Here is a 112,932-nt window from a genome sequence, read left to right as displayed (position 1 = left end):
CATGTCCGTCCTGCTGCTGGGCGGCCGGGTCCGCTCCGGCACCCTCGCCACCGTCGACCACTGGACGACGAAGATGCTGGCCGGATTCGTCGTCGACCTGGCGTTCATCGGCGCCAACGGCATCTCCCGCGAACACGGCCTCACCACCCCCGACCCGGCGGTCAGCGAGGTCAAGACACAGGCGATCCGGGCCGCCCGCCGCACGGTCTTCGCGGGCGTGCACACCAAGTTCGGAGCGGTCAGCTTCTGCCGGTTCGCCGAGGTCGGCGCACTGGAGACGATCGTGACGAGCACGCTGCTGCCGGCAGCCGAGGCCCACCGCTACTCACTGCTCGGCCCACAGGTCATCCGCGTCTGACCCACCGGCCCCCGCCCCCTCAGGGCTCAGCCACGCCCTGCCATGCCCCTTATCTCCCCATAAATCCAGGAGCGATCCATGCGAACCCAGAGCCGACGACGGCCACCGCGAGCCACGCTCGCCATGGCCGCCGCAGGGACGCTGCTCGCCCCGCTGCTCTCCGGCTGCTGGGTCGGGGCGGGCGGGGCCGGATCCGGTGGTGACGCCATCAACGTCCTGATGGTCAACAACCCCCAGATGGTCGAGCTGCAGAAGCTCACGCGCGCCCACTTCACCAAAGAGACCGGCATCAAGGTCAACTTCACCGTCCTGCCCGAGAACGACGTCCGCGACAAGATCAGCCAGGACTTCGCCAACCAGGCCGGCCAGTACGACGTCGCCACGCTGTCCAACTACGAGATACCGATCTACGCCCGCAACGGCTGGCTGCACGAGATGAACGGCTACGTCGCGAAGGACCCGGGCTACGACGAGCAGGACATCCTGAAGCCGATGCGCCAGTCCCTCACCGGGGACGACGGCAAGCTCTACGGCCAGCCCTTCTACGGCGAGTCCTCGTTCCTGATGTACCGCAAGGACGTGTTCGAGAAGAAGGGCCTGACGATGCCCGCCCACCCCACCTGGCAGCAGGTGGCGGACCTCGCGGCGAAGGCGGACGGCGCCGAACCGGGCATGAAGGGCATCTGCCTGCGCGGCCTGCCCGGCTGGGGCGAGGTGATGGCCCCTCTGACCACCGTCGTGAACACCTTCGGCGGCACCTGGTTCGACAAGAACTGGAAGGCACAGCTCGACTCCCCCGCCTTCGAGAAGGCGACGAAGTTCTATGTCGACCTGGTCCGTGAGCACGGCGAGTCCGGCGCCGCCCAGTCCGGATTCGCCGAGTGCCTGAACAACATGACCCAGGGCAAGGTCGCCATGTGGTACGACGCCACCTCCGCGGCCGGATCCCTGGAGGCGGCGAACTCCCCGGTCAAGGGCAAGGTCGGCTACGCCCCCGCACCGGTCGAGAAGACCGAGTCCTCCGGCTGGCTCTACACCTGGGCCTGGGGCATCCAGCAGGCCTCCCGCAACTCCGACGACGCCTGGAAGTTCGTCTCCTGGGCGTCCGGCAAGGAGTACGAGCAGCTGGTCGGCGACGAAATCGGCTGGTCCAACGTCCCGGCCGGCAAACGGGCCTCGACGTACGCCAACGCCGACTACCGCAAGGAGGCCGCCGCCTTCCAGGAGATGACCAAGGAGGCCATCGAGGGAGCCCGGCCGGGTGATCCCGGCGTGCAGCCGCGGCCCGCGCCCGGCATCCAGTTCGTCGGCATCCCCGAGTTCACCGACCTCGGCACCAAGGTCTCGCAGGAGATCAGCGCGGCCATCGCCGGACGCCAGTCCGTCGAATCGGCCCTTAAGAAGTCGCAAGCGCTCGCCGAGAAGATCTCCGAGGAGTACGAGGGACGATGACCGCCACGACAACGGCCCCCCTGGCCGCTCCCGAGACGCGGACCCCGGTCCGCCGGCCCTCCGCCCGCCTGCGCGCCTGGGCCACCCGCGCCCCGCTGCTCCCCGCCCTGATCTTCATGATCGTCGTCACCCAGCTGCCCTTCGTGGCCACGCTGGTGATCTCCTTCTTCGACTGGAACTCCCTTTATCCCGACGCCCGGCAGTTCACCGGCCTCGACAACTACCAGGAGGTCCTCACCGACCCGGACCTGCGCCAGTCGGTGTGGACGACCGTCCTGCTGACGGTGGCGGTGGTCCTGGCCGGCCTGGTGCTGGGACTGGTCCTGGCGCTGCTGCTGGACCGGAGGTTCCGCGGCCGGGGCATCGTACGGACGCTGCTGATCGCACCCTTCCTGGTCGTACCGGTCGCGGCGGCCCTCCTCTGGAAACACGTGCTCTACAACCCCGAATACGGCCTGTTCAACGGGTTGTTGCACTATGTGGGCGGCCCACAGCCCGACTGGATCTCCAACACCCCGCTGCTCGCGGTCGAAGCGTCGCTCGTCTGGCAGTGGACGCCGTTCATGATGCTGATCCTGCTGGCCGGCCTGCAGAGCCGTGACCACGAGCAGATCGAGGCGGCCCGGGTCGACGGCGCGAGCGACTGGCAGATCTTCGTCCACCTGACGCTCCCCCATCTGCGCCGCTACCTCGAACTGGGCGCCCTGCTGGGCTCGATCTACATCGTCCAGAACTTCGACGCGGTCTTCACGATCACGTCCGGCGGCCTGGGCACCGCCAACCTCCCCTACACCGTCTACCAGAGCTTCTACCAGGCCCACGAGAACGGCCTCGCCTCGGCCGCGGGCGTCCTGGTGGTCATCGGCTCGATCGTCATCGCGACCTTCGCCCTGCGCGTGGTGTCGTCCCTGTTCCGCGAGGAGGTGTCCCGCGCATGAGCACGAACGCCCTGCGTGTCCGTCGTGTCCGTGGCAAGGGTGCGGGCCTGGGCCTGCTGGCCTGGCTGCTCGGCGTCGCGTTCTTCCTGCCCATCGCGTGGATGGCGCTGACGTCCTTCCACTCCGAGCAGGACGCGGCGACCAACCCGCCGTCCTTCGCCGCCGCCCTGCCCCTGGACGGCTACCGCGAGTTCTTCGGCGCGGGCGGCGGCGCGAGCCCCTGGCCGGCGCTGATCAACTCCACGGTCGCGTCCGTGGCCTCGACCCTGCTGGTCCTGCTGCTGGCCTTCCCGGCGGCGTACGCGCTCTCGATCAACCGCGTCCGCAAGTGGACGGACGTCCTGTTCTTCTTCCTCTCCACGAAGATGCTGCCGGCGGTCGCGGGCCTGCTCCCTATCTACCTCTTCGCCAAGAACGCCGGGATGCTCGACAACATCTGGCTGCTGGTCATCCTCTACACCTCCATGAACCTTCCGATCGCGGTGTGGATGATGCAGTCGTTCCTCGCCGAGATCCCGGTCGCGGTGATCGAGGCGGCTCGGGTGGACGGGGCACGGCTGCCGACGGTCCTCGCGCGGGTCGTGGCCCCGATCGCCCTCCCGGGCATCGCCGCGACGGCACTCATCTGCTTCATCTTCAGCTGGAACGAACTGCTCTTCGCACGGGTGCTGACCGGCGTGGTCGCCGAGACCGCCCCCGTCTTCCTGACCGGCTTCATCACCAGCCAGGGCCTGTTCCTGGCGAAGGTGTGCGCCGCGTCGCTCGTCATCTCCCTGCCGGTGCTCGCCGCGGGGTTCGCCGCCCAGGACAAGCTGGTCCAGGGCCTGTCGTTGGGAGCCGTCAAATGAAGGCCGCCGTCATCGAGTCCGTGGGCAAGGCCGTCGTCGCCGAGGTCCCCGACCCGACGCCCGGCCCGCGTCAGGTCGTCGTCGAGGTCGCGGCCTGCGGCCTGTGCGGCACGGACCTGCACATCCTCCAGGGCGAGTTCGCCCCCGAGTTGCCCATCGTGCCCGGACACGAGTTCGCGGGCGAGGTGGTCGGGGTCGGCACCCAGGTCACCGAGGTGTCGGTGGGCGACCGGGTCGCGGTCGACCCGTCCCTGTACTGCTACGAGTGCCGCTACTGCCGTACCGGCCACAACAACCTCTGCGAACGCTGGGCGGCGATCGGCGTGACGACGGCCGGAGGGGCCGCGAAGTACGCCCTCGCCCCCGTGGCGAACTGCGTGAAGCTCCCCGGCCACGTCCGCACGCAGGACGCGGCCCTGGTGGAGCCCCTCTCCTGCGCGGTACGCGGCTACGACGTGCTCCGCTCCCGGCTCGGCGCGCACGTCCTGATCTACGGCTCGGGCACGATGGGCCTGATGATGCTGGAGCTGGCCAAGCGCACGGGCGCGGCGAGCGTGGACGTCGTCGACGTGAACCCGGCCCGCCTGGAGACGGCCCGCCGCCTCGGCGTCTCGGCGTCGGCCGCGGGCCCGGACGAACTGGACCGCCCGCAGGGCTGGGACCTGGTCGTCGATGCCACGGGCAACGCGGCGGCGATCCAGGACGGCCTGGACCGGGTGGCGAAGGCCGGCACGTTCCTGCAGTTCGGCGTGGCCGACTACGCGACGCGCGTGACGATCGACCCGTACCGCATCTACAACCAGGAGATCACCATCACCGGCTCGATGGCGGTGCTGCACAGCTTCGAGCGGGCGGCCGAGTTGTTCGCGAACGGGGTCCTCGACCCCGAGATCTTCATCAGCGACCGGATCCCGCTGGAGCGGTACCCGCAGGCGCTGGAGCAGTTCGCGGCGGGGGTCGGCCGCAAGATCGTGGTCGTGCCGTAGGGAACGGACCGCTGCGGGCGGGGGCAGGCGAAAGTCGCTGGGGCGCCTGCCCCCGCCCCCCGTACGCTCGCGGCATGCCACGACCCCACGGATTCGCCTATGAGCAGCACGCGGGCGGCACCGTCCGCATCACCCACCACGGCTGCCCCGCCACCACGCTGAACGGCCCCCGGGCCGAGCAGTTCCTCGCCGAGGTCGAGACCTCCGACCCCCAGCTCGTCATGGCCCGCTGGACGGGAAACTACAAGCGCGGCAACGAACGCACCGCCCGCGATCACCCCCGCAACCGCCGCTGACCCGAATGGGCCCAAGGTAAGGGAACGGCAAAACCGCCTCGCTCGTTCACCCGGCATGACAGCTATGACCCCCGGCTCGAACATCCCCCTGTCCGCCACCCGCGTGACGGTCGACGTCGCCGCCCCGGTGCGGCTCGACGTATCGGGCCTGCTGCTCACCGCCGACGGCAAGGTGCGCTCCGACGACGACTTCATCTTCTACAACCAGCCTTCGGGCCCGGGCGTGACCTACCGCTCGGGCGGCGGCACCACACCCGACGCGATCGTGGTCGACACGACGGCCGTGCCCCCCGGCATCGAGAAGATCGTCGTCACGGCGAGCCCGGACGCCGCGGGCCAGACCTTCCGGGGCATCGAACCGACGGCCACGATCCGCAACGCGGACGACAGCTCCGTCCTGGCCTCGTTCACGCCCCCGCAGCTCGGTGACGAGACGGCCCTGGTGATCGTGGAGATCTACCTGCGCAACGGCCAGTGGAAGGCCCGAGCCGTCGGCCAGGGATACGCCAACGGCCTCGCGGGCATCGCCACGGACTTCGGTGTCTCGGTGGAGGAGCCGGCCGCCCCGGCCCAGCAGCCGGTGACCCCGCCGCCGGCCCCGACGCAGCCGCCGGTGGCTGCGCCGGCCCCGCCCGTCACCACGCCCGCGGCGCCCCCGGCTCCCGCCACGCCTCCGCCGCCCGCCCCCGGCGCCGGGAAGATCAACCTCGACAAGGGCCGCGTCAGCCTCCAGAAGAACCAGACCGTCTCCCTCGTCAAGGGCGGCCGCCCCCTGCTCTCCCAGGTCAAGATGGGCCTCGGCTGGGAGCCGGCGTACCGCGGCAAGGACATCGACCTGGACGCCTCGGTCATCGCCTACGGACCGCAGCGCAACCACATCGACAGCTGCTACTTCGGCAAGCTCCAGATCGTGGGCGGCGCGATCCGGCACTCCGGAGACAACCTCACGGGCGAGGGCGGCGGCGACGACGAGGTGATCACGGTCGACCTCGGCCGTCTCCCGCAGGAGGTCACCGGCCTGGTCTTCACGGTCAACTCCTTCTCCGGCCAGAAGTTCACGGAGGTCGCCAAGGCCTACTGCCGCCTCCTGGACGGCACGACCGGCGAGGAACTGGTCCGCTTCGACCTCACCAGCGCCGAGCCGCAGACCGGCGTGATGATGGCCAAGCTGATCCGCCAGTTCTCCGGCGAGTGGGAGATGACGGCGATCGGCGACTTCGTGAAGTCCCGCACGGTCAGGGGAATGGTGAAGCCGGCGGCCCAGTCCCTGTAACGACACACAGACGACGCCTCAGCGACGCCCCCGGCCCAGTCCCGTCCCCACGCCCCGGGCAGCCGGGGGCACCCGAGGCGTCCTGCCCCGCCGACGACGACGCGGGACGGCCCAGCTCACAACGCCCTCTGACTCGACCGGCGTGGCCGGGGCCCGCCATGCCCGCCATGCCCGCCACCACAGCGGCCAGACCACGAGCCTCCACGCCCACGTCAGCAGCCATGACCGCGAGGCCCGCAGCCAGCCCAGGCGTCCGCCGCGCCACGACCGCGAAGCCGCAGGCCCTCCACACCAACCGCACGCGTGCCCGCGAAGAGGCCGCCACACCACCCCCGTGACCCCGCCGCCCCTCACCCACCACGCGGCCGCAGGCCCTCCGTCAGCAGCGCCAGATAGCGCCGGATGTGCCCGCCCTCCCCGTCCGCCAGCTCCGCCGCCGTCGCCACCCCGTGCGCCAGCCGCAGTATGTCGATCGGCTCGACGTCCCGCCGGAGCGTGCCCGCTTCCTGTGCTGCCCGGACCAGGCGCACCGCCGCGCTCTTCACCGCGTCGCCGCAGGCCGTGGCCACGGTCGAGTCGCTCTGTGTGACGGCCGGCCCCAGCAGGGCCCGCAGGCCTCGCATCTGGATCATCCCGGCACCGAGTTCGTACAGCCACTCCACCAGCGCCTCACCCGGCGGCAGTTCCGCCGCGAGTTCGTCGGCCCGGGCCGCGATCGCCTCGATACGGTCGAGGTAGGCGGCTTCCAGCAGCGCGTGCCGGGTAGGGAAATGCCGGTACAGCGTGCCGGAGCCGACCCCGGCCCGCTTGGCGATGTCGTCGAGCGACGCGCCTTCCCCGTGCTCGGCGAAGGCCTCCGCGGCCACCTTCAGCAACCGCTCGTAGTTACGCCGAGCGTCCGCCCGCATGGGCCTGACCTGCGCCATGCAGCCACTCCTCACGAACCGGGGAACCCTCTCCGTACCTTAATTCGGAGTCGGAGCCGAGAACGCCGGCACGTCACGCCGGCGACTGCCCCTTGATCAGAGCTGCGCGGACGGCCTGGTGCAGCACCTGCTCGCGAGGGAGCGTCAGGCGGAACGTCTCCTCCACGACGGCGAGGGACTTGGCGTGGGCCGCGGCCCTGTCGTCCTCGTCCGGGATGCCCGCGGCCCGCACCGCAGCGCTGAGCAGCTCCGGGCGAGTACCGGTGATCTCGTGCGACCAGGTGTGCATGTACATCTGGAAGCCGCACACGTGGACCCCGTCACGGAAGTAGCTGAACTCCGGCGGCGGCAGCTTCGGGTTCTGCGTCTCGTGGTGGAGCTGGAACACGTGATCGCCCTGCCCGGACAGGCCATCGACGTAGCCGGGCCCCATGCACCCGGGCCACTCCCCGTACGCCACGGCATAGGACATCCGCGCTCGTGCCGTAGCGCACCGCGACACTGTCGTCCCGGCCGCGGTCCCGGTCGCGCCGAGCCAGGAAGCCGACCAGCTCATCGGCGCTGTGGTCGCCGAGCTCCACGGGAGGCTCGTCGCCGGCGAGGCGCCGCACAAGCTCCTCGGGCTCCACGCCCCGGGCCAGGGTGACGCAGTACCCCAGCCAGGTGAGGTCCTCGCGGGCCAGCCACGCTACTCCGTCGTTCATTTCCCCTCTTTCCTGCGTGGCGGGGGACGGCACCGTACGCCGCCCCCCGCCGACACCCCACCGCTACCCCGGCGAGACGTTCCGCCAAGGCACTACCTGATGTCGCACTTCACGGTCGCCGTGCTCGCATTGCACTTCTCGAAGCCGGGCGTCCTGACAAAGTACAGATCCTGGTCGAGCAGGCGCAGCTTGCTGGAGAACGAGGAGAAGCGGCTCATGGAGGTGGAGTTGATCCACCCGGACATCGCCGACCGGCCGCAGACCTCCTTCCAGGTCGGGGCCGCCTGACGGTCCTCGTCGTACAGCTTCCACGTGCCGTTGGACAGCTTGGTGGCGAAGGTCTGCACGCACTCGTCGCCGGAGCGCACCGGGTTGGTGCCCTCGGCGCCCTTGGGCATGCCGCCGCTGTTGTAGGTGGAGGCGAAGGCGAACTCGTCGCAGCTCGCCCTGTCCGAGGCGCTGATGTCGGTGACCGGCGTGGCGTTCGGGTTGCCGTGCTTGGCGGCCCAGCCGTCGGGACAGATCACCTTGCGGTTGTCGTCCGGGTCGCGGTTGTAGCGGTTGCGCTCGCCGTGCGTTCCGGTCGAACCCCTGCGGTCCGGAAGGTAGTTCAGCGGCGCGCCCTTGCGGATCTTGGTGTTGATCAGCCAGGCGTGCGCGGCGGCCGCCGGCGTCTTGGCGGTGTTGAAGACGTAGCCGGGCATGTAGTCGCGGAACACACAGCCGGAAGGCGAGTACACCTTGTCACAGCGGGCGTAGACCGGGTTGCCGATGAGGCCCTGGCTGTCGTCGGTGGGGAAGGTCTCCGGAACGCTGGTGGAGAAGGTCGCGTACGGGGCGAAGGCCAGCTCCTGTGAGAGGTCGCTGTCCTTCACTCCGGCCGAGTTCGGCACCTTGCCGTCCCACTGGACGGTCGTGGTCCCGGACTCCTCGTGCGGGTCGATGTCGACGGAGCCGCCCCACATGAGGTTGCCGTCCCAGTCGTACGACGGCTTGTCCTTGCACCCGGCGCTGCACATCGGCGTGATCGTCACCTCACATCTTCATCGCCCCCGCCGCCAGATCCCGCAGGAAGTGCCGCGCCCCGACCAGGAACACGACGATCAGCGGGATGACGCTCATCAGCGCACCGGCCATCACCAGCGAATAGTCGGTGTTGTAGAGGATGTTGAGATTCGCCAGGGCGACCTGGAGGGTGACCTTGTCGGGGTCGATCATGACGACCAGGGGCCAGATGTAGTCGTTCCAGAGGCCGATGAACGTGAAGATGCCGAGGAAGGCGAGGGCCGGCCGGAACAGCGGCAGGGCGACCGTCCAGTAGAGGCGGAAGAAGCCTGCGCCGTCGATCCGCCCGGCGTCCAGCAGTTCGTCCGGCAGCGAGTTCTGGGCGTACTGGCGCATCCAGAAGATGCCGAAGGCGTTCGCAACGCCGGGAATGATCAGTGCCTTCAGGGAGCCCGCCCAGCCGAACTCGGCCATGGTCACGAACTGCGGCACCAGGGAGAGCTGCGCGGGGATCATGTACGTCACCAGCAGCATGCCGAAGAGGAACCTCTTCGCCGGGAACTCGTACTTGGCGAAGGCGAACGCGGCCAGCGAGTCGAAGAACAGCACCAGCACAGTCCCGAGCACGGCGACGACGACGGTGTTGAACAGCGAGCCGAAGAAGTCGACGGTGTCGAGCACCCGCCCCATGTTGTCCAGCAGATGCGGCCCCGGCACCAGCTTGGGCGGGTAGCGGTAGATGTCCTGCGTGGTGCCGGAGGCCAGCACCACCAGCCAGTAGAAGGGGAACAGCGAGACCAGCACACCGAGCAGCAGCACCGCCCGGACGCAAGTGCGGCTGAGCCTGCTGCCGGAGCCGACGGCCAGGCCCGCGCTCCCGGTCGACCTCTGTTCAGCGGCCACGGCGTGCCCCCTTGCGGCGCAGCAGACCGGCGATGCCGGGCCGGCGGTCGTCGTCCGAGCCGGCGACCAGACGCCAGTTGATGATGGTGAGGACGGCGATGATCGCGAAGAGAACCCAGCCCATGGCGGCGCCGTAGCCGAACTGGTGCTCCTTGAATGCCTTCTGCCACAGATAGAGCACGATGGTCATCCCTTCCTGGCCCGGCCCGCCCGTGGTTCCGACGTCGGACGACTGGAAGAGCACCTGGGACTCGGTGAAGATCTGCAGGCCGTTGATGGTGGAGGTGACGGCGGCGAAGAGCACCACAGGCCGCAGTTGCGGCAGTACGACCCGGAAGAGGGTCTGCCTGCTGTTCGCGCCGTCGACGCGGGCGGCCTCGAAGTGCTCGGTGGGGATGGCTTGGAGACCCGCCAGGAAGATCAGCGCGTTGTAGCCGACCCACCGCCAGATGATCATGATGGAGACGGACGACTTGATGCCCCACTCCGAGGACAGCCAGCCGACCCCGTCCAGCCCGATCGCCCGCAGCACCGAGTTGGCGAGTCCCGCCTGGGCGAAGACCGAGCCGAAGACGACGGTCATGGCGACCATCGAGGTGACGTTGGGGACGAAGTACGCCACCCGGTAGGCACCGGCGAAGCGGACCTGCGAGTGCAGCAGGAACGCCAGCACCAGAGCCAGGAACAGCATCGGCACCGTGGACAGGAACCAGATCTCGAAGGTGTTGAGCACCGAGTGCCAGAACACCGAGTCCTGGAGCAGCCATCCGTACTGCTTGAGCCCGACGTAGCGCATGTCGCCGATGCCGTCCCAGTCCTGGAAGGACAGGTAGACGGAGAAGACGATCGGGAAGGCGCCGAAGACGGCGAACAGCACGTAGAACGGGGAGATGGCGAGCAGGGGCGGGAAGTGGCGCCTGCGGCCGCCCGGGGTGGTGGGTTTCGTACGGCCGGCTGGCTGCTTCTCGTTCGCCGCCGGCGCGTCGGCCGGGTCGAGGACGGTCGCCATGTCAGCTCACCCCCACCCGGGACAGCGTGGTCTCGGCGGTGTTCACGGCGTCCCGCCAGGCCCGGTCGGGGTTCTTGCCGAGCATTTCCACATTGGTCAGCTCCTGGAAGAACGGGGTGTTGGCGGACTCCTCGTAGGGGCTGAAGTAGACGACGGGGGCCTTCTGGGCGGCCGGTCCGAAGACGTCGATGGGCTGCTGACCGCCGAAGAAGGGGTCGGGCTTGTGCATCGCCGGGTCGGTGTAGGCGGCCGGAGTGGTGGGGAACAGGGCCATCTCCTGGTAGCTCTCGAGCTGGTTCGCCGGGCTGAGCAGCCACTTCAGGAAGGCGAAGCCCGCCTCGGGGTCCCGGCAGTAGCGGGTCAGCGTCATGTACGAGCCGCCGTAGTTGGCGGGGCCGTCCGGCATGGTGGTCAGCCGCCAGGACCCGGAGGTCTTCGGGGCGGTGTCCTTCAGGCCGTTGATGGCCCACACCGCCGTGGTCATCGTGGCGATCCGGCCGCCGCTCATGGCCGCGTTGAAGTCGGGGGTGCCGTCCGTGATCCTGGCGCTGAGTCCCTGGCGGAGGATGTCCACGGACAGGTCCCAGGCACGCCGGATGTGCTCCTGGTCGCCGATGAAGCGGTTGTCGGCGTCCACGAACTGCCTGGGGCTCTGCAGCAGGACCTGCTGGAAGACGTTGCCGATGTTGCTCACCAGGTACGGCTTGCCGGGCCCCTTCGCCCGCAGGGTCCGCCCGACGGCGATGAACTTCTCCCAGGTGGGGATCTCCTCGGCGACGTCCTCCGGTTCGTGGGCCAGTCCGGCCTCCCGGAAGAGGTCCCTGCGGTAGTAGAGCGCGGTGGGCCCGGCGTCCAGGGGGAAGCCGATCATCCTGCCCGTCGGGGTGAAGCAGGCCTTCCACTTCCATTCGAGGTACTGGTCGCGGACGGACTGTGCGCCGAGCTCCCGCAGGTCGAGGAACTCGTTCTCGTCGGGGAAGAACGTGGCGAGGTTGTCGTTGTTCACGACCGTCACGTCCGGCACGTAGGCGCGCGCGGCGAGGCTGGTGCGCACCTTGGAGTCGATGTCGCCGTCGGGTATCTGCGAGCCCCGCACCTTCAGCCCCGGCACGCCGGGTACGCCGCGCCTGGCGGTGGCGAGCAGCTTGTCGCTGAGCGAGGCCTTCCAGTACCAGAGGCTGAGGTGGTCGGTTCCGGCGGAGGCCGATCCCTCAGCGGACCCGCATCCGGTCAGTCCGAGCAGGCCCGCCCCCGCACCGCCCAGGGAGGCCCCCAGAAAGCGTCTGCGGGACATCGTTCGGTGTTCCATGGGCGCGCACTCGCTTTCCGGGCGTGCCGCGGCCGGGCACAGCGCTGCCGCGGGCCCGTTTTTTCACGGGGGTGGGGGGAGGCTTCCCCGGTGAGGGAAGTGAAGACAACGATGTCGGCGGGCGCGTGGTGGTCGGGCCGACGGTCTCGCGATGGGGGGTTCTGTGGGTTCGTGAACGTTCACGTGAGCGTTGCCGTCGAGTATCGGGGCGCCCGAAAACCGGTGTCAAGGGAGCTGCACGGAACGGTCTGCCGGGCCCACGCCCGGGCAGGTCAGGCGGAGGCGCGGACCACCAGCTCGGGCACCACCCACGCGTCCGCGCCGCGCAGCGGCTCCTCACCCGCGCGCAGCCGGGCCACCTGCTCCACGGCCAGCCGTCCCAGCTGCCGCTTGTCGATGTGCAGGGTGGTCAGGGCGGGGTCGACCAGCTCGCCCAGGGAGAGACCGTCGAAGCCCAGCACCGCCAAATCGTCCGGGACGCTCCGGCCATGGCGGCGGGCGGTGCGCATCGCCCCGACCGCGATCAGGTCGTTGAAGCCGAAGACCGCGGTGATCTCGGGCCTCGCCGCAAGGAGTTGTTCCATGCCGGCCTCGCCACCGGCCACGCTGTGCTCGGGGCACACCACGACCCAGTCCTCGTCGACCGGCAGTCCCAGCCGCCGCACCTGCTCCAGGAACGCCAGCCTGCGGGGGCCGGGGCCGTGCACGCCGTCCAGCATGCCGATCCTGCGGTGCCCCGCGCGGAACAGGTGGTTCATGCCCTGCTCGACTCCCGTGGCGGCGTCGATGCCCACGGCCGCGAACCGGGTCTGCTGCGGACCGCGCTCCAGCAGCACCAGCGGCACGCCTCCGAGGTGCCGGGTGAGGGCGTCGTCCGGGTCCTTGAAGTAGCCCACGACCGCGTCCGCCTGGTGGGACAGCACGTCGAGCGCCTGCCGTTCCCTGGCCTCGTCGATCCGGGAGTCCCACACGACCACCTGCCAGCCGCGCTGCTCGGCCGCCTCCAGCACCCCGGCGGCCACCTCGGGAAAGAACGGGTTGCGCAGGTCCGGGATGACCAGACCCGCCGTCACCGCCCCCTTCTGGACGAGTCCGCGCGCGAACCGGCTGGGCCGGTAGTCCAGGAGCCGGGCCGCCTCCAGGACCCGCTCCTTGGTGGCCGGGTCGATCTCGCCCTTGTCGTTGACCGCCCGGGAGACCGTCTGCCGTGACACCCCGGCCAGGCGTGCGACGTCGTGGATCGTGGCCCGGCGCCGGGCACCGCCGGGCCGCTCGGCACCCGGCTCCGCCCGCTGATTGTCGGTCCACACGCTGAGCACTTTATCCGGCTCCGGCCCCCGCCCGGCAGGGGCGGCCGCGCGGGCGCCTCAGCCGTCGAGCTCGGTGAAGAGCGTCAGCTGCAGGGCGCCCGGGGCTTCGAGCCGGGAGTTCAGGGAGTTCCAGGGGGTGCGCGTGGGCTCGGCGACCACCTCGGCTCCGGCGGCGGCCAGCTTCGCGGTGATGGCGACGGAGTCGTCCACCTGGAAGGCGACCCGGACGTGCCCGGCCACCCGCCGCCCCACCTCGACCTCGTCGATGAAGGCGGCGTGGTTCGGGTCGGTCAGCTCCAGGGTGGCCCGCCCGGCCTCCAGGATCGTGACCCGCCCGTCCTCCGAGGCGAACGCGCCCCGCTCGGCCAGGCCGAGTACGTCCCGGTAGAAGTGCAGCGCGGCGTCGTAGTCGTCCGCCGTCACGACCAGGCGGAGTTCTCGTACGGCTGGTTCATCGGGCATGAGGGCTCCTCCGAGAGCTGGGGTAACCGCTTCCAACCCGCGGGTCGGCCGGTTGATTCCCAAGCGCGGCCGGGCCGGACGCGGCCAGAGGCCTTGTCAGAACAGCGCGCTGTACGCGTTCAGCGCCGGCTGTCCGCCCAGGTGGGCGTAGAGGACCGTGGAGTCGCGGCCGATCTCGCCCCGCGCGACCAGGTCGATCAGACCGGCCATGGACTTCCCCTCGTACACGGGGTCGGTGACCATCCCCTCCGTCCGGGCCGCGAGCCGCATCGCCGCCAGGGTGGTCTCGTCGGGCATGCCGTACGTGCCCGCGTGGTACCGCTCGTCGAGTTCGACGTCGGACTCGGTCAACTCGCGCTTGAGGCCGATGAGCTGCCCGGTGTTGTGCGCGATCCGGGCGATCTGGCCACGGGTCGCGACGGGTTTCGCCGAGGCGTCGATGCCGAGCACGCGCCGGGGCCGCCCGCCCGCCTCCTCCAGCGCGGCGAACCCGGCGACCATGCCGGCCTGGGTGGAGCCGGTCACCGAGCACACGACCACGGTGTCGAAGAAGACGCCCAGCTCACGCTCCTGCTCGGCGACCTCGTACGCCCATCCGGCGAAACCGAGGCCGCCGAGCGGATGGTCGGAGGCCCCGGCCGGAATGGCGTACGGCTTGCCGCCCGCCGCCTCGACCTCCCTGAGCGCCTGCTCCCAGCTCTCCTTGAACCCGATCCCGAACCCGGCCTTCACCAGCCGTACGTCGGCCCCGGCGAGGCGGCTGAGCAGGATGTTGCCGACCTTGTCGTACACGGCGTCCGGCCAGTCCACCCAACTCTCCTGTACGAGCACGCACTTGAGCCCGGCCCGGGCGGCGACCGCCGCGACCTGGCGGGTGTGGTTGGACTGCACCCCACCGATCGACACGAGCGTGTCGCAGCCCTTCGCGAGCGCGTCGGCGACCAGGTACTCCAGCTTGCGGGTCTTGTTCCCGCCGTAGGCGACACCGGAGTTGCAGTCCTCGCGCTTGGCCCAGAGGGCGGCGCCGCCGAGGTGCGCGGTCAGCCGCTCCAGGGGGTGGACGGGCGAGGGCCCGAAGAGCAGGGGGTAGCGCTCGTACGAGGAAAGGGACGGGGAAGGAGACGGGGACGGGGAAAGGGACATGGGTCCTCCCGGGGTCGGGATGGGGATCGGTCTCAGTCGGCGAGCTCTTCGAGCCCCCGCCAGATCTCCGCCGTGACGCGGACCGCCTCGGCCGCGTCACCGGCCGCGCAGGCCTCGATCAGCCTCTCGTGCAGCCCGGCCGAACGGCAGCTGCCGCCCTCGCCGAAGCGTCGTCGCTCCAGGCGGCGGATGAGCGGGGTGTAGCGGGCGACGGTCGCGGCGGCCGCGCGGTTGCCGCTCACCCGGACGAGGACCTCGTGCAGCGCGTCGTCGGCACGCAGCGCCCCGTCCACGTCTGCGGTGCCGACGGCGGCGGCGAACCGCTGGTTGGCGGCGCGCATCGCCTCGATGTCCGCGGCACTCAGCCGGGGCACGGCGACCCGCGTCACGAGCTCGTGCATGGCGCCGACCACGGCGGCGGCGTCCCGGACGTCGGAGGCCACGAGCGGGGTCACCCGGGTGTAGCTCTGCGGCTTGCTCTCCAGCAGCCCCTCGTCCACGAGCCGGGAGAACGCCTCCCGCACCGGCGCCCGGGACAACCCCAGCCGCTCCGCGAGCTCGGCGTCCCGCACCACCGCCCCGGGTTCGATCTCCCCGGCCACGATGGCGTCCCGGATCGCCGCGTACGCACGGTCCCTGAGCAGGGTCCGGGGCACGGGCCGGATGGCTTCCATGAACTGAAATGTTAGATGTCAGTACCAGGCGCGGACAAGGGTCAGCGACAAGCTCGTGGCCCGCACTCCCCTCGCGGTGCGGGCCACGGTCTCTCAGGCCACCCAGGGCCAGTCGGCGTCCCGGGACGCCTCGATCAGCGGAACCATCCGGAAAGCCGCGTCCGACAGGCCACCGAAGGTGTGCCGATTCCCGGTGCCCGACGGGCCGTGGCCCGCCCGGTATCCGGCGAGGTTCCAGGTGTAGACCGGCACGCCGGCCGGGACCTGCTCGGTCGGGTCGCCCCGGTGGTGGTGCGTGTACTGCTCGTCGGTGACGATCAGCACCCGGTCGTGCTTCCGGTAGTGCCGGCGCACCGCCTCGGTGGTGTCGGTGCCGCCCAGGTCGCCGAAGCGGTCCAGGATCTTCAGCACCGACTCGCCCTTGCGGAACTTCACCCGGTCGCTCGTCGAGCCGAACTCGACCAGGTCCGCGCGCTCCGCCCGCAGCGCGAGCGCCGTGCCGAAGATCGCGGCGGCGTCGGCCCGGTTGAGCTCGGAGCGGTCGGACAGCCGCGACCAGAACATCGAGCCCGAGCGGTCCACGAGCACCAGCGTCCGGCCGGGCAGCGCGGGCACGTTGGCCAGCGAGTGGCCGAGCGCCCGCTCCAGCGCGTACGACCAGCGCAACGACGGCGCGTGCTGGTACGCGGCGAGGTACCGGAAGGGGAACTGCCGCGAGCGCGCGACCTCCGCCGGGTCGCTGATCCGCGCGGCGACCCGCTCGGCCACCTCGTCGGACACCCCGGCCTCGTCGAAGTTCCGCAGGTTGCGCACGAGCGCCATGGTGCCCATGGACGGGATCACGGCCTCCCAGGCCGCCTTGTCCATCGGCCCCTGGAGCCAGCCCGCCAGCGTCTCCCACGTCATCCCGGCCGCGGCCAGCCGCTCGGCACCGCCCTCGGCGGTCACGACCGCGCGCCGCTTGGCCACCGGCAGCGCCATCAGCTCGCGGTGCGCGGTGAGGACACGGTCCGACGCGGGCGGCACCGCGGTGTCGGGGTGGTGCCGCCGGTCGAGGGTGTACCGGAACAGCTCGCCCTGCCAGGGCTTGTCCGGGTCCGGCGCGGCGTGCACGAGGTTGAGGATGTCGCCGAAGCGGTAGCCCTTGGAGGCGGTGTCGTACTTCAGCAGCGCCTTGCCGTGGTAGAGACGGCGCACGGCGTCGGCGATGCCGCGCTTGACCGGCTTGGGCACGTTGCGGCCGTAGGTCGCGGTCCAGTAGGCGAGCAGTTCGCCGGGCTCGTCGGGCCGCTGGAGCACGGAGTCCACGACCTGCCGGTTGGACGGGCCGTCGGTCGCGCCCGCGTCCAGGCGGACCTTGACGTACTCGGCGGCGCCGACGATCGAGGCCGTGCGCAGGTTGCCCTCGCCGCGCAGCCAGCCGAGCAGGCCGGCCGTCCAGACCGGGTCGGTGACGGCGAGTTCGCGCACGAGCTTCGCGAAGCGGTCGTCGCGGTCGGCGCCGGCCTCGTAGAAGGTCTGCTGCGACACGAAGTTCGACACCGCGAGCAGAAAGAGCTCCGAGCGGGCGTCGTGCTCACGGCCACGGCCGCCCTCGTAGGTGCGCAGCACACGCCCGGTGGAGGTCACACGGGAGACGGGACGCGCCCGCGCCGCCTTGCTGTTGAATCGCGCCATGATGAATTCCCCCGAATTCTTTACAGGTTTTCGAGGGAAGCGCGCATGAGAAAGGTGGGCGCCCGAGAACAGAAGTCGGCGACGGACTTATCCGGATGCTCTGCCGATTGAGCTACAGCGACCCGAAGTCGCTGACGGGACTCGAACCCGCAACATTCCGATCAAATGAAGTAACCGTTGCCTGCGCACCGGGCACCCACCCCATGCTGCGCCTCCCGAGATCAAGTCGGCGGCGGCGTCGGATTCTTTGGAAGAGAAGTAGCCGCTGCCATCGCACCGGGAGGTGCGTGACGTTGTGATCTCACTGTAGGAGGCGCAGTACGGGACCTGCGAGCGAATTAATTACCGCTTCTACCGCTTCCAGGGGCCGGTGATGGCGAGCAGGATGCCCGGGTCCTGGATGTTGGCGTAAAGGGTCTTGCCGTCGGGCGAGAAGGTGACACCGGCGAACTCGCTGTACTCCGGCTCCTCTTCGGTGCCGACGTTCAGGTCGTTGCGGGCGATCGGGTACGTGCGGCCGCTCTCGGTGGCGCCGAAGAGATGCGAGACGCCCTCGCCGTCCTCGGCCAGGACGATGCCGCCGTACGGGGAGACGGTGATGTTGTCGGGGCCGTCGAACGCGCCGTCCTTGGACGGGTCGGGGTTCACACCGAGCAGGACCTTCAACGTCAGCGTCCGGCGCTTGGGGTCGTAGAACCAGACCTGGCCGTCGTGCTGGACGGGGCTCTCCTCGCGGGCGTACGAGGAGACGATGTAGGCGCCGCCGTCGCCCCACCACATGCCCTCCAGCTTGCGGGCGCGGGTGACCTCCCCGTCATCGAACTGCTTGCGCACGGGCGTGGTACGGGCGTCGCGGTCGGGTACGTCCACCCAGTCGACGCCGTAGACGGTGCCGGTCTTCGTGGCCCGGGACAGGTCGTCGACGAACCGGCCGCCGGAGTCGTAGCACTTGGGTGCCTGCAGCACGCCGGCGTCGTCGGCGAGCTCTCGGAACTTGCCGGGCCCGTACGCGAAGCCCTTGGGCGGGGTCCAGCGGTAGAAGAGGCCGTTGGGCTCGTCGTCGTCCTCGGTGAGGTAGGCGTGGCCGCGCTTGGGGTCGATGACGACGGCCTCGTGGTCGTAACGGCCGAAGAACTTCAGCGGCTTGGGGCTCCGGTTGGCGCGCCGGTCGCTCGGGTCGACCTCGAACACATAACCGTGGTCCTTGGTCATGCCGTTGACGCCGGCCCTGTCGGAGTTCTCCTCGCAGGTGAGCCAGGTGCCCCACGGCGTGCTGCCGCCGGCGCAGTTGGTGGAGGTGCCCGCGATGCCGACCCACTCCGCGACCCGTCCGTCGGGGCGTATCTCGACGACCGTGCAGCCACCGGCCGCGGCCGGGTCGTAGACGAGGCCCTCGGTGAGCGGCACCGGGTACTTCCAGTTGGCGCGCGGGCCCTTCAGCTCGTGGTTGTTGACGAGCAGGGTGGTGCCGCGGGGACCGTCGAAGGTGGCGGTGCCGTCGTGGTTGGACGGCGTGAACTCACCGGACTCCAGCTTCGTCTTGCCGCTGTAGGTGATGATCCGGTACGTGAACCCGGCGGGCAGGGCGAGGATCCCCTTGGGGTCGGGGACGAGGGGCCCGTAGCCGACTGGGTGCCGGGCGTCTGCCGCGCCCTCCGCATTGTCGGTGTCGTAGGACGCGAGGGCGTTCGGCGCGGTGGCGAGGGCGCCGACGCTGCCCGCCAGCGCGACACCGGCACCGGTGATCGCGGAGGTTCTGGCGAAGTCCCTGCGGGTGAGCGACATGGGTGTCTCCTGTGACGGTGGGTATGCCGTGGAGGGTGGCGGACCTCGTTCACAGACACAGTCCCGCTCACGCATGAACGCCGGTTGAACTGCGCCCCAAGGGGCGCGGGACTGTCTCCCTATGCGGCTCCGCCACGTGGGCGCGACCAGCCACAGCAAACCCGCACCCGCGAGACGGGATCAACCACCCTGCTGCGACCGCGCCTTAAAGGCCGCCTTCCGCGCTTCCTTCGCAACCTTCTTGTCCGGATGCAACCGCCCCATCGCCTCCAGCACATCGGCCGTAGCGGGGTGATCAACCCGCCACACAGCCTCGAAAAAACCACCGTTCTGCCGGGCAAGCCCCTCAACCAGCGCCCGCAACTCCTCGGAATTGCCCTCCGCGGCCAGCTGCGCGGCCACCGTGTCGATGGTCAGCCAGTACACCATCGCTTCCGACGGCACAGGCACATCCGCCGCACCATGCTCGGTGAGCCAAACCCGGGCGAGACCGCCCAACTCGGCATCGTCGAGGACTTCCCGCAGCGCCGGCTCGGCCGCGGCACCCACCAGGGACAGCGCCTGCTGACACCGCAACCGCCGTAGCGGCGCCCCGGCATCCGCACCCCGCGCCGCCGCCAGCAACTCCCGTGCCGCGTCGAGCGATTCCCGACGCTCCAGCCACTGCTCGGTCTCGGCCTGCGCCGCACCCGGCGGGAACGCGGCCGTGCCGTCGAGCAGCGCGTCGGCCCCCTTGTCCGCGAGGTCCCCGACGGCCGGCGCCTCGAACCCGGCCTCCAGCAGCCGGGCACGCAGGCCGTAGAGCCCGAGCGGGGTGAGCCGGACCATGCCGTACCGGGAGACGTCGGTGTCGTCGACGGGCGCCGCGGGCTCCTCGTCGGCCTCGGCCATGAGCGCCTCGTCCACGGGCTGGTACGCCACGAGCCCCACCGGCTCCAGCATCCGGAACTGGTCGTCCAGCCGCATCATCGCGTCGGACACCTGCTCCAGGACGTCGTTGGTCGGCTCGCCCATGTCGCTGGGCACGATCACCGAGGCGGCCAGTGCGGGCAGCGGCACCGGAGCAGCGGCGGGCGTGTCCTCGCCGGCGGTCAGCAGGTAGAGGTTGCCGAGCACGCCGTCGAGGAACTCGGCCTCGGCCTCCGGGTCCCAGTCGAGGCCGGAGAGGTCGACCTCGCCGTCCTCGGCCACGAGCCCGTCCAGGTCGGGCACGCTCGCGTCGGCGAGCACCGTCTCCAGGGCCGCGAGCCACACCGCGAGCACGTCCTGCGGCGAACCGCCGGTGAGCAGCGCCAGGTCGTCGCCCGCCGTGACGGTGCCCTCCTCCTCGTCGACGATCTCGACGAGCCCGGTGTCCACGGCCACCCGCCATGCCTCACTGGCGTCGGCGGCGGCGTCGTCCCCGCTCAGTCCGAGCACCTCGGCGGCCGCGGGCAACTGCTCGTCGACGAGCCCGCCCCCGGCGTCGACCCGGATCTGCGGCCCGGCCCAGCGGGCCAGCCGGGCGGCCCGGGACAGCAACGGCGTGGACAGCGCGTCGCGCGCCAGCTCCGCTTCGGGGTGCAGCCGCACCGGCGGCAGGGGGGAGCTGTCTGACATCGGCTGTTTCTCCTAGCGGCGCCTCATACGACTCAGCCGCTCAGCCTAGACGGATTTACACCCATGCCGCCTACTTCATGTACCCGTCAGCGACTGTACATGGCCGAAACCTTGACAAGTGACCTGAGCAGGCTGGAGATTGACGCGCGTAGAAGTCGGGGGACACTTGTTCACCGGGCCGGCCCCACCAGGCCCCCGTCCGCCGTCGGCTACGCGCGTCACACCGCCCGCCCCACAGGTAGCGGCAGACAGTCCACGCACCACCCTCGTCCCGGCGCCCTGTCACGTCCCCGGAGGGATTCCCGTTGCCGAGCAAGTCGTCCGCGCGCCTCGCCGCGCTCACCGTCGCCGCCGTGTGCTCCGCGGCATCCACGATCGTCCTCACCACCCCGGCCCACGCGGACTCGGTCCGCATCCACGACATCCAGGGCAGTACCCGGATATCCCCGTACGCCGGCAAGCAGGTCACGGACGTGACCGGAATCGTCACCGGCATCCGGACCTACGGCTCGTCCCGCGGCTTCTGGATCCAGGACCCGAACCCGGACGCCGACCCCGCGACGAGCGAGGGCGTCTTCGTCTTCACCAGCTCGACGCCGAAGGGAGTCGCGGTCGGTGACTCCGTCAAGGTCAGCGGCACGGTCTCGGAGTACGTCCCCGGCGGCACCACTTCCGGCAACCAGTCCCTGACGGAGATCACCAAGCCGACGACCACGGTCGTCTCCAGCGGCAACCGGCTCCCCGCCGCCACGACGATCGACGCGCGGTCGGTCCCCGCCGCCTACGCGCCGGCCGGCGACACCACGGCGAACGGCTCGATCAACGCCCTCCCCCTCAAGCCCTCGACGTACGCCCTGGACCACTACGAGGCGCGGGAGGGCATGACCGTCCGCGTCACCGACACCCGTGTCGTGGGCGCCACCGACCCGTACACCGAACTCTGGGTGACGGTGAAGCCGCACGAGAACCGCAACCGCCACGGCGGCACGGTCTACGGCTCCTACGACGCCCAGAACACCGGCCGCCTCCAGATCCAGTCCCTCGGCTCGACAGCCGACTTCCCGAAGGCGAACGTCGGTGACACCCTCGCCGGCACGACGGCGGGCCCGCTGGACTACAACCAGTTCGGCGGCTACACCCTGGTCGCGAGTGAACTCGGCACGCTTAAGTCGGCGGGCCTGAAGCGCGAGACGACGCGCAGGCAGCGCTCCTCGGAACTCGCGGTCGCCACCTACAACGTCGAGAACCTCGACCCGACGGACGGTACCTTCGCCGCCCACGCCTTGGCGATCGTGAACAACCTGAAGTCGCCGGACATCGTGTCCCTGGAGGAGATCCAGGACAACAACGGCGCGAAGAACGACGGTACGGTCGCCGCCGACCAGACCATGACGAAGCTGATCGACGCGATCGTCGCGGCCGGCGGGCCGAAGTACGACTGGCGCTCCATCGACCCGGCCGACAGCGCCGACGGCGGTGAGCCCGGCGGCAACATCCGCCAGGCGTTCCTGTTCAACCCGGAGCGGGTCTCCTTCCAGGACCGCGCGGGCGGTGACGCCACGACGGCGACCGGCGTGACGAAGATCCGCGGCAAGGCGCACCTGACGCTCAGCCCCGGCCGCATCGCCCCCGCCGACGAGGCCTGGAAGAACAGCCGCAAGCCGCTGGCCGGCGAGTTCGTCTTCCGCGGCCGCACGGTCTTCGTGATCGCCAACCACTTCAACTCCAAGGGCGGCGACCAGGGCCTGACCTCCCAGTACCAGCCGCCGGCCCGCAGCTCCGAGACCCAGCGCCACCAGCAGGCCACCCTGGTGAACGCCTTCGTCAAGGACATCCTCGACACCCAGAAGAACGCGGACGTCATCGCCCTGGGCGACATCAACGACTTCGAGTTCTCCCGCACCACCAGCGTCCTCGAAGGCCGGGGCGAACTCTGGTCGGCGATCAAATCGCTCCCCCGCAGCGAGCGTTACTCGTACGTCTACCAGGGCAACAGCCAGGTCCTCGACCAGATCCTGATCAGCCCGTCGATCCGCCGCGACTGCGACTTCGAGTACGACAGCGTGCACGTCAACGCGGAGTTCAACGACCAGATCAGCGACCACGACCCGCAGGTCCTGCGCTTCCGCCCCTAACCCCCCGGGCCAAGGGCCGGCTGAACCAAGGCGTCCAGCCGGCCCCGCGGCACCGCACTCACCCGGGCACGAGCCCCAGGGCATGCCGGTACCGGCTCCCGCTCACCCCCGCCACCCCCGGGTACGTCCGCACCCGCTCCCACGTGTCGGTCGCGGGCGCCGCCAAGGCCTCGTCATAGGCCTGGTCGCTCTCCCACTCGGCGTAGTTCAGCACGTGCCCGCCATCGGTACTCAGATGGAAATGGGCGGAGATCAGCCCGGCGTGCCCTTCCGGATCGTCGCCCAGGGCTTTGAGCACGAGATCGACCCACTCCTCCCGCCGCTCCCCGGACCCTTCCTCGAAGTCGATCCGCACGGTGACGATCAGCCCCGGCACCCGCACGTCCCCGACGGCCCGTTCCCGGCTGCGGTACAGCCGGTACCGCCCGATTCCCAACCGCTCGATTCCCGGCACGGCGGTGTCGATCTCGTCGACCCACTCCTGCCGCTGAGCTTTGACGGAGGCCTCGTACGCCTGCTCGTCGCTCCACTGCGAGTAGTGCATCAGCGTGGAGCCGTCGTGCCCGGCGTACACGTGGTACCGCAGCAGATCACCGGTGGGCCACGGCCGCCGCTCCCACGCCCGCCCGATCGCCTCCACGGTCTGCCGTTGCCGCTCGGGTGTGCCGACCTGCCAGGTACTGAAGAAGAGAGCGCCTATCCGGGGGTCGGTGAGGTCGGGGTGCTGTTCGATTCGACGGCTCATTGAACACTCCAGTCGTATGCGCCGCTTGCCTGCGCACCCCACCTTTCAACCTCGACCAAGCTTGAGGTCAAGCGAGGGGTGCCGCGCGGCTCGACGGTTCCAGGTGCTCAACGTCGATGCTGGGGCCGGGTGGGTCCGGAGCCCGGCGTGGCGGGGTGCCGCTGCGCCCACCCGTGCCGCCCTTAGCGGCACGACTGCCCGCAGCTGAGCGGCCCCGACCCACCATCACCGCGTAGGCGCAACCGTCCCGCACCCCACACCGCTCAGCGATGCCAGCGATGCCCGCGAGACCAGTGATGCACGTGCTGCCGCCGCCGCAACACCCCGACAGCCACCACCGCAGCCCCCGCAGCAGCGCCGGCAACCAGCACCGGCCCCGGATGCCGCATCCCGGCCCGAACGGCACCGCGCACCGGCCGAGGCCCCGCATGCGTCGCCTTGTCGTGCACCGTATGCCCGGCCTGCGCGGCGCTGCTCCGCAACTGCACGGTCATCGCCCCGGCCTTGTCCCGCAGATCGGCCGCCCGCGTCCGCGCACGCCCCTTCACATCCGCTTTCCCGGCCAACTCCTCAACCGTGTTCCCGAGGGCACTACGAGTCCGCTCGATCTGCTGGCGCAGCTCATCGGGCCCCTTGGCCCCACCCTTCGCGTCCGTCATCGATGCGCCCTTTCCTTGATCTCTTCCACGTCCGCCCTGACACTGCCGAGCGCCTCCGCAGGCGTGGGAGGCGTGGCCCGGCGCAACTGCCCCCGGCCGGCAGCGGCCAGCACGGCCGCGATCACGAACAGCACCCCCGTCACGATGAGCGCAGCGGCCCAGACGGGCAGCACCAGCGAGAGGGCGGCGACCCCCGTTCCGGCCAGCGCGAGCAGCCCGGCGTAGGCGACGGCACCCGCCGCACCGAGCAGCCCACCGCCACGCCCCGCACGCCGCCCCTTCTCGGCCAGCTCTTCCTTCGCAAGAGCCACTTCCTGCCGCACGAGCCGGGAGGCCTGCTCCGCGGCCTGTGAGACGAGCTCACCCACGGAGTGGTGCTCGTCGTGCACGGCCCGATGATCGATGGTCCCGGTCACGGTGTTCCGCCTCCTCTCGAAGTAGGAACCCCCGAGTACCCGGCCCACCCCCGGCTACCCCACCCCCGAATCCCGGCCCGGCCACCACCCGCACAGTCCGGCCATCCCCCGCACAGTCCGGCCTCGCCAACCGCTCCTTGCCAACCCCTCCACCCCGGCCCCGGCTATCCCGCCGCCCCACCCCCACCACGCTCACCGAGCCGCGCCAGCTGAGCCTGAAACCAGTCGAGCCGCGCCTGCAACAACGCGGCCTCCGCGACAAGTTCGGGCACACCCAGCCCTTCGGCCCCCTCCAGCCCCGCCGGCGCCGTACCACCCCCGGCGACGACCCGCAACCCGTCCCCCGCCAGCCGCGCGAACCCGGCAAGGGACAAGGACGGCCGCCCCCGCAGACACCCCCCACAACAGGGCACCAAGGCCCGCCACCCCGGCCGCCCCCAGCCTGCCTCGGCCAGCGCAGCGGCCCCGGCACCGCACGCACACGCCCCCACGGTCATGACCCGCACCCGCTGCCGGGCATACCGGAACCCACACTCGAAGCGGATGTAGGCCCCGAGAACGGAGACCTCCAACAGCACGGCAGCCCGGTGCTCGGCCGTGCACAGCAACGCCTCCGCCGCCTTGCGGTCATGCACGCAGTGGAACCCGCAGTCGCAGCGCCGATGCGGCGCCCGGTGCCGCAGCCCGTAGACGCACGACGCCTGCGCCACCACCCCATACGGCAGCGCGCCGCCCAGCGACACACCGGTGAACCCGGCCCGGGTGCCGTCCTGGGACAGCACCGGGTAGGCGATCTTGTATCCGGTCGGCGGCTCCGTCGGACGCTCCGTCGGAAGCCGCAGCCTCATCGGGCGACCGGCACCTCGTCCAGCGCGGACTCCTCGGCTTCCCGGAGTCCCTCGACTTCCTGGAGTCCCTGGAGCTCAGGGAGTTCGATCTCCTCGCCCAGGACCTGCGGCTGCTCCTCCGCGACCCCGGTGGCCAGTGCCTTGCCCAGCTTCATGACGCCTCCATGAAATGCCGTCGCCGACCGTCCTGGCCATGGTGACCCATGAGGCCCTGGTTTGGACATAGGGCACTCCCTCGGCACAACCCGAAAGCATCCCTTACGAGTACCAGGTAGAAGAATTAACTAGAGCTACACAATCGTGCTACCGACACTAGTCATATGACGACCCCCTTCGGCCGCGCCCTGTGCGCCATGATCACCCCGTTCACGACGTCCGGAACACTGGACCTCGACGGCGCCCAACGCCTCGCCGCCCGCCTGGTCGCGCAGGGCTGCGACGGCCTCGTCCTGTCCGGCACGACGGGCGAGTCACCGACCACCACGGACGCCGAGAAGTCGACCCTGATCGCAGCCGTCCGCGAGGCCGTGGCCGACCGGGCGTCGATCGTCGCGGGCATCGGCACGCCCGACACCCGCCACACGCTCGACCTCGCCCGGGAGGCCGAAAAGGCAGGCGCGGACGGCCTGTTAGTGGTGGCCCCGTACTACAGCAGACCCCCGCAGGACGCGATCGAGGCCTACTTCCGCGAGATCGCCGACGCCAGTGAGCTCCCGCTCATGCTCTACGACATCCCGATCCGCACCGGCATCCGAGTCGAACCGGAGACGATCCTCCGCCTGTCCGCACACCCCAGGATCGTCGCGGTCAAGGACTGCTCCTACGACTTCCTGGCCGCCCAGAAGGTGCTGGCCCGCACGGACCTGGCGTACTACGCGGGCTGCGACGAGCACAACCTCGCCCTGTACGCGGTGGGCGGGGCCGGTTACGTCAGCACGGTGTCGAACGTGATCCCGAACCGGCTGCGAGCCGTGCTGGACGCGTTCGACGCGGGCGACACGACTCAGGCGGCCCGCCTCCAGCAGCAGGCCACCCCTCTCATCGAGGCGATCATGTCGGCAGGCCTCCCGGGCACGGTGACGACGAAGGCGCTCCTCACCGCCCTGGACCTCCCCGCGGGCCCGGTCCGCGCCCCTCTGCGGCCTGCCGACGCCAAGACGACCGACGGACTGCTGTCGCTCTACAAGACCCTGACCACCACCTGAACAGGCCCGGCTCAAGGCCTGCCCACCGACCCCCTCACCGCTGCGCGATCACCGCTGCGCGAACACCGGCTCCCACCGCCCCTTCGTGTCATCCGGCGACCGGAAGCCGCTGAGCGGTACGACCTTGTCACTGCCCATCGTCACCAGAGCCAGCCGCTGGTGGAACTCGTTGCCGTCGGGCCCGATGTCCCAGGCGACGAGCGAGTCACCGTCCGCCCAGGCGAGCAGCTGCTGCCCGCGCACCTCGGTACGCGCCTTCCCCGTGCGCGAGTCGAGGATCCAGGAGGACGTCTTCCACTTCTTGCCCGCGAACTGACCGGCGACGAGCGCCCCGTCCGGCGACACCCCGGCCTCGACGCCCCAGTCCCGGTGCCGCTCCCTGGCGGGCGGGGCGACCTCCTTGCCGGCGACGTCGTAGAACCTCTTGCCCGGTTCGGAGGGCAGGCCGGACCAGACGAGGCGGCCGTCACCGCTGAAGCCGAAGTCCTGGCGGGAGTTGAGGAAGGTCCCCGGGTCGTCCGGGCCCGAGCCGACCTTGACCTCGGCCCAGGAACTCCTCCCGGACGCCACGTCGATGACATGGAACCCGGTCCGGTACGACTTCATGAACAGGGCGTCCCAGTCGTCCGACCCCTCGATCTTGACCCGTTGGTCGGGGCTCTGGCTGTAGGTCGTGGCCACGAGCTTCGTGCCGTCGGGCGAGAACTCCACGCCCGCCACCGGGCGATCGACCGGGATCCACCGCTTGACCTCGCCGCTCGCGAGGTCGAGCAGCCCGATGCGCCGGACAGGCAGGTCCCGTTCCAGGACGGCTGCGGTCACCAGCCCGGGGGCGACGGCGACGTACGACCACCGGTCGGCCTTCTCGTACTTCTTCGTCTTGGGATTCAGCAGCCAGTACGTGCGCTCGGATACGGCACGGTCGGCGGACCGCTCGACGTTCCTGGAGGTGTAGTACGCGGCCAGGGCGACCCGGTCGGCCGCGATCACATCACGCGGCGGCGACTGATCCGGACGGGCGGTGACGCTGGTCTGCTCCACACCGCCCGAGGGACGTACGTCCTGCTTGCCGGAGTCCAGCATCGGCACGGCCACGGCGACGGCGACCACGGCGACGGCCGCCGCGGCGGCGGAGGCGAGCCGGCGGCTGCGGCGGCGCCGGCGGACCGCCAGGACGCGGTCGGCGAAGCCGGGTGCCGCGGGCGGCTGCCCCTCGGCCTGGTCGCGCAGCGCGTCGCGCACGAGTTCGTCGACGTTCACTGACGCACCTCCACGGGCGAGTAGTCAAGGGACGGCCGCTGTTCGTCGGCGGCCGGGCCCAGGGCGGTCAGCTCGGGCGCGAGGGCGCGCAGCCGGGCCAGGGAGCGATGGGTGGCGGACCGTACGGTGCCGACGGAGCAGCCCAGGATGCGGGCCACCTCGGCCTCGGGCAGATCCTCGAAGTAGCGCAGCACCAGTACCGTGCGCTGCCGCGCGGTCAGCCGGGCCAGCGCGCCCCGCATCACCAGACGCAGCTCGGCCGCGCCGGAGGCGTCCGGGGCGGTGCCGGTCTCCGGCAGTTCGGCGACGCTCAGTTCACGCCTCGGCCACTTCAGCCGCCAGCGGCTGACCTGCTGGCGATAGAGGATCTGCCGGACGTACGCCTCGGGTTCGTCGATCCGGTGCCAGCGGCCCGCCGCCTTGATCAGCGCGTTCTGGAGCAGGTCCTCGCCCGCGTGCCGGTCGCCGCCGCTCAGCAGGACCGCGGTCTTCAGCAGCGCGGACGACCTGTTCGCCACGAATTCCCGGAAGCTCTCCTGCGCTTCGGCATCCATCGTCACCTTCGCTTTCCCCCCGGAACGGACCCGCTGCCCGCCCCCGTACCCCTTGTGACGCGCGCGGGAGCCTCCCGCTATGCCACCTGTCGGACACGAAAAACGGGCCGGGGCCCGTACCGCGAGTGTGTGCGGTACGGGCCCCGGCCCGTCGATGTGCGGGCTCAGTTCCAGGCGTACCCGTCGCCGAACAGCAGGGTGTGCTCCAGCACGTCCTCCGCCGGGTCGTCGACCTGGCCGACGTTGACGTTGAGCAGCCCCACCCGGTGGCCGTTGTGCGAGCCCGTGTTGGTCTCGTCGGCGTGCGCGGCCCCCACCGGAAGCCAGCACACCACCAGCGCCGTGACCGCCCCGGCCAGACAGCGCGCCACGGCCCGCCCCCGCTCGTTCCTCATGCCTCGGTCCTCGTTTCGTCGGTTCGGTGATGATTCGGACACGGCGTCCGCCCGTTCATCGGACTCTGCGCCCACCCGTTCATCTGCAAAAACCACCACGAGGTCACGGCGGGTAACTCGTACGTGGCCCTGCTCGGGCGCTCGGGGACGGCCGACGCCGATCAGTTGTGGCTGTGCAGGATCTCGTTCAACCCGCCCCACACCGCATTGTTCGGCCGGGCCTCGACGGTGCCGGTGACCGAGTTGCGGCGGAAGAGGATGTTGGAGGCGCCGGACAGCTCGCGGGCCTTGACGATCTGGCCGTCGGGCATGGTGACACGGGTGCCGGCGGTGACGTAGAGGCCGGCCTCGACGACGCACTCGTCGCCGAGGGCGATGCCGACGCCCGCCTCCGCACCGATCAGGCAGCGCTCGCCGATGGAGATGATGACGTTGCCGCCGCCGGACAGCGTGCCCATGGTCGAGGCGCCGCCGCCGATGTCCGAGCCGTCGCCGACCACGACGCCCGCGGAGATACGGCCCTCGACCATCGACGTGCCGAGCGTGCCGGCGTTGAAGTTGACGAAGCCCTCGTGCATGACGGTGGTGCCCTCGGCGAGGTGCGCACCGAGGCGGACCCGGTCGGCGTCGGCGATCCGGACGCCCTTGGGGGCCACGTAGTCGGTCATCCGCGGGAACTTGTCGACGGAGGTCACCTGGAGGTGCAGGCCCTCGGCGCGGGCGTTCAGCCGCACCTTCTCGAGGTCGTCGACGGCGACCGGGCCGAGCGAGGTCCAGGCGACGTTGGCGAGGAAACCGAACATGCCGTCCAGGCTCTGGCCGTGCGGCTTGACCAGGCGGTGGGAGAGCAGGTGCAGGCGCAGGTAGACGTCGTGCGCGTCGATCGGCTTCTCGTCGAGTGAGGCGATGACCGTGCGGACCGCGACCACCTCGACGCCCCGGCGGGCGTCCGGGCCGATCGCCGCGGTCGCACCGCCGCCGAGCAGCTGCGCGGCACGCTCGGCGGACAGCCGCTCGGTGCCGGACGGGCCGGGCTCGTTGGCCAGTTCAGGGGCGGGGAACCAGGTGTCGAGAACGGTACCGTCGGCGGCGATCGTGGCGAGGCCGGCGGCCACGGCGCCGGTGGGGCGAGGAGCAGTCGTGTCGGTCATGAGGGCAACCTAACCGGCGGACGGCGGTCGATGCGAACCGGTACGGGGGCGTCTCACGTGCCGGGCGGTACGTCTCGGCGCAGGTCGTCGGGACGCGCCCCGGCGGCCCCCGCCGTCGGCATCAATGCCGGTGGCGACGCGATCATTGCCGGTGACGACTCGGCAGCCGCCCCACCACCGGCACTCACTCCTGCGGCCCCGCAGCAACCCCGCCACCGGCCACTCACACCCGCAGCCCGGCAGCCGCCGCCACCACCGGCATCACCCCCACAGCCCCCCATCCGTCCCACCTCCGGCACTCACATCCCCGCCCCCGCAACAACCCGCCCCAACACCTCCCGGGCATACTCCTCGTCATACGGCACCCCGGTCAGCAGCACCTGAAGACAGATGCCGTCGACGACCGCCACCAGCGCCCGCGCGGTCACCGGATCCGTACGCCGGGACAGCAGCTCGGCGACCCCCTCGGCCCACTCGGCGGCGACGGGCCGCAGGGCGGGCCGGCGCAAGGCGGCGAGGTAGAGCTCGTACTCCAGCTCGACGCCGGTGCGGTCACCCGCCAGCCACTCCCCCATCCACGCGGCGAGTGCGGCGGCCAGGTCGGTGCGGGGATCCTCCAGCCCGCCGCGCCCGGCGACGACCTTGGCGAAGCCCTCGTTGGCCTGCCGCAGCGCGGCGACCAGCAGTTCGTCGAGGGTCTTGAAGTGGTACGTCGTCGAGCCGAGCGGCACATCGGCCTCGGCGGCGGCGGTGCGGTGGCTCAGCCCGGCGATGCCCTTCGCCCCGACGACCCGGATCGCCGCGTCGATGATCCGCTGCCGCCGCTCGGGGTCGTAGCGCCGGGGCATCAGTGGGCACCTCCCAGGTTCAGCACCACGACCCCGACGATGATCAGCGCGATCCCGGCGGCCTTGGCGACGGTCATCCCCTCCCCCAGGAAGACGATCCCTATCGCGGCGATGGCGGCGGTGCCGACACCTGCCCAGATCGCGTAGGCCGTTCCGACGGAGACCGTCTTCAGCGTCTGCGCGAGCAGCGCGAAGGAGACGAGGTAGCCGAGGAGTGTGAGCAGCGAGGGCCCGAGCCTGCTGAAGCCGTCGCTGTACTTCATGGCGGTGGTCGCGCCCACTTCGGCGGCGATGGCGCCGGCCAGCAGCAGATAACCCATGTGTACGAGCGTACACAACAGGCTGTACACCCGTACACAACGAGAGAAGTGAAACCGCTCTCAACAAACGGCTCCCAGAGATCGCCAGCGTCCACTACGGTGTCACCGATCACACACCGGGCGACCACAACCGCACCGCCGTCAAGGGTGCCCGCCGGAGGAACAGCGCATGCCAGAAGACAAGTCCCGGCCCCCACTGGACCGCCCGTGGGAGAGCGGCTGGGCCCCGGACACCACCCGGGCACCGGGAACCCGACGGCTCTGGCTGGCGGGCGCCCTCGCCCTGGCCACGATCAGCGCGTGTGTCACGGCCGTCACCGTGTTGGAGAACGAGTCCGCCGAGCCGGCCCCCGAGGCGGCGGAGCCGACCACCCTCGGCAGCTCGGCCCCGGGCGGTCTGATCTCCTTCGCGACTCCCTCCAAGAGCACCGGCGAAACCCCGGGCGCGGACCGGGGCCGCCCCTCCCCCACCCCCACCACGAGCGCACCCGCCGACGCCGACCCGAGTCCGAAGCCGCAGAAGAAGGCCCCAAAGCCCTCGCCGTCGCATGCCACGTCGAAACCCCCGAAGCCGCCGGCCTCGCACGGGACATCCATACGCTCGGTCAACTACCCCGACCGCTACTGGCGTGTCCGCGACGGCTACGTCCGCCTGGACCAGATCGGCTCCGGCCCAGAGCAGCGCGAGGACGCCACGTTCAAGCGCGTCTCCGGCCTCGCCGACTCCTCCTGCCACTCCTTCGCCACGGCGGACGGCCGCTACCTCCGCCACCGCAGCTTCGTCCTGGTCAAGGACACCGACGACGGCTCGGCCCTGTTCGACAAGGACGCCACCTTCTGCCCCCGCCCCGCGGCCTCCTCGGGCGCGGTCATGCTGGAGTCCGTGAACTATCCGGGCCGCTTCCTGCGCCACCGCAACTTCCAGCTCCGCCTGGAGCCGTACCAGCACGACGGCCTGTACCTCGCCGACTCGGCGTTCCGGCTGGTGGCCGGGCTGGACTGAACACGCGAAGGGCGGCACCCCGGCAGGGTGCCGCCCTTCGCATGTCAGTGGATCTCAGACGTTGAACCCGAGCGCCCGAAGCTGCTCCCGCCCATCGTCCGTGATCTTGTCGGGGCCCCACGGCGGCATCCAGACCCAGTTGATGCGCAACTCGTTGACGAGGCCGTCCGTGGCGGACTTCGCCTGGTCCTCGATGACGTCCGTCAGCGGGCAGGCCGCCGAGGTCAGGGTCATGTCGACGGTCGCGATGTTCGACTCGTCGACGTGGATGCCGTAGATCAGGCCGAGGTTGACGACGTCGATGCCCAGCTCGGGGTCGACGACGTCCATCAGGGCCTCACGGAGTTCTTCCTCCGAGGCCGGCTTCATCTCCACGGTCTCGCTCATGCCGTCGTCTCCTTCTCGGCGTCGGCGCCGCCCAGCACCTGGGCCGTCGCGTCCTTCCAGGCCATCCAGCTCAGCAGGGCGCACTTGACCCGGGCCGGGTACTTGGACACCCCTGCGAACGCGACCGCGTCCTCCAGGATCTCCTCCATCGCGTCGTCGGGCACGAGCTTCCCCTTGGACTGCATCAGCTCCAGGAAGGTCTCCTGGATCTTCCGCGCGTCGGAGAAGTCCTTGCCGACGAGGAGTTCGTTCAGTACGGAGGCCGAGGCCTGGCTGATCGAGCAGCCCTGGCCCTCGTACGAGACGTCCTCGATCTTCGTTCCGTCGTACTTCACGCGCAGCGTGATCTCGTCACCGCACGTCGGGTTGACGTGGTGCACCTCGGCGTCGCCATCCCGCAAGCCCCGCCCGTGCGGGTTCTTGTAGTGGTCCAGGATGACTTCCTGGTACATGGAGTCCAGTTTCACCGTTCAGCACGCCCTTCAGCCGAAGAAGTTCCGTACGTGCTCCAGGCCGTCGACCAGCGCGTCGATCTCGGCCGGCGTGGAGTACAGATAGAACGACGCTCGCGTGGTCGCAGGAATTCCGTACCGCAGGCAGACCGGCCGCGCGCAGTGGTGACCGACCCGGACCGCGATGCCCTGCTCGTCGAGGACCTGGCCCACGTCGTGCGGGTGGATGTCGCCGAGGGTGAAGGAGATCGCCGCCCCGCGCTCCTCGGCCGTGGTCGGGCCGATGATCCGCAGATCCGGGACCTCCAGCAGCCGCTTCACGGCGTACTCGGTGAGCGCGTGCTCGTGGGCGAGGATCTTGTCCATGCCGATCGAGTTGAGGTAGTCGATCGCCGCGCCGAGGCCGACCGCCTGGGCGACCGGCGGGGTGCCCGCCTCGAACTTGTGCGGGGCGGGGGCGTACGTCGAGGAGTGCATCGACACCGTCTCGATCATCTCGCCGCCGCCGAGGAAGGGCGGCAGGTCCTCCAGGAGCTCCTGGCGGCCCCACAGCACGCCGATACCCGTCGGGCCGCACATCTTGTGGCCGGTGAAGGCCACGAAGTCGGCCTGGAGGGCCTGCACGTCCAGGGGCATGTGCGGCGCGGCCTGCGAGGCGTCGATGCAGACCAGCGCACCGACCTCCTGGGCGCGGCGCACGATCGCCTCGACCGGGTTCTGGGTGCCCAGGATGTTGGAGACCAGCACGAAGGAGACGATCTTCGTCTTCTCGTTGATGACCTCGTCGATGTCGGACAGGTCCAGGCGGCCGTCGTCGGTCAGGCCGAACCACTTCAGCTTCGCGCCCGTGCGCTGCGCGAGCAGCTGCCACGGCACGATGTTGGAGTGGTGCTCCATCTCCGTGATGACGATCTCGGTGTCGGAGTCCACGCGGTAGGGCTCGTCGGCCCAGCCCAGCATGTTCGCCACGAGATTGAGCGACTCCGAGGCGTTCTTCGTGAAGATCACCTCGTCCCGCGAGGGCGCGTTGATGAACTCCGCGACCTTGTCGCGCGCGCCCTCGTACAGCGCCGTGGCCTCCTCGGCGAGGACGTGCACGCCACGGTGGACGTTGGCGTTGTGGCGCTCGTAGTACTCGCTGAGGGCGTCCAGCACCTGACGCGGCTTCTGGCTGGTCGCCGCGTTGTCCAGGTACACGAGCTTCTGGCCGTCGTGAACGACACGGTCCAGGATCGGGAAGTCCTTGCGGAGCGCCTCGGTGTCGAGGAGGCCCGGCAGCTGTGTCACGCGGATGCGCCACCCTTCGTGTATGCCTCGTAGCCCTCTTCCTCCAGCTTGTCGGCGAGCTCGGCACCGCCGGACTCGACGATCCGGCCACCGGAGAAGACGTGCACGTGGTCGGGCTTGATGTAGCGGAGGATGCGCGTGTAGTGCGTGATCAGCAGGGTGCCGACCTCGCCCGTGTCACGGACGCGGTTCACACCCTCCGACACGACGCGCAGGGCGTCGACGTCCAGGCCCGAGTCGGTCTCGTCGAGGACCGCGATCTTCGGCTTGAGCAGCTCCAGCTGGAGGATCTCGTGGCGCTTCTTCTCACCGCCGGAGAAACCCTCGTTCACGTTGCGCTCGGCGAAGGACGGGTCGATGTTGAGGCGCTGCATGGCCTCCTTGACCTCCTTCACCCAGGTGCGCAGCTTGGGGGCCTCGCCGCGGATGGCGGTGGCGGAGGTGCGCAGGAAGTTCGACACGGAGACACCCGGGACCTCGACCGGGTACTGCATCGCGAGGAACAGGCCGGCGCGGGCGCGCTCGTCGACGGACATCTCCAGGACGTCCTCGCCGTCGAGGGTGACGGTGCCGCCGGTGATGGTGTACTTCGGGTGTCCCGCGAGGGAGTAGGCGAGGGTCGACTTGCCCGAGCCGTTGGGGCCCATGATGGCGTGCGTCTCGCCCTGCTTCACGGTGAGGTCGACACCCTTGAGGATTTCCTTCGTGCCGTTCTCGACCTCGACGGTGACGTGCAGGTCTCGGATTTCAAGCGTTGCCATGGGTGCCTCAGGACTCCTGGGTGAGGGAGACGAGCACGTCGTCCCCTTCGATCTTTACGGGGTATACGGGGACGGGGCGCGTCGCGGGAAGTGCGTCGGGCTTGCCGGAGCGGAGGTCGAAGCGCGAGCCGTGCAGCCAACACTCGATGTGGCAGTCGTCGACCTCGCCCTCCGACAGGGAGACGTTCGCGTGCGAGCAGATGTCGTGGATCGCGAACACCTCGCCCTCGGTCTGCACGATGGACACGGGCGTGCCGTCGAGTTCCACCCGCTTCGGGGTGTCCTCCTCCAGCTCGCCCAGTCCGCAGGCGCGTACGAAGGTCATGCGACCGCCGCCTCCAGCTCCTCCTCGATCTTGGCGATCAGGCGCTCCTCGATGTCGGGGAGGCCGATCTGCTGGACCAGCTCGGCGAAGAAGCCGCGGACCACCAGACGGCGGGCCTCGTGCTCCGGGATGCCGCGGGCCATGAGGTAGAAGAGCTGCTCGTCGTCGAAGCGGCCGGTGGCCGAGGCGTGGCCGGCGCCGACGATCTCGCCGGTCTCGATCTCGAGGTTCGGTACGGAGTCCACGCGCGCCCCGTCCGTGAGGACCAGGTTGCGGTTCATCTCGTACGTGTCCGTGCCCTCGGCGGCGGCCTCGATGAGCACGTCGCCGATCCACACCGCGTGCGCGTCGTCGCCCTGGAGCGCGCCCTTGTAGACGGCGTTCGACTTGCAGTGCGGGACGTTGTGGTCGACCAGGAGGCGGTGCTCCTGGTGCTGGCCCTGGTCGGTGAAGTACAGGCCGAACAGCTCGGCCTCGCCGCCGGGACCGGCGTACCGCACGCGCGGGTGGAGCCGGACGAGGTCGCCGCCGAAGGTGACGACGACCGACTTGAAGGAGGCGTCGCGGCCGACGAGCGCGTTGTGCTGGGCGACGTGGACGGCCTTGTCGTCCCAGTCCTGGACGCAGACGACGGTCAGCTTGGCGCCGTCGCCCAGGAGGTAGTCGACGTTGGCTGCGAGCACCGCGTCGCCGGTGTGGTCGATGACCACGACGGCCTCGGCGAAGGCGCCCAGCTCGATCACCTGGTGGCCGAAGGCGGTGCCGCCCTCGCCGTGCACCGCGATGCGGATGGGCTCGGTGAGGACGGTCTCCTTCGGGACGGTCACGACCGAGGCCTTCTCGAAGGCGGAGTAGGCCTGGGCGGCGACGCGGTCCACCGGGGTGCCCGCCTTGCCGAGCCGCGCGTCGTCGCGGCCGACGGTCTCGACGGTGACGCCCTCGGGGGCCTGGACGTCGACCTTCACGCCGTTGCCGTCGGCCACGGCGGTGCCGTCGTGCAGCCCGCGCAGGCGCTCCAGCGGGGTGAACCGCCACTCCTCCTCACGGCCGTGCGGAACGGGGAAGTCCGCGACGTCGAAGGAGGGGGGCGCGCTCATGCGGGTGGCGACGGTCGACTCGGCCGCCACCGCGATCGAGCCGGTGGTGGTGGAGCCCACCGGTGGGGGTCCCCCCGCCCGAGCGGATTCGAGGGTGGGGGAGTTCTGAGCCTCAGCCATGGCTGTCGTAGTGCTCGCTTTCCGTTACGTAAGGGCTTGATGGGACTGCGGCCGGATCAGCCGACCGCGCCTTCCATCTGCAGCTCGATCAGCCGGTTGAGCTCCAGCGCGTACTCCATGGGGAGCTCCTTGGCGATGGGCTCGACGAAGCCGCGCACGATCATCGCCATGGCCTCGAACTCACTCAGACCGCGGCTCATCAGGTAGAAGAGCTGGTCCTCGGAGACCTTGGAGACGGTGGCCTCGTGGCCCATGGACACGTCGTCCTCGCGGACGTCCACGTAGGGGTAGGTGTCCGAGCGGGAGATCGTGTCGACCAGCAGCGCGTCACAGAGCACGTTCGACTTGGAGCCCGCGGCGCCCTCGCCGATCTCGATCAGACCGCGGTAGGACGTACGGCCGCCACCGCGCGCGACGGACTTCGACACGATGTTGGACGACGTGTTCGGCGCCATGTGGACCATCTTGGCGCCCGCGTCCTGGTGCTGGCCCTCGCCGGCGAAGGCGATGGACAGCGTCTCGCCCTTGGCGTGCTCGCCCATCAGGTAGACGGCCGGGTACTTCATCGTCACCTTGGAGCCGATGTTGCCGTCGACCCACTCCATGGTCGCACCCTCGTAGGCCACGGCGCGCTTGGTGACCAGGTTGTAGACGTTGTTCGACCAGTTCTGGATGGTCGTGTAGCGGCAGCGGGCGTTCTTCTTGACGATGATCTCGACGACCGCGGAGTGCAGCGAGTCCGACTTGTAGATCGGAGCGGTGCAGCCCTCGACGTAGTGCACGTAGGCACCCTCGTCGACGATGATCAGCGTCCGCTCGAACTGGCCCATGTTCTCCGTGTTGATACGGAAGTAGGCCTGGAGCGGGATCTCCACGTGGACGCCCGGCGGCACGTAGATGAAGGAGCCGCCCGACCACACGGCGGAGTTCAGCGACGCGAACTTGTTGTCGCCGACGGGGATGACGGTCCCGAAGTACTCCTTGAAGAGCTCCGGGTGCTCCTTCAGGGCCGTGTCGGTGTCGAGGAAGATGACGCCCTGCTCCTCCAGGTCCTCACGGATCTGGTGGTAGACGACCTCCGACTCGTACTGCGCGGCGACACCGGCGACGAGGCGGTTCTTCTCGGCCTCGGGGATGCCCAGCTTGTCGTACGTGTTCTTGATGTCCTCGGGCAGGTCCTCCCAGGAGGCCGCCTGCTTCTCCGTGGAGCGCACGAAGTACTTGATGTTGTCGAAGTCGATCCCCGACAGGTCCGAGCCCCAGTTCGGCATGGGCTTCTTCTCGAACAGGCGCAGGCCCTTGAGACGGAGCTTGGTCATCCACTCCGGCTCGTTCTTCTTGGCGGAGATGTCGCGGACGACGTCCTCGTTGATGCCGCGCTTGGCAGAGGCGCCGGCCGTGTCGGAGTCGGCCCAGCCGTATTCGTACTTGCCCAGGCCCTCGAGCTCGGGGTGGGCAGTCTCCGTGGGGAGAGTCATGCGGGGTTCCTCCCGGCCGTGCTTGCAGATGCGTTGTGGGAAATCTTGGGGATGAACGTCGTGCAGACGCCGTCGCCGTGCGCGATGGTGGCGAGCCGCTGTACGTGCGTACCGAGCAGCTCGGCGAAAAATTCCGTCTCCGCCTCGCACAGTTGCGGGAACTGCTCGGCGACGTGGGCGACCGGGCAGTGGTGCTGGCAGAGCTGCTCACCCTTCTGAGGGTGGGGCGCACTGCGCGCCGCAGCAGCGTACCCGTCCGCGCTCAGTGCCTTGGCCAGCGCTTGTGTCCGCTGCTCGGGCGCGGCGGCCTCGACCGCCTCACGGTACGCGCCCGCCTGCGCGGCGATCCTGGCGCGGGCGAACGCGGCGATCGCCTCGCTCCCGCCCTCGCGGTCGGCGATCCAGCGCAGCGCGTCCACCGCGAGCTTGTCGTACGACTGGTCGAAGGCGTCCCGCCCGCCGTCGGTCAGGGCGAACACCTTGGCCGGCCGGCCGCGGGTGCGCGCGCCGTAGACCCGCTGCTCGCGCGCCTCCACGACACCGTCGCCCGCGAGGGCGTCGAGGTGCCGACGTACGGCCGCCTGGGTGAGGCCCAGCCGCTCGGCGAGTTCGGCGACGGTCGACGGGCCGTGGTCCAGGATGGACCGCGCGACTCGGTTGCGGGTGGACCGCTCCCCGGTCGCGAGCTCCTCCTGAGGGGTCCCCGTAGGGGTCTCCCGAGCCTGGCCGACGTTTTTCACAACGCCATTGTTGCGTAATTCATCGGGGCCGGGCAAGCCGCGTCCGGCCGCCCCGAAGGTGCCCTGCGTCACTTAGGTAAACCTAAGGTGACCTGCGGAAATGATCTCTGATCGATCAAACCGCTGGCATACCGAAGCCGCTTCGGGGACACTCCCGAACCATGTCCACACCCCCTCCGACCGGCCCTCTTGTCACCCGGGACACACTGCGCACGCAGCTGGCCGAGCTGGGCGTGCGCCCCGGCGAGACCCTCCTCGCGCACTCCTCGCTCAGCTCCCTCGGCTGGGTCAACGGCGGCGCCGTCGCGGTCGTGCAGGGACTGCTCGACGCGCTCGGCCCTCAGGGCACGCTGGTGGTTCCGACGCAGACCGGCGATCTCTCCGACCCGGCCCTGTGGGGCAACCCGCCCGTGCCCCCGGAATGGTGGGCGGCCATCCGCGCCACGATGCCCGCCTACGATCCCCGGATCACGCCCGCGCGCGGGGTCGGAGTCGTCCCGGAGACCGTGCGCACCTGGCCCGGCGCGCTGCGCAGCGCGCATCCGCAGACCTCGTTCGCGGCGGTCGGCCCGCGCGCGGCGGAGGTGGTCGAGGGCCACGCGCCCGACTGCCGGCTCGGCGAGCGCAGCCCGCTCCCGAAACTGGAGGCCATGGGCGCCCGGGTCCTGCTGCTCGGCGCCGGCTACGCCTCCTGCACCGGCTTCCATCTCGCCGAGTACCGGATACCGTCCCCGCGCGTCGCCGTGGGCCGACCGGGTCCCAAGGGCTGGGAGACCGTGACCGAGGTGTCGATCAGCTCCGACCGGTTCGACGAGCTGGGCCACGACTTCGAGCGGGACCGGCCCGTCGTACGCGGGAAGGTCGGGGCGGCCGAGGCGCGGCTGTTCCCGGTGGCGGACGCCGTCGCCTACGCCGAGCGGTGGCTGGCGGTCCACCGGCCCCGTGAGGAGGAGTTCCTGCACCCGCCGGTCTGAGCCCCCGCGCACGTACCTAGACTCTGGACCCATGCGAAGTGAGCCCGTGGTCCAGGTCCAGGCCCTGGTGAAGCGGTACGGCACGAAGACCGCGGTGGACGGGCTCGACCTGGTGGCCCGGGAGGGTGTGACCGCCGTGCTCGGCCCCAACGGGGCGGGCAAGACGACCACGGTCGAGACCTGCGAGGGGTACCGGAAGCCGGACTCCGGCACGGTGCGCGTCCTGGGCCTCGACCCGGTCGGACAGTCCCGGGACCTGCGGCCCCGCATCGGCGTGATGCTCCAGTCCGGCGGCGTCTACTCGGGCTCCCGAGCCGACGAGATGCTCCGCCACGTGGCCAAGCTGCACGCCCACCCCCTGGAGGTGGACGCGCTCATCGAGCGCCTGGGGCTCGGCTCCTGCGGCCGTACGACGTACCGGCGGCTGTCGGGCGGGCAGCAGCAGCGGCTCGCGCTGGCGATGGCCGTGGTGGGCCGCCCCGAGCTGGTCTTCCTCGACGAGCCGACCGCCGGGCTCGACCCGCAGGCCCGCCGCGCCACCTGGGACCTGGTCCGGGACCTGCGCGCCGACGGCGTCTCCGTGATCCTCACCACCCACTACATGGACGAGGCCGAGCAACTCGCCGACGACGTGGCGATCATCGACGCCGGCCGGGTCATCGCCCAGGGATCACCTGAGGAGCTGTGCCGGGGTGGCGCCGAGAACACGCTCCGCTTCTCCGGCCGCCCCGGGCTGGACGTCGGCTCGCTGCTGAAGGCCCTGCCTGCCGACTGCTCGGCCGCCGAGCTGACGCCGGGTTCGTACCGGGTCGTCGGCAAGGTCGACCCGCAACTGCTCGCGACGGTCACCTCCTGGTGCGCCCAGCACGGCGTGATGCCGGAGAAGATCTCGGTGGAGCGGCACACCCTCGAAGACGTCTTCCTGGAGCTCACGGGTAAGGAGCTGCGTTCGTGACCGCCACCGGCACCTATGCGCCGAAGCCGGGGGCCGCGCCCCTGACCCGCATGATCGCGGCCCAGGCCGCGCTCGAGACGAAGATGCTGCTGCGCAACGGCGAGCAGCTGCTGCTGACCGTCGTCATCCCGACCCTGCTCCTGGTGCTCTTCAGCACCGTGGACATCGTCGACACGGGCGCCGGCGAGGCCGTCGACTTCCTCGCCCCCGGCATCCTCGCGCTCGCGGTGATGTCGACGGCGTTCACCGGGCAGGCGATCGCGACCGGCTTCGAGCGCCGCTACGGCGTCCTGAAGCGGCTCGCCTCCTCGCCTCTGCCGCGCTGGGGCCTGATGACGGCCAAGACGCTGTCCGTGCTGGTCACCGAGGTGCTCCAGGTGATCCTGCTGACGGCGATCGCCTTCGCCCTCGGCTGGTCGCCGAAGGGCAACCCGTTCGCCGTGCTGCTGCTCCTGGTCCTCGGTACGGCGGCCTTCTCGGGCCTCGGCCTGCTGATGGCCGGGACGCTGAAGGCCGAGGCGACCCTCGCCGCCGCCAACCTGGTGTTCCTGCTGCTGCTCGTCGGCGGCGGGGTCATCGTGCCGCTCGACAAGTTCCCCGCCGCCGCGCAGGACGTGCTCGGCCTGCTGCCTATCTCCGCCTTGTCCGACGGCCTGCGGGAGGTGCTCCGGCACGGGGCCGGGACACCCTGGGCCGACCTGGGGATCCTGGGCGTCTGGGCGGTCGTGGGGCTGGCGGCGGCCGGACGGTTCTTCCGCTGGGAGTAAGGCCCACGACGGCTGGGAGAAGGCCCATGACGGACCCTCGTGAAAGCGTGCACAAGCGGCGTCCTACGATGGGTCGCGTGCCAAAAGTGACCCCCGCCGACGCCAGGGCGGCCCTGCGCAACCCCCTCGCCTTCATCGCCGAGCGCTGGACCCCGCAACCCCGGACGGTCCAGCGCGCGGCCCTGTCCGCAATCGTGATGTCGGTGCTCATCGTGGTCACCGGCGGAGCCGTACGGCTGACCGGCTCGGGCCTGGGCTGCCCGACCTGGCCCAAGTGCACCGCGGACTCGCTCACCGCGACCAGCGCGATGGGCGTCCACGGCGCCATCGAGTTCGGCAACCGCATGCTGACGTACGTGCTGTGCGCCGCCGTCGGCTGGGCGATCATCGCCGCGCGCTCCCAGAAGCCGTACCGGCGCGGCCTGACCCGGCTCGGCTGGGCGCAGTTCTGGATCGTGATGAGCAACGCGGTGCTCGGCGGCATCGTGGTGCTGGTCGGTCTCAACCCGTACACGGTCGCGGCCCACTTCGTGGCGACGTCCGCGCTCATCGCGGTGGCCACGGTGATGTGGCAGCGCACCCGCGAGGGCGACGCGCCGCCGCGCCCGCTGGTCGGCAAGGCCGTGCAGCAGCTGGTGTGGTTCCTGGTCGCGGCCGCCGTGCTGCTCATCCTGGTCGGCACGGTGGTCACCGGCGCGGGCCCGCACGCCGGCGACTCCAGCGAGGTCGAGCGGATGCCGGTCGACTGGGAGACGGTGAGCAAGCTGCACGCCGTGCTGGCGTGGATCGTGGTGACGCTGACGTTCGCCCTGTGGTTCGTCCTCAAGGCGGTCGACGCGCCGCGCGGCCCGCTGAACCGCACCCGCGAACTGTTCCTGATCCTGCTCGCGCAGGGCGTCATCGGCTACGTCCAGTACTTCACGGACCTGCCCGAGGTCCTGGTCGGCCTGCACATGTTCGGCTCGGCCGTGATGTGGATCTGGGTGCTGCGGGTGGTGCTGTCGTTGCGCGAACGGCCGGAGGTCGTCGCCGACGTGCCCGGTCCCGCTCCCGAGGCGACCCTGACGAAGGCCTAGGGTCTGTCGTTTGGATCAGGTCGCAGGGAAGCGACTGTTCTGCGCGGTGCCGGCGAGCGGGGTCCGGTGCGTGCCTCTGCAAGGCGGAGGAGGGCGTCGACGCGGAGCGTCGGCAACCGACGACAACGCCGCAGAGGTGCGTGCCAGACCCCGCGTCTGCGGCGTGATCCAAACGACAGGCCCTAGTCGAGCCCGTACACCCGGCGCGCGTTCCCCGAGGCCAGCATCCCCGCCACCCGCTGCGCGTCGGCCAGGGACCACGCGCCCTCGGCGACCCAGGTGCCGAGCACCCGGCCGAGCGCCTCGCGGAACAGCCGGGCGCCCACCACGTGCAGCTCGGGCAGCCCCTGGGCGCCGGTGGAGAAGAGGATCTTGCCGAACGGGGCCAGCTCCAGGATCTCCGCGAGGATGGTCGCGGCGCGGGCGCCGGTGCGGACCAGGGCGGCGCCGGAGTCGACGTAGACGTGCGGGAAGACACCGGCCAGGTGGGCGGCGTGCCGGTGGTACGGGTAGCCGTGCAGCAGGACGAGGTCCGTGCCGAGACCGGCCGTGGCCCGTACGAAGTCCGTCAGCAGCACCGGATCCGTACGGTCGATCCGCGGGCCCGGCGCGCCGAGCCCCGCGTGCAGCTGGAGCGGCAGCCCCGAGGCGACGGCGCTCCACAGCAGGTGTCGCAGCAGCACGGGGTCGCTCAGCTCCCCGCCGACATCGCGCCCCGCGAGCCAGCGGCCGACGGCCCCCCGCACCTCCCCCGGCCCGGGCGGCTCCGGCGCGAGCGCGAGGCCGTGCCGTACTCCGGCTACGGAGGTGAAGGCGACGGCGTTCGCGGCGGCGGCGTGCACGGACTCGGCGAGGTTGGCGAGGAAGGACTCGACGGTTCCGGAGGTGTCGGCGACCTGCTCGGCGAGCAGTTCCAGGCGTACGATCTCGCGGGCCTCGGCGGCTCCGGCACAGGCCAGTTCGCCGGGTTCGGTCAGATCACCGGGCAGGCCCGTGTCGACCAGGTACGTCGTGATGCCGCTGCCGCGCAGGAGCCGGCGGGCGGACTCCAGGACGCCCAGTTCGCGGCGACGGGCGAGGTAGCGGGCCGGTGCGCAGTGGGGTTCCAGGCCGAGCAGGGGCGGACACCAGCGTCTTACGGCGAAGCCGGTCTGGGTGTCGAAGAGGGTGGTGCCGGGGGCGGGTGGGCCCTCCGTGCGGGAGAGGTGGGCCTCGAAGGTGCCGAGGCCCAGCTCCGTGCGGAGCACTCCGTGGCAGTACTGGTCCACTAGGGACGGCGTTTCGATCATCCGGGCTCCCCGGTGTGGACCCTGTTGTTCCTAAGGGTCCTAACGGGTGAACCGGGTTGAGGTCGCGGTTCCGATGGGGGTGCGGGTGTTCTGGCGGCCGTCGGTCGTGTGTGGCTGATCGCGCCGTTCCCCGCGCCCCTAAAAGGGGTCAGTTGTTCTTCGGGCCGCCTACCTGGATCCCCGCCATGCGCGACCACTCGTAGCGGCCCGTCTTGACCTTGGCCGCGAACTCGCCGTCGAAGGACTCGTGGGCGGTGATGCCCGACTTCTCCACCGCCTTCTCGGCGATCTCGTAGGACGGGGCCATCAGGTCGCCCCAGTTGCCGTCCTCGCCCACGAGGACGATGCGGGCGCCGCGTTCGCCGAGGTAGGCGACCTGGCCCTCGGCGCCGCCGTGGGCCTTGGAGAAGGAGCTGATCTGCTTGGCCAGCCGGGCCGCCTTGCGCTCGGCCTTCGGGTCTGCCTGCTGCGTCTCTGCCATGACCAGGATGCTACTCAGGAGTAGATCGACAGGCGAGAGCAGGGCCCTGTGACGTACGTCAGCGCAGGAACGGGTCGACCGCGACGGCCACGAACAGCAGCGAGACGTAGGTGATCGACCAGTGGAACAGGCGCATCTCCTTCAGCTTCGCGCCCGTCACCTCCGCCTTCGCGCGGTTCTGCAGGCCGTGCGCCTCCCAGAGCCAGAAGCCACCCGCCAGCAGGGCGACCGACGTGTAGAACCAGCCGGTGTAGCCGAGCGGGGTCAGCAGGAGCGAGACGGCGACCATGACCCAGCTGTAGATCACGATCTGCTTGGCGACGACCTTGTTGGAGGCGACCACCGGCAGCATCGGCACGCCCACGCGCGCGTAGTCCTCCTTGACCTTCATGGACAGCGGCCAGTAGTGCGGCGGCGTCCAGAAGAACATGACGAGGAACAGGATGACCGGCGCCCACGACATGGAGTTCGTGACCGAGGACCAGCCGATCAGCACGGGCAGACAGCCCGCGATGCCGCCCCACACGATGTTCTGCGAGGTGCGGCGCTTGAGGATCATCGTGTAGACGACGACGTAGAAGAGGAGCGCGCCGAGGGAGAGCCAGGCGCTCAGCCAGTTCACGGTGAGGCCGAACAGCAGCGTCGAGGCGACGGCCAGGGTGATGCCGAAGGCGAGGCACTCGCGCGGGCTGACCATGCCGGTGACCAGCGGCCGCTGCGAGGTGCGGTCCATCAGGGCGTCGATGTCGCGGTCGATGTACATGTTGAGCGCGTTAGCGCCGCCCGCGGACATGTAGCCGCCGACGCAGGTCAGCAGCACCAGCGTCAGGTCGGGCACGCCCTGCTGCGCCAGGAACATCACCGGGACGGTGGTGATCAGCAGCAGCTCGATGATCCGCGGCTTGGTGAGAGCCACGAACCCCTTGACACGGGCCCCGAACGGCCGGTGGGCCGGGCTCTGGTCCGTCCCGATCATCCCCGCTGGACGGGATTCAACGGCCGTCACGCACACCCCTACAGAGACATCCCAGCAAGCCTCACCCGTGTGAAGTCCCGGTAAAGGCTCGCGCGTACCACGCCACTTTAGACGTTGCCCAGAGCCGGACATTCGCGGGGGTCGGGTCGTGTTGGAGGGCGGCTTCCGAAGGGCGCGCACAAGCTCGATTGAGCACCCGGATGAGCGGCGCCGTATTCACTTGCCGAATGGGATACGGCCCAGTCAGGAGGCGGATCGAAACGAGTCCCGGCAGTCTGGAGTGACTCGAAAGAACGCACGTCCGACGGGGGTAGGCTCGGCTGCGGCCGGTGGGCGCCCCGATACACCGGCATCCGACATGTGGAGAGGAGCCCTGACCCAGGGTGAGCACCAAGCCGACCACCACAGACCTCGAGTGGACCGAGTTGGACCAGCGGGCCGTCGACACCGCGCGTGTCCTGGCCGCCGATGCCGTACAGAAGGTCGGTAACGGCCATCCGGGTACGGCGATGAGTCTCGCGCCTGCCGCCTACACCCTCTTCCAGAAGGTGATGCGGCACGACCCGGCGGACGCCGACTGGGTCGGGCGCGACCGTTTCGTACTGTCCGCCGGCCACTCGTCCCTGACCCTCTACACCCAGCTGTACCTGGCCGGTTTCGGTCTGGAGCTGGACGATCTGAAGTCCTTCCGCACGTGGGGTTCGAAGACCCCCGGTCACCCCGAGTACGGGCACACGACCGGTGTGGAGACGACGACCGGCCCGCTCGGGCAGGGTGTCGCGAACGCGGTGGGCATGGCGATGGCCGCCCGCTACGAGCGTGGTCTGTTCGACCCGGAGGCCCCCGAGGGCGAGTCTCCCTTCGACCACTTCGTCTACTGCGTCGCCGGTGACGGCTGCCTCCAGGAGGGCATCTCCGCCGAGGCGTCCTCGATGGCGGGCCACCAGAGGCTGGGCAACCTGATCCTGCTGTGGGACGACAACCACATCTCGATCGAGGGCGACACCGAGACGGCCGTCTCCGAGGACACCGCTGCGCGCTACGAGGCCTACGGCTGGCACGTGCAGCGGGTGGAGCCGCAGGAGAACGGCGACCTGGACCCGGCGGCGATCTTCGAGGCGATCCAGAAGGCCAAGGCGGTCACGGACAAGCCGTCGTTCATCGCGATGCGCTCGATCATCGCCTGGCCGGCCCCGAACGCGCAGAACACCGAGGCCGCGCACGGCTCGGCGCTGGGCGCGGACGAGGTCGCGGCGACCAAGCGGGTGCTGGGCTTCGACCCGGAGCAGAGCTTCGAGGTCGCGGGCGAGGTCATCGAGCACACCCGCAGGGCGCTGGAGCGGGGCCAGGCGGCCCGTGCGGTGTGGGAGAAGGCGTACCAGCAATGGCGGGACAACAACCCCGAGCGAGCCGCCGAGTACGACCGGATTGCCAAGGGTGAGCTGCCCACCGGCTGGGAGGAGAAGATCCCGGTCTTCGAGGTCGGCAAGGGTGTGGCCACGCGTGCCGCCTCCGGCAAGATCCTCCAGGCCCTCGGCGCGGTCGTGCCCGAGCTGTGGGGCGGCTCGGCCGACCTGGCCGGCTCCAACAACACCACGATCGACAAGACCAGCTCCTTCCTCCCGGCGGACAACCCGCTGCCGGAGGCGGACCCGTACGGCCGCACGATCCACTTCGGTATCCGCGAGCACGCGATGGCCGCCGAGATGAACGGCATCGCGCTGCACGGCAACACCCGGATCTACGGCGGCACGTTCCTGGTCTTCTCCGACTACATGCGCAACGCGGTGCGGCTGTCGGCGCTGATGCACCTGCCGGTGACGTACGTGTGGACGCACGACTCCATCGGCCTGGGCGAGGACGGCCCGACCCACCAGCCGGTCGAGCACCTCGCGTCGCTGCGTGCCATCCCGGGCCTGAACATCGTCCGGCCCGCCGACGCCAACGAGACCGCCATCGCCTGGCGCGAGATCCTCAGGCGCTGGACGAAGGAGTTCGGCAAGGGCCAGCCGCACGGCCTGGCGCTGACCCGTCAGGGCGTGCCGACCTACGAGCCCAACGACGATGCCGCCAAGGGCGGTTACGTCCTGTTCGAGGCCGACGGCGGCGAGCCCGACGTCATCCTCATCGCCACCGGCTCCGAGGTGCACGTCGCCGTCGAGGCGCGCGAGCAGCTCCAGGGCGCCGGCGTGCCCACCCGCGTGGTGTCCATGCCGTCGGTGGAGTGGTTCGAGCAGCAGGACCAGGGGTACCGGGACAGCGTCCTGCCGCCGTCCGTCAAGGCTCGTGTCGCGGTGGAGGCCGGGATCGGCCTGACGTGGCACAAGTACGTCGGGGACGCCGGCCGCATCGTTTCCCTGGAGCACTTCGGTGCTTCGGCCGACGGCAAGGTCCTTTTCCGCGAGTTCGGCTTCACTGCCGAGAACGTGGCCGCCGCCGCGCGGGAATCGATCGCCGCAGCTCAGCGCTGACGCTCATATACGACACGTAGGAGATGGAATTTCCATGACAGACGCACTCAAGCGCCTCTCCGAGGAAGGCGTCGCGATCTGGCTGGACGACCTGTCGCGCAAGCGGATCACGTCCGGCAACCTCGCCGAGCTGCTCGACCAGCAGCACGTCGTGGGCGTCACCACCAACCCGACGATCTTCCAGAAGGCGATCTCCGAGGGCGACGGCTACGACCAGCAGCTCTCCGACCTCGCCGCCCGCAAGGTCACCGTCGAAGAAGCCATCCGCATGATCACCACGGCGGACGTCCGCGACGCCGCCGACATCCTGCGCCCGGTCTTCGACGCCACCGGCGGCCAGGACGGCCGGGTCTCGATCGAGGTCGACCCCCGTCTGGCGCACAACACCAAGGCGACGGTGGCCGAGGCCCGCCAGCTGGCCTGGCTGGTGGACCGGCCCAACACGCTGATCAAGATCCCGGCCACCAAGGCGGGTATCCCGGCGATCACCGAGACGATCGGCAACGGCATCAGCGTCAACGTCACGCTGATCTTCTCGCTGGAGCGCTACCGCGAGGTGATGGACGCCTACCTGTCCGGTCTGGAGAAGGCGAAGGCCAAGGGCCTGGACCTGTCCAAGATCCACTCGGTGGCGTCCTTCTTCGTCTCGCGCGTCGACTCGGAGATCGACAAGCGGATCGACGCGCTCGGTACCGACGAGGCCAAGGCGCTGCGCGGCAAGGCCGCCATCGCCAACGCCCGTCTCGCCTACCAGGCGTACGAGGAGGTCTTCTCGACGGACCGCTGGAGCGCGCTGGAGCGCGAGGGCGCCAACAAGCAGCGTCCGCTGTGGGCCTCCACCGGCGTGAAGGACAAGGCGTACAAGGACACCATGTACGTCACCGAGCTGGTCGCGCCGAACACGGTGAACACCATGCCGGAGGCGACCCTGTACGCCACCGAGGAGCACGGCGAGATCACCGGCAACACCATCGCCGGCACGTACGAGCAGGCCCGCGCCGACCTCGACGCCATCGAGCAGCTCGGGATCAAGTACGACGACGTGGTCCAGCTGCTGGAGGGCGAGGGCGTCGAGAAGTTCGAGGCGTCCTGGACCGACCTGCTGAAGTCGACCGAGGCCGAGCTTCAGCGCCTCGCCCCCTCGGAGGGCTGAACAGGTGTCGAGCAGCAACCCGCTGCGTGACCCCGCGGACCGACGGCTCCCGCGTATCGCGGGGCCGTCGGGCCTGGTCATCTTCGGCGTCACGGGCGACCTGTCCCGCAAGAAGCTGATGCCCGCCGTGTACGACCTCGCCAACCGGGGTCTGCTGCCGCCGGGCTTCTCGCTGGTGGGTTTCGCCCGCCGCGAGTGGGCGCACGAGGACTTCGCCCAGGAGGTCCACGACGCGGTCAAGGAGCACGCCCGCACGCCCTTCCGCGAGGAGGTCTGGCAGCAGCTCATCCAGGGCATGCGCTTCGTGCAGGGCACGTTCGACGACGACGACGCGTTCGAGCGGCTGCGCTCCACGATCGAGGAACTGGACAAGGCACAGGGCACGGGCGGCAACTTCGCCTTCTACCTGTCCGTGCCGCCGAAGTCCTTCCCGGTGGTCATCCAGCAGCTGAAGAAGCACCAGCTGGCCGACCAGCAGGGCGGCTCCTGGCGGCGCGCGGTCATCGAGAAGCCGTTCGGGCACGACCTGAAGTCGGCCGAGGAACTCAACAAGGTCGTTCACGAGGTCTTCGCCCCGGACCAGGTCTTCCGCATCGACCACTACCTGGGCAAGGAGACCGTCCAGAACATCCTGGCGCTGCGCTTCGCCAACACGATGTTCGAGCCGATCTGGAACCGGTCCCTCGTGGACCACGTGCAGATCACCATGGCCGAGGACATCGGCATCGGCGGCCGGGCCGGGTACTACGACGGCATCGGCGCCGCCCGTGACGTCATCCAGAACCACCTGCTCCAGCTCCTGGCGCTCACCGCCATGGAGGAGCCGGCCTCCTTCGACGCGGACGCGCTGGCCGCCGAGAAGACCAAGGTGCTCGGCGCGGTGAAGCTGCCCAAGGACATGGGCCGGGACACGGTACGCGCCCAGTACTCGGCCGGGTGGCAGGGCGGCACCAAGGTGCGCGGCTATCTGGAGGAGGACGGCATCAACGCCTCCTCGAAGACCGACACCTACGCCGCGATCAAGCTGGAGATCGACAACCGCCGCTGGGCGGGCGTCCCCTTCTATCTGCGCACCGGCAAGCGTCTGGGCCGCCGCGTCACGGAGATCGCGGTCGTCTTCCAGCGCGCCCCGCACTCCCCCTTCGACACGACGGCCACCGAGGAGCTGGGCTCCAACGCGATCGTCATCCGCGTCCAGCCGGACGAGGGCGTCACGGTCCGCTTTGGCTCGAAGGTCCCCGGCACGTCGATGGAGATCCGGGACGTGTCGATGGACTTCGCGTACGGCGAGTCCTTCACGGAGTCCAGCCCGGAGGCCTACGAGCGTCTCATCCTGGACGTCCTCCTCGGAGACTCGAACCTCTTCCCGCGTACCGAGGAGGTCGAGCTGTCCTGGAAGATCCTCGACCCGATCGAGGAGTACTGGGACAGCAACGGCAAGCCCGCCCAGTACCCGGCCGGTACCTGGGGGCCCGTCGAGGCGGACGAAATGCTCGAGCGACACGGACGGAGCTGGCGCCGGCCATGAAGATAGACCTCACGGACACCACGGCCAGCAAGATCAACAAGGCGCTGGTGCAGGGCCGCCGGGCGATCGGCACCCCGGCGGTCGGGATGGTGCTCACGCTGGTCATCGTGACGGACGAGGAGAACGCCTACGACGCGCTGAAGGCCGCGAGCGACGCCTCGCACGAGCATCCCTCGCGCACCCTCGTGGTCATCAAGCGCGTCTCCCGCTCGCCCCGCGACCGGACGCAGTCCCGCCTGGACGCGGAGGTCCGGGTCGGCGCGGAGGCCGGCACCGGCGAGACGGTCGTGCTCCGGCTGTACGGCGAGGTCGTCGACCACGCCCAGTCGGTGGTGCTGCCGCTGCTGCTGCCGGACGCCCCGGTGGTGGTGTGGTGGCCGGTGAACGCGCCGCTCGACCCGGCGAAGGACCCGCTGGGTGCCCTCGCCCAGCGCCGCGTCACCGACACCTACGCCTCCGAGCAGCCGGTACGGGACCTGGCCACCCGGTCCGGGACCTACACCCCCGGCGACACGGACCTGTCCTGGACCCGCATCACGCCCTGGCGTTCCATGCTGGCGGCGGCCCTCGACCAGGTCACCTGCGAGGTCAGGGCCGTCGAGGTGGAGGGCGAGGAGTTCAACCCGAGCTGTGAGCTGCTGGCGATGTGGCTCGCGGACCGGCTCGACGTCCCGGTGAAGCGCTCGCTGTCCGGCGGCCCCGGCCTGACGGCGGTCCGTATGGACACCAACTGCGGCGCGATCACCCTGGACCGTGCCGACGGGTCCCTCGCGACGCTCTCCATCGAGGGCCAGCCGGCCCGTGGTGTTGCGCTCAAGCGCCGGGACACGGCCGAGCTGATCGCGGAGGAGCTGCGGCGGCTGGACCCGGACGACACGTACGCGTCGGCGCTGCGGTACGGGGTGGACCGGCTGAAGGCGTCCGGGTCGGCTCCGGCGCCGCGGGCCTCTGCCGAGGGACCGGTGGCCAAAGGGGAGCCCAAAAGCGGAGGCCGAGAGCCGCTCGCCCTCCCCGCTCCGGTCGAAACGGCTGCGAAAGCACCCGCTGCGGAAGCGACGGCGCAGGCACCGGTGAAGCAGGAACCGCCCAAGCTGGAACCGGTACGGAAGGCAACGACGAAGTGAGCACGGCACCGCAGTTGGTCGTCCACCGCGACAAGGAGCTGATGGCCCAGGCCGCGGCGGCCCGGCTGATCACCAGGATCGTGGACGCGCAGGCCTCCCGGGGTTCGGCGTCCGTGGTCCTGACGGGCGGCCGCAACGGCAACGGCCTGCTGGCCGCCCTGGCCGCGGCGCCCGCCCGGGACGCCGTCGACTGGACCCGGCTCGACCTCTGGTGGGGCGACGAGCGGTTCCTGCCCGAGGGCGACCCGGAGCGCAACGTCACGCAGGCGCGGGAGGCACTGCTGGACTCGGTGCCGCTCGATCCGAAGCGGGTGCACGCCATGCCCGCGTCGGACGGCCCCTACGGCACCGATGTGGACGCGGCGGCGGCCGCGTACGCGGAGGAACTGGCGCGGGCGGCGGGCCCGGAGAACCACGGGCCCGTGCCGACGTTCGACGTGCTGATGCTGGGGGTCGGGCCGGACACGCATGTGGCGTCGCTGTTCCCGGAGTTGCCGGCGGTGCGGGAAGTCGACCGTACGGTCGTCGGTGTCCATGGCGCGCCGAAGCCGCCGCCGACTCGGGTGACGCTGACGTTGCCGGCGATTCGGGCGGCACGGGAGGTGTGGCTCCTGGCCGCGGGTGAGGACAAGGCCCAGGCCGCGGCGATCGCGCTCTCGGGCGCGGGCGAGATCCAGGCGCCGGCGGCAGGGGCGTACGGCCGCAGCCGGACACTGTGGCTGCTGGACGCGGCGGCGGCTTCGCAACTGCCTCGGTCGCTGTACCCGCCGGCTTCGGCGTGACCGTCGCGGACGCCGGTCGGCCTCGTCACCGGAGCGGCCGGCGCCCCTGATCTGAGGGGGCTTCCGGCCGCTTCGGCGTTTGCCGGTGCTCAACTCCCGCCCAGCACCCGCGCGGTGTAGGCCGCCAGATCGGTCCGAAGACGCTCACGCGACACGTGCCGCCGGTCGGCGGAAAAGGACCGCGGCCGTCGCGATCGACGTCCACGGAGACGAGTCGGGCTCCCGCGCCTGCCGGATCGCCGACGCCGCCGGTGACCTCATCCGCCTGCTCAAGACCGGCGAGCTTCCCTCCGCCCGCCACGCCCCCGACTCGCTGGCGAACCAGGACGCGTGCGACCTGGTCAAGGAGAGCGAGGCCGCGCGCGTCCCGGACATCGACCCCGGGGAGCGATACGCCGCCTTCACCGGCCAGAGCTGCGCCTGGGGCGGCGAGAGCATCGACGAACCGCACCGGTACGTCCTCTTCCAGCACGTCGGGGACGCGCTGGAAGGACGCCCGCGCACGATCGGGGGACGCATGGCGGCGGTGCAGTACGGCCCCGCCGACGAGTACGGCGACCTGCTCGGGCACAGCCTGCCGAACTGCGCGGTCGACGTCGAGTACGGCGAGGCCGGACCGACCGCCGAGGGGCGTACCGAGGTGGTCTCGGTGGGAGTCACCGGCGACTCGTCGAGACAGGCGCTGTGTTCCCGCGCCCAGGAGTTGGTTCCCATGGCCCTCGCCCGCCTCCCCGAGCGGTAGGCACGTGCCGCGCTCCAAAGGCACCGGCTACTTGACCGACCCCGCCATGACCCCCTGCACAAAGTGCCTCTGGAACGCGAAGAACACGACGACAGGCACGACCAGGGACACGAACGCCCCGGGCGCCAGCACATCGATGTTGCTTCCGAACTGCCGTATCTGGGACTGCAGTTCCACCGTCAGTGGCTGTGAGGAACTGTCCGCGAACAGCAACGCCACCAGCATGTCGTTCCAGACCCACAGGAACTGGAAGATGGCCAGGGAGGCGATCGCCGGCCGCCCCACCGGCAGCACGAGCCGCGTGAAGATACGCCACTCGCTGCCCCCGTCCATCCGCGCGGCCTCCAGCATCTCCTTCGGCATCTCGGCGAAGTAGTTCCGCAGCAGGAACACCGCGAACGGCAGGCCGTAGGCCACATGGAACAGCACGACACCGGGGATCGTGCCGAACAGTCCCAGCTGCCCGAACAGTTTCGCGACCGGCAACAGCCCGATCTGCACGGGCACCACCAGCAGCGCGACCACGACCAGGAAGATCGCCTCCCGTCCGGGGAAGTCCAGCCACGCGAACGCGTAGCCCGCGAGCGCCGCGATCACCACGACCAGCACCGTCGCCGGCACCGATATGAGCACCGTGTTCCAGAACGCCTGAGTGATGCCCGCGTTCTGAAGCAGCGACGAGTAGTTGTCGAAGGACAGCTGCCCGGGACTGGTGAGCACCGTCCACCAGCCGCCCTTGGCCGTGTCCTCGGCGGACCGCAGCGAGGACAGGAACAGCCCGGCCAGCGGCGTCATCCACACCAGGCCGACCACCGCGAGGAAGGCCTGGACGGCTCCGTTGCCCAACCCGCGCCGAACCGCGTTCATCGCTGACTCCTTCGGAAACGGCGGACGTTGAACACCATGGCCGGGACGACCAGCAGCAGGAGCAGCACACCGAGCGCGCTGCCGAGCCCCTGGTTGTTGCCGCCGCCGAACGACACCAGCCACATCTGCGTCGCGAGCACGGTCGCGTCCTCCTGCACCGGCCCGGGCGCGATGATGTAGACGAGGTCGAAGACCTTCATCACGTTGATGACGAGGGTGATGAACACGACCGTCAGCACCGGTGCCAGCAGCGGCACCGTGATCCGCCGGAAGATCTGCCACTCGTTCGCGCCGTCCATCCGCGCCGCCTCCAGCGCGTCCCGCGGCAGCGTCGACAGGCCCGCCCCGATCAGCACCATGGCGAAGCCGGTCCAGATCCACAGGTAGGCCCCGATGATCGCCGGTGTGACGAGCGCCGGTCCGAGCCAGGAGACCCCCTCGTAGGGCGGGGCGAAGTTGGACGACGGCAGCTTCACCTCGTACGAGCCCGGTTGGAGTCCCTCGAAGCGGAAGGAGCCGTCGGAGGCGGTGGTCGCCGTGGCGACGGGCTTGCCGTCGCGCACCGCCTCGACCTTCATCCGAGGCAGTCCGCTCTCCCGCCGGTCCACCTTGCCCTGTTCCCCTCCCCCGCCGGGCGTGAAGTCCAGGTAGACCACGCCGCGCAATTCGTCGGGGGCGGCCTGCTGCCCCGCCGCCGCGTACGCGGGCCGGGTCCCACCGGGCAGGTCGTCGGGCAGCACGCCGACCAGGCCCAGCGTCACCGCGTCGCCCGGGGACACGCTCGTACTCGTGCGGTACGAACCGTCCTTGTCCTTCGTCAGGCCCTGTCCGTCGCGCGCCCGGGCCGTCGGGTACGAGGACTCCGCCTTGAAGGCGTCGTGGACGGAGACGACCGCGGCGTTCAGGACGCCCTTGTCCGGGTCCTCGTCGTAGGCGAGCCGGAAGATGATGCCGGCGGCGAGGAAGGAGACCGCCATCGGCATGAAGAGGAGCAGTTTGAAGGCGGTGGCCCAGCGGACCTTCTCCACCAGGACGGCCAGGATCAGTCCGAGACCGGTCAGCAGGGCCGGGGCCACGACGACCCAGATGGCCGTGTTGCGGACGGCCTTGAGGGTCGCCGGGTCGCGGAACATCTCGGCGTAGTTCTCGCCGCCGACGAAGGTCGTCCCGGAGGCGTCGAAGAAGCTGCGGCCGATGCTGAACAGCACGGGGTAGACGACGAGCGCGCCGAGCAGCAGCAGCGCGGGCAGCACGAACAGCAGGGCGATGATCTTGCCGCGCCGCCGCAGTCGCCGTGTGCGGTCGGCGACCGTGACGGGCGGCGGGGGACTCGTCTCTTTCACGAGGGTCGCTGTCATGGCGGATCAGTCCTGGTACGCCTTGGCCGCCGCGGCCTCCAGCTTCGCCGCGGTGCCCTTCGGGTCGGACGGGTCGCGCAGGAAGTCCTGGAGCAGCTTCCACTCGCCGGCGCCCTTGGTGCCGCCGAAGGCCGCCGGGGCCTGGTCGGACATGTCGAAGCGGACCGAGTCCCCGGCCTCGACGAGGGACTCGGCGGTGGCCCGGGTGACATCGTCGCCGTAGGAGGCGGGGTCGAGCTTCTTGTTCGGGGAGAGGAAGCCGCCCGCCTCGGCCCACACCGCGGAGGCCTCGGGGGTCGCCAGGAACTCCAGGAGAGCCTGGGCGGCCTTCTGGTTCTTGCCGTCCTTGAGGACGACGGCCGCGTCACCGCCGCTGACGACCGGGGCCTCGCCACCGGCGACCGCCGGGAACGGGAAGAAGTTCGCGTCCTCGCCGACCTTCTTGCCGAACTGGTCCTTGGCGACACCGGCGACGAAGTCGCCCTCGTAGACCATGCCGGCCTCGGGCTCCGGCCCGAACACCTTCTCCACCGAGCCGGGGAAGTCGGTGTTCAGGGCGCCCTTCTGGCCGCCGGCGATGAGCTGCTTGTCCTTGAAGAGCTTGCCGAGCGTGGTGAGGGCGTCGACGACCGACGCGTCGGTCCACTTCAGCTTGTGCGCGGCGAGGGCGTCGTACTTCTCGGGTCCGGCCTGGGAGAGGTAGACGTTCTCGAACCAGTCGGTGAGGGTCCAGCCGTCCTGCCCGGCGACGGAGAACGCGGCGAGACCGGAGTCGGACACGGTCTGCCCGGTCTTCAGCATCTCGTCGTAGGTCTTCGGCGGCTTCACCCCGGCCTGGGCGAGGGCGTCGGGGCTGTACCAGACGGTCGACTTGTGCGCGGCCTTGAAGTAGAGGCCGTAGAGGGTGCCGTCGACGCTGCCGTACTCCTTCCACACGGGGGCGTACCCCGCGTCCACGGCCTGCTCGGTCTTCTTCGACAGCGGCTTGAGCCAGCCCTTCTGCGCGAACTGCTTGAGCACGCCGACCTGCGGGACCATCACGACGTCGGGGGCGTTGCCGCCCTCGATCTTGCTGCCGACGACGGTGGAGACGTTGTCTCCGGTGGACACGAACTGCGTCTTGGCGCCGGTCTTCTCGGTGAAGGCGTCCAGCACCTTCTGGAAGTTCTTCTGCTCGGTGCCGGACCAGACACCGGCCACGGTGATCGACTGGCCGCTGAGCGCCTTGTCGCCGCCGCCGGCCGAGACGGGGCCGCCGCCGCAGGCGGTCGCGCCGAGCGCCAGGACGAGGGCGGTGCAGCCGGTGAGCAGGGTGGTACGTCGTCGCATCATCGTTGATGTCCCTTCGGGGAGTTGACTTGCGGGGTGTTCAGGAACGGATCCACCAGGCGGCCGTCGAGCCGGAGAGGACTCCGGGCGGGCAGGGGCCGCTGGCGAGCAGGGGGGTGCCGGAGACCGGCGCGGGGGTGGGCGCGGTACCGAAGTTGACGGCGCACACCAGGTCGTCGCCGCGGGTGAAGGCCAGGACGCCGGGCGGGGAGTCCAGCCAGCGCAGCGTGCCTTCACCCAACTGGGGCAGGGCGGCGCGCAGTTGGAGGCCGTCGCGGTACAGGTGCCAAAAGGAGCGGGTGTCGGCGAGGGCCCGGTCGGTGGCGTACTCGGCGAAGTACTCCGGCTGCGGCAGCCACGGCTTGGCGCTCTGCTCACCGGAGGTGAAGCCGAACGGCGAGGCCTGCCCCGACCAGGGCAGCGGCACCCGGCATCCGTCGCGGATCCGGGCCCGGCTGCCGGTACGGCGGAAGATCGGGTCGGTGAGCACGTCGTCGGGCAGGTCCACGACCTCGGGCAGGCCGAGCTCCTCGCCCTGGTAGATGTACGCGGCTCCGGGCAGCGCCAGCATCAGCAGCGCGGCGGCACGGGCGCGGGCGGCGCCGAGGCCGCTGCCCTCGGTGGCGGGTTCGCCGTAGCGGGTGACGGTGCGGACCTGGTCGTGGTTGTTGAGGACCCAGGTGACGGTCGAGCCGGTCCCGGCGATGTCCTGCATGGCCTCGGAGATGACCTTCTGGAAGGCGTCCGGGTCCCAGGGGGCGCTGAGCAGGTCGAAGAAGAAGGCCTGGTGCAGTTCGTCGGGGCGGACGTACTGCGCGTGCTCGCGGGCGGTCGGGACGGAGACCTCGCCGACGAGCAGGCGTTCGCAGTCGTCGCGCTCGGTGTACTCCTCGCATATGGAGCGCCAGCGCCGCCACACCTCGTGCACCTCGGGCTGGTTCCAGGCGAGCGGGTTGACCGAGTCGCGGGTGCGGGCGTCGGCCTCCGGGTCGTCGGAGTCGGGCAGCTCCGGGTGCTTGAAGAGGCCGGCGGCGACGTCGATGCGGAAGCCGTCGATGCCCCGGTCCAGCCAGAAGCGGAGGATGCGGTCGAACTCGGCGGCGATCTCGGGGTTGCGCCAGTTCCAGTCGGGCTGCTCGGGCGCGAACATGTGCAGGTACCACTGGCCGGGCCGGCCGTCGGCCTCGGTCACCCGGCTCCAGGCGGGGCCGCCGAACATGGAGTGCCAGTTGTTGGGCGGCTCAGCGCCCTCCGGGCCGCGGCCGTCGGCGAAGTGGAAGCGGGCGCGGGCCGGGCTGCCGGGCGGGGCCGCGAGCGCCTCGCGGAACCAGGGGTGCTCGCTGGAGCAGTGGTTCGGGACGATGTCGAGCAGCACCTTGATGCCGAGCCGCCGCGCGGCCCCCACCAGCAGGTCGAACTCGGCGAGGTCGCCGAAGAGCGGGTCGACGTCGCAGTAGTCGGCCACGTCGTAGCCGTGGTCGTGCTGCGGCGAGGGATAGAAAGGGCTCAGCCAGATCCCGTCGACGCCGAGCTTCTTCAGGTACGGCAGCCCGGCCCGGACGCCGGCGAGATCGCCGACGCCGTCGCCTGTGCTGTCGAGGAAGCTGCGGACATACACCTGATAGATCACTGCGTCACGCCACCAGTGGTGCCTGTTCAACCCATCGACCTGTCTCTGAGGAGGGCAGCGGTTATGCATGCATGTTAAGTAGGCGTGTCGAGAGGGTGTCAATGAAAAGGCGGAAGCTACCGAGGAGTTGATGTGGCGCAATCCAGCATCTATCGGACATATCTCACTCGAATGAGATGTCCGCGTTACCTAACAGGTAAGTAGAAGCACTATCGACGCGAGATGACGGCGAGCTCCCGCGCCAGGCGGCGTACCGCCGCCGTGGGCGTCTCGCGCCCGGCCATCGCGTCGTGCACGACCGCCTGCACGACCAGGCTGACCTGGTCGTAGCGCGGGCTCTTGGGGCGCGGCTCGGCCGTGCGCACGCTCTCGCGCAGGGTCGGCAGGTACGGGAACCTGCGGATGAGCGCGGGATCCTCGTAGAGATCGGCCCGGACGGGCGGCAGCGCGCCGCGCGTGAGGACCTGGCGCTGGACGCGCTCGCTGGTGAGGTAGGCGATCAGGCGGGCGGCCGAGTCGGGGTGCCGCGCGTGCGCGCTGACGGCCAGGTTGGAGCCGCCGAGGACACTCGTCCCCGGCCCGTCCGGTCCAGGCAGGGGCACTGCGCCGACCTTCCCGGCGACCTCCGAGCCCGGGGCGGAGGCGCCGACGTAGGCGTACGGCCAGTTCCGCAGGAAGAGCAGCCGGCCGTCCTGGAAGGCCTGCTTGGACTCCTCCTCCTTGTACGTCAGCGCTTCCTTCGGGATCCAGCCCTCGCGCACCCCGCGCGCCAGGAAGCCGATGCCCTCACGCGCCGCCGCCGAGTCGACGGTGACGCGCTCGCCCTCGTCGCCGAGGATCGAACCGCCCGCCGAGTAGACGGCCTCTGCCGCGTTGACGGTGAGGCCCTCGTACGGCAGGAACTGTCCGGCGTAGCCGTCGAGGCCGTACTTCGGGGCGACGGTCTTCGCGTACCGCTCCAGCTCCGCCCAGGTGCGCGGCGGCTGCACGCCCTCCTTCGCGAGGACGTCCTTGCGGTAGAGGAGCAGGCCGGCGTTGGTGACGTACGGGACGGCGTAGAGCTGTCCGTCGTAGGTCGCCGTGTCCACGACCGGCGGGAGGAAGGTCTTCAGGGGGAAACGGTCGCGCGGCAGCGGCCGGATCCAGCCCGCCGCGGCGAACTCCGAGGTCCAGTTGACGTCGATGTTGAGCACGTCGAACCGGCTGCGGTCGCCGTCGCGCAGGTCGGTGGCCATCTGGGCCTGGGTCTCGTCCGCGGAGTCCGGCAGCTCGACGAGGGTCACGTTCTCGCCGGGGTGGGTGCGGTTCCAGCCCTCCAGCAGAGGGCCGAGGTAGCCGGTAAGGTCTCCGGCGGTGGCGAGGGTGAGCGGTCCGCGGCCGCCGCCGGCAGGCTCGCCCGCCTGCGCTCCGGCGGCGACGTAACCGGTCAGGACCACGACGAGAACGAGAAGGCCCCTACCCGCGGCATGGATCCACCGCATAGGTTCCTCCCTGTACACCGGCGACGGGCATCTTCGCCCGGAACAGAGGCCATGTATACCTGTTAGGTATGGGCGATACTAGGGCCTGGAGCACATTGGACCGGACAGGAGGACTGCACGCGTGCGCCTGCCCCTCCTGGCTCTCCTCGCCCGCGGCCCCGCCCACGGCTACGAGCTCAAGCAGGACCTTGAGCAACTGCTGGGCTCCGCGTACCCTCAGCCGAACGTCGGCCAGATCTATGTGACCCTCGGCCGCCTCGAGAAGTCGGGACTGATCGAGGGCGAGGACGTGGCGCAGTCCAGCCGGCCCAACAAAAAGGTCTACCACCTCACCGACGCCGGGCGGGAGGCGCTGCGCGCCTGGTTCGAGGAGCCCGAGGACGAGCCGCGGGTGCGGGACGAGTTCTTCATGAAGCTGGCGCTCGCTCCGCAGACCGGGCTCGCCGATCAGATCTCCCTGATCAACCAGCAGCGGCGCCAGTACCTGAACACCATGCGGCAGCTGTCGAGGCTGGCCGCCGCCGAAGATCGCGACAACCGCATCGGCCACCTGCTGATCGAGGGCGCGATGCTGCACCTGCAAGCCGATCTCGACTGGCTGGAGCGGTGCCAGGAAGAGCTGGAGGAGCTGGAGTGAGCGACGACCGTCCCGCTCCTGTGCTGCGCGCCGAGGGGCTGGTGAAGACGCACCACGGCGAGGGCGCGCCCGCCCATGCCGTGCGCGGGGTCGACCTGTGCGTACGGCCCGGCGAGTTCGTGGCGATCACCGGCCCGTCCGGCGCCGGGAAGTCGACGCTGCTGCATCTGCTCGGCGGACTCCAGCGGCCGGACGCGGGCAGGATCTGGCTCGACGGCGAGTCCACCGACACCTACAGCGAGGCCCGCTGGGCGGTGGAGCGCCGGAAGCGGATCGGGATCGTCTTCCAGTTCTTCAACCTCGTGTCCAACCTGTCCGTCGCCGACAACGTGGAGCTGCCCGCCCTGCTCGCCGGGACCTCGCCGAAGCGGGCCCGGGCCGAGCGGGAGCAGCTGCTGGCCGAGCTGGGCCTTGTGGGCAAGGAGCGCAGCATGCCGGGCGAGCTGTCCGGCGGTGAGCAGCAGCGGGTCGCCCTGGCCCGGGCCCTGGTCAACCACCCCCCGCTGCTGCTGGCCGACGAACCCGCGGGCAGCCTCGACAGCAAGGGCACCCGCGAGGTGATGCGGCTGCTGACCCGCTTCCACCAGCGCGGCCAGACGATCCTGCTGGTCACCCATGACGCCCGGCTGGCGAGCGCCGCGGACCGGGTGATCAGCTTCTTCGACGGCCGGATCGCCGACGACGCGGAACTCGACGGCGGCACACCGCCGCGCCGGGCCGGCATATCCGGTGTGCTGGAACTCAGGGACTGACATGCGGGTGTACGACGACTGCGCCCTGTGCGGAAGCCGGGTTCACGACGGCTGCGCCCTCTGCGGGCCGGGGGGCTGAGGCCCGTGCGAGCCACCCTGCGCTGGGCGCACTCCGATCTGCGCACGCACCGCGGCGAGGCGCTGTTCCTCGTCCTCGCCACCGCGGGCATCGTCGCCTCCCTGCTGCTGGCCACGGCCCTGTTCGGGTACGCCACCAACCCCTGGCAGCGGGTCTTCACGCAGTCGCACGGCGCGCACGTGTGGCTGCACACCGACACCGGGGCCGACACCGGGAAGCTGGCCGGGCTGGACGGTGTCGACTCCGTCGCCGGCCCGTACCCCACCGCCGCCACCACCGTCGTCTCGCGCGGCAGCCGCGCCGCCGTCGAGCTGCGCGGCACTGAGCAACGGCCGTCCGTCGGCCGCCCGCCGGTCGTCTCCGGCCACTGGCTGGACCCCGCGACTCCCGACGGTGTGGTCCTGGAGAGCCGCCTCGCCCTCGCGCTGCTGGCCGAGCCCGGTGACACCCTCACCGTGCCCGGCACCGCCCGCGAACTGACCGTCGTGGGCCTCGCCGACAGCGCCGAGCCGCGCTACCGGCCCGGTGAGCAGCCGGGCCTGGTGTGGGCGCTGCCGTCGGCCGTGCCGGATCCCGGCGGCCAGGTGATCGGGCTGCGGCTGACGGATCCCGGCGACACGTCCTACGTCGTCCAGCGCGCCGTGACCGTCCTGGGCGCCGGGGCGATCGGGGAAGTGTCCACCTGGCAGCAGGCCCGGGCCGAGGCCCAGGGCGACAACCGGCTCCTCGGCCAGGTGCTGGGCCTGTTCGGGCTGGGCGCGCTGGTCGCCGCCGGACTCGCCGTGCACGGGGCGATCGGCACCCGCATCCGCGGCCACCTGCGGGACCTCTCCGTGCTGAAGGCGATCGGCTTCACCCCTGGCCAGGTGGTCCGCGTCTTCCTGCTCCAGCACCTCGCCTACGCCCTGCTGGGTGCCCTGGCCGCCGCCGCGCTGGCCGAGGCCCTGGGCAGCCGGATCCCGGGGCGGCTCGGGGACGCGGTGGGCGTGTGGCAGGGGCTGCCCGGACACACCGTGGCGCTGTTCGTGATCCCGGTGGGCGCGGTGCTGTTCATCGGCGCGACCACCGGGCTGGCCGCCTGGCGGGCGGGACGCGTGCCGCCGGTGCCGGTGCAGCGGCCTGCGGCGGCCCTCGGCGGGCGGTTGTCCGGGGCGACGGGCCGGGCCCTCGGACCGCGGCCCGCTGCGGCTCCGCCCGGTGGGCGGCCGGCCGGCGGACTGCGCCGCGTCCTCGGGCTGCGGCCCGCGGCTCCCCGGACCGGGCAGCTCTCCGACCTGGCACGCCGCGCCCTCGGGGCGCGGATTCCGCCCGCCCTGGTGCTGGGCTGGCACAAGGCGTTCAGCCGCCGCCCCCGGTCCCTCGCCACCGTCGCCCGTCTCACGCTGCCGCTGCTGCTGATCGTCGTGGCGATGAGCGCGTGGACCACCATCGACCGTTTCCACAGCACACCCGAGCAGATCGGCCTGCCGACCGCCCTCAGCGTCCGCGCCGACGCCGGCCTGAACGAGCGGCAGACCCGGGCTCTCCTGGAACGCGACCCGAAAGTGGCCGCCGCCTACCCCGGCGTGGAGACGGCCGCCCTGGTCCCGGGCCAGACGGCGACCATCGCCCTGCGCGGACTCGGCACCGACCAGGACCCCTACCCCTACACCCTCGCCGAGGGGCGCCCCGCCCGCGGCGCCGACGAGGCCGTGGCCGGGCAGGGACTGCTCGACCTGCTGGACGTGCGCGTCGGCGACTGGGTGCGGATGACCGTCGGCGACCAGCCGCAGATCCTGCACATCGTGGGCCGCAGCATCGAGCCGGAGAACGCCGGCCGGGTCATCTCCACGTCCCTCGACACCCTCCGCGCGAACGACCCCGGCCTGCGCCCGACCCTCTACGAGCTGCGCCTGGACCCCGGTGCCGACCCGCGGGAGGTCGCCGACCGGCTGGCCACGGCCGGGCGCGGACACCTGGACGTGCACACCGTGACCAACCCCGCCGACGGGCTCTCCCCGCTGCGCGCGGTCGTCGCCGGGCTGATCGCCGTCCTCGCCCTCATCGGGCTCATCGAGCTGCTGACCGCGATCGGGGGCACCGTCCGCGAGAGCGAACGGGACCTGCTCGCGCTGAAGGCCATCGGCCTGTCCCCCCGGCAGATCACGGCCATCACCGTCACGGCCACCGGCTGTACGGCACTGGCGGCCGTGCTCGCCGCCACCGCCCTGGGCCTGCCGCTCGCCCACTGGCTGATCGACGCCCAGGGCAGGTCGAGCGGCATCGGCGCCGGGATCGCCCAGGGCCCGTCCGCCCCGCTGATGCTGCTGCTCGGGACGGCGGCGGTCCTCTGCGCGGCCGCACTGGCCGCCGTGCCCGCGGCCCGCGCGGCCCGCCGCCGACTCGCGGACACACTGAGCGCGGTCGCCTGACGTCCTGACCGCTGCGGGGAGTCAGCTCCCGTAGGGGTGCCGCGGGTTGTACGGCGGCTGCGGATGCGGATGCGGGGCGTACGGGTGCTGCCCGCCCGGCGCGTGCGGATGGCCGTACGGGTTCCCCTGCGGCGGCAGGTACGGCGATCCCGCGGGGGCGTCCCCGGAGGCATCGGCGGGACCGGCCCGGGTGCGGGCGTCGGTGCCAGAGTCGCCGGATGGGCCTTCAGCCGGATCCCGTACCGCCGCTTGAGCCGCCCCATCTCCAGCAGCGCGATGGCGGTGACCGTCACCGGAGCGCCCAGGATGAAGACGATCCCCAGGGTGAGGCTCAGCCCGTGCAGATCACCGGTGACGAGGTCCGGGACGGCCACCAGCCAGCTGGTCACCATGGCGAGCAGCGGCGGCAGACAGCGGTGCGTGGCAGCCGTGCCGAAGAAGTTGCCGGAGACCCGCACCGCCCCGTAGGCCGTGAAGCTGAGCATCCACATCATCGTCAGGCCGACCCCGATGATCACGGCGGGGTCGCCGACCCGTTCACCGTCTGCACCAGCAGCAGCAGGGCGGCCACGCATCCGACGAACAGCAGGAGCAGCAGCAGGGAGTTGAGCAGCGGCACCCGCAGCTGCCGCACCGTGCCGCCGCGCCGCCAGATCCAGAGCATCGCCCCGACCGTCAGCGGCGTGAGGAAGAGCAGGACGACGGAGACCGTCATCGCGTTCTCCAGCAGCTCCGTGAAGTCGAAGCCGCCCTCGATGAAGGTGTAGACCCCGAGGGACGCGACCGCCCCGGCGATGACCCGGAACTTCTTCAGCCGCTCCACGGACGGATCGACCGGCTGTGGTATCCACGCGGGGTGGAACACCACCCGGGCCACGTCCTGGGGCTTCAGGACGGACCGGACCGTCAGCGTGCCGCCTGTCCAACTTCCGCGTGCGCGTGCCATTTCGCGCTCCCCCGAGCACTCGCCGTGATGATCGTCCGGGAGTCTACGGGCAGCGGAGGGGCCGCCGCCGGGCGGTGGGCGGACAGCGCGCCGCCGTCCGCCTCCCGCCCGGCGGTCGTCACTGCCTGCCGCGCAGCTCCCGGTACGTGGCGACCAGCGCCTTGGTGGAGGCGTCCAGGCCCTCGACCTCGGCGCCCTCCGTCAGCGCGGGCTCGACGCGCTTGGCGAGGACCTTGCCCAGCTCCACGCCCCACTGGTCGAAGGAGTCGATGTTCCACACCGCGCCCTGCACGAACACCTTGTGCTCGTAGAGGGCGACCAGCTGGCCGAGGACCGACGGCGTCAGCTCGGGAGCCAGGATCGTGGTCGTCGGGTGGTTGCCCTTGAACGTCTTGTGCGGCACCAGCTCCTCCGGCACACCCTCGGCCCGCACCTCCTGCGGGGTCTTGCCGAAGGCGAGCGCCTGCGTCTGGGCGAAGAAGTTGGCCATCAGCAGGTCGTGCTGCGCCTTGAGCCGGTCGCCCAGCTCGGCGACGGGCCGGGCGAAGCCGATGAAGTCCGCCGGAATGAGCTTCGTGCCCTGGTGGATGAGCTGGTAGTAGGCGTGCTGCCCGTTGGTGCCCGGCGTGCCCCACACCACCGGCCCGGTCTGCCACTCCACCTCACGCCCGTCCCGGCCGACGTACTTTCCGTTGGACTCCATGTCGAGCTGCTGGAGGTAGGCGGTGAACTTGGACAGGTAGTGGCTGTAGGGCAGCACCGCGTGCGACTGGGCGTCGTGGAAGTTGCCGTACCAGATGCCCAACAGCCCCAGCAGCAGCGGCACGTTGGACTCGGCGGGCGCGGTGCGGAAGTGCTCGTCGACGATCCGGAAGCCTTCGAGCATCTCCCGGAAGCGGTCCGGGCCGATCGCGATCATCAGGGCGAGACCGATCGCGGAGTCGTACGAATAACGGCCGCCGACCCAGTCCCAGAACTCGAACATGTTGGCCGTGTCGATGCCGAACTCGGCGACCTTCTCGGCGTTCGTCGACAGAGCCACGAAGTGCTTGGCGACGGCGGCCTCGTCACCGAGCGCGTCCAGCAGCCAGCCGCGCGCGGACGTGGCGTTGGTGACCGTCTCGATGGTGGTGAAGGTCTTGGAGGCGATGACGAACAGCGTCTGGGCCGGGTCCAGATCCCGCACCGCCTCGTGCAGGTCGGCGCCGTCCACGTTCGACACGAAGCGGACCGTCAGGTCGCGGTCGGTGAAGGCGCGCAGCACCTCGTACGCCATCGCGGGACCCAGGTCGGAGCCGCCGATGCCGACGTTGACCACGTTCCTGATGCGCTTGCCGGTGTGGCCGGTCCACGCGCCGGAGCGGACACGGTCGGCGAAGTCGGCCATCTTGTCGAGCACCGCGTGCACGCCCGGCACCACGTCCTCACCGTCGACCTCGACGACCGCGTCCCGCGGCGCCCGCAGCGCGGTGTGCAGCACGGCCCGGTTCTCGGTGGTGTTGATCTTCTCGCCGCGGAACATGGCGTCCCGGAGCCCGAACACGTCGGTGGCGGCGGCCAGTTCGCGCAGCAGCCGCAGGGTGTCGTCGGTGACGAGGTGCTTGGAGTAGTCGACGTACAGGTCGCCGACCCGGAGGGTGTACGCGGTGCCGCGGCCGGAGTCGGCGGCGAACAGCTCGCGCAGCTGGACGTCGCCCAGCTCTTCACGGTGCTTGGCCAGTGCCGTCCACTCGGACGTCTGGTTGAGCCTGGTACGGCCGTCTGCGTTCATCTCGGACTTCAGCCTTCTTTCCTGTCCTGCCTGCGTACCTTGCCCCGCTGCCGGTCCCAACCTAATTGATCAGCGCGTGACATCGGCTGTCGTGGCGCCGTCGTCCGGCTCGGCAACAACTACGTTCACCTTGAGCGCGGGTATCAGCGCGATGACGGCGAGGACGAAGAAGGCGGCCGTGAGCAGGGGCGGGGTGTTCGGCCCCCAGGCGGTGGCGACGGCCCCGCCCAGCAGGGCGCCGAGGGGCACGCCGGCGAAGGCCAGGGTCCTGAAGGCCGAGCTGACCCGGCCCAGCTGTTCGGCGGGGCTGCGCTCCTGCATCAGTGTCGTCGTGTTGACGTTCCACACCATGCCCATGAGCCCGAAGACGGCCAGCGCGCCCACCAGTACTGCCAGGCTGCGCACGGTGCCCATGACGACGAGGGCGGCGGTCTGCACCGAGCCGGCGAACAGCACGGACCGCAGCCGGCCGAGACGCGCGACCAGCCGGCCGTTCGACACTCCCCCGGCCAGGCTGCCCAGGGTGAAGGCCGCGCCCGCCGCGGCGTATCCCGCGGGACCCGCGCCGAGCCAGTCGGTGACGAGGACGACCAGCATGGCGAGCTGGGTGCCCATGCCGATGTTGCACAGAGCGGTGGCGGCGCACAGGCCGCGCAGCGCGCGGTCGCGCCACAGGGTGCGCAGCCCCTCCGCGATCTCGCGGCGCAGGGTGCTGCCCGCCGGTCCGGGCTTCCGGTCGGACTCGGCGGCCGGCAGTGAGGCGATCAGCGCGGCGGCCACCAGGAAGGTCACGGCGTCGGCCGCGAACGGCACGGCCGCCCCGGCCGTCAGGAGCAGCGGCACGACGGGCCCGCCGAGCAGGCCGCCCGCGATGCGCTGGCCGGTCAGCAGCCGGGCGTTGGCACTGCCGAGAACGTCCCGGTCGACCAGAGCGGGCAGCAGTGCCGTCGCGGCGTTGTCGAACAGGGTCTGGAGGGTGGTCAGGGCGAAGGCCAGCACGATGAGCAGGCCGATCGAGGCGTGACCGAGGGCGACGGCCACCGCGAAGGCGGCGACCAGCAGCCCCCGTAAGGCATCCACCCTCCACATGGCCCGCCGCTGGTCCACCCGGTCGGCGACGGCCCCGCCGAGCAGGCCGAAGACGATCCAGGGCAGATAGCCGCAGGCCGTGACGGAGGCGATGAGCAGCGGCTCGTCGGTCAGCGTGACGGCGAGCAGGGGCAGCGCGGCCGTACGCAGCGCGTCACCGAGACTGGACAGCACGGCGGCGCTCCACAGCCGTCCGAAGCCCCCGCGCCACGCGGGCGCGCGCATGCTTCCCACCTCGACCGTCGCCACTGTTCCCCCTCACGGTTCGCCCGATGCACAAACCGTAGAGGGCACCACTGACAATCGGTCCGCGAGCAGCGGTCCGCCGGTGCTCAAAGCAGCTCCGTAAGTTGTTCGGTGGCCCGGGAGGGTCGGATGTGGCTTCAAAGCAGCTTGCCGACCGTGGCTCGGCTGGAGTGGCCGTCCGGCCCTCCGGGGCGCCCTGGTCGCTGATTGAAATACGCGGAACGCGTCGCTGTTTACGGAGCTGACGACGGGGTGTCCTACGGGCCCGACGGCAGGAACTCGGCTGCGGGAGGGACACGTGAGCAAACAGCGGGCCCGGATATGGGCCGGTATCGACGCGGGCAAGGGCCATCACTGGGCCGCAGTGGTCGACGAGACCGGCGCGACCCTGTGGTCGAAGAAGATCGAAAATGACGAGTCGGCGATCCTGACCGCGCTCGGCGAGATCCTGGACCTGGCCGACGAGGTGCACTGGGCGGTGGACATCTCCAGCAGGTCCTCGGCACTGTTGCTGGCGCTGCTGGCAGCCCACGGCCAAAGGGCCGTCTATGTGCCCGGCCGCACCGTCAACCGCATGGCAGGCGCCTACCGGGGCGAGGCCAAGACAGATGCCCGCGACGCCTACGTCATCGCCGAAACCGCCCGCCACCGACGGGACTTCGCCACTCTCGACGTGCCCGCGCAGCTGGCCGCCGACCTCGCGCTCCTGACCGCCCGCCGCACCGACCTGATCACCGACCGGGTGCGAACGGTCAACCGGCTACGCGACGTGCTCACCGGCATGTTCCCCGCTCTGGAGCGCGCCTTCGACTACTCGGCCCGCAAGGGCGCGCTGGTGTTGCTGACCGGCTACCAGACCCCGGCCGCCCTCCGCCGACGCGGCTTGACTCGCCTGACAGCCTGGCTGGCCAATCGGGGTGTCCGCGACGCGGACAACGTGGCCGTCGCGGCCGTGGAAGCCGCCCAGGCCCAGCAGACCGCGCTGCCCGGCGAGGACACCGCCGCACAGATCGTCGCCGACCTGGCGATGCAGATTCTGGCCCTGGACGACCGGCTGGGGCGCATCGACCGGCAGATCCGCGACTCCTTCCGCACCCATCCACAGGCCGAGATCATCGAGTCTCTGCCCGGCATGGGCCCCGTTCTCGGAGCCGCGTTCGTCGTCGCCGCGGGCGACCTGACCGCCTACGCCGACGCCGGCCACCTTGCCTCAGCCGCCGGGCTGGTCCCTGTCCCACGCGATTCCGGCCGGCGCACCGGCAACCTGCACCGCCCAAGCGCTACAGCCGCCGCCTGCGCAGAGTCTTCTACCTCTCCGCTCAGACCAGCATCGTCCGCGACGGCCCGAACCGGGAGTACTACCTCAAGAAACGCGGCGAGGGCTGCAAACACGTCCAGGCCGTCATCGCCCTCGCACGACGCCGCACCAGCGTGCTGTGGGCTCTCCTACGCGACGACCGAGCCTTCACTTCCAGCCCACCCACCACACAGACGGCCTGACTCAGCCCGACGGCAAAGAACCGGCAGCATGGTTGAGGCCAGTGGGGGTCCAGCGAGGCACACACGCGCCTGATCCGTCGGCGTGCCCGCCATCGTGGCTGGCTTTCGTCGGCTGAGGCACAACGATCTCAAGACGAGGTGCTACCCGCACGGGGCAGAGGGCGCCCTACGGCCTTGACTCAGCCATTGAAACTCCGGCCGGGCACCTGCTGGTGCCCGGCCGGTCTCAACTCCTAGATTTCGCCCCGCAGTTTGGCGAGCGCCTCGGCGAGGATCGCCTCGCCGTCCGCGTCGCTGCGCCGCTCCCGCACGTACGCCAGGTGTGTCTTGTAGGGCTCGGTGCGCGGCGGGTCCGGCGGGTTGTCCCGGTCCTGGCCGGCCGGAAAGCCGCAGCGGGGACAGTCCCAGGTTTCGGGCACCTGCGCGTCGCTGGCGAAGCTCGGCTGGGTCTCGTGTCCGTTGGAGCACCAGAAGGAGATGCGCAGCCGCGGCGCGGACTCGCCGCGCTCGGCCTCGCCCATCGGCCCCGCCCCGACCCGGCTTCCCCGGATCGCGTTGCCACTTGCCACGGTCGTAACTCCCTGCGTGATGGTGCCGCGAAGCGAGTCGGCGTTCCGCTTCGCTGCGAGCGCCTCAGTCTACGTAAGGCCCAACGCGCGTCCAGTGATTGGAGTTACAACCCTCACACCTAGACGCAAGCCCCATGATAGGCCGCGCTTTGCCGCGCGTACCGAACATGGGGCCTTACGTACGTATCGCGTACGTACGTATTGCGTGCGTAATGCGGGCCGGTCAGTTGTTCACCTTCATCAGGATGCCGAGCACGATAATGCACGCGAACCAGAGCAGACCGACCACGACGGTGATCCGGTCGAGGTTGCGTTCGGCGACCGAGGAGCCGCCGACGGAGGACTGCATGCCGCCACCGAACATGTCGGAGAGGCCGCCGCCCTTCCCCTTGTGCATCAGCACCAGCAGCATCATCAGCAGGCTGAAGACGATCAGGGCGATCGAGAACCCCAAAACCACGGCTGGACCAACTTCCTCGGATTCGGATGGACGACGCGGGGCCCAGCACAGTGCTGGACCCCGCAAGGGTACGACGGATCGCGCCTACCGCATACTCACTGGTCGCGGAAGCGCACGATCTTGACGAACTCGTCGGCGTCCAGCGAGGCGCCGCCGACCAGGGCGCCGTCGATGTCGGCCTGGGCCATGATCTCGGCGACGTTGCCGGACTTCACGGAGCCGCCGTACTGGATGCGGACCTTGTCGGCCACGTCCTGCGAGTACAGCTCGGCGATCTTGCCGCGGATCGCCGCGCAGACCTCCTGGGCGTCCTCGGCACCGCAGACCTTGCCGGTGCCGATGGCCCAGACGGGCTCGTAGGCGATCACGATGGTCTCGGCCTGCTCGGCGGAGAGGTCCTTCAGACCGCCCTCGACCTGGGCGAGGGTGTGGGAGACGTGGTTGCCCGCCTCACGGACCTCCAGCTCCTCGCCGACGCACAGGATGGGGGTCAGGCCGTGCTTGTAGGCGGCCTTGACCTTGGCGTTCACCAGTTCGTCGGTCTCGGCGTGGTACTGACGGCGCTCGCTGTGGCCGACGGCGACGAACGTGCACTTCAGCTTGGCCAGCATGGGGCCGGAGATCTCGCCGGTGTAGGCACCGCTGTCGTGTGCCGAGATGTCCTGGGCGCCGTACTTGATCTTGAGCTTGTCGCCGTCGACCAGGGTCTGCACGGAACGCAGGTCGGTGAAGGGCGGCAGGACGGCGACCTCGACGGCCTCGTAGTCCTTGTCGGCCAGGGCGAAGGCGAGCTTCTGGACGTGGGCGATGGCCTCGAGGTGGTTGAGGTTCATCTTCCAGTTGCCCGCCATCAGCGGCGTGCGCGTGCTCATAAGGGGTCAGTCCTCCAGTGCGGCGAGGCCGGGGAGCGTCTTGCCCTCGAGGTATTCGAGGGAGGCGCCGCCACCGGTCGAGATGTGGCCGAATGCCGTCTCGTCGAAGCCCAGGGTGCGCACGGCGGCGGCGGAGTCGCCGCCGCCGACCACGGTGAAGCCCTTGGATTCGACGAGGGCCTGGGCGACCGCCTTGGTGCCCTCGGCGTAGTCGGGGTGCTCGAAGACGCCCATGGGTCCGTTCCAGAAGACGGTGGCGGCGTCGGCGAGCTTGGACGCGTACAGCTTGCGGGTCTCGGGCCCGATGTCGAGGCCCATCTGGTCGGCCGGGATGGCGTCCGCGGCGACGGTCGTGGGGTGGGCGGCAGCCTTGGTCTTCAGGTCCGGGAACTCGGTCGCCGTCAGGGCGTCGACGGGCACGACCAGCTCGACGCCGGTCTTCTCGGCCCGCTCGAGGTACTCCTGGACGGCCGGGATCTGGTCCTCCTGGAGGAGGGACTTGCCGACCTCGTAGCCCTTGGCCTTGAGGAAGGTGTAGGCCATGCCGCCGCCGATGAGGATGCGGTCGGCCTTGCCGAGCAGCTGGTCGATGACGGCGAGCTTGTCGGAGACCTTGGCGCCGCCGAGGGCGACGACGTAGGGCCGCTGGAGGTCCTCCGTCAGCTTCTTCAGCACGGCGACCTCCTTGGCGATGAGGTAGCCGGCGGCGTGCGGCAGCCGGGCCGGGAGGTCGTAGACGGAGGCGTGCTTGCGGTGCACGGCGCCGAAGCCGTCGCCGACGTAGAGGTCCGCGAGGGCGGCGAGCTGGTCGGCGAAGGCGCCGCGCTCGGCGTCGTCCTTGCTGGTCTCGCCGGCGTTGAAGCGAAGGTTCTCGACGACCGCGACCTGGCCGTCGGCGAGGGCGGCGACGGTGGCCCGGGCGGACTCGCCGACCGTGTCGGTGGCGAACGGTACGTCGGTGCCGAGGAGTTCACCGAGTCGGGCGGCGGCCGGGGCGAGGGAGAAGGCCGGGTCCGGGGCGCCCTTGGGGCGGCCCAGGTGCGAGGCGACGACCACCCGGGCGCCCGCGTCGGCGAGGGCCTTGACCGTGGGCACCACGGCGCGGATCCGGCCGTCGTCGGTGATGGTGGTGCCGTCCAGCGGCACGTTCAGGTCGGCACGGACGAAGACCCGCTTGCCCGCTACCCCTTCGGAGAGGAGTTCATCGATCGTCTTCATGAGGGGACTCCTGAAAGAGCTCGTGATCGCTCGTAAGCGCTCGTGATCGAACAGCTCTGATCTGTACGTGAGTCAGGGCTCGGACAGCGCATTCTCGCGCTGCCCGAGCCCTGCTCTCACATGGACGTGCCGGCTCCGTGGATCAGAGCTGGTTGCCGACGAAGACCGTCAGGTCGACGAGGCGGTTGGAGTAGCCCCACTCGTTGTCGTACCAGCCGATGACCTTCACGTTCTTGCCCTCCTGGACCATGGTCAGGGAGGAGTCGAAGGTGCAGGACGCCGGGGCGTTGACGATGTCGGACGAGACGATCGGGTCCTCGGTGTACTCGAGGATGCCCTTCAGCTCGCCCTCGGCGGCCTTCTGGAAGGCGGCGTTGACCTCTTCCTTGGTGACCTCGCGGCCGAGCTCGAGGACCAGGTCGGTGACCGAACCGGTCGGGACCGGGACGCGCATGGCCATGCCGTCCAGCTTGCCCTTGAGCTGCGGGAGGACCAGCGCGGTGGCCTTGGCGGCGCCCGTGGTGGTCGGGATGATGTTCTCGGCGGCGGCACGGGCGCGGCGCAGGTCCTTGTGCGGGAAGTCCAGGATGCGCTGGTCGTTCGTGTACGCGTGCACCGTCGTCATCAGGCCCTTGACGATGCCGAAGTTCTCGTCGAGCACCTTGGCCATCGGCGCCACACAGTTGGTGGTGCAGGAGGCGTTGGAGATGACGTGGTGGTTCGCCGGGTCGTACGTGTCCTGGTTGACGCCCATCACGATGGTGACGTCCTCGTCCTTGGCCGGAGCCGAGATGAGGACCTTCTTGGCGCCGCCGGCGATGTGCTTCTCGGCGTCGGCCTTCTTGGTGAAGATGCCGGTCGACTCGATGACGATGTCGACGCCCAGCTCGCCCCAGGGGATGTCGGCCGGGTTGCGCTCGGCGAGGACCTTGATGGTCTTGTCGCCGACGGTGATGGTGTCCTCGGTGTGCGAGACCTCCTGCTTGAGGCGGCCGAGGATGGTGTCGTACTTCAGCAGGTGAGCGGTGGTCGCGGTGTCACCCAGGTCGTTGACAGCCACGATCTCGATGTCTGCACCCTGCTCCAGCAGCGCGCGGAAGTAGTTACGACCGATGCGGCCGAAGCCGTTGATGCCTACGCGGATCGTCACGAACCGATCTCCTCGTTGGTACGCCGGCCATGAAGAGCCGGCGAGCTCTGTTTGGGATGTCCCCGACCGCCTACGACCCTACCTCCCTGAAGCTGCGGTGGTGACATCCAGATGCCCCATACACGGCAGGGCGGTCCGTACCAGCCAGTAGGGGTACGGACCGCCCGCCACCGAGAACGAGATCACTCGATTTCGCTACTCGGCGTGGTGCCTGTTGACGGAGAGTTCCCAGCTCCTCGGGGGTCACACGTCCGTGATCACACGTCGAGGGAGGCGAGTGCCTTTCTCATCAGTGCCGCCCGGTCGGCCGCGGTGGCGACGTGTTCCAGGCCGAAGCCCAGCAGCACGGTGTCGTCCGTGGTGACCGCGCCGTAGGTCTGGAACAGCGCCCCGGAGCGGGTCCAGTCCTTGAGGACGGCCGGGCTGCCCGCGGGCGGCCCGGCTGCCTTCCAGGCGCCGAGCGAGGTCTCGAAGCCCTCCGTCTCCTTCGCCGTGCCGCCGGCGACGAGCGAGGTGTCGTCGGCGAGGACGCCGTACCCGCCGGTGCCCGGATCGGTGACGTAGCTGATCGAGACCTCGACCGTCTTGCCGGCGTACGCGCTCAGGTCGAACTCCACCTGCCGCCAGCCGCCGGAGGCGCCGGTGAGGCTGTTCCACGACCCGGTGCTGCCGGTCGCGATGCAGCCGTCGTCCGACAGGGTCAGGTAGTGCTTCAGCCAGGGGTGCTCACGGAGGTAGAAGCCGCCCTCGCACTCGGCCGGGACGGTGGCCTTGGTGGCGCCGCCCGTCTCGGGCAGGGTCGTCCAGTCGTCGGCGCCCGTGGTGTGGGCTTCGATCAGGACGTTGTCGTAGCCGGGCTCGGTGTCCCACATCAGCCGGGTGCGCAGGGTGGGCTTGTCGGCCGCGGCGACGGCGGTGAGGTCCACGGTGCGGGTGAGGCGCTTGTAGGCGTTGTCGGTGTGGACGGCGGCGGCCATCGAGGAGCCCGCGTACGGGCCGTAGGGGTTGACCGCGCCGGCGAACTGTCCGGCGCCCTTGCTCGCGAACTGCGGGAACTCGTCGGCGGGCAGTTCGTCGGAGGTGACGCCGTACCGGCCCGCCTTGTCCAGGGGGTTGCCGGGCGCGGCGGCGAGCGGGCCCGTGAAGCCGCCCAGCTCGCCCGAGCCGGTGAAGCCGGTGGCTCCGGCGGCCGGGGTACGGCTGTAGGCGCCCAGGTAGTACTGGCTGAAGTCGTTCGACAGGGCGCCGCCGAGGTCGACGCGGCCGCCGGCCTGCTCGCCGGCCTCGATCAGCCTGCCGCCCTCGTTGAGGAAGGCGCGCAGCTGAAGCTGGGTGGCGTTGCCGGGGACGCTCGCGCCCGTGTAGTGGACGACGGTGTCGAAGTGGCTCAGCACGCCGAGCGCGTCCGGCGCTCCCTGCTTCGCGACGTCCCAGACGAGCGCCTTGCGGCCGTTGGCCTTGAGGGCGTCCACGTACTTGTGTGCCTGAGTGGCGGCAGCGCCCTCCTCGGCGACGACGAGGGTGTCCGCCTTGGGCCGCTCGGCGACGGTGTAGGTGAAGCGCTCGCTGGAGACCTTCTTGCCGTTCCTCGTCTTTGCGGTGAACCACACCTCGACCTTGTCGCCGGGGTCGCCGTCCTTGACCTTCGCCCGGTACTCGTCGAAGTAGAGGTTGTCCTCACCGCCGTAGGTCTCGCCGCCCTTCCACGGCTTGAGCGCCATGTCCTCGGTGCGCCCGCCGTTGACGCGGTACTTCAGCTCCTTGTCGCGCAGCGACTTGCGTGCGACGACGGAGACCTGCTGGTCGGCGCCGCGGGAGTACGACAGCGGGAACGCGGCCGGGGTGAAGTCGGCGGCGCTCAGTCCGACCGACGAGGACGGCCGGTCGGGGTGGGAGGCGGACTCGGCGACGGAGAGCGCGAACGGGACGTTCTTGGCGAACTCCTGCTGGATCAGCTTCTCGTCGTCCGGGAAGGTGAAGATCGACCGGCAGTCGGACGCCTTCCACTCGTCGTCCGGGTCGGCGTTGGAGGCGGACTGGCAGGTCGACATCTCGGGGGTGAACATCGCCAGGCCGTTGACGTTCGCCGCGTGGCCGTCGGCCTCGCCGTTGGTGGTGTACAGCTCGGAGGAGAGCTGCGGGTGGTAGCCGGGGACCGCGGGGTTCTCGGGCGTACCGGCGAGCGCCTCGTACAGGACGTCGTCCGGGGTGTGCGTGGCCACCTGCCAGCCGACTCCGTAGAGGATGAGTTCGGCGGCGGAATGGTAGTTGATGCCGTACGTGAAGCCGATCCGCTTCTGGAAGGCGTCCAGGGCCTGGGTCTCCGGCTCGGAGTTGGGTCCGGCGCCGCGGTAGGTCTCGCTGGTGGGGTTGGGGGACGAGCCCTCGTCGTCGTAGCCCCACTTGTAGGCGAAGTTACGGTTGAGGTCGACGCCGTCGCCGGTGCCGATGGTGCCGTCGCCGTTGACGTCCCGCAGGTTCTTGCGCCACAGGCGGTTGGCGTCGCCGGCGTGGGTGTGGTCGTAGCCGTCGGGGTTGGCCGAGATGACGAACCACAGTTCGGTGGAGTCGACGATCTTCTTGACGCGCCGGTCCTTCTTGTAGTTGTCCAGGTAGTGGTGCATCAGGCGCCGGGTCATCTCCGGCGTGATCCACTCGCGGGCGTGCTGGTTGGACAGGTAGAGGACCGAGGGCTTGGAGCCGTCCTTCGTCTTCTTCGCACCCTTGGTGAGCTTCAGCGCGAGGATGTCCTGGCCCTTGACCGTCTTGCCGATGGAGACGACCTTGGTGAGGCCGGGGTTGTCCTGCGCGGTCCTGAGGATCTCCTCCTTGATGCCGCCCTTGCCGCCGTACGGGCGGAACACGCCCTCGGCGGCGTCCTCGACGCGGGCTTTTGCCTTGGTGGAGAGGTCGTGCTCGGTGAGGTCGACGCCCTGCTTCGCCAGCTTCTTCGCCTGCTGGTCGGTCACGATGACCTCGATGGTGGCGGTGCCCTTCTCGGGCACCTGCTCGCTGAGTTCATGGCCGTCCTGGCCGGCCGCGAGCAGCAGGGGTACCTGCTCGCGGGTGACGTCGGCGCGGAAGACCTTGACTTCGTCCGGGTCGGACGGGGGTGAACTGTCCGGTTGTGCCTGGGCGATGGGTGCGATGCTCGCTCCGCCGATCAGGAGCGTGCCGACAGCGAGGATCGATCTCGCTCTTCGTCTCATGAACCCCCCTAGCGTGGGTTCGCCACAGCAGCGAACAGATGCCAGGCTCATGACAGTCCATGATCGAGTCAAGAGTGCCCCAACGACACGCGAAAGCCGATGCCGACCACCCAAGCGGACGTCGGCACCGGCTTTTTGACGGACTGTGTGTTCAGCCCACGAGATTGTCGGCCAGCTCCTCGGAGAGGTTGGCCTCCGTGCCCGGGATGCCGAGGTCGGAGGCGCGCTTGTCGGCCATGGCCAGCAGGCGGCGGATCCGGCCGGCGACGGCGTCCTTGGTCAGCGGCGGGTCGGCGAGCGCGCCCAGCTCCTCCAGGGAGGCCTGCTTGTGCTCCATGCGCAGCCGGCCGGCCGCGGCGAGGTGCTCGGGCACGTCCTCGCCGAGGATCTCCAGGGCGCGCTGCACGCGGGCACCGGCGGCGACGGCCGCGCGGGCCGAGCGGCGCAGGTTGGCGTCGTCGAAGTTGGCGAGCCGGTTCGCCGTGGCCCGCACCTCGCGGCGCATCCGGCGCTCCTCCCAGGCCAGCACCGACTCGTGGGCGCCGAGCCGGGTGAGCAGGGCGCCGATCGCGTCGCCGTCGCGGACGACGACCCGGTCCACGCCGCGCACCTCGCGGGCCTTCGCGGGGATCTGGAGGCGTCGGGCGGCGCCGACCAGGGCGAGCGCGGCCTCGGGGCCGGGGCAGGTCACCTCCAGGGAGCAGGAGCGGCCGGGCTCGGTGAGCGAGCCGTGCGCCAGGAAGGCGCCCCGCCAGGCGGCCTCGGCGTCGCAGGTGGCCCCCGAGACCACCTGCGGGGGCAGGCCGCGGATCGGGCGGCCCCGCCCGTCGACCAGGCCGGTCTGGCGGGCCAGCTGGTCGCCGCCCGCGACGACGCGCACGACGTAGCGCGAGCCGCGGCGCAGTCCGCCGGGTGCCATCACGATCAGCTCCGAGCTGTGGCCGAAGATCTCCAGGATGTCCCGCTTGAGACGGCGGGCCGCCATCGCCGTGTCCAGCTCCGCCTCGATCACGATCCGACCGCTCACCAGGTGAAGGCCGCCGGCGAACCGCAGAATGGCGGAGACCTCCGCCTTTCTGCAGCAGGTCCGGGTGACGGGGAGCCGGGAGATCTCGTCCTTCACCGCTGCCGTCATCGCCATGGGCCGATCCTTCCATGCATCCGAAAAATACGGTCGTACGCGGCGGCCAACAGCTCCGGGTCATGCCTCGGGGTCCCGTCGGGCCGGGCCACCGGCGCCAGCTCGACCGCGGCCCCGAACCGCTTGGCGGCATCGGTCAGCAAGGCGCGGTCGGGCACGGCGGCCTCGTCGGCCAGCACCACGTCCAGGGCGAGTTTAGGGGCGTGTCGTCCCAAAACCTCCAAATGACGCTGCGGGGAGAAGCCCTCGGTTTCTCCGGGCTGCGGGGCGAGGTTCAGGGAGAGTACCCGGCGGGCCTTGGTCTGCGTGAGCGCGTCCAGCAGCTCGGGCACCAGCAGGTGCGGGATGACCGAGGAGAACCAGGAACCGGGGCCGAGCACCACCCAGTCCGCGTCCAGGACGGCCTCGACCGCCTCGGGCACGGCGGGCGGGTCGTGCGGCACGACGTGCACGGACTGCACCTCGCCGGGGGTGAGGGCGACGGTGGCTTGGCCGCGGACCGTGTCCACCTCGTCCGGGCGGGCCGGGTCGTGGCCCTTGACCAGGGCCTGGAGCTCCAGCGGGACGGCGGACATGGGCAGCACGCGCCCCTGTGCGCCGAGCAGCCGCCCGACCAGGTCGAGGGCCTGGACGTGGTCGCCGAGCTGCTCCCACAGGGCGACGATCAGAAGGTTGCCGACCGCGTGTTCGTGCAGGTCGCCCTGGGACTGGAAGCGGTGCTGGATGACGCGCGCCCAGGTCTGGCCCCAGTCGTCGTCACCGCACAGTGCCGCCAGGGCCTTGCGCAGGTCGCCGGGGGGCAGCACGCCCAGTTCGTCGCGCAGCCGGCCGCTGGAGCCGCCGTCGTCGGCCACGGTGACGACGGCGGTGAGGTCGCCGGTGATCCGGCGCAGCGCGGCGAGCGAGGCGGACAGGCCCATGCCGCCGCCGAGGGCGACGACCTTGGGCTGGGTGCCCCGGCGGCGGGGTCTGCCGCCCCGGGCCTCGGCGGGCCGGCCGCCCCTTCCGTCGGTGCTGCCCTCGGGCACCACCCGGCGCAGCCGGCTCAGCCGCGGAGTACGTCGTGTCATTCGCGTCCCATGTCCCGGTGTACGACCACAGTCTCCACGCCCTCGGCGGCGAGCCGGGCGGCGAGCTTCTCCGACATGGCGACCGAGCGGTGCTTGCCGCCCGTGCAGCCCACGGCGATGGTCACGTAGCGCTTGCCCTCACGGCGGTAGCCGGTGGCGATGAGCTGGAGGAGCTCGGTGTACCGGTCGAGGAACTCCTTGGCGCCGGGCTGGTTGAAGACGTATCCGGAGACCTCGTCGTTGAGGCCGGTGTACGGGCGCAGCTCGGGGACCCAGTGCGGGTTCGGCAGGAAGCGGCAGTCGACGACCAGGTCGGCGTCGACCGGCAGCCCGTACTTGTAGCCGAAGGACATGACCGTGGCCCGCAGCTCCGGCTCCTCCTCGCCGGCGAACTGGGCGTCCATCTTGGCGCGCAGCTCGTGCACGTTGAGGCTGGAGGTGTCGATCACCAGGTCGGCGTCGCCGCGCAGCTCGCGCAGCAGCTCGCGCTCGGCGGCGATGCCGTCGACGATCCGGCCGTCGCCCTGGAGGGGGTGCGGGCGGCGCACCGACTCGAAGCGGCGCACCAGGGCCTCGTCGGAGGACTCCAGGAAGACGATCCTGCGGGTGACGTTCTTCGCCTCCAGGTCGGCCAGCGACTCGCGAAGGTTGTCGAAGAAGCGGCGGCCGCGGACGTCGACGACGACGGCGATCCGGGCCACGTTGCCCTGGGAGCGGGCGCCGAGCTCCACCATGGTGGGGATCAGCGCGGGCGGCAGGTTGTCGACGACGAACCAGCCGAGGTCCTCCAGACACTTCGCGGCCGTCGAGCGGCCGGCCCCGGACATGCCGGAGATGATCACCAGCTCGGGGATGGCCGCGTCCGGGACTGCGGCATTGTCGTTGGGCGTGCCCGTACTCACCTGTGCTCCGTCTCCGGCTTGCGCTTCTTGCCCGTCGTGCTCGTTCACATTCATGTCTCCTGCCCCCGTCGTTCGTCCGGGGCGCCCGTCCGCACGGGCTCCCCACTGGAACCCATGGTGCCGGGTTCCTCTTCCATGATCTCTCCAGTGGCCGTGTTGACGGCGGGTGCGGCCGGGGCCGCCTGGGCGAGGGCCGCCGCGATCGTCTCGGCGGTCTTGCGGCCTATGCCGGGCACCTCGCAGATCTGGTCGATGGTGGCGGATCGCAGTCTCTTCAACGAACCGAAGTGCTTCAGGAGTGCCTGCTTGCGCGTGTCCCCGAGCCCCGGGACGTCGTCCAGGGGGCTGGAGCGGAAGCGCTTGGACCGCTTGGTGCGCTGGTAGCTGATCGCGAAGCGGTGGGCCTCGTCGCGGACCCGCTGGAGCAGGTACAGGCCCTCGCTGGTGCGGGGCAGGACCACCGGGTCGTCGTCGCCGGGCACCCAGACCTCCTCCAGACGCTTGGCGAGGCCGCACACGGCGATGTCGTCGATGCCGAGCTCGTCCAGGGCCCGCCGGGCGGCCGCGACCTGCGGGGCGCCGCCGTCGACGACCACGAGCTGGGGCGGGTAGGCGAACTTCTTGGGGCGGCCGTCGTCCTCGGTCAGGCTCGTTCCGATGGTCTCGCCGCTCTCGGCGGTCTCGCCGTCCTGAGCGGTCTCGTCCGCCCACTCGCCCGTCCTCTCCTTCTCGGCGAGGTAGCGGCGGAAGCGGCGGGTGATCACCTCGTGCATGGAGCGGACGTCGTCCTGTCCCGCGAAGCCCTTGATCTGGAACCGCCGGTACTCGCTCTTGCGTGCGAGGCCGTCCTCGAAGACGACCATGGAGGCCACCACGTCGTCGCCCTGGAGGTGGGAGATGTCGTAGCACTCGATCCGCAGCGGGGCGCTGTCCAGGTCGAGGGCATCGGCGATCTCCTCCAGGGCACGCGAGCGCGTGGTCAGGTCGGAGGCGCGCTTGGTCTTGTGCAGGACGAGCGCCTGCTGGGCGTTGCGCTGGACCGTCTCCATGAGGGCCTTCTTGTCGCCGCGCTGCGGGACGCGCAGGGAGACGCCCGAGCCGCGCCGGCCGGCGAGCCACTCCTGGACGGGCTCCACGGGGTCGGGCAGGGCGGGGACCAGGACCTCCTTGGGGACGGCGTCGCCCGTCTCCTCGCCGTACAGCTGCTGGAGGGCGTGCTCCACGAGGGCGCCGGTGGTGATGTCCTCGACCTTGTCGGTGACCCAGCCGCGCTGGCCGCGCACGCGTCCGCCGCGCACGTGGAAGATCTGCACGGCCGCCTCCAGCTCGTCCTCGGCGACCGCGATCAGGTCGGCGTCGGTCGCGTCGGCGAGCACGACCGCGTTCTTCTCCATGGCCTTCTTCAGGGCCTCGATGTCGTCGCGCAGCCGGGCCGCCCGCTCGTACTCCATCTCCTCGGCCGCCTCGCCCATCTGCTTCTCCAGGCGGCGGATGTACGTGTTCGTGCGGCCGGTCATGAAGTCGCAGAACTCGTCGGCCAGTTCGCGGTGCTCCTCGGCGGAGACCCGGTCCACGCAAGGAGCCGAGCATTTGCCGATGTAGCCGAGGAGGCAGGGGCGGCCCGTACGGGCCGCGTTCTTGAAGACGCCGGCGGAGCAGGTGCGCACGGGGAAGACGCGCAGCAGGAGGTCGACGGTGTCGCGGATAGCCCACGCGTGCGCGTACGGCCCGAAGTAGCGGACGCCCTTCTTCTTGTGACCGCGCATCACCTGCACGCGCGGGTACTCCTCGCTCATCGTCACCGCGAGGTACGGGTAGCTCTTGTCGTCGCGGTACTTGACGTTGAACCGGGGGTCGTACTCCTTGATCCAGGAGTACTCCAGCTGGAGCGCCTCGACCTCCGTGGACACCACCGTCCATTCCACGGACGCGGCCGTGGTGACCATGGAGCGGGTGCGCGGGTGGAGGCCCGCCAGGTCCTGGAAGTAGTTCGCCAGGCGTTGGCGCAGGCTTTTCGCCTTTCCGACGTAGATCACCCGGCGGTGCTCGTCGCGGAACCTGTAGACCCCCGGCGAGTCGGGGATCTCACCCGGTTTGGGGCGGTAGCTGGAGGGGTCGGCCATGTCTCACACCCTACTGGCGAGCACCGACAGTCCGACGGGACCGCGGGCACGATGACGGGCTCGGCGAGGGGGCAGTTTCCAACGGCATGCCCCGCCCGGGGTTACGGCACGACGGGAGCGGGAATGGAGGCTTCCCACGGGGCACGGCGACGTCCGAAGGGCAAAGTCCGTGTCAGTGCAGGCACAGGTTGTCGGTGCGGACCGGCCGTTTCGGTGCGAAACGGGCGGGCCACGGGTCGGAGGGCTGCGCAGATGAAGCGGATGCGGATCGAGAAAACCCGGCGGACGGTCCGTGCCCGCCGGTACGCGGACGAACCGTTCGCGCTGCACGACGCCCTCGACCCGCGCGACCCCGACATAGTGCGGGCCAAGCGCCTGGCCGTCGAGGAACGGGACGCAAGCGACCGCTCCTAGGGTCTGTCGTTTGGATCACGCCGCAGACGCGGGGTCTGGCACGCACCTCTGCGGCGTTGTCGTCGGTTGCCGACGCTCCGCGTCGACGCCCTCCTCCGCCTTGCAGAGGCGCGCACCAGACCCCGCTCGCCGGCACCGAGCAGAACAGTCGCTTCCCTGCGACCTGATCCAAACGACAGACCCTAGACCAGGGGGCCGGCCTCGGCCGAGGCCGGGTGCGCCGTCAGCAGCAGAGACCGCCCGGGGTGCTACGCCCCGGGCGGTCGCATGTCCGGACGGGCCCGGCCGGGAGTACGTCACTGTCCGGCATCAGGTGTTGTCGGGACCAGGTCAACACGCTTCAATGCGGGGGAACTCGGGGCCCTGAACGACGGCGTACGGATGTGAAGACCTCCTCCTGCGCCGGCGGGACGGCCCCGGGCGGCCCGCGCGAACGGTCTGACCAGCCGTCGCCGACTCACAGAGAGGCCCCTGCATGCCGCACGCCCCACAGCACGCGGACGCCGCCACCGCGGAACTGGACTCGGTTCTACGCGGCGGCCCCTTCCACGTCGCGCTGCGTGCCGCGATAGCCGCCCGCGGGCTGCCGCTGCAACGCGTGCAGCACCATCTGTCCCGCCAGGGGGTGAAGGTCGGCGTCACCAGCCTGAGTTACTGGCAGCAGGGAGCCAGGCGTCCGCAGCGCCCCGAGTCGCTGCGGGCCGTGCGCGCGCTGGAGGAGATCCTTGAGCTTCCCGAGGAGTCGCTGATCCGGCTGCTCGCCGAGTCCGGCGAGAGCCCGTCCGGGCAGCGGTCCGCGGCCCGCTCCTACCGCTCCCTCGTCGAGGCCTCCGGGGTGCTGGACCGGCTGCTGGCCGAGCTGGACTGCCCGCCGGACGGCGGTCTGCACAGCCTCGGGCACCACGAGCGGCTGCGGATCGGGGCGCGGCGCGAGCTGGCCGAGCGGGAGTCGCACCACATCGTGCGCGCCCACCGGGACGGTGTCGACCGCTTCATCGCCGTCCACCACGGCGACCGGGGAGCCGTACCGGAGCGCATGAGGGTGCACGCGCTGGAGAACTGCCGTACGGGACGCGTCCGTTGGCACGGTGACACGGGAGTGCTCGCGGCCGAGCTGCTCTTCGACACCCGGCTGCTGGCCGGCGACACGTTCCTGTTCCGCTTCGGCGTCGAGGACGGCACGGCCGGGGTGTCACACGAGTACCTCCGCGGCTTCGACTCCCCCGGCGGCCAGTACGCGCTCCAGGTGTGCTTCGACGCGGCGGCCCTCCCGGTGCGCTGCCACCGTTTCGCCCAGCACTCCGCGGCGGCCCCGCGCACCGGCTGCCAGGAGCTGGCACTGAGCGGACGGCACCGCTCGGTGCACCTGGTCGAGCCGCGGGTGCGGGCGGGGTCCGTGGGGATCGGCTGGGACTGGGAGTAGCGCGAGCATCGCCTGGCCCGCCGCCGGACCGACGGTGGGGCCGGTTTCCGGCCCGTGGCCGCGATCGGACGTAAACGCTTGCGCAAGCGTTTACGTCAGGCACCGGATGCGATACGTTCCCCGCCGGAAGAGGAGGAGGGAACGCCATGGCGACCATGGCCGACGTCGCACGGAGCGCCGGTGTCTCCGTGGCGACCGTCTCGCACGTCCTCAACGGCACCCGGCCGGTGCTGCCGCACACCCGCCAAGCGGTCCTGGACGCCGTGGAGGAGCTCGGCTACACCACGAACACGCTGGCCCGTTCCCTGGTGACGGCCCGCACCCGGTCCATCGGGCTGGCGGTGTCGGCGATCAGCAACCCGTACTTCACCGAGATCCTCCAGGGCGTCGAGGCCAGTGCCCTGGAGCACGGCTACAGCCTCCTGATCGCCGATCCGCACGACGACCCCGAGCACGAGCGCAAGGTCGTCCGGCTGCTGCTCGAACGCCGGGTGGACGGCATGATCGTCGCGCCCTCCGCCGATCCGCGCGGACTGCTCGCCTACCTGGGGCGGCACGCCGTACCGGCCGTGTTCCTCGACCGGCTAGTGGGCGCCCGGGACGGCGGACCGCGCTTCGACCAGGTCTGCGCCGACAACGCCGAACCGACGTCCCGGCTGGTCATCCATCTCGCCGGTCTCGGTCACCGGCGGATCGGGCTGGTGGCGGGACGGCCGGGGCTCAGCACCACGAGCGAGCGGATCACCGGCTATCGAACCGGCCTCGCGTTCGCGGGGCTGCCGTACGACGAACGGCTCCTGGTGCACGGCGACTCGCAGTCGGCCGGCGCCGAGCAGGCCACCGCCGCCCTGCTGTCCCTCGCCGTGCCGCCCACCGCGCTGGTCACCGGCAACAACGCCATGACCATCGGGGCGCTGCGCGCCCTGCGCGCGCACGGCCTGTCCGTGCCCGGCGACATCGCGCTGTGCTGCTTCGACGACTTCGCCTGGGCGGACCTGTTCTCGCCCCGGCTCACCGCGATCGCGCAGCCCAGCAGGGACATCGGCGCCCAGGCCGTACGCGTGCTGCTGGAGCGTCTCGCCGAGCCGGACCGGCCCGCCCGGACCGTGCGGCTCCCCTGCACCTTCGTCCATCGCACGTCGTGCGGCTGCCCCGAGGAGCCGGGGCAGTCCGTGCGGTTTGAGCAGCTCGGCCAGCCTGAGCACTCCGCGCAGTCCGAGAGAGGAACCGTCGCATGATCGTCGTCGCCGGTGAGGCACTGATCGACCTGGTACCGCGGGGCACGGGCGCCCTGGCGGCACTCCAGCCGGCGCTCGGCGGCGGCCCGTACAACACGGCGGTGGCACTGAGCCGTCTCGGCTCCCCCGCCACCTTCTGCTCCCGTGTGTCGTACGACGCCTTCGGGGAGGCCCTGCTGGACCGGCTGCGGGCGACCGGTGTGGACGTGTCATCGGTGCAGCGCGGCGCCGAGCCCACGACCCTCGCCGTCGCCACGGTCGGCGCGGACGGCTCGGCAGCGTACTCCTTCTACGTCGACGGGACGGCGGACCGGCTGTTCACGCCGCCCTCCGCGCTGCCGCCCGGCACCCGGGCCGTCTCCTTCGGGACCTGCTCGCTGGTGCTGGAGCCGGGGGCGAGCGCCTACGAGGAGCTGATGCGTGCGGCGGCCGCGCAGGGCGTGTTCACCGCGCTGGACCCGAACATCAGGGCCGGGCTGATCCCGGACGCGGACGCCTACCGGGCGCGGTTCAAGAGCTGGCTGCCGTCGGTGTCGCTGCTGAAGCTGTCCGAGGAGGACGCCCGGTGGCTCGGCGGCACGCCCCAGGAGTGGCTGGCGGCCGGCCCCGCGGCGGTCGTGATCACCCGGGGCGGCGACGGGCTGACCGCCTTCACCGCGGGCGGCGAGTACTCGGTGCCGGGCGAGCGGGTCGAGGTCGTGGACACGATCGGCGCGGGCGACACGGTGAACGCGGCGCTGCTGCACGGACTCGCTGCCCGCGACGCGCTCAGCGTGCGGGCGCTGGCCGCGCTGGGGCCCGACGGCTGGACGGGGCTGCTGGGCTTCGCGGCCCGTGCGGCGGCGATCACCTGCTCACGGGCCGGGGCGGAACCGCCGTACGCGCACGAGCTGGAGGGCTGACACCTCCCGCTGGGCGGACGACACGGAACGCGTCCCGGTGCACGTCGCTCAGCCGACTTGCCCCACGGCCCGCAGCGCGCCGGGGCGACGGCCGTTGAGGCGGTCCAGGGCGGCGGCCGTGGCGTCGTCCGCGGGCAGGTGGACGATGACGCGCTGGCCTTCGTCGGGCAGCGCGAACGTCTCGTGCAGCAGTCGCAGCGATCCGGCCTCGGGGTGCTCGATGTGCTGGGAGCCCGTCCGCCGCGGTGCCACCGCCAGGTCGGCGAACCGGTCGGCGAAGTCCGCCCCCGCCGTCACCGTCAGCTCGTCGGCCAGCTCGGCGACGTACGGGTCCCGGAGCGGGACCTCGTGCCGGAGCTGGGCCACCAGGTCGTCGGCCACCCGGTCCCAGTCGCGGTAAGCGCCGCGCGCCCGCTCGTCGGTGAACAGGTAGCGGAGCAGGTTGGGCGGCTCGTCGTCGAGCAGGCCGATGGGGCCGGCCAGCCGCTCGTAACCGGCGGTGTGGGCGAGGATGTCGCCGATCCAGTTGACCACCAGCGCGGGGGTCGGCTCCAGGCGGTCCAGTACGGACCGGACGGTGGGGCGGGCCGTGCGGCCGAGCGACGGGGCCGCCGCACAGAGCAGCGGGTCGCCGCCGTCCGCCTCCTTGGTCAGGCGGCGCAGCAGCATCCGGTCGGCGAGAGACAGGTTGAGGGCGTCGGCGAGGGCGCCGAGCACCTGGGCGGAGGGGTTGCGGTCGCGCCCCTGTTCCAGCCGGGTGAGGTACTCGATGCTGATGCCCGCGAGCGTGGCCAGTTCGGCGCGCCGCAGGCCCGGGGTACGGCGCCGCGGACCGGTGGGCAGGCCCACCTCGGCGGGGCTGACGGCTTCGCGCCAGGTGCGCAGGAACGTGCCCAACTCGTTGTCGCTCACCCGCCGAACGTACCCCGCCGGCGCGCGTGGAGGGTGGCCCTGCCACTACCAGGCTTCGGCCGGTCTCCCTCACCGACCGCGCGCCCCTCAGGGTGGAGGCCATGACCAACGACACCGCTACCGCCGCTTCCGCCACCGCCCTGCCGCTGTCCCCGGGGCACTGGGCCCTGGACCCTCTCCACTCCTCCGTGGGCTTCACCGTCCGTCACCTGGGCATCGCCAAGGTGCGGGGACGCTTCGAGCGGTTGGAGGCCGAACTGTTCGTCGGCGAACGCGTCGAGGACGTGCGGGTCTCCGCGACCGTCGACCTGGCTTCGATCGACACCGGCAACGCCGACCGGGACGCGCATGTACGAGCCTCCGACCTGCTCGACGTCGAGAAGCGCCCGACGATGACGTACCGCTCGACGCGGGTGTCGGGTGAGGGCGAGGACTGGACGATGGAGGGCGAGCTGACCATCGGCGAGGTGACCCGCCCGGTGACGCTCGCCGTGGAGTTCGGCGGGCTGGTCGATGTGCCCATGGACGGCAGCAGGCATGCCGGGTTCGAGGCGACGGGCGAGATCCGGCGCAGCGAGTTCGGGCTCGACTTCGCCCCCGGTCTGCTCGGGGAAGTGGTGAAGATCCAGCTCGACATGCAGTTCGTGGAGCCGAAGAACGCCTGACCGCACAACGACGCGCCGTGCCCCACAGGGAGTTCCTGTGGGGCACGGCGCGTCGGCGGGAGCCGTCAGCTCTTGGTCGTCCGCGTCGTCTTCTTCGCGGCGGCCTTGGTGGACTTTGCGGCTGTCTTCTTGGCCGCGGTGCTGTTGACCGTCTTGGAGGCGGTCCTGGTCGCCCTGGTCTGCGCCGGGACCGTCTTCTTCGCCGCCGCCTTGCGCGGGGCCTTCACCGAGGACGCGTCGCTGATCCGGTCGGCACCGAGGACCTCGCGCAGGAACTTTCCGGTGTGGCTGGCCGGGACCGCGGCGACCTCCTCGGGCGTGCCCTCGGCGACGACCAGGCCGCCGCCGGCGCCGCCCTCGGGGCCCATGTCGACGATCCAGTCGGCGGTCTTGATCACGTCGAGGTTGTGCTCGATGACGATGACCGTGTTGCCCTTGTCGACCAGTCCGGACAGGACCGTCAGCAGCTTGCTGATGTCCTCGAAGTGCAGACCGGTGGTCGGCTCGTCCAGGACGTAGACCGTGCGGCCGGTGGAGCGGCGCTGGAGCTCGCTGGCGAGCTTGACGCGCTGGGCCTCACCGCCGGACAGGGTGGTCGCGGACTGGCCGAGCCGGACGTAGCCGAGGCCGACGTCCTTGAGGGTCTTCATGTGGCGGGAGATCGCGGGGACCGCCTCGAAGAACTCCGTGGCCTCCTCGATCGGCATGTTCAGGACGTCGGCGATGGACTTGCCCTTGTAGTGGACCTCCAGGGTCTCCCGGTTGTAGCGGGCGCCGTGGCAGACCTCGCACGGGACGTAGACGTCCGGGAGGAAGTTCATCTCGATCTTGATGGTGCCGTCGCCCGCGCAGTTCTCGCAGCGCCCGCCCTTGACGTTGAAGGAGAAGCGGCCCGGCATGTAGCCGCGGACCTTCGCCTCGGTGGTCTCGGCGAACAGCTTGCGGATGTGGTCGAAGACGCCGGTGTACGTGGCCGGGTTGGAGCGCGGGGTGCGGCCGATGGGCGACTGGTCGACGTGCACGACCTTGTCGACGAGGTCGTCGCCGTCCACGCGGGTGTGCCGCCCGGGCACGTTCCTCGCGCCGTTCAGCTCGCGGGCCAGGTGCGTGTACAGGATGTCGTTGACCAGGGTCGACTTGCCGGAGCCGGACACGCCGGTGACGGCGGTGAACACCCCCAGCGGGAACGAGACGTCGATGTCCTGGAGGTTGTTCTCCCGGGCGCCGTGCACCGTGAGCTGCCGGGACGGGTCGAGCGGGCGCCGGATGTCGGGCAGCGGGATGGCCTTCTTGCCGGACAGGTACTGACCGGTATGCGACTCGGCGTTGGCGAGCAGCTCCTTCAGGGAGCCGCTGTGCACGACCTTGCCGCCGTGCTCACCGGCGCCGGGGCCGATGTCGACGACCCAGTCGGCGGTCTTGATGGTGTCCTCGTCGTGCTCGACGACGATGAGCGTGTTGCCCATGTCGCGCAGCCGGACCAGGGTCTCGATCAGCCGGTGGTTGTCGCGCTGGTGCAGTCCGATGGACGGCTCGTCGAGGACGTACAGGACGCCGACGAGGCCGGAGCCGATCTGGGTGGCCAGGCGGATGCGCTGGGCCTCGCCGCCGGAGAGGGTGCCGGCCGCGCGGTTCAGCGAGAGGTAGTCCAGACCGACGTCGACGAGGAACCGCAGCCGCTCGTTGACCTCCTTCAGGACGCGCTCGGCGATCTTCTTGTCGCGGTCGCTGAGCTTCAGCTCCCTCAGGAAGTCCGCGCAGTCGCTGATCGACATCGCGGAGACCTCCGCGATGGACTTGTCCATGATCGTGACCGCGAGGACGATCGGCTTCAGGCGCGTGCCCTCACAGGTCGGGCAGGGCACCTCGCGCATGTAGCCCTCGAAGCGCTCGCGGCTGGCGTCGCTCTCGGCCTCGCTGTGCCGGCGCTTGACGAAGGGGACGGCGCCCTCGAAGGCCGTGGTGTACCGGCGCTCGCGCCCGTAGCGGTTGCGGTAGCGGACCTCGACCTGCGTCTTGTGGCCGTGCAGCAGGGCCTTCTTGGCGCGCTGCGGGAGGCCCGCGAAGGGGATGTCCGTACGGAAGCCCAGGGCGTCGGCCAGGGCGCCGATGAGGCGGCCGAAGTAGTCCTTGGTGTGGCCGTGCGACCAGGGATGGATGGCGCCGTCGTCGAGGCTCTTGTCCGGGTCCGGGACGATGAGCTCCGGGTCGACCTCCATGCGCGTGCCGATGCCGGAGCAGTCGGGGCAGGCGCCGAAGGGCGAGTTGAAGGAGAAGGAGCGGGGCTCCAGCTCCTCGAAGGACAGGTCGTCGTACGCGCAGTACAGGTGCTCCGAGTACATGCGCTCGCGCTCGGGGTCGTCCTCGGGGAGGTCGACGAAGTCGAGCACGACCATGCCGCCGGACAGGCCGAGGGCGGTCTCGACGGAGTCGGTGAGGCGGCGCTTCGCGGAGTCCTTCACCGTGAGGCGGTCGACTACCACCTCGATGGTGTGCTTCTCCTGCTTCTTCAGCGTGGGCGGGTTGGACAGCTGGATGGTCTCGCCGTCCACACGCGCGCGGGAGTAGCCCTTGGTCTGGAGGTCGGCGAAGAGGTCGACGAACTCGCCCTTGCGCTCGCGCACCAGCGGCGACAGCACCTGGAAGCGGCTGCCCTCCGGCAGCTCAAGGACCCTGTCGACGATGGCCTGGGGCGACTGGCGCGAGATCGGGCGGCCGCACTCGGGGCAGTGCGGCTTGCCGATGCGCGCGAAGAGCAGCCGCAGGTAGTCGTAGACCTCGGTGATCGTGCCGACCGTGGAGCGCGGGTTGCGCGAGGTCGACTTCTGGTCGATGGAGACGGCCGGGGACAGGCCCTCGATGAAGTCGACGTCCGGCTTGTCCATCTGGCCGAGGAACTGCCGGGCGTACGAGGAGAGCGACTCCACGTAGCGCCGCTGTCCCTCGGCGAAGATGGTGTCGAAGGCCAGCGAGGACTTGCCCGACCCCGACAGGCCCGTGAAGACGATGAGCGAGTCGCGCGGGAGGTCGAGCGAGACGTTCTTGAGATTGTGCTCGCGCGCTCCACGAACGATGAGACGGTCGGCCACGCCGGTCCGCACCTTTCTTGAGAGAAGTGACAGGGGCGGGGCCCCCGTGCTTTCTCAGACTAGAGGGAGCCACTGACAACGCCGGTCGGATTCACGGGTTGCCAACAAACCCCGGCTTTCCAGCATGCCCGATGGCACGCCCGACCATATAGCACGCGCTTTCGATTATCGGCACTGGTTCACCACCTTCACCCGAAGGTGTGGCGGAGCTAGGGTCAGCACCATGATTGATCACGGTCATGACCTGGCGTCTGTACATGCCGCTACGGAACGGCTGCTCATCGCAGTCGGCAAACTGGACAACGCCTCTGTGACGCAGCCGTCACGGCTTCCCGGCTGGACCCGGGGCCATGTGCTGGCCCACCTGGCCCGTAACGCGGACGCCCTCGTGAACGTCCTGGAGGGCCGCCCCATGTACCTCTCCGGCGAGGCCCGGGACGCCGACATCGAGCGGGACGCCCCGCGCCCCGTCGACGTCCAGCTCGCCGACCTGCGCGAGAGCGCGGCCCGCTTCCGGGAGGCCGGGGCCGCTCCGGCGGACTGGTCGCGCACGGTGGAGCTGCGGGGCGGGGTCACGGACTCCGCGTTCCGGGTGCCGTTCCGGCGGTGGGTGGAGGTGGAGCTGCACCACGTGGACCTGGGGATCGGGTACGAGCTGGAGGACCTGCCGGCGGATTTCACGGAGCGGGAGATCGCCTTCCTGGCCGACCGGTTCGCCGGGCATCCCGACGTACCGCCCACGCGCCTCACGGACGGCACGCGCGCGTGGAGCACGGGACGGGAGACGCACGACGGGCCCGAGGCGACCGTCACCGGTCCCCCGGCGGACCTGCTGGGCTGGCTCGCCGGCCGCCGCACCGGAGCCGCGCTGACGGTGGACGGCGGCCGGCTTCCGGTGCTGCCCCCGCTGTAGGACCCGGGCCGCTCCCCCGCTATAGGCTGGCGGACATGACGTACAGCGGACAGGTGACGGTCGGCGGACCTGCCGACGTGCACGAGCTCAAGGACCTGATGATCACCAAGATCGCGGTCGGTCCGATGAACAACAACGCCTATCTGCTGCGCTGCCGGGCCACGGACGAGCAGTTGCTGATCGACGCCGCGAACGAGGCGGAGGCCCTGCTCGGCATGATCGGTGACGACGGCATCGCGTCCGTCGTCACGACCCACCGGCACGGCGACCACTGGCAGGCGCTCGCCGAGGTCGTGGCGGCCACCGGCGCCCGCACGTACGCGGGCCGGGACGACGCCGCCGGCATCCCGGTGCGGACCGATGTGCTGGTCGACGACGGCGACACCATCCGGGTGGGGCGCGTGGAGCTCACCGCGCGCCACCTGGTCGGGCACACGCCCGGTTCGATCGCCCTCGTCTACGACGACCCGCACGGGCATCCCCATGTGTTCACCGGGGACTGCCTCTTCCCCGGCGGTGTGGGCAACACCCACAAGGACCCCAAGGCGTTCGCCAGTCTCATCCACGATGTGGAGACCAAGATCTTCGACGTCCTCCCGGACGAGACGTGGGTCTACCCGGGACACGGCGACGACACGACGCTGGGCGCGGAACGCCCGCAGTTGCCGGAGTGGCACGCGCGCGGGTGGTGAGATCCGCGCGGGGCGCACGCGTGTGGAGCAGTGGTCCGCGCACGCGCCCCGTGTGAATCGTTCGCACACGCCGGTGTCGTACGTACGCTCCCCCTGTGCGTAGTTGCGCGGTCAACTGGTAGGAGCCCCGCGCAGGATGACGGCTCCTGGGCGGATGGGCCGCCGGTCTGTCGATCCCCGCCCTCGGCCGGCGGCCCCGGCGACTGCCGAACTCGGCGCGCGCCAGGGAGTGTTCACAAGAACGCAACACCCGCTCCCACGATGTGAGCACGTTCCGTCGTGACCTCGACAAACAGGACCGTCGGCTGTCAATCTCGCGCCATGCATCCTGCCCCGCGTGCCCTGCGCCGCGCTGCCGCCGCCGTCACCGTCGCCCTGCTCGCCACCGCCGTCGGCTGCGCACCGCAGCCGGAGGAGCCCGCGGCCGGCACGTCCTCGGCCGGAAACACGTGCGAGAAGGGCAAGTTGGCCACCCGGACCTCGGGCAAGCTGACGATCGCCACCGACGAACCCGCCTACGAGCCGTGGTTCAAGGACGACGACCCGGCCAGCGGCGAGGGCTTCGAGTCGGCGGTCGCGTACGCCGTCGCCCGGCAGCTCGGCTACGGCAAGGACAAGGTCGTCTGGCAGACCGTCCCGTTCAACAAGGCCTTCGCGCCCGGCGAGAAGACGTTCGACTTCGACATCAACCAGGTGTCCATCAGCGATGAGCGCAAGAAGGCCGTGGACTTCTCGTCCGGCTACTACGACGTGCGCCAGGCCGTCGTCGCCCTGAAGGGCTCCAAGGCGGCGAAGGCGAAGAGCGTCGCGGACCTGAAGGACGTGAAGCTGGGCGCCCAGGTCGGCACCACCAGCCTCGACTACATCGACGACGTGGTGCGGCCCACGCGGGCCGCCGCCGTGTTCGCCAAGAACGACCAGGCCAAGTCGGCGCTGAAGAACGGCCAGGTCGACGCCATCGTCGTGGACCTGCCGACCGCCTTCTACATCACCGGGGCCGAGGTCACGGACGCGACGATCGTCGGCCAGTTCGAGAACCAGGGCGGTACGCCGGAGCAGTTCGGTCTCGTGCTCGACAAAGGCAGCGCGCTCACCTCCTGCGTCTCACGGGCCGTGGACGCGCTGCGGAAGGACGGCACGCTCGCGAGGATCGAGCAGCAGTGGCTGTCGGACGCCGTCGACGCTCCGGTGCTCAAGTGACGGTGAACAAGGAGGAGCCGGCGGTGGGCTCCGACGAGCACGACGCGCGGGACGGCTACGTGCCGTCGCAGCGGCGCCTGGACCGTGAGCGCCACAAGCGCGCCCGCGCCCGGCGCGCCACGGCGATCGGCGCGCTCTCGACCCTCGTCACCGGAGCCGTCCTCTACCTGGTCGTCGTCAACGCCCCGGGCTGGCCGCGCACCAAGGAGACCTTCTTCGACTGGGGGTACGCGCGCGAGGCGTTCCCGAAGGTGCTCGAAGGGCTGTGGCTGAACGTCCGGCTGCTGCTGGTCTGCGGGGCTGCGGTGCTCGTCCTCGGCATGCTGATCGCCGTGGCCCGTACGCTGCGCGGCCCGGTGTTCTTCCCGCTGCGCGTCCTGGCCGCCGCGTACACGGACTTCTTCCGGGGGCTGCCGCTGATCATCAACCTGATGATCGTGGTCCTCGGCGTCCCCGCACTGCGGCTCCAGGGAGTGACCGTCGACCCGGTGCTCCTCGGCGGCACCGCGCTCACCCTGACGTACTCGGCGTACGTCGCCGAGGTGTTCCGGGCCGGCATCGAGTCCGTGCACCCCTCGCAGCGCGCCGCGGCCCGCTCGCTCGGGCTGAGCAACCGGCAGGCGCTGCGGTACGTGGTGCTGCCCCAGGCGGTGCGCCGCCAGGTGCCGCCGCTGCTGAACGACCTGGTGTCGCTCCAGAAGGACACCGGGCTGGTCTCGATCGGCGGTGCGGTGGACGCCGTACGGGCCGCCGACATCATCGTGGGCCGCAGCCTCAACTACACGCCGTACATCGTCGCGGGTCTGGTCTTCGTCGCGCTGACCATCCCGATGACCCGCTTCACGGACTGGGTGACGGCACGGATGGACCGCCGGCGGGCCCAGGGAGGAACCACATGAGCGAGACGCCCGTGATGCGCATGGAGTCCGTCCGCAAGTCCTTCGGCGGCTCGGTCGTCCTGCGGGACGTCGACCTGGAGGTCGCCCCGCACACGGTCACCGCGCTGATCGGCGCCTCCGGCTCTGGCAAGTCCACGCTGCTGCGGTGCGCGAACCTGCTGGAGGAGATCGACGACGGGGCGATCTGGCTGGACGGCGAGGAGATCACCGACCCGCGCGTCGACCAGGACGCCGTGCGCCGCCGGATCGGCGTGGTCTTCCAGGCCTACAATCTCTTCCCGCACCTGACGGTGCTGGAGAACATCACGCTCGCGCCCCGTCGCGTGCACGGCGTGCCCCGCGCCGAGGCCGAGGCACGCGCGCGTGAACTGCTGGAGCGGCTCGGGCTCGGCGAGAAGGCGGGCGAGTACCCGGACCGGCTGAGCGGCGGCCAGCAGCAGCGGGCGGCGATCGTGCGCGCCCTGGCCGTACGTCCCCGGCTGCTGCTGCTCGACGAGATCACCGCCGCCCTCGATCCCGAGCTGGTGGGCGAGGTCCTCGCCGTCGTCCGCGGTCTGAAGGACGAGGGCATGACCATGGTTCTGGCCACGCACGAGATGGGCTTCGCGCGGGAGGTCGCCGACCAGGTGTGTTTCCTGGAGGACGGCGTCGTGCTGGAACGCGGCACCGCCGAGCAGGTCTTCGGGGAACCGCGGCAGGAGCGCACGCGGCGCTTTTTGCGGCGGATCGTGGAGGCGGGCCGGCTGTAGGCAGGAGGACTCAGGCGTCGGCGTGCCCCGAGCCTGCCAGCGCCGCGACCCGCTCGACGCCGAACACGTACCCCTGCACCCCGCACCCCGCGATGACCCCGTCGGCGCGCAGCGAGACGTAGGAGTGGTGCCGGAACGACTCACGCTTGTGGATGTTGGAGATGTGGACCTCCAACACGGGCATGCCGTCACAGGTGTTGAGGGCGTCCAGGATGGCGACGGAGGTGTGCGAGTAGGCGCCCGGGTTGATCACGATGCCGCAGTGGTTCAGCCGGGCCTCGTGGATCCAGTCCACCAGCTCGCCCTCGTGGTTGGACTGGCGGAAGTCGACCGTGCCGCCGTGCGCGGCCGCCGCCTTGGCGCACAGGGCCTCGACGTCGGCGAGGGTGTCGGAGCCGTAGATCTCCGGCTGGCGCTGGCCGAGCAGGTTCAGGTTGGGGCCGTTGAGGATCATGATCGGGGCGTTGGCCAGGGTTCGGGGCACGGTTCCTCCGGTCCGCTCGGGGTCGGGCGGCCCGTGGCGGACCGCCGCTCGGACCCGGTTTATCACGGTGCGCCGAGAGCCCGCCGGGCCGTAGCTTCACGGCATGACGAGCCTTTCCTACCCGCCCAAGCCGTCCCCCGGTGACCGCATCGCCGTGCTCTCGCCCTCCTCCGGCCTGCCGGGGCTCTTACCGCTCCCCTACGAGCTCGGCCTGGAGCGGCTGCGCAAGGAGTACGGGCTGGAGCCGGTCGAGTATCCGGCGACCCGCAAGATGGGCTCCACGCCCCAGGAGCGGGCCGACGACATCCACGCGGCCTTCGCCGACCCGGACATCAAGGCGGTCATCGCGTCGATCGGCGGGGACGACCAGATCACCGTGCTGCCGCTGCTGGACCGGGAGTTGATCCGGGCCAACCCGAAGCCGTTCTTCGGGATGAGCGACAACACGAACCTGCTCGCCTACCTCCGCAACAGCGGCATCGTCTGCTTCCACGGCGGGAGCGTCATGTGCGAGCTGGGACGGCCCGGAGCCATGCACCCGCAGACCGCCGAGTCCCTGCGGGCGGCCCTGTTCACCTCCGGCCCGTACGAGTTGCGGCCCGCCGAGCGGTGGCGTGACATCGACCGGGACTGGGCGGACCCGGCGACCTTCGACGCGGAGCCGGAGACCCGGCCCGGGACCGGCTGGACCTGGGTCAACGCCGACCGGGTGGTCGAGGGCCGCAGTTGGGGCGGCTGCCTGGAGATCATCGGCTGGCTGCTGATGGCCGACCGCGAGATCGCACACGACCTGTCCGAGTACGACGGCGGCGTGCTGCTCCTGGAAACCTCCGAGGACATGCCGAGCGCCACGGAGGTCTTCTGCACCCTGCGCAACATGGGCGAACGCGGGCTGCTCCAGCGCTTTCCGGCCCTCCTCATGGGCCGCCCGAAGACCTGGTCCTTCGAGCGGCCCAACAGCCCGGAGGAGGCCGCTCGTCACGCTTCCGACCAGCGTGAGGCCGTCCTGAGCGCCATGCGGACCTACGCCCCCGACGTCACGATCGTCTTCGACGTGGACTTCGGGCACACCGATCCGCAGCTGGTGATCCCGTACGGGGGCACCGTGCGCGTGGACGGACCGGCACGGCGCATCACGGTCACGTACTGAGTGCCCCGGGCCCCTCCGCGCGCCCCCCCCGTAACCCGCCGTCACGGTGGGTAGTTGACGCGGCATGCATGACGTACGCACCGTAAGGGCCCCGTCCATGCCGCGCCTGGCGGCAGCCTCGCTCGCCGGCACGGCCATCGAGTTCTACGACTTCTTCGTCTACGGCACCGCGGCGGCCCTGATCCTGGGGCCGTTGTTCTTCCCGACCTTCTCGCCGGTGGCGGGGACGCTGGCCGCCTTCGCCACGTTCGGCGTGGGTTTCATCGCGCGGCCGCTGGGTTCGGTGCTGTTCGGGCACATCGGGGACCGGCGGGGGCGGCGGCCCGTCCTCGTCGCCTCCCTGCTGCTGACCGGTGCCTCCACGGTCGCGGTCGGCTGCGTGCCGACGTACGAGACGATCGGCGTGGCCGCTCCCCTGCTGCTCCTGGTGCTGCGTTTCCTCCAGGGGCTGGGGCTCGGCGGGGAGTGGGGCGGGGCGGTGCTGCTGACGGTGGAGCACGCGCCCGCCGGGCGGCGCGGGCTGTGGTCGAGCTTCCCGCAGGTCGGGCCCGCGCTGGGGTTCCTGCTCGCCAACGGTGTCGTGCTGGGGCTGTCGGCGACGCTGTCCGAGGCGCAGTTCGCCTCGTGGGGGTGGCGGGTGCCGTTCTGGGCGGCGGGGGTGCTGGCCGTGGTGGGCCTGTGGCTGCGTTCCTCGCTCGCCGAGAGCCCGAGTTTCCTCAAGATCGAGGACCACGCGCGCGTGCCGCTCGTCGAGGTCCTGCGCGACCACTGGCGCCTCCTGCTCCTGACCGGCGGGGCGCTCGCGATCGGCTACGCGATCTTCTACGCCGTGACGACCTGGTCGCTCGCCTACGGGACGGAACGGCTCGGGGTGAGCCGCAGCGTCATGCTGACCTGCATCATGGCCGCGGTGGTCGTGAAGGGGGCGCTCACGCCGCTGATGGCGCTGCTCGGCGACCGCTACGGCCGGCGCCCGCTGTGCCTGGCCGGGTGCGCGGCCGCCGCCCTGTGGATGTACCCGATGGTCGCGCTCCTCGCCACCGGCGCGCCGCTGCCGATGTTCCTCGGCTTCCTCGGGGCGATGCTCGCGTTCATCACGATGTTCGCCGTGATCGCCGCGTATCTGCCGGAGCTGTACGAGCCGCGGGTGCGCTGCACGGGCGCCGCGGTCGGTTACAACCTCGGCGGGGTCCTCGGGGGCGCGCTCACGCCGATCGTGGCGACGGCTCTGGCAGAGCAGGGCGGGCGGGTCCCCTGGGGCGTGGCCGCGTATCTGACGGCGATCGCGCTGTTCAGCCTGGGGTGCTTCGCGCTGCTGCCGGAGACACGTCCGGTGCCGGTGGCGGCGGCTGCGGAGCCTGCTTCCGGGTGACCTTGGTGGTGGTGCGCAAGCGGGTGGTGGTGAGTGAGCGGGTGTCGCGCGTAAGCGGGTGGTGGTGCGCGTAAACGCTTGCGTGAGCGGTTACGCGCGTCTGCGGCGAGTGTCTACGGGTTGATCGCCAGCTCCAGATACGCCGCGAACAGCACTAGACGGGGACCCCGTCGCCCCGGAGCGGCGTGGCCCGGTCTCGAAGTCGATGATCTGTACGAACTTCATGGCATCTCCAGCCGGCCACGGCGTCCCCGGCTCGGGAACGCGCTCAAGAACAAGCAAGCACCGGGACCGGCGATCGGCAATTCGCCGACCACCGGTCCCGGTGATGGTTGCTCCTACCTCCGACGTGGTCAGACGTCGATGCTGTCCTTCGGAGCGCCTCCGCTCTGCGCCTGCGCCGCCTCGGCCGCCGCCTGCTTCTTCGAAGCGCGCAGGCTGGTGATCGTGGTGACGATCAGGACGGCGCAGATCACGCCGAGCGAGACCGGAATGCTGATCTCGGGCACGTGCACCCCGGACTCGTGCAGCGCGTGCAGCACCAGCTTCACGCCGATGAAGCCGAGGATGATCGACAGGCCGTAGCTGAGGTGGACCAGCCTCTTCAGCAGACCGCCGATGAGGAAGTACAGCTGTCGCAGACCCATCAGGGCGAACGCGTTGGCCGTGAAGACGATGTAGGGGTCCTGCGTCAGGCCGAAGATCGCGGGGATGGAGTCGAGCGCGAACAGCACGTCCGTAGAGCCGATCGCGAGCATCACGACCAGCATCGGGGTCATGACCCGCTTGCCGTTCTCCTCGATCCACAGCTTGGTGCCGTGGTAGCGGTCGGCCACACCGAAGCGGCGCTCGGCGGCCTTGAGCAGCTTGTTCTCCTCGAACTCCTCGTCCTCCTCTTCCGCCCTGGCCTCCTGGATGAGCTTCCAGGCGGTCCAGATCAGGAAGGCGCCGAAGAGGTAGAAGACCCACGAGAAGCTGGCGAGGATCGCTGCGCCCGCGGCGATGAAGATGGCCCGCAGGACCAGGGCTATGAGGACACCGATGAGGAGTACCCGCTGCTGGTACTGCGAGGGAACCGCGAACTTCGCCATGATCAGGACGAAGACGAAGAGGTTGTCGACGCTCAGCGACTTCTCGGTGATGAAGCCCGCGAAGAACTCGCCGGCGGGCTGGCCGCCGCCGAACATGAGCAGGCCGAGCCCGAAGAGCGCGGCCAGGACGATCCAGACGACCGTCCAGATCCCGGCTTCCTTGATCGATACGTCGTGCGGCTTGCGGCCGATGAAGAAGTCGACCGCGATCAGGGCGGCGAGCCCCACGATCGTCAGGACCCATAGGGTCACGGAAACATCCACTGCGCCTCCGGCAGTCGTAACGGCAAATGTCAGCGTCGTCGCTGCCGGAGGTCTCTTCCACCCATGGATGGGCCGACGCCCCGGAATCTGGTCTGATCCGTATTGACGGGTACGCCGCAGCAGACAGGGAGTACTCCCCTCCGTGTCGATAACAGTACCGCAATCACCAAGAACAGGTAAAGCGCTTGGCAAAAGAAAGGCCAAGTCCCCAGGTCAGGCGGCTTTACACGTACTTGGTGCGGGCGGCCGCGACCTGGGTGAGCACCTGCTGGAGGACCTGGCTGCCCGGCGGCACGAGCGAGGGCTCATACGTCCAGGCATGACCGACCCACGGGTCGGCGAGATGGTCGTCGGGCACCGGTGTCAGTCGCAGCAGCGAACGCCACAGCGGGTCGAGCAAAGGCCCGTACCCGGAGGACTCCTCGCGGTCGGCCACCATCATCAGGTGGACGCCGAAGGCGGGACCCTCGTCGGCGAGGTAGCGCAGCTGGTTCACGGCCCGGTCGTCGAAGCCGTGCGGGAAGTCGTTGACGATCAGCAGTTGCTGTGAGGTGTCGAAGCCGGGCGGGAGGGAGTCGGCGACCCCTCCGCGCACCGCCATCTGCACCAGGTCGACCCGCTGGGTGAGCCGGGCCAGCACGTCCGCCACCCCTGCGGCGCCGAGCGCGGGCGGGGCCGCGAGCACACCGGTCTGCACGAGGGGTGCGAGCGGTTGCGCGCCCGAGCCGGCCGGGTCGATGACGTGGACGGTGAACTCGCCCGCCGGGTAGACGGCGAGCAGCCGGGCCGCGTGCGCGACCGCCGTCTCCATGGCGAGACGCCCCAGGGCGTGCGAGTCCGCGAACGAACCGTCGGACGATCCGGTCCGGCCGCTGTCGATCCACAGGCCGCGCTCCAGCGGCAGCCGTACCAGCATCGGGATGCGGATCCGGTCGGCCTCGGGGAGATGGAGGTCGCCCAGGCGCAGGGCCATGGGGATCTCCATCGGTACCCGGTAGCTGTGCCAGACGGGGCTGTCCCAGCGGGCGTACGCCGGCGGGAGGGCCGGTTCCACGACCTCGGCCTCGGCCGTGAGCTGGGCGAGGTCCCGGTCGAGGGCCTCGCCGGCCTGGGTGACGAGCTGGGCGTGCCGGGCGCGGGCCGCCTCGCGGGCGGCGTCGCCCTGGCCGCCGATCCGGCTGCGCGGGTCGGACAGGACCTGTTCGAGCTCCTTGTCCATGCGGGACTCGGCGAAGTCGACGGCGCTGCGGTAGGCGGCGGCAGTGCGGGCCAGGTCCTCGAACATGCCCCACACCTGGTTGTAGAGCCGCTCGTCCATGGACCAGCCGGTCGCGTCGCCCGCGACGGGCTGTGCGGGCTGCCCGGGTGCGGCGGGGGGTGCGGTGGGCGGCGGCGGGGGCGGAGCGGCGTTCTGGCGGCGTGGGTGGCTGTAGTCGATCGGGCCGCCCGCGGTGGGCGTGGACGACTGGGTGACGGCGTCGGGGTCCGGCGCCGGGCCGGGATACGACGGCGTCTGCGGCGCGGGCTGCCCCGGCCCGCCGGGCGTCTGACCGCCGTACGGCGAGGTCGGTGGTGCCTGGCCCGGCTGGGGCGCGGTGCCGCCCTGGTCCGGGCCGAGGGCCGGGGCCGCGGCCTGCCGGGAGCGGTCGCCGTCCGCCGTGCGCGGCGGGGGCACCTGCACCGAGCGGGCCAGTCCCTGGGCCACCGCGTCGTCGATGCCGACGGCGAGCTGATGGGCCTCGGGCAGACCCTGGTCGGTGAGGAGTTCGGCGAGGCCACCCGCGTAGCCCTGGCCGACGGCGCGCACCTTCCAGGCGCCCTGCCGGCGGTAGAGCTCCAGGGCGACGACCGCCGACTCGGCCTCCAGGCCGGTGATGGTGTAGCTGGCGATCTCGGCGCCGTCGAGGCCGGTGACGGCGACGAACGGGGCGGCCACGGCGCCGAAACGGACCGGGCCCGCCCCGCCGGCGGGCAGGGCGAGCAGCACGCCGACACGGTGGACGGCCTCCGGCACGGCGTCCAGATCGACGGCGAGGCGATGGTCGGCGGCGGCCTGCCGGGAGACCTCGAGACCCGGCTGGGTGGGCGCGCCCGGGTGGGCGACCCACTCCACGCCGCGGATCCGGCCGCTTTCATCGCTGAGCGCGGCCGCGGCCACGATCGGCGTGCCGGCCGAGACCCGGATCTCGAGACGGACCTGGGAGAGCGGATGGTTCTGCCCCCGCACCAGCTCGGCCGTCATCGCCTTCTCCCCCTGTGTCGTTGTGTGGTGTCGTGTGGCGCTCGCCGGCCCGGCCCGGCCGGTTGCCTCCGGGGCCTCAGAGGACGGGCAGGATCGCCGGCATCAGGTCCTGGAAGGTACGGCCGTTGGCCGGGTTGCCGAGGGCCGTCATCGTCCAGCCCGGGCCCGAGCGGTGCACCTTGGCCATGATCTGGGCCGTGTACTGGCCGCCGCCGGCCAGGGTGTAGCGGGCGAGCTCCTGGCCGTTGGTCTCGTCGACCAGGCGGCAGAACGCGTTCTGCACCTCCTGGAACGTCTGGCCCGTGAAGGAGTTGACGGTGAAGACGATCTGGTCGATGTGCACCGGGACGCGCGAGAGGTCGACGAGGATCGCCTCGTCGTCGCCGCCCTGGCCGACACCGCCGACGAGATTGTCACCGGTGTGGCGCACCGAGCCGTCGTCGCTCACCAGGTGGCGGAAGAAGACGACGTCGACCGGCTGCTTGTCGGCGAACAGGACGGCCGAGGCGTCGAGGTCGACCTCTCGCGTACGCGAGCCGAACAGGCCGCGCCGGGGAGCCGCCTGCCAGCCGAGACCCATGCGCACCGCGGTCAGGCTGCCGCCGTCGTTCTTCTGCAGACTGATGGCCTGACCCTTGGTCATGTTGACGGTCACGCGCTGATCCCCTCTCGGACGTCCCCTGTTGCCGCGCAGCCGCGGTTGATCAGAACACTACGCAGGAGCACTGACAGTGACGTACCCCGGTCCGCACTTTGTGTCGGTCTTGCAACACTGCGCGTACGCGGTCCGCTGTCAGGCCAGGCCCGCCTCCTTCATCTGGCGCAGCTCCTTCTTCATCTCGGAGACCTCGTCGCGCAGCCGGGCCGCGATCTCGAACTGGAGGTCCGCGGCGGCGGCCCGCATGCGCGCGGTGAGCTCCTCGATCTGCTCGCTGAGTTCGGCCGCGGGGCGGTCGGTCGGCACCGTCTCCTTGGCCTTGCCCCTGCCCTTGGCCGGCTTGGCACCCTCGGCGGCCCTGCCCAAGGAGGGCACGGGCGACTTGGTGCCCCCGCCGTCCTTCTTCGCCTTGCGGTAGCCCGAGCCGAGCAGCTGCTCGGTGTCGATGTCCTCGCGGGCGATCTGGGCGACGATGTCGTTGATCTTCTTGCGGAGCGGCTGGGGGTCGATGCCCCGCTCCTTGTTGTACGCGATCTGCTTCTCCCGGCGCCGGTTGGTCTCGTCGATGGCCTTCGCCATCGCCGGGGTGATCTTGTCCGCGTACATGTGGACCTGGCCGGAGACGTTGCGCGCGGCGCGGCCGATGGTCTGGATCAGGGAGGTGCCGGAGCGCAGGAAGCCCTCCTTGTCGGCGTCCAGGATCGCCACCAGGGACACCTCGGGCAGGTCCAGGCCCTCCCGCAGGAGGTTGATGCCGACCAGCACGTCGTACTCGCCGGCGCGCAGCTCACGCAGGAGTTCGACGCGGCGCAGGGTGTCGACGTCACTGTGCAGATAGCGCACCTGGATGCCCAGCTCCAGGAAGTAGTCCGTGAGGTCCTCGGCCATCTTCTTGGTGAGCGTGGTGACCAGGACGCGCTCGTCCTTGTCGGTGCGCTGCCGGATCTCGTGCACCAGGTCGTCGATCTGGCCCTCGGTGGGCTTGACGACGACTTCCGGGTCGACGAGGCCGGTGGGGCGGATGATCTGCTCGACGACTCCGTCCGAGCGGGAGAGCTCGTAGGCACCCGGGGTCGCCGACAGGTAGACCGACTGGCCGATGCGCTCCTGGAACTCCTCCCACTTCAGGGGGCGGTTGTCCAGGGCGGAGGGCAGCCGGAAGCCGTGGTCGACGAGGGTGCGCTTGCGGGAGGCGTCGCCCTCGTACATGGCGCCGATCTGCGGGACCGTGACGTGTGACTCGTCGATGACGAGGAGGAAGTCGTCCGGGAAGTAGTCCAGCAGGGTGTTGGGCGGGGAGCCGGGCAGACGGCCGTCGAAGTGCATCGAGTAGTTCTCCACCCCGGAGCAGGAGCCGATCTGGCGGAGCATCTCGATGTCGTACGTCGTGCGCATCCTGAGGCGCTGGGCCTCCAGGAGCTTGCCCTGCTTCTCCAGCTCGGCGAGGCGCTCGCCCAGCTCCTTCTCGATGTCGTTGATGGCCCGCTCCAGGCGCTCGGGCCCTGCGACGTAGTGGGAGGCCGGGAAGACGTACAGCTGCTGGTCGTCGCTGATGATCTCGCCGGTGACCGGGTGCAGTGTGGACAGCGCCTCGATCTCGTCGCCGAACATCTCGATGCGGACGGCCAGCTCCTCGTAGACCGGGAAGATTTCGATGGTGTCGCCGCGGACGCGGAAGGTGCCGCGGGTGAAGGCCATGTCGTTGCGCGTGTACTGGATGTCCACGAAGCGGCGCAGCAGCTCGTCGCGATCGTGCTCCTCGCCGACGCGGAGGGGGACCATGCGGTCCACGTACTCCTGCGGCGTACCGAGGCCGTAGATGCAGGAGACCGAGGCGACCACGACGACGTCGCGGCGGGTGAGCAGCGAGTTGGTCGCGGAGTGGCGCAGGCGCTCGACCTCCTCGTTGATCGAGGAGTCCTTCTCGATGTAGGTGTCCGACTGCGGGACGTAGGCCTCGGGCTGGTAGTAGTCGTAGTACGAGACGAAGTACTCGACGGCGTTGTTCGGGAGCAGCTCTCGGAACTCGTTCGCCAGCTGGGCGGCCAGCGTCTTGTTCGGCGCCATCACGAGCGTGGGGCGCTGGAGCTTTTCGATCATCCACGCGGTGGTGGCGGACTTGCCGGTGCCGGTCGCGCCCAGCAGGACGACGTCCTTCTCGCCTGCCTGGATGCGCTGGGCGAGCTCGGCGATGGCCGTCGGCTGGTCGCCGCTCGGCTGGTAGGGGCTGACGACCTCGAAGGGCGCCACCGTGCGTTCGATGTGGGAAACGGGCCGCATGGGATCCACCGTACGACCCCGCACTGACAACGGGCTCCGATCAGCGGTTCTGCGGGGCCCGGGAGCCGCGGTGGTCCACGGTGCGGCGGGGGCGGAGCCGCGGGCGCTGCGGGTTGTGAGCGGTGTGGGTGTGGGCGGGGATGCCGGGCCTCTGCTCGACGGGGACGACCGTGGGCTTCCCCATGACCATCAGTGGGTCGAACATCACCACGATGCCCGCGAGGAGGAGGAAGGCGAGCGGGCCGACCAGCATGGGCGCGAGCAGAGCCGCGGGCGACTCCCCCGTGGCGGGTTCCGCCGTCCCGTGCAGGTGGACGCTGAGGGCGGCCATGCCGGTGTAGTGCATACCGCTGACCGCGAGTCCCATGACGAGGCTGGCGCCCACGCTCCACAGGAAGCCCCGGACCTGGCCGGCCGCCCACAGGGCGGCGGTGGCGGCGGCCATGGCGATCGCGACGGAGATGCCGACGGTGAGCGTGTCGTACTCCAGCTTCCCGTCCAGGCTCATGCTGGCCATGCCGAGGTAGTGCATCGAGGCGATGCCCAGGCCGGTGATGGTGCCGCCGGTGAACAGGGCCGTTCCGCGGGCTCCCCTGTAGCCGACGATGAAGATCCCGATGCCCACCATCACGATCGCGACGGCCAGGCTCGCGAAGGTCATCGGCTTGTCGTAGTGGATCGGGGTCCCCCGGACCGTGAACCCCATCATCGCGATGAAGTGCATGGTCCATATGCCGGAGCCGATGGCGGCCGAGCCGAGGGCGAGCCAGCCGGGGCGCCAGGACTGGGCGACGAGCATGGACCTGGTGGTGCAGCGCAGACCCAGGGCGCCGCCGAGGCAGGCCATGAGGTAGGCCACCAGGGGTGTGACCAGGCCGTAGCTGAATCCGTCGACCGTGCCCTGCATGCGCGGCTGCCCTTCCCGCCCTTTGCGTCCCGGAATTCCTGATGTGCGCCCCTGCCAGGACCGCAGGAGCGGTCAGGGTTGACGCAGAGAGTATGACTCCCACCGGAATGGTCGAACGACTTTCCGGCAAAGAAACACGCCCTTGCCGCAGTTGTGCGGTACCAGTGAGCGGAGTTGGGTCCTCTCCATTCAACCTGTGGTCATCCTGTACCCCTCTCGCGTTGACCCTCTGCTGTCACAGTTGAGCTGTCTGTGATGCCGTGATCGCTCGACGCGAGGAGTTCGTATGCACGCGCGCGCTGTTGCCGCCTCGACCACCGCGCTCCTGGGGACCGCCGCCCTCCTGTTCCCCGCCTCCCCGGCGCGGGCCGCCGACGGCGGGTCGCCGCTGGTCATCGCGCACCGGGGGGCCTCCGCGTACGCGCCTGAGAACACGCTGGCCGCCGTGGACAAGGCGGCCGAGCTGGGCATCCGCTGGGTGGAGAACGACGTGCAGCGGACCCGGGACGGTGAGCTCGTCGTCCTCCACGACGACAACCTGCGGCGCACCACCGACGTCGAGGAGGTCTTTCCCGACCGGGCTCCCTGGAAGGTGAAGGACTTCACCGCCGCCGAGATCGGCCGTCTCGACGCGGGCAGCTGGTTCGGCCCCGCGCACGCGGGCGCGCGCGTGCCGACGCTGGAACAGTTCGTGAACCGCGTCGAGCGTCATCATCAGAAGCTTCTCCTGGAGATCAAGAACCCGGAGCTGTACCCGGGCATCGAGCGGCAGACGCTCAAGGTCCTCAGCAACGAGGGCTGGCTGGACCGGTCGCATCTGGCGGGCCGGCTGATCGTGCAGAGCTTCAGCGCGGACAGCGTCCGGACGGTGCACGAGCTGAAGCCCGCCGTGAAGACCGGCTTCCTGGGCACGCCGCCCGTGTCGGACCTGCCGGCCTACGCCGGCTTCGCCGACCAGATCAACCCGTCGTACGGCTCGCTCTCCACGGCGTACGTCTCCTCCGTCCAGGCGTTGACCGGACCGCACGGCAGGCCGCTGGAGGTCTTCACCTGGACGGTCGACGACGCGGCGACGGCCCAGCGGGTCGCCGAGTACGGCGTCGACGGGATCATCACGAACAAGCCGGATGTGGTCCGGGAGGCCGTGGAGGGGTGAGGCAGGCTGGCTGCCGGTGGGCGATCCGTCCGGCCGGGGCGGCGTTGTCAGTGGTGGGTCGTACGGTGGGCGCATGGACAGCCATGGGCAGGTTGAGCAGCGGGTCGTGTGGGGCGTCGTCGGCAGCGGCATCGGCCCGCTGTTGCTGGCGGCGACCCGCGAGGGCCTGGTGAACGTCGTGTTCCATGCCACGGACGCGGTGCGGGACCGGGCGGTCGAGCGGCTGGCGTCACGCCTCGGCACCGAGCCCGTCGAGGCGCCCGGCTCCCCGCTGCTGGCCGAGGCGGTACGTCAGGTCGAGGCGTACTTCGCGGGTGAGCGCCGCGATTTCGACCTGCCGCTGGACTGGTCGCTGATCTCCGGCTTCAACCGGGAGGTCCTGCGCGAGCTGGCATCCGGTGTGCCGTACGGCACGGTCGTCGGGTACGGCGATCTGGCCGGGCGGGTCGGCCAGCCGGGCGCCGCCCAGGCCGTGGGCACGGCGATGGGCGCCAACCCGCTGCCGGTGGTGGTGCCCTGTCACCGGGTCGTCGAGAGCGGCGGCGGAATCGGCGGCTTCGGGGGCGGGCTGGAGACCAAGCGGAAGCTGCTCGCCCTCGAAGGGGTGCTGCCCGAGCCGCTGTTCTGAGGCGGGTCCGGTCAGTCGTAGTGCCGCGCCTCGAAGACGTTGCCGTCCGGGTCGCGGAAGTAGAAACTGCGCGTGGCCTTGCCCCGGGCTCCGAAGGAGTCGTACGAGAGGTCCGACACCGGTACGGAGCGTTCCTCCAGGCGGCTGAGAAGGGCGTCGAAGTCGCCCCGTGGCAGGGACAGGCAGACGTGGTTGACAGGGTGCCCCGCACTGTCGGCGGCGCCGGGCAGCATCGTCATGCGTTCCGCGAAGGTCAGCGGCATGAGGTCGAGGATGGTCTCGTCGTTGACGCGTACGGAGGGGAACGGCACCTCACCGGCGGTGAACTCGGTGAGCCTGACCGTCTCCAGGCCGACGGCCTTCTCGTAGAAGTCGGCGGCTGCTATCGGGTCGCGCACCCAGAGGACGACGTGGTCGAGTCGTGGTGTGTTGTCCGTCATGCATTCAAGGCTCGTGACGTCGCCGACAGCCCGCAAGGGTTTGGCCCGGCGCGCCGCCCGCCAGGGATGAGGGAGGACCGACCGACAGGAGGCAGGCGCGTGGTGCTGGTGGTGTCAGAAGAGGTGCGGGAGGCGATCGGCGCGCGTCGGCCCGTGGTGGCCCTGGAGTCCACGATCATCGCCCACGGACTGCCGCGGCCGCGCAACCTCCAGGTGGCGCTGGAGCTGGAGACGGCCGTGCGGCAGGAGGGCGCGGTGCCCGCGACGATCGCCGTGCTGGACGGGCGGCCCCATGTCGGGCTGGACAAGGAGCAGCTGGAGCGGGTCGCGAACGAGCACGGCATCCGCAAGCTGGGCCACCGCGACCTGCCGCTCGCGACGGCGTCCGGGGCGAGCGGGGCGACCACGGTGTCGGCGACGGCACTGCTGGCGGCGCTGGCGGGCGTGCGCGTGTTCGCGACGGGTGGGCTCGGCGGGGTGCACCGGGAGTGGACGGCGACGCAGGACGAGTCGGCCGACCTGGGGCTGCTGGCGCGGACGCGGATCACCGTGGTGTGTGCCGGGGTGAAGTCGATCCTGGACGTGCCGGCGACCTTGCAGCGGCTGGAGACGCTGGGTGTCGCGGTGGCCGGTTACGGCACCGACCGGTTCCCCGGCTTCTATCTGTCCGACTCGGGGCATCCGGTGGACTGGACGCTGCGGACGCCGGAGCAGGTGGCGGGCGTCATGCGGGCCCAGGACGCCCTCGCCGGGCCGGAGTCGGCGCTGATCGTCGCCAACCCGGTCCCCGAGGAGGAGCAGCTGGATCCGGAGCTGCACGCGCGCGTGCTCGCGGACGCGCTGCACGCGTGCGAGGAGGAGGGAATCACCGGCCAGGCGGTGACGCCGTTCCTGCTCGACCACCTCGTACGGCACACCGACGGCGCCTCCCTGAGCGCCAACCTGGCGGCGGTCCGCGGCAACGTACGCCTGGCGGCGCGGATCGCGACGGCCTGGGCACGGGGATGACCGGGGCCGGGGCCGATCGCGGTGCGGTGGGCAGAGCCGGCTCGGCGGGGAGCGGAGCCGGCCCATCGGAGGTGACAGCGGGCTCGGCGGAGAGTGGAACCGACCCATCCGAGACCGCAGCCGGCTCGCCGGAGGGCGGGACGCGCTCGACGGAGAGTGGAACCAGCCCATCGGAGGTCGCCGCGGACTCGGCGGAGAGTCGAACCGCCCCATCGGAACCCGCCGCGCGCTCGGCGGACGGCGGGGCGCTGCTGGTCGTCGGGGACGTCATCACGGACGTCGTCGCGAGGCACGAGAGGTCGCTCGCGGCCGGTACGGACACGGCTGCATCGATCCGGACGGTGCCGGGCGGGGCGGGCGCCAACGTGGCGTGCTGGGCCGCACACCGGGGCGCGGCGCAGGTGCGGCTGCTCGGGCGCGTGGGGGCGGAGGCCGCCGCCTGGCACGAGCGTGAGCTGGTGGCCCACGGCGTGCGTCCCAGGCTCGTCGTCGACCCGCAGGCGCCGACCGGCACGGTGATCTGCCTGGTCGACGGGGGTGCTTCGGCCGAGCGGACGTTCCTCACCGACAGCGGCGCGTCGTTGCGGCTGGAACCCGCCGACTGGTCGGACGCGCTGCTCGACGGCGTGGCCCGGCTGCACCTGTCGGGCTACCTCCTGTTCTCCGAACCGAGTCGCGCCCTGGTGACGGTGGCTCTGCGGGCCGCACGCGCGCGTGGCGTGCCGGTGAGCCTGGATCCCGCGTCGGCCGGTTTCCTCGGGGAGCTGGGCGCCGGGCGCTTCCTCGCGCTCGTCGAGGGCGTGGACGTACTGCTGCCCAGCCGGGACGAGGCGTGTCTGCTGACGGGGCTGACCGACGCGGCCGACGCGGCGGCCGAGCTGAGCCTGCGTGTTCCGCTGGTGGTGGCCAAGCAGGGGCACGAGGGGGCGCTCGTGGCCCGCTCGGGGAAGGTGTGCGCCCGCGTCCCCGCCGTACCGGCGACGGCACGGGACACCACGGGCGCCGGGGACGCCTTCACCGGCGCGTTTCTCGCCGCCCTGCTCGCGGGTGCCGGGCCGGAGGAGGCGGCGACGGAGGGCTGCCGGGCGGGTGCGAGGGCGGTGGAACGGGTGGGCGGCAGACCGCCCCTGCCCGGCTGATGCCCGGCGCCCGCACGGTCCTTGGCTACTGCTTGCGGCCCCACGCCGAGATCATCGGAGCCGTCGTCAGATCGAGGGCGCCGGACGTGACGTTCGCGAGATGCCGGTCGATGTCCTGGTCCGTGGCGAGGCCCGCCGTGACCAGCTGGTCGCGGATCTGACGGATCGTGACGGACTCCAGGGCGGCGCAGTCCGGCGAGGCGACGGGGAAGTAGGCGTCGGCGTGCACGCGGGTCAGGCCGGCTTCCCGGAGCAGCCGCGGGAGGATGCGGCCGCAGGGGAGGTCGGTCCCGCGGTCGGCGAGCAGTCTGCGGAAGCCGTGCCGCAGCCGGTTCGCGAGCTGCTGCTCGGGGCCGTGCTCGTCGGGGCAGAGCAGCGGCTGAAGGGCGGGGTCGGCGTCCTCGACGAGGATGCGCCCGCCGGGGCGCAGTGCCTTGACCATGGACCGCAACGCCCTTGCCCGGTCGGTCACGTGGACGAGGGCGAGACGGGCGTGCACCAGGTCGAAGCTCTCCCCCGGCGGCTCCTGGGCGTCGAGGTCGTGCACGCGCACCTCGACGGGCGGCCGGGCAGAGGGGGCGAGCCGTGAGGTGTCGGTGTCGGTCGCGACGACGCGTCCGGTCGGGCCGACCTTCTTCGCCAGCCAGGACGCCACGGAGGTACCGCCGGCTCCGACCTCCCAGCACCGCCAGCCGGATCCGATGCCGAGCGCTTCGAGGTGCCGGAACGTCGTGGGGTCGAAGAGAGCGGCGAAGGCGCTGAAGAGCTCCGCGGCCTCGGTCTGCCGGTTGTCGAGGAGGTACCCATCGGTTCGCGTCATGCCGCGATCATCCCAGTTGCCCGACTTGTCCGTAACGGTCGACGCTCCGGTACAGAGAGTCGGCACTCCCGTACGGAGAACCGCACAGCCCTCGCACGAAGAACCGCACGGCCCCGACACGCGTCGATGTCTGGGGCGTGACGAGCCCTGCGGGAGCCTTTCGGTCACGGCCCGGGGACGACTTCGTCCACAGCCGGGAACAAAGCGGAACGAGCCGTTTCCACAGGCTTACTCGCAGCTCACGTCGGCCTGGCAGACTGACGAACCAAGGCGCGGGAACGGCGCGCGGAGCTCCACGCAAGGAGATGCAGATGTCCATGGCAGGGAATCTGCGGAAGGTCACGAGCCTCGGCGGGGTCGGCGGCCTCCGCAAGGTGGCTCGGCTGGCTCGGCGGCGCCCTCGCGTCGACCTGAGTCACCCGGCCCGCTCCCCGCTGGGCTCCTCGGTGGTGAACTGCGTGACGTACCGGGACGGTGTCCGCACCTCTGCGCGCGGCGATCTGGTGGATGCCGTGGAGTCGGTACGCAAGAAGGGCGAGGGTTTCGTCTGGCTCGGCCTGCACGAGCCGACCGACCGGGAGTTCGCGGGCATCGCCGAGCTCTTCGACCTGCACCCCCTGGCCGTGGAGGATGCCGTCGAAGCCCACCAGCGCCCCAAGCTGGAGCACTACGACGCGACGCTCTTCGCTGTGTTCAAAACGGTCTGCTACGTCGAGCACGAGGAACTCACGGCCACCAGCGAGGTGGTGAACACCGGCGAGATCATGGTCTTCGTCGGCAAGGACTTCGTGATCACGGTGCGGCACGGCCGGCACGGCTCGCTGGGTCCGCTGCGCGAGGAGCTGGAGTCCGATCCCCACCAATTGGCGAAAGGCCCGTCCGCGGTGCTGCACGCGATCGCGGACCACGTGGTGGACGACTACCTGACCGTCACGGACTCGGTGCAGGCGGACATCGACCAGGTCGAGACGGACGTGTTCGCGGAGACCGGCGCGCGGGTGGACCCGGGGCGCATCTACCAGCTCAAGCGTGAACTCCTGGAGCTGAAGCGGGCGGTGGTGCCGCTCAGCCGACCGCTGGAGGATCTCGCCACGCGGCCGATCCGGGTGGTCGACCCGGAGATACAGGCGTACTTCCGCGATGTCTCGGACCACCTGCTGCGGGGGAAGGAGCAGATCGCCGCCTTCGACGAACTGCTCAACTCCATCCTCCAGGCGCACCTCGCGCAGGTCACGGTCGCGCAGAACGAGGACATGCGGAAGATCACGGCGTGGGCCGCGATCATCGCCGTGCCGACGATGGTCTGCGGGGTGTACGGCATGAACTTCGACCACATGCCGGAGCTGCACTGGCGATACGGCTACGGCATGGTCATCGCCGTCATATCCGTCGCGTGCCTGACGCTGTACCGGGGGTTCCGGCGCAGCGGCTGGCTCTGACGGGGGCCGTGACCCGCGGGGGCATGGCGGGGTGATGCGCCGTCAGCGCGGGGTGGTCCTGGCGTAGACGCTCTCGGCCCAGGAGGCGATCTGGTCGCCCGCCAGATGCCGGGCCAGGTCGGCTTCGCTGATCATGCCGACCAGGCGCTTGTCCCGGATGACGGGCAGCCGGCGGATCTGGTGCTCCTGCATCTCGCGGAGCACCTCGCCGACATCGGCGCCCGCGTCGATCCAGCGGGGGGTGCCCTTGGCCATCTCGCCCGCGGTGACCGCGGCGGGGTCGTGACCCATCGCGACGCAGCCGACGACGATGTCGCGGTCGGTGAGGATGCCGCAGAGCCGCTCGTTCTCGTCGCTGATGGGCAGGGCACCGACGTTCAGTTCGCGCATGAGCTGGGCCGCGCGGTCGAGGGTTTCGTGGGCGGGGATCCACTGGACGCCGCGGTGCATGATGTCTCCGGCGGTGGTCATGAAGTACCTCCCGGTGCCGGACGGCCGGCGCGGCGCGGGAGGCACCGCAAGTCCCGGCGCCCTTCATTCTCGCCGCGTCACCCGGTGCCCGCACACGGAGCGGCCCCCGGCCGGCCCAGAGAGGCTCAGCCGCCCCACGCCGGATGGCGCGGATCATCGGCCCGTACCAGGACGTCGGCCGTGCCCGCCGGGTCGGTCTCCTGTTCGTAGCGCTCGAAGGCCGGCAGGGTCCAGTGCTCGTCCTCGGGCGTGCGGCGGCGCAGGGCGCCCGGGGAGAGCAGGACGTGGACGCTCAGATCGAAGGGGAACCAGTGCC

The 112,932-nt window shown here is 70.7% G+C and carries 106 protein-coding genes and 1 pseudogene (2 of these 107 cut by a window edge); 42 read left to right on the top strand and 65 right to left on the bottom strand.

The genetic code is table 11. The annotated features are described in order from the left end of the window. The 7 genes from ACIBNA_RS12495 to ACIBNA_RS12465 form a co-directional block, all read left to right on the top strand. Positions 1-358 carry the final stretch of a DeoR/GlpR family DNA-binding transcription regulator gene (locus tag ACIBNA_RS12495; RefSeq protein WP_399165175.1) on the top strand. It extends 410 nt beyond the left edge of the window, so only the last 358 of its 768 coding nucleotides appear in the window; the start codon falls outside the window, past its left edge; it ends in the stop codon at positions 356-358. Positions 359-436: 78 nt separating this feature from the next. Next, complete coding sequence (locus tag ACIBNA_RS12490; RefSeq protein WP_399165174.1) at positions 437-1,810, top strand: ABC transporter substrate-binding protein; 1,374 nt, start codon at positions 437-439, stop codon at positions 1,808-1,810. Continuing rightward, positions 1,807-2,748, top strand: coding sequence for a carbohydrate ABC transporter permease (locus tag ACIBNA_RS12485; RefSeq protein ID WP_399165173.1), 942 nt, complete (start codon positions 1,807-1,809; stop codon positions 2,746-2,748). The genes ACIBNA_RS12490 and ACIBNA_RS12485 overlap by 4 nt, the downstream gene beginning before the upstream one ends. After that, positions 2,745-3,596, top strand: a complete 852-nt coding sequence (locus tag ACIBNA_RS12480) for a carbohydrate ABC transporter permease (protein ID WP_399165172.1) — start codon at positions 2,745-2,747, stop codon at positions 3,594-3,596. The genes ACIBNA_RS12485 and ACIBNA_RS12480 overlap by 4 nt, the downstream gene beginning before the upstream one ends. Beyond that, positions 3,593-4,582: a zinc-dependent alcohol dehydrogenase family protein gene (locus ACIBNA_RS12475; protein ID WP_399165171.1), complete on the top strand. Its 990-nt coding sequence runs from the start codon at positions 3,593-3,595 to the stop codon at positions 4,580-4,582. The genes ACIBNA_RS12480 and ACIBNA_RS12475 overlap by 4 nt, the downstream gene beginning before the upstream one ends. Before the next feature lie 74 nt (positions 4,583-4,656). Next, positions 4,657-4,878: a hypothetical protein gene (locus ACIBNA_RS12470; RefSeq protein WP_399165170.1), complete on the top strand. Its 222-nt coding sequence runs from the start codon at positions 4,657-4,659 to the stop codon at positions 4,876-4,878. Between the two features lie 64 nt (positions 4,879-4,942). Beyond that, complete coding sequence (locus tag ACIBNA_RS12465) at positions 4,943-6,151, top strand: TerD family protein (RefSeq protein WP_399165311.1); 1,209 nt, start codon at positions 4,943-4,945, stop codon at positions 6,149-6,151. A gap of 350 nt (positions 6,152-6,501) precedes the next feature. On the opposite strand, the gene ACIBNA_RS12460 is transcribed toward ACIBNA_RS12465, so the two are convergent. From ACIBNA_RS12460 to ACIBNA_RS12400, 13 genes are all read right to left on the bottom strand, one after another. Further along, positions 6,502-7,077 carry a TetR/AcrR family transcriptional regulator gene (locus tag ACIBNA_RS12460; RefSeq protein WP_399165169.1) on the bottom strand — a complete coding sequence of 192 codons (576 nt, stop codon included), beginning with the start codon at positions 7,075-7,077 and terminating at the stop codon, positions 6,502-6,504. Between the two features lie 73 nt (positions 7,078-7,150). Further along, a complete protein-coding gene (locus ACIBNA_RS12455; RefSeq protein WP_399165168.1) occupies positions 7,151-7,549 on the bottom strand; it encodes a hypothetical protein in 399 nt (132 codons plus the stop codon). Positions 7,550-7,873: 324 nt separating this feature from the next. Beyond that, on the bottom strand, positions 7,874-8,800 hold the full coding sequence (locus tag ACIBNA_RS12450; RefSeq protein WP_399165167.1) for a hypothetical protein: 927 nt from the start codon (positions 8,798-8,800) through the stop codon (positions 7,874-7,876). Positions 8,801-8,816: 16 nt separating this feature from the next. After that, entirely contained in the window at positions 8,817-9,689 is an 873-nt protein-coding gene (locus ACIBNA_RS12445) for a carbohydrate ABC transporter permease (protein WP_399165166.1), read from the bottom strand. Continuing rightward, complete coding sequence (locus tag ACIBNA_RS12440; RefSeq protein ID WP_399165165.1) at positions 9,679-10,698, bottom strand: carbohydrate ABC transporter permease; 1,020 nt, start codon at positions 10,696-10,698, stop codon at positions 9,679-9,681. Before ACIBNA_RS12440 ends, ACIBNA_RS12445 begins: the two co-directional genes overlap by 11 nt. A gap of 1 nt (position 10,699) precedes the next feature. Further along, positions 10,700-11,992 carry an ABC transporter substrate-binding protein gene (locus ACIBNA_RS12435; RefSeq protein WP_399165164.1) on the bottom strand — a complete coding sequence of 431 codons (1,293 nt, stop codon included), beginning with the start codon at positions 11,990-11,992 and terminating at the stop codon, positions 10,700-10,702. A 287-nt stretch (positions 11,993-12,279) separates the two neighbouring features. Then, positions 12,280-13,317, bottom strand: a complete 1,038-nt coding sequence (locus ACIBNA_RS12430) for a LacI family DNA-binding transcriptional regulator (RefSeq protein WP_399165163.1) — start codon at positions 13,315-13,317, stop codon at positions 12,280-12,282. A 57-nt stretch (positions 13,318-13,374) separates the two neighbouring features. Continuing rightward, on the bottom strand, positions 13,375-13,779 hold the full coding sequence (locus ACIBNA_RS12425) for a VOC family protein (protein WP_399165162.1): 405 nt from the start codon (positions 13,777-13,779) through the stop codon (positions 13,375-13,377). 96 nt (positions 13,780-13,875) lie between these two features. Continuing rightward, the gene (locus ACIBNA_RS12420) at positions 13,876-14,922 is read right to left on the bottom strand and encodes a 1-aminocyclopropane-1-carboxylate deaminase (RefSeq protein ID WP_399165161.1); all 1,047 of its coding nucleotides are present in this window, start codon (positions 14,920-14,922) and stop codon (positions 13,876-13,878) included. 32 nt (positions 14,923-14,954) lie between these two features. Beyond that, the gene (locus ACIBNA_RS12415; protein WP_399165160.1) at positions 14,955-15,596 is read right to left on the bottom strand and encodes a GntR family transcriptional regulator; all 642 of its coding nucleotides are present in this window, start codon (positions 15,594-15,596) and stop codon (positions 14,955-14,957) included. A 93-nt stretch (positions 15,597-15,689) separates the two neighbouring features. Next, positions 15,690-17,273 carry a TROVE domain-containing protein gene (locus ACIBNA_RS12410; protein WP_399165159.1) on the bottom strand — a complete coding sequence of 528 codons (1,584 nt, stop codon included), beginning with the start codon at positions 17,271-17,273 and terminating at the stop codon, positions 15,690-15,692. Between the two features lie 351 nt (positions 17,274-17,624). Beyond that, positions 17,625-19,058 carry an alkaline phosphatase PhoX gene (locus ACIBNA_RS12405; protein WP_399165158.1) on the bottom strand — a complete coding sequence of 478 codons (1,434 nt, stop codon included), beginning with the start codon at positions 19,056-19,058 and terminating at the stop codon, positions 17,625-17,627. A 180-nt stretch (positions 19,059-19,238) separates the two neighbouring features. After that, positions 19,239-20,657 carry a hypothetical protein gene (locus ACIBNA_RS12400; RefSeq protein ID WP_399165157.1) on the bottom strand — a complete coding sequence of 473 codons (1,419 nt, stop codon included), beginning with the start codon at positions 20,655-20,657 and terminating at the stop codon, positions 19,239-19,241. Positions 20,658-20,962: 305 nt separating this feature from the next. Here ACIBNA_RS12400 and ACIBNA_RS12395 point away from each other — a divergent pair, with 305 nt between their 5' ends. Beyond that, a complete protein-coding gene (locus ACIBNA_RS12395; protein ID WP_399165156.1) occupies positions 20,963-22,792 on the top strand; it encodes an endonuclease/exonuclease/phosphatase family protein in 1,830 nt (609 codons plus the stop codon). A 58-nt stretch (positions 22,793-22,850) separates the two neighbouring features. Here ACIBNA_RS12395 and ACIBNA_RS12390 read toward each other — a convergent pair whose 3' ends face one another. From ACIBNA_RS12390 to ACIBNA_RS12370, 5 genes are all read right to left on the bottom strand, one after another. Then, a complete protein-coding gene (locus ACIBNA_RS12390; RefSeq protein WP_399165155.1) occupies positions 22,851-23,537 on the bottom strand; it encodes an antibiotic biosynthesis monooxygenase in 687 nt (228 codons plus the stop codon). Between the two features lie 263 nt (positions 23,538-23,800). Continuing rightward, the gene (locus tag ACIBNA_RS12385) at positions 23,801-24,196 is read right to left on the bottom strand and encodes a DUF3618 domain-containing protein (protein WP_399165154.1); all 396 of its coding nucleotides are present in this window, start codon (positions 24,194-24,196) and stop codon (positions 23,801-23,803) included. Continuing rightward, positions 24,193-24,612 (bottom strand): phage holin family protein, encoded by a 420-nt coding sequence (locus tag ACIBNA_RS12380; RefSeq protein ID WP_274815441.1) that lies wholly within the window; start codon positions 24,610-24,612, stop codon positions 24,193-24,195. Before ACIBNA_RS12380 ends, ACIBNA_RS12385 begins: the two co-directional genes overlap by 4 nt. 164 nt (positions 24,613-24,776) lie before the next feature. Beyond that, positions 24,777-25,460 carry a hypothetical protein gene (locus tag ACIBNA_RS12375; RefSeq protein ID WP_399165153.1) on the bottom strand — a complete coding sequence of 228 codons (684 nt, stop codon included), beginning with the start codon at positions 25,458-25,460 and terminating at the stop codon, positions 24,777-24,779. Then, positions 25,457-25,615: a hypothetical protein gene (locus ACIBNA_RS12370; protein ID WP_399165152.1), complete on the bottom strand. Its 159-nt coding sequence runs from the start codon at positions 25,613-25,615 to the stop codon at positions 25,457-25,459. The genes ACIBNA_RS12375 and ACIBNA_RS12370 overlap by 4 nt, the downstream gene beginning before the upstream one ends. A gap of 165 nt (positions 25,616-25,780) precedes the next feature. Between ACIBNA_RS12370 and dapA the strand changes: the two genes are divergently transcribed. Continuing rightward, entirely contained in the window at positions 25,781-26,665 is an 885-nt protein-coding gene (gene dapA, locus ACIBNA_RS12365; RefSeq protein ID WP_399165151.1) for a 4-hydroxy-tetrahydrodipicolinate synthase, read from the top strand. A gap of 48 nt (positions 26,666-26,713) precedes the next feature. Here dapA and ACIBNA_RS12360 read toward each other — a convergent pair whose 3' ends face one another. The 6 genes from ACIBNA_RS12360 to ACIBNA_RS12335 form a co-directional block, all read right to left on the bottom strand. Next, a complete protein-coding gene (locus tag ACIBNA_RS12360) occupies positions 26,714-27,925 on the bottom strand; it encodes a WD40 repeat domain-containing protein (protein ID WP_399165150.1) in 1,212 nt (403 codons plus the stop codon). Next, positions 27,922-28,479, bottom strand: a complete 558-nt coding sequence (locus ACIBNA_RS12355; protein WP_399165149.1) for a SigE family RNA polymerase sigma factor — start codon at positions 28,477-28,479, stop codon at positions 27,922-27,924. Before ACIBNA_RS12355 ends, ACIBNA_RS12360 begins: the two co-directional genes overlap by 4 nt. Before the next feature lie 164 nt (positions 28,480-28,643). Further along, positions 28,644-28,874 (bottom strand): hypothetical protein, encoded by a 231-nt coding sequence (locus ACIBNA_RS12350; RefSeq protein WP_399165148.1) that lies wholly within the window; start codon positions 28,872-28,874, stop codon positions 28,644-28,646. A 161-nt stretch (positions 28,875-29,035) separates the two neighbouring features. Beyond that, positions 29,036-30,025, bottom strand: coding sequence for a 2,3,4,5-tetrahydropyridine-2,6-dicarboxylate N-succinyltransferase (dapD, locus tag ACIBNA_RS12345; protein ID WP_399165147.1), 990 nt, complete (start codon positions 30,023-30,025; stop codon positions 29,036-29,038). 299 nt (positions 30,026-30,324) lie between these two features. Then, entirely contained in the window at positions 30,325-30,873 is a 549-nt protein-coding gene (locus tag ACIBNA_RS12340) for a TetR/AcrR family transcriptional regulator (protein WP_399165146.1), read from the bottom strand. After that, complete coding sequence (locus ACIBNA_RS12335) at positions 30,873-31,193, bottom strand: DMT family transporter (RefSeq protein ID WP_399165145.1); 321 nt, start codon at positions 31,191-31,193, stop codon at positions 30,873-30,875. Before ACIBNA_RS12335 ends, ACIBNA_RS12340 begins: the two co-directional genes overlap by 1 nt. A gap of 169 nt (positions 31,194-31,362) precedes the next feature. Here ACIBNA_RS12335 and ACIBNA_RS12330 point away from each other — a divergent pair, with 169 nt between their 5' ends. Continuing rightward, entirely contained in the window at positions 31,363-32,196 is an 834-nt protein-coding gene (locus ACIBNA_RS12330; protein ID WP_399165144.1) for an AbfB domain-containing protein, read from the top strand. A 54-nt stretch (positions 32,197-32,250) separates the two neighbouring features. Here the strand turns inward: ACIBNA_RS12330 and ACIBNA_RS12325 are convergent, their stop codons facing one another. The 8 genes from ACIBNA_RS12325 to ACIBNA_RS12290 are packed head-to-tail and all read right to left on the bottom strand — an operon-like array spanning position 32,251 to position 38,843. Continuing rightward, positions 32,251-32,583 (bottom strand): metal-sulfur cluster assembly factor, encoded by a 333-nt coding sequence (locus ACIBNA_RS12325; protein WP_010039749.1) that lies wholly within the window; start codon positions 32,581-32,583, stop codon positions 32,251-32,253. Then, positions 32,580-33,050 carry a Fe-S cluster assembly sulfur transfer protein SufU gene (sufU, locus tag ACIBNA_RS12320; RefSeq protein ID WP_399165143.1) on the bottom strand — a complete coding sequence of 157 codons (471 nt, stop codon included), beginning with the start codon at positions 33,048-33,050 and terminating at the stop codon, positions 32,580-32,582. Before sufU ends, ACIBNA_RS12325 begins: the two co-directional genes overlap by 4 nt. Before the next feature lie 15 nt (positions 33,051-33,065). Then, complete coding sequence (locus ACIBNA_RS12315) at positions 33,066-34,322, bottom strand: cysteine desulfurase (protein WP_399165142.1); 1,257 nt, start codon at positions 34,320-34,322, stop codon at positions 33,066-33,068. After that, positions 34,319-35,083 (bottom strand): Fe-S cluster assembly ATPase SufC, encoded by a 765-nt coding sequence (sufC, locus tag ACIBNA_RS12310; RefSeq protein WP_399165141.1) that lies wholly within the window; start codon positions 35,081-35,083, stop codon positions 34,319-34,321. The genes ACIBNA_RS12315 and sufC overlap by 4 nt, the downstream gene beginning before the upstream one ends. Positions 35,084-35,090: 7 nt before the next feature. Continuing rightward, positions 35,091-35,408 (bottom strand): non-heme iron oxygenase ferredoxin subunit, encoded by a 318-nt coding sequence (locus ACIBNA_RS12305; protein WP_020273986.1) that lies wholly within the window; start codon positions 35,406-35,408, stop codon positions 35,091-35,093. Beyond that, positions 35,405-36,625, bottom strand: coding sequence for a Fe-S cluster assembly protein SufD (gene sufD, locus ACIBNA_RS12300; protein WP_399165140.1), 1,221 nt, complete (start codon positions 36,623-36,625; stop codon positions 35,405-35,407). The genes ACIBNA_RS12305 and sufD overlap by 4 nt, the downstream gene beginning before the upstream one ends. 56 nt (positions 36,626-36,681) lie before the next feature. Further along, a complete protein-coding gene (gene sufB, locus ACIBNA_RS12295; protein ID WP_020273984.1) occupies positions 36,682-38,103 on the bottom strand; it encodes a Fe-S cluster assembly protein SufB in 1,422 nt (473 codons plus the stop codon). After that, positions 38,100-38,843, bottom strand: coding sequence for a helix-turn-helix transcriptional regulator (locus ACIBNA_RS12290; protein ID WP_399165139.1), 744 nt, complete (start codon positions 38,841-38,843; stop codon positions 38,100-38,102). The genes sufB and ACIBNA_RS12290 overlap by 4 nt, the downstream gene beginning before the upstream one ends. 161 nt (positions 38,844-39,004) lie before the next feature. On the opposite strand from ACIBNA_RS12290, the gene ACIBNA_RS12285 reads away from it, so the two are divergent. From ACIBNA_RS12285 to ACIBNA_RS12270, 4 genes are all read left to right on the top strand, one after another. Continuing rightward, on the top strand, positions 39,005-39,817 hold the full coding sequence (locus ACIBNA_RS12285) for an aminoglycoside N(3)-acetyltransferase (protein ID WP_399165138.1): 813 nt from the start codon (positions 39,005-39,007) through the stop codon (positions 39,815-39,817). Positions 39,818-39,848: 31 nt separating this feature from the next. Next, positions 39,849-40,772 (top strand): ABC transporter ATP-binding protein, encoded by a 924-nt coding sequence (locus ACIBNA_RS12280; protein WP_399165137.1) that lies wholly within the window; start codon positions 39,849-39,851, stop codon positions 40,770-40,772. Positions 40,773-40,822: 50 nt separating this feature from the next. After that, positions 40,823-41,539: an ABC transporter permease gene (locus ACIBNA_RS12275; RefSeq protein ID WP_399165310.1), complete on the top strand. Its 717-nt coding sequence runs from the start codon at positions 40,823-40,825 to the stop codon at positions 41,537-41,539. 68 nt (positions 41,540-41,607) lie between these two features. After that, the gene (locus ACIBNA_RS12270; protein WP_399165309.1) at positions 41,608-42,615 is read left to right on the top strand and encodes a heme A synthase; all 1,008 of its coding nucleotides are present in this window, start codon (positions 41,608-41,610) and stop codon (positions 42,613-42,615) included. Between the two features lie 182 nt (positions 42,616-42,797). On the opposite strand, the gene ACIBNA_RS12265 is transcribed toward ACIBNA_RS12270, so the two are convergent. The 3 genes from ACIBNA_RS12265 to ACIBNA_RS12255 all read right to left on the bottom strand — a co-directional run bounded on the left by ACIBNA_RS12265 (position 42,798) and on the right by ACIBNA_RS12255 (position 45,361). Beyond that, on the bottom strand, positions 42,798-43,904 hold the full coding sequence (locus tag ACIBNA_RS12265) for an amidohydrolase family protein (RefSeq protein WP_399165136.1): 1,107 nt from the start codon (positions 43,902-43,904) through the stop codon (positions 42,798-42,800). Between the two features lie 148 nt (positions 43,905-44,052). After that, positions 44,053-44,385, bottom strand: coding sequence for a hypothetical protein (locus tag ACIBNA_RS12260; RefSeq protein ID WP_399165135.1), 333 nt, complete (start codon positions 44,383-44,385; stop codon positions 44,053-44,055). A 58-nt stretch (positions 44,386-44,443) separates the two neighbouring features. Further along, positions 44,444-45,361: a heme o synthase gene (locus ACIBNA_RS12255; RefSeq protein WP_399165308.1), complete on the bottom strand. Its 918-nt coding sequence runs from the start codon at positions 45,359-45,361 to the stop codon at positions 44,444-44,446. 383 nt (positions 45,362-45,744) lie between these two features. Between ACIBNA_RS12255 and tkt the strand changes: the two genes are divergently transcribed. The 6 genes from tkt (at position 45,745) to ACIBNA_RS12225 (ending at position 53,161) form a co-directional block, all read left to right on the top strand. Beyond that, positions 45,745-47,832, top strand: coding sequence for a transketolase (gene tkt / locus ACIBNA_RS12250; protein ID WP_399165134.1), 2,088 nt, complete (start codon positions 45,745-45,747; stop codon positions 47,830-47,832). A 34-nt stretch (positions 47,833-47,866) separates the two neighbouring features. After that, positions 47,867-48,985 carry a transaldolase gene (tal, locus tag ACIBNA_RS12245; RefSeq protein WP_399165133.1) on the top strand — a complete coding sequence of 373 codons (1,119 nt, stop codon included), beginning with the start codon at positions 47,867-47,869 and terminating at the stop codon, positions 48,983-48,985. 4 nt (positions 48,986-48,989) lie between these two features. Further along, positions 48,990-50,513, top strand: coding sequence for a glucose-6-phosphate dehydrogenase (gene zwf, locus ACIBNA_RS12240; protein ID WP_399165132.1), 1,524 nt, complete (start codon positions 48,990-48,992; stop codon positions 50,511-50,513). Continuing rightward, positions 50,510-51,637, top strand: a complete 1,128-nt coding sequence (opcA, locus tag ACIBNA_RS12235) for a glucose-6-phosphate dehydrogenase assembly protein OpcA (protein ID WP_399165131.1) — start codon at positions 50,510-50,512, stop codon at positions 51,635-51,637. Before zwf ends, opcA begins: the two co-directional genes overlap by 4 nt. Continuing rightward, entirely contained in the window at positions 51,634-52,419 is a 786-nt protein-coding gene (gene pgl / locus ACIBNA_RS12230; protein ID WP_399165130.1) for a 6-phosphogluconolactonase, read from the top strand. Before opcA ends, pgl begins: the two co-directional genes overlap by 4 nt. 79 nt (positions 52,420-52,498) lie before the next feature. Next, positions 52,499-53,161: a hypothetical protein gene (locus ACIBNA_RS12225; RefSeq protein ID WP_399165129.1), complete on the top strand. Its 663-nt coding sequence runs from the start codon at positions 52,499-52,501 to the stop codon at positions 53,159-53,161. Positions 53,162-53,188: 27 nt separating this feature from the next. On the opposite strand, the gene ACIBNA_RS12220 is transcribed toward ACIBNA_RS12225, so the two are convergent. From ACIBNA_RS12220 to ACIBNA_RS12200, 5 genes are all read right to left on the bottom strand, one after another. After that, on the bottom strand, positions 53,189-54,028 hold the full coding sequence (locus tag ACIBNA_RS12220) for a carbohydrate ABC transporter permease (protein ID WP_399165128.1): 840 nt from the start codon (positions 54,026-54,028) through the stop codon (positions 53,189-53,191). Further along, on the bottom strand, positions 54,025-55,386 hold the full coding sequence (locus ACIBNA_RS12215) for an ABC transporter permease subunit (RefSeq protein ID WP_399165127.1): 1,362 nt from the start codon (positions 55,384-55,386) through the stop codon (positions 54,025-54,027). Before ACIBNA_RS12215 ends, ACIBNA_RS12220 begins: the two co-directional genes overlap by 4 nt. Positions 55,387-55,392: 6 nt before the next feature. After that, positions 55,393-56,718 carry an ABC transporter substrate-binding protein gene (locus ACIBNA_RS12210; protein ID WP_399165126.1) on the bottom strand — a complete coding sequence of 442 codons (1,326 nt, stop codon included), beginning with the start codon at positions 56,716-56,718 and terminating at the stop codon, positions 55,393-55,395. Positions 56,719-56,755: 37 nt separating this feature from the next. Continuing rightward, a complete protein-coding gene (locus ACIBNA_RS12205) occupies positions 56,756-58,414 on the bottom strand; it encodes a glycoside hydrolase family 13 protein (protein WP_399165125.1) in 1,659 nt (552 codons plus the stop codon). 140 nt (positions 58,415-58,554) lie between these two features. Next, positions 58,555-59,826, bottom strand: a complete 1,272-nt coding sequence (locus ACIBNA_RS12200; RefSeq protein ID WP_399165124.1) for an ABC transporter substrate-binding protein — start codon at positions 59,824-59,826, stop codon at positions 58,555-58,557. A 121-nt stretch (positions 59,827-59,947) separates the two neighbouring features. On the opposite strand from ACIBNA_RS12200, the gene ACIBNA_RS12195 reads away from it, so the two are divergent. The 4 genes from ACIBNA_RS12195 (at position 59,948) to ACIBNA_RS12180 (ending at position 64,173) form a co-directional block, all read left to right on the top strand. After that, positions 59,948-60,463, top strand: coding sequence for a PadR family transcriptional regulator (locus tag ACIBNA_RS12195; RefSeq protein ID WP_399165123.1), 516 nt, complete (start codon positions 59,948-59,950; stop codon positions 60,461-60,463). After that, positions 60,460-61,215, top strand: coding sequence for an ABC transporter ATP-binding protein (locus ACIBNA_RS12190; protein WP_274815482.1), 756 nt, complete (start codon positions 60,460-60,462; stop codon positions 61,213-61,215). The genes ACIBNA_RS12195 and ACIBNA_RS12190 overlap by 4 nt, the downstream gene beginning before the upstream one ends. 84 nt (positions 61,216-61,299) lie before the next feature. Continuing rightward, positions 61,300-63,705: an ABC transporter permease gene (locus tag ACIBNA_RS12185; RefSeq protein WP_399165122.1), complete on the top strand. Its 2,406-nt coding sequence runs from the start codon at positions 61,300-61,302 to the stop codon at positions 63,703-63,705. A 36-nt stretch (positions 63,706-63,741) separates the two neighbouring features. Next, the gene (locus tag ACIBNA_RS12180; RefSeq protein ID WP_399165121.1) at positions 63,742-64,173 is read left to right on the top strand and encodes a hypothetical protein; all 432 of its coding nucleotides are present in this window, start codon (positions 63,742-63,744) and stop codon (positions 64,171-64,173) included. Between the two features lie 46 nt (positions 64,174-64,219). On the opposite strand, the gene ACIBNA_RS12175 is transcribed toward ACIBNA_RS12180, so the two are convergent. From ACIBNA_RS12175 to ACIBNA_RS12165, 3 genes are all read right to left on the bottom strand, one after another. Next, positions 64,220-64,651 carry a hypothetical protein gene (locus ACIBNA_RS12175; RefSeq protein ID WP_399165120.1) on the bottom strand — a complete coding sequence of 144 codons (432 nt, stop codon included), beginning with the start codon at positions 64,649-64,651 and terminating at the stop codon, positions 64,220-64,222. A 118-nt stretch (positions 64,652-64,769) separates the two neighbouring features. Then, a complete protein-coding gene (gene pgi, locus ACIBNA_RS12170) occupies positions 64,770-66,422 on the bottom strand; it encodes a glucose-6-phosphate isomerase (RefSeq protein ID WP_399165119.1) in 1,653 nt (550 codons plus the stop codon). Between the two features lie 69 nt (positions 66,423-66,491). Then, positions 66,492-67,736 carry an MFS transporter gene (locus ACIBNA_RS12165; protein ID WP_399165118.1) on the bottom strand — a complete coding sequence of 415 codons (1,245 nt, stop codon included), beginning with the start codon at positions 67,734-67,736 and terminating at the stop codon, positions 66,492-66,494. Between the two features lie 319 nt (positions 67,737-68,055). On the opposite strand from ACIBNA_RS12165, the pseudogene ACIBNA_RS12160 reads away from it, so the two are divergent. Continuing rightward, a pseudogene (locus tag ACIBNA_RS12160) lies at positions 68,056-69,257 on the top strand (IS110 family transposase). Positions 69,258-69,490: 233 nt separating this feature from the next. On the opposite strand, the gene ACIBNA_RS12155 reads toward ACIBNA_RS12160, so the two are convergent. From ACIBNA_RS12155 to uvrC, 10 genes are all read right to left on the bottom strand, one after another. Next, complete coding sequence (locus tag ACIBNA_RS12155) at positions 69,491-69,826, bottom strand: RNA polymerase-binding protein RbpA (RefSeq protein WP_003976875.1); 336 nt, start codon at positions 69,824-69,826, stop codon at positions 69,491-69,493. Positions 69,827-70,049: 223 nt separating this feature from the next. After that, a complete protein-coding gene (gene secG / locus ACIBNA_RS12150; protein ID WP_005477937.1) occupies positions 70,050-70,280 on the bottom strand; it encodes a preprotein translocase subunit SecG in 231 nt (76 codons plus the stop codon). Positions 70,281-70,381: 101 nt separating this feature from the next. Beyond that, the gene (tpiA, locus tag ACIBNA_RS12145) at positions 70,382-71,158 is read right to left on the bottom strand and encodes a triose-phosphate isomerase (RefSeq protein WP_399165117.1); all 777 of its coding nucleotides are present in this window, start codon (positions 71,156-71,158) and stop codon (positions 70,382-70,384) included. A gap of 6 nt (positions 71,159-71,164) precedes the next feature. Continuing rightward, complete coding sequence (locus tag ACIBNA_RS12140) at positions 71,165-72,376, bottom strand: phosphoglycerate kinase (protein WP_399165116.1); 1,212 nt, start codon at positions 72,374-72,376, stop codon at positions 71,165-71,167. Between the two features lie 142 nt (positions 72,377-72,518). Next, positions 72,519-73,526, bottom strand: coding sequence for a type I glyceraldehyde-3-phosphate dehydrogenase (gene gap, locus ACIBNA_RS12135; protein WP_010039682.1), 1,008 nt, complete (start codon positions 73,524-73,526; stop codon positions 72,519-72,521). Between the two features lie 257 nt (positions 73,527-73,783). Further along, the gene (locus tag ACIBNA_RS12130; RefSeq protein WP_399165115.1) at positions 73,784-76,735 is read right to left on the bottom strand and encodes a M14 family zinc carboxypeptidase; all 2,952 of its coding nucleotides are present in this window, start codon (positions 76,733-76,735) and stop codon (positions 73,784-73,786) included. A 151-nt stretch (positions 76,736-76,886) separates the two neighbouring features. After that, positions 76,887-77,876, bottom strand: coding sequence for a DNA-binding protein WhiA (gene whiA / locus ACIBNA_RS12125; protein ID WP_338777341.1), 990 nt, complete (start codon positions 77,874-77,876; stop codon positions 76,887-76,889). Next, positions 77,867-78,946 carry a uridine diphosphate-N-acetylglucosamine-binding protein YvcK gene (yvcK, locus tag ACIBNA_RS12120; protein WP_399165114.1) on the bottom strand — a complete coding sequence of 360 codons (1,080 nt, stop codon included), beginning with the start codon at positions 78,944-78,946 and terminating at the stop codon, positions 77,867-77,869. Before yvcK ends, whiA begins: the two co-directional genes overlap by 10 nt. Continuing rightward, positions 78,943-79,902 carry an RNase adapter RapZ gene (gene rapZ / locus ACIBNA_RS12115; protein WP_399165113.1) on the bottom strand — a complete coding sequence of 320 codons (960 nt, stop codon included), beginning with the start codon at positions 79,900-79,902 and terminating at the stop codon, positions 78,943-78,945. Before rapZ ends, yvcK begins: the two co-directional genes overlap by 4 nt. Next, on the bottom strand, positions 79,899-81,971 hold the full coding sequence (uvrC, locus tag ACIBNA_RS12110) for an excinuclease ABC subunit UvrC (RefSeq protein WP_399165112.1): 2,073 nt from the start codon (positions 81,969-81,971) through the stop codon (positions 79,899-79,901). The genes rapZ and uvrC overlap by 4 nt, the downstream gene beginning before the upstream one ends. Before the next feature lie 261 nt (positions 81,972-82,232). Here uvrC and ACIBNA_RS12105 point away from each other — a divergent pair, with 261 nt between their 5' ends. The 4 genes from ACIBNA_RS12105 (at position 82,233) to ACIBNA_RS12090 (ending at position 85,948) form a co-directional block, all read left to right on the top strand. After that, positions 82,233-82,385, top strand: coding sequence for a hypothetical protein (locus tag ACIBNA_RS12105; RefSeq protein ID WP_399165111.1), 153 nt, complete (start codon positions 82,233-82,235; stop codon positions 82,383-82,385). A 475-nt stretch (positions 82,386-82,860) separates the two neighbouring features. After that, positions 82,861-83,808 carry a hypothetical protein gene (locus ACIBNA_RS12100; RefSeq protein ID WP_399165110.1) on the top strand — a complete coding sequence of 316 codons (948 nt, stop codon included), beginning with the start codon at positions 82,861-82,863 and terminating at the stop codon, positions 83,806-83,808. A 146-nt stretch (positions 83,809-83,954) separates the two neighbouring features. Beyond that, on the top strand, positions 83,955-85,046 hold the full coding sequence (locus tag ACIBNA_RS12095) for a LacI family DNA-binding transcriptional regulator (RefSeq protein ID WP_399165109.1): 1,092 nt from the start codon (positions 83,955-83,957) through the stop codon (positions 85,044-85,046). Then, a complete protein-coding gene (locus tag ACIBNA_RS12090) occupies positions 85,043-85,948 on the top strand; it encodes a carbohydrate kinase (RefSeq protein ID WP_399165108.1) in 906 nt (301 codons plus the stop codon). The genes ACIBNA_RS12095 and ACIBNA_RS12090 overlap by 4 nt, the downstream gene beginning before the upstream one ends. Before the next feature lie 48 nt (positions 85,949-85,996). On the opposite strand, the gene ACIBNA_RS12085 is transcribed toward ACIBNA_RS12090, so the two are convergent. Beyond that, positions 85,997-86,860 carry a helix-turn-helix domain-containing protein gene (locus ACIBNA_RS12085; protein WP_399165107.1) on the bottom strand — a complete coding sequence of 288 codons (864 nt, stop codon included), beginning with the start codon at positions 86,858-86,860 and terminating at the stop codon, positions 85,997-85,999. Between the two features lie 101 nt (positions 86,861-86,961). Between ACIBNA_RS12085 and ACIBNA_RS12080 the strand changes: the two genes are divergently transcribed. Beyond that, a complete protein-coding gene (locus tag ACIBNA_RS12080; RefSeq protein WP_399165106.1) occupies positions 86,962-87,525 on the top strand; it encodes a YceI family protein in 564 nt (187 codons plus the stop codon). A 65-nt stretch (positions 87,526-87,590) separates the two neighbouring features. Here the strand turns inward: ACIBNA_RS12080 and uvrA are convergent, their stop codons facing one another. After that, entirely contained in the window at positions 87,591-90,614 is a 3,024-nt protein-coding gene (gene uvrA / locus ACIBNA_RS12075) for an excinuclease ABC subunit UvrA (protein ID WP_399165105.1), read from the bottom strand. A gap of 223 nt (positions 90,615-90,837) precedes the next feature. Between uvrA and ACIBNA_RS12070 the strand changes: the two genes are divergently transcribed. The 5 genes from ACIBNA_RS12070 (at position 90,838) to ACIBNA_RS12050 (ending at position 95,067) form a co-directional block, all read left to right on the top strand. Next, positions 90,838-91,527 (top strand): maleylpyruvate isomerase family mycothiol-dependent enzyme, encoded by a 690-nt coding sequence (locus ACIBNA_RS12070; RefSeq protein WP_399165104.1) that lies wholly within the window; start codon positions 90,838-90,840, stop codon positions 91,525-91,527. A gap of 35 nt (positions 91,528-91,562) precedes the next feature. Beyond that, positions 91,563-92,219, top strand: coding sequence for an MBL fold metallo-hydrolase (locus ACIBNA_RS12065; protein ID WP_399165103.1), 657 nt, complete (start codon positions 91,563-91,565; stop codon positions 92,217-92,219). A gap of 321 nt (positions 92,220-92,540) precedes the next feature. Further along, the gene (locus ACIBNA_RS12060; protein WP_399165102.1) at positions 92,541-93,419 is read left to right on the top strand and encodes an ABC transporter substrate-binding protein; all 879 of its coding nucleotides are present in this window, start codon (positions 92,541-92,543) and stop codon (positions 93,417-93,419) included. Next, complete coding sequence (locus ACIBNA_RS12055; protein WP_399165101.1) at positions 93,416-94,318, top strand: amino acid ABC transporter permease; 903 nt, start codon at positions 93,416-93,418, stop codon at positions 94,316-94,318. The genes ACIBNA_RS12060 and ACIBNA_RS12055 overlap by 4 nt, the downstream gene beginning before the upstream one ends. Beyond that, positions 94,315-95,067, top strand: coding sequence for an amino acid ABC transporter ATP-binding protein (locus ACIBNA_RS12050; protein ID WP_399165100.1), 753 nt, complete (start codon positions 94,315-94,317; stop codon positions 95,065-95,067). The genes ACIBNA_RS12055 and ACIBNA_RS12050 overlap by 4 nt, the downstream gene beginning before the upstream one ends. Before the next feature lie 10 nt (positions 95,068-95,077). On the opposite strand, the gene aroQ is transcribed toward ACIBNA_RS12050, so the two are convergent. Then, positions 95,078-95,551 (bottom strand): type II 3-dehydroquinate dehydratase, encoded by a 474-nt coding sequence (aroQ, locus tag ACIBNA_RS12045; protein ID WP_086561704.1) that lies wholly within the window; start codon positions 95,549-95,551, stop codon positions 95,078-95,080. Positions 95,552-95,654: 103 nt separating this feature from the next. Between aroQ and ACIBNA_RS12040 the strand changes: the two genes are divergently transcribed. Both ACIBNA_RS12040 and ACIBNA_RS12035 read left to right on the top strand, forming a co-directional pair. After that, positions 95,655-96,701: a S66 peptidase family protein gene (locus ACIBNA_RS12040; protein WP_399165099.1), complete on the top strand. Its 1,047-nt coding sequence runs from the start codon at positions 95,655-95,657 to the stop codon at positions 96,699-96,701. 64 nt (positions 96,702-96,765) lie between these two features. Continuing rightward, entirely contained in the window at positions 96,766-98,073 is a 1,308-nt protein-coding gene (locus ACIBNA_RS12035) for an MFS transporter (protein ID WP_399165098.1), read from the top strand. Between the two features lie 353 nt (positions 98,074-98,426). On the opposite strand, the gene ACIBNA_RS12030 is transcribed toward ACIBNA_RS12035, so the two are convergent. From ACIBNA_RS12030 to ACIBNA_RS12010, 5 genes are all read right to left on the bottom strand, one after another. Then, a complete protein-coding gene (locus ACIBNA_RS12030) occupies positions 98,427-99,428 on the bottom strand; it encodes a TerC/Alx family metal homeostasis membrane protein (RefSeq protein ID WP_399165097.1) in 1,002 nt (333 codons plus the stop codon). 223 nt (positions 99,429-99,651) lie between these two features. After that, positions 99,652-101,670 carry a TerD family protein gene (locus ACIBNA_RS12025; protein ID WP_399165096.1) on the bottom strand — a complete coding sequence of 673 codons (2,019 nt, stop codon included), beginning with the start codon at positions 101,668-101,670 and terminating at the stop codon, positions 99,652-99,654. A 76-nt stretch (positions 101,671-101,746) separates the two neighbouring features. Beyond that, positions 101,747-102,325, bottom strand: a complete 579-nt coding sequence (locus tag ACIBNA_RS12020) for a TerD family protein (protein ID WP_399165095.1) — start codon at positions 102,323-102,325, stop codon at positions 101,747-101,749. Positions 102,326-102,463: 138 nt separating this feature from the next. After that, on the bottom strand, positions 102,464-104,608 hold the full coding sequence (gene uvrB / locus ACIBNA_RS12015; protein ID WP_399165094.1) for an excinuclease ABC subunit UvrB: 2,145 nt from the start codon (positions 104,606-104,608) through the stop codon (positions 102,464-102,466). A gap of 40 nt (positions 104,609-104,648) precedes the next feature. Further along, positions 104,649-105,515: an MHYT domain-containing protein gene (locus ACIBNA_RS12010; protein WP_399165093.1), complete on the bottom strand. Its 867-nt coding sequence runs from the start codon at positions 105,513-105,515 to the stop codon at positions 104,649-104,651. Between the two features lie 286 nt (positions 105,516-105,801). Between ACIBNA_RS12010 and ACIBNA_RS12005 the strand changes: the two genes are divergently transcribed. Together ACIBNA_RS12005 and ACIBNA_RS12000 are read left to right on the top strand one after the other, a co-directional pair. Next, positions 105,802-106,671: a glycerophosphodiester phosphodiesterase gene (locus ACIBNA_RS12005; protein ID WP_399165092.1), complete on the top strand. Its 870-nt coding sequence runs from the start codon at positions 105,802-105,804 to the stop codon at positions 106,669-106,671. Positions 106,672-106,744: 73 nt separating this feature from the next. Beyond that, on the top strand, positions 106,745-107,299 hold the full coding sequence (locus ACIBNA_RS12000; RefSeq protein ID WP_399165091.1) for a methylated-DNA--[protein]-cysteine S-methyltransferase: 555 nt from the start codon (positions 106,745-106,747) through the stop codon (positions 107,297-107,299). A gap of 11 nt (positions 107,300-107,310) precedes the next feature. On the opposite strand, the gene ACIBNA_RS11995 is transcribed toward ACIBNA_RS12000, so the two are convergent. Next, complete coding sequence (locus ACIBNA_RS11995) at positions 107,311-107,739, bottom strand: VOC family protein (protein WP_399165090.1); 429 nt, start codon at positions 107,737-107,739, stop codon at positions 107,311-107,313. A 99-nt stretch (positions 107,740-107,838) separates the two neighbouring features. Here ACIBNA_RS11995 and ACIBNA_RS11990 point away from each other — a divergent pair, with 99 nt between their 5' ends. Continuing rightward, positions 107,839-108,747, top strand: coding sequence for a pseudouridine-5'-phosphate glycosidase (locus ACIBNA_RS11990; RefSeq protein WP_399165089.1), 909 nt, complete (start codon positions 107,839-107,841; stop codon positions 108,745-108,747). Between the two features lie 248 nt (positions 108,748-108,995). Next, positions 108,996-109,886: a carbohydrate kinase family protein gene (locus tag ACIBNA_RS11985; RefSeq protein WP_399165307.1), complete on the top strand. Its 891-nt coding sequence runs from the start codon at positions 108,996-108,998 to the stop codon at positions 109,884-109,886. A gap of 25 nt (positions 109,887-109,911) precedes the next feature. On the opposite strand, the gene ACIBNA_RS11980 is transcribed toward ACIBNA_RS11985, so the two are convergent. Further along, on the bottom strand, positions 109,912-110,706 hold the full coding sequence (locus tag ACIBNA_RS11980) for a methyltransferase domain-containing protein (RefSeq protein WP_399165088.1): 795 nt from the start codon (positions 110,704-110,706) through the stop codon (positions 109,912-109,914). 311 nt (positions 110,707-111,017) lie between these two features. On the opposite strand from ACIBNA_RS11980, the gene ACIBNA_RS11975 reads away from it, so the two are divergent. After that, positions 111,018-112,145: a magnesium and cobalt transport protein CorA gene (locus ACIBNA_RS11975; protein ID WP_399165087.1), complete on the top strand. Its 1,128-nt coding sequence runs from the start codon at positions 111,018-111,020 to the stop codon at positions 112,143-112,145. A gap of 42 nt (positions 112,146-112,187) precedes the next feature. On the opposite strand, the gene ACIBNA_RS11970 is transcribed toward ACIBNA_RS11975, so the two are convergent. Together ACIBNA_RS11970 and ACIBNA_RS11965 are read right to left on the bottom strand one after the other, a co-directional pair. Beyond that, complete coding sequence (locus ACIBNA_RS11970; protein WP_399165086.1) at positions 112,188-112,616, bottom strand: CBS domain-containing protein; 429 nt, start codon at positions 112,614-112,616, stop codon at positions 112,188-112,190. A gap of 125 nt (positions 112,617-112,741) precedes the next feature. Then, positions 112,742-112,932, bottom strand: partial view of a uridine kinase gene (locus ACIBNA_RS11965; protein WP_399165306.1) — the end only. The gene runs 442 nt beyond the window's last position; the window shows 191 of its 633 coding nt (coding positions 443-633); the start codon falls outside the window, past its right edge; it ends in the stop codon at positions 112,742-112,744.

This window comes from Streptomyces sp. NPDC050164 (assembly GCF_044459945.1).
Lineage (GTDB): Bacteria > Actinomycetota > Actinomycetes > Streptomycetales > Streptomycetaceae > Streptomyces > Streptomyces coeruleorubidus_A.
This window is presented reverse-complemented; position numbering and strand designations above follow the sequence as displayed.

Bases quoted from the DNA above. Each gene is read 5' to 3' on its own strand.
- ACIBNA_RS12490 (WP_399165174.1), top strand. From the start codon at position 437: ATGCGAACCCAGAGCCGACGACGGCCACCGCGAGCCACGCTCGCCATG.
- ACIBNA_RS12485 (WP_399165173.1), top strand. From the start codon at position 1,807: ATGACCGCCACGACAACGGCCCCCCTGGCCGCTCCCGAGACGCGGACC.
- ACIBNA_RS12480 (WP_399165172.1), top strand. From the start codon at position 2,745: ATGAGCACGAACGCCCTGCGTGTCCGTCGTGTCCGTGGCAAGGGTGCG.
- ACIBNA_RS12475 (WP_399165171.1), top strand. From the start codon at position 3,593: ATGAAGGCCGCCGTCATCGAGTCCGTGGGCAAGGCCGTCGTCGCCGAG.
- ACIBNA_RS12470 (WP_399165170.1), top strand. From the start codon at position 4,657: ATGCCACGACCCCACGGATTCGCCTATGAGCAGCACGCGGGCGGCACC.
- ACIBNA_RS12465 (WP_399165311.1), top strand. From the start codon at position 4,943: ATGACCCCCGGCTCGAACATCCCCCTGTCCGCCACCCGCGTGACGGTC.
- ACIBNA_RS12460 (WP_399165169.1), bottom strand. From the start codon at position 7,077: ATGGCGCAGGTCAGGCCCATGCGGGCGGACGCTCGGCGTAACTACGAG.
- ACIBNA_RS12455 (WP_399165168.1), bottom strand. From the start codon at position 7,549: ATGTCCTATGCCGTGGCGTACGGGGAGTGGCCCGGGTGCATGGGGCCC.
- ACIBNA_RS12450 (WP_399165167.1), bottom strand. From the start codon at position 8,800: ATGTGCAGCGCCGGGTGCAAGGACAAGCCGTCGTACGACTGGGACGGC.
- ACIBNA_RS12440 (WP_399165165.1), bottom strand. From the start codon at position 10,698: ATGGCGACCGTCCTCGACCCGGCCGACGCGCCGGCGGCGAACGAGAAG.
- ACIBNA_RS12435 (WP_399165164.1), bottom strand. From the start codon at position 11,992: ATGTCCCGCAGACGCTTTCTGGGGGCCTCCCTGGGCGGTGCGGGGGCG.
- ACIBNA_RS12425 (WP_399165162.1), bottom strand. From the start codon at position 13,779: ATGCCCGATGAACCAGCCGTACGAGAACTCCGCCTGGTCGTGACGGCG.
- ACIBNA_RS12420 (WP_399165161.1), bottom strand. From the start codon at position 14,922: ATGTCCCTTTCCCCGTCCCCGTCTCCTTCCCCGTCCCTTTCCTCGTAC.
- ACIBNA_RS12415 (WP_399165160.1), bottom strand. From the start codon at position 15,596: ATGGAAGCCATCCGGCCCGTGCCCCGGACCCTGCTCAGGGACCGTGCG.
- ACIBNA_RS12410 (WP_399165159.1), bottom strand. From the start codon at position 17,273: ATGGCGCGATTCAACAGCAAGGCGGCGCGGGCGCGTCCCGTCTCCCGT.
- ACIBNA_RS12405 (WP_399165158.1), bottom strand. From the start codon at position 19,058: ATGTCGCTCACCCGCAGGGACTTCGCCAGAACCTCCGCGATCACCGGT.
- ACIBNA_RS12400 (WP_399165157.1), bottom strand. From the start codon at position 20,657: ATGTCAGACAGCTCCCCCCTGCCGCCGGTGCGGCTGCACCCCGAAGCG.
- ACIBNA_RS12390 (WP_399165155.1), bottom strand. From the start codon at position 23,537: ATGAGCCGTCGAATCGAACAGCACCCCGACCTCACCGACCCCCGGATA.
- ACIBNA_RS12385 (WP_399165154.1), bottom strand. From the start codon at position 24,196: ATGACGGACGCGAAGGGTGGGGCCAAGGGGCCCGATGAGCTGCGCCAG.
- ACIBNA_RS12375 (WP_399165153.1), bottom strand. From the start codon at position 25,460: ATGAGGCTGCGGCTTCCGACGGAGCGTCCGACGGAGCCGCCGACCGGA.
- ACIBNA_RS12370 (WP_399165152.1), bottom strand. From the start codon at position 25,615: ATGAAGCTGGGCAAGGCACTGGCCACCGGGGTCGCGGAGGAGCAGCCG.
- dapA (WP_399165151.1), top strand. From the start codon at position 25,781: ATGACGACCCCCTTCGGCCGCGCCCTGTGCGCCATGATCACCCCGTTC.
- ACIBNA_RS12355 (WP_399165149.1), bottom strand. From the start codon at position 28,479: ATGGATGCCGAAGCGCAGGAGAGCTTCCGGGAATTCGTGGCGAACAGG.
- ACIBNA_RS12350 (WP_399165148.1), bottom strand. From the start codon at position 28,874: ATGAGGAACGAGCGGGGGCGGGCCGTGGCGCGCTGTCTGGCCGGGGCG.
- dapD (WP_399165147.1), bottom strand. From the start codon at position 30,025: ATGACCGACACGACTGCTCCTCGCCCCACCGGCGCCGTGGCCGCCGGC.
- ACIBNA_RS12340 (WP_399165146.1), bottom strand. From the start codon at position 30,873: ATGCCCCGGCGCTACGACCCCGAGCGGCGGCAGCGGATCATCGACGCG.
- ACIBNA_RS12335 (WP_399165145.1), bottom strand. From the start codon at position 31,193: ATGGGTTATCTGCTGCTGGCCGGCGCCATCGCCGCCGAAGTGGGCGCG.
- ACIBNA_RS12330 (WP_399165144.1), top strand. From the start codon at position 31,363: ATGCCAGAAGACAAGTCCCGGCCCCCACTGGACCGCCCGTGGGAGAGC.
- ACIBNA_RS12325 (WP_010039749.1), bottom strand. From the start codon at position 32,583: ATGAGCGAGACCGTGGAGATGAAGCCGGCCTCGGAGGAAGAACTCCGT.
- sufC (WP_399165141.1), bottom strand. From the start codon at position 35,083: ATGGCAACGCTTGAAATCCGAGACCTGCACGTCACCGTCGAGGTCGAG.
- ACIBNA_RS12305 (WP_020273986.1), bottom strand. From the start codon at position 35,408: ATGACCTTCGTACGCGCCTGCGGACTGGGCGAGCTGGAGGAGGACACC.
- sufD (WP_399165140.1), bottom strand. From the start codon at position 36,625: ATGGCTGAGGCTCAGAACTCCCCCACCCTCGAATCCGCTCGGGCGGGG.
- sufB (WP_020273984.1), bottom strand. From the start codon at position 38,103: ATGACTCTCCCCACGGAGACTGCCCACCCCGAGCTCGAGGGCCTGGGC.
- ACIBNA_RS12285 (WP_399165138.1), top strand. From the start codon at position 39,005: ATGTCCACACCCCCTCCGACCGGCCCTCTTGTCACCCGGGACACACTG.
- ACIBNA_RS12280 (WP_399165137.1), top strand. From the start codon at position 39,849: ATGCGAAGTGAGCCCGTGGTCCAGGTCCAGGCCCTGGTGAAGCGGTAC.
- ACIBNA_RS12275 (WP_399165310.1), top strand. From the start codon at position 40,823: ATGATCGCGGCCCAGGCCGCGCTCGAGACGAAGATGCTGCTGCGCAAC.
- ACIBNA_RS12270 (WP_399165309.1), top strand. From the start codon at position 41,608: ATGGGTCGCGTGCCAAAAGTGACCCCCGCCGACGCCAGGGCGGCCCTG.
- ACIBNA_RS12265 (WP_399165136.1), bottom strand. From the start codon at position 43,904: ATGATCGAAACGCCGTCCCTAGTGGACCAGTACTGCCACGGAGTGCTC.
- ACIBNA_RS12260 (WP_399165135.1), bottom strand. From the start codon at position 44,385: ATGGCAGAGACGCAGCAGGCAGACCCGAAGGCCGAGCGCAAGGCGGCC.
- ACIBNA_RS12255 (WP_399165308.1), bottom strand. From the start codon at position 45,361: ATGATCGGGACGGACCAGAGCCCGGCCCACCGGCCGTTCGGGGCCCGT.
- tal (WP_399165133.1), top strand. From the start codon at position 47,867: ATGACAGACGCACTCAAGCGCCTCTCCGAGGAAGGCGTCGCGATCTGG.
- opcA (WP_399165131.1), top strand. From the start codon at position 50,510: ATGAAGATAGACCTCACGGACACCACGGCCAGCAAGATCAACAAGGCG.
- ACIBNA_RS12220 (WP_399165128.1), bottom strand. From the start codon at position 54,028: ATGAACGCGGTTCGGCGCGGGTTGGGCAACGGAGCCGTCCAGGCCTTC.
- ACIBNA_RS12215 (WP_399165127.1), bottom strand. From the start codon at position 55,386: ATGACAGCGACCCTCGTGAAAGAGACGAGTCCCCCGCCGCCCGTCACG.
- ACIBNA_RS12210 (WP_399165126.1), bottom strand. From the start codon at position 56,718: ATGATGCGACGACGTACCACCCTGCTCACCGGCTGCACCGCCCTCGTC.
- ACIBNA_RS12205 (WP_399165125.1), bottom strand. From the start codon at position 58,414: ATGCATAACCGCTGCCCTCCTCAGAGACAGGTCGATGGGTTGAACAGG.
- ACIBNA_RS12200 (WP_399165124.1), bottom strand. From the start codon at position 59,826: ATGCGGTGGATCCATGCCGCGGGTAGGGGCCTTCTCGTTCTCGTCGTG.
- ACIBNA_RS12175 (WP_399165120.1), bottom strand. From the start codon at position 64,651: ATGGCACGCGCACGCGGAAGTTGGACAGGCGGCACGCTGACGGTCCGG.
- pgi (WP_399165119.1), bottom strand. From the start codon at position 66,422: ATGAACGCAGACGGCCGTACCAGGCTCAACCAGACGTCCGAGTGGACG.
- ACIBNA_RS12165 (WP_399165118.1), bottom strand. From the start codon at position 67,736: ATGCGCGCGCCCGCGTGGCGCGGGGGCTTCGGACGGCTGTGGAGCGCC.
- tpiA (WP_399165117.1), bottom strand. From the start codon at position 71,158: ATGAGCACGCGCACGCCGCTGATGGCGGGCAACTGGAAGATGAACCTC.
- ACIBNA_RS12140 (WP_399165116.1), bottom strand. From the start codon at position 72,376: ATGAAGACGATCGATGAACTCCTCTCCGAAGGGGTAGCGGGCAAGCGG.
- ACIBNA_RS12130 (WP_399165115.1), bottom strand. From the start codon at position 76,735: ATGAGACGAAGAGCGAGATCGATCCTCGCTGTCGGCACGCTCCTGATC.
- whiA (WP_338777341.1), bottom strand. From the start codon at position 77,876: ATGGCGATGACGGCAGCGGTGAAGGACGAGATCTCCCGGCTCCCCGTC.
- yvcK (WP_399165114.1), bottom strand. From the start codon at position 78,946: ATGACACGACGTACTCCGCGGCTGAGCCGGCTGCGCCGGGTGGTGCCC.
- rapZ (WP_399165113.1), bottom strand. From the start codon at position 79,902: ATGAATGTGAACGAGCACGACGGGCAAGAAGCGCAAGCCGGAGACGGA.
- uvrC (WP_399165112.1), bottom strand. From the start codon at position 81,971: ATGGCCGACCCCTCCAGCTACCGCCCCAAACCGGGTGAGATCCCCGAC.
- ACIBNA_RS12105 (WP_399165111.1), top strand. From the start codon at position 82,233: ATGCGGATCGAGAAAACCCGGCGGACGGTCCGTGCCCGCCGGTACGCG.
- ACIBNA_RS12100 (WP_399165110.1), top strand. From the start codon at position 82,861: ATGCCGCACGCCCCACAGCACGCGGACGCCGCCACCGCGGAACTGGAC.
- ACIBNA_RS12095 (WP_399165109.1), top strand. From the start codon at position 83,955: ATGGCGACCATGGCCGACGTCGCACGGAGCGCCGGTGTCTCCGTGGCG.
- ACIBNA_RS12090 (WP_399165108.1), top strand. From the start codon at position 85,043: ATGATCGTCGTCGCCGGTGAGGCACTGATCGACCTGGTACCGCGGGGC.
- ACIBNA_RS12080 (WP_399165106.1), top strand. From the start codon at position 86,962: ATGACCAACGACACCGCTACCGCCGCTTCCGCCACCGCCCTGCCGCTG.
- ACIBNA_RS12070 (WP_399165104.1), top strand. From the start codon at position 90,838: ATGATTGATCACGGTCATGACCTGGCGTCTGTACATGCCGCTACGGAA.
- ACIBNA_RS12065 (WP_399165103.1), top strand. From the start codon at position 91,563: ATGACGTACAGCGGACAGGTGACGGTCGGCGGACCTGCCGACGTGCAC.
- ACIBNA_RS12060 (WP_399165102.1), top strand. From the start codon at position 92,541: ATGCATCCTGCCCCGCGTGCCCTGCGCCGCGCTGCCGCCGCCGTCACC.
- ACIBNA_RS12050 (WP_399165100.1), top strand. From the start codon at position 94,315: ATGAGCGAGACGCCCGTGATGCGCATGGAGTCCGTCCGCAAGTCCTTC.
- ACIBNA_RS12040 (WP_399165099.1), top strand. From the start codon at position 95,655: ATGACGAGCCTTTCCTACCCGCCCAAGCCGTCCCCCGGTGACCGCATC.
- ACIBNA_RS12035 (WP_399165098.1), top strand. From the start codon at position 96,766: ATGCATGACGTACGCACCGTAAGGGCCCCGTCCATGCCGCGCCTGGCG.
- ACIBNA_RS12025 (WP_399165096.1), bottom strand. From the start codon at position 101,670: ATGACGGCCGAGCTGGTGCGGGGGCAGAACCATCCGCTCTCCCAGGTC.
- uvrB (WP_399165094.1), bottom strand. From the start codon at position 104,608: ATGCGGCCCGTTTCCCACATCGAACGCACGGTGGCGCCCTTCGAGGTC.
- ACIBNA_RS12010 (WP_399165093.1), bottom strand. From the start codon at position 105,515: ATGCAGGGCACGGTCGACGGATTCAGCTACGGCCTGGTCACACCCCTG.
- ACIBNA_RS12005 (WP_399165092.1), top strand. From the start codon at position 105,802: ATGCACGCGCGCGCTGTTGCCGCCTCGACCACCGCGCTCCTGGGGACC.
- ACIBNA_RS12000 (WP_399165091.1), top strand. From the start codon at position 106,745: ATGGACAGCCATGGGCAGGTTGAGCAGCGGGTCGTGTGGGGCGTCGTC.
- ACIBNA_RS11995 (WP_399165090.1), bottom strand. From the start codon at position 107,739: ATGACGGACAACACACCACGACTCGACCACGTCGTCCTCTGGGTGCGC.
- ACIBNA_RS11980 (WP_399165088.1), bottom strand. From the start codon at position 110,706: ATGACGCGAACCGATGGGTACCTCCTCGACAACCGGCAGACCGAGGCC.
- ACIBNA_RS11975 (WP_399165087.1), top strand. From the start codon at position 111,018: ATGTCCATGGCAGGGAATCTGCGGAAGGTCACGAGCCTCGGCGGGGTC.
- ACIBNA_RS11970 (WP_399165086.1), bottom strand. From the start codon at position 112,616: ATGACCACCGCCGGAGACATCATGCACCGCGGCGTCCAGTGGATCCCC.